This is a genomic window from Deinococcus koreensis, from assembly GCF_002901445.1.
GTDB classification, from domain to species: domain Bacteria; phylum Deinococcota; class Deinococci; order Deinococcales; family Deinococcaceae; genus Deinococcus; species Deinococcus koreensis.
The window spans coordinates 2,476,131-2,587,832 of the sequence record NZ_PPPD01000001.1; the positions used below are offsets into that span (position 1 = coordinate 2,476,131).

Annotated in this window: 99 protein-coding genes, 2 tRNA genes, 1 pseudogene and 1 riboswitch (1 of these 103 cut by a window edge); of the genes and pseudogenes, 51 read left to right on the forward strand and 51 right to left on the reverse strand. The window is 70.7% G+C overall.

The window, feature by feature from the left end; all coding sequences use genetic code 11:
- A protein-coding gene (locus tag CVO96_RS11680; protein WP_243398321.1) for a hypothetical protein crosses the window boundary here: on the forward strand, positions 1-677 show its 3' portion. It extends 373 nt beyond the left edge of the window; the window shows 677 of its 1,050 coding nt (coding positions 374-1,050); its start codon lies beyond the left edge, outside the window; the stop codon is at positions 675-677.
- Between the two features lie 31 nt (positions 678-708).
- On the opposite strand, the gene CVO96_RS11685 is transcribed toward CVO96_RS11680, so the two are convergent.
- The 3 genes from CVO96_RS11685 to CVO96_RS11695 are packed head-to-tail and all read right to left on the reverse strand — an operon-like array spanning position 709 to position 3,522.
- Entirely contained in the window at positions 709-1,749 is a 1,041-nt protein-coding gene (locus CVO96_RS11685) for a serine hydrolase domain-containing protein (RefSeq protein ID WP_103312379.1), read from the reverse strand.
- A 58-nt stretch (positions 1,750-1,807) separates the two neighbouring features.
- Positions 1,808-2,779: a TolB-like translocation protein gene (locus CVO96_RS11690; protein ID WP_243398323.1), complete on the reverse strand. Its 972-nt coding sequence runs from the start codon at positions 2,777-2,779 to the stop codon at positions 1,808-1,810.
- The gene (locus CVO96_RS11695) at positions 2,776-3,522 is read right to left on the reverse strand and encodes a M23 family metallopeptidase (RefSeq protein ID WP_243398324.1); all 747 of its coding nucleotides are present in this window, start codon (positions 3,520-3,522) and stop codon (positions 2,776-2,778) included. The genes CVO96_RS11690 and CVO96_RS11695 overlap by 4 nt, the downstream gene beginning before the upstream one ends.
- A gap of 446 nt (positions 3,523-3,968) precedes the next feature.
- Here CVO96_RS11695 and CVO96_RS11700 point away from each other — a divergent pair.
- Positions 3,969-4,044, forward strand: a tRNA-Asp gene (locus tag CVO96_RS11700).
- Between the two features lie 575 nt (positions 4,045-4,619).
- Positions 4,620-6,542 carry a biosynthetic arginine decarboxylase gene (gene speA / locus CVO96_RS11705; protein ID WP_165795282.1) on the forward strand — a complete coding sequence of 641 codons (1,923 nt, stop codon included), beginning with the start codon at positions 4,620-4,622 and terminating at the stop codon, positions 6,540-6,542.
- Between the two features lie 121 nt (positions 6,543-6,663).
- Here speA and CVO96_RS21115 read toward each other — a convergent pair whose 3' ends face one another.
- The 3 genes from CVO96_RS21115 to CVO96_RS11715 form a co-directional block, all read right to left on the reverse strand.
- Positions 6,664-6,837, reverse strand: a complete 174-nt coding sequence (locus tag CVO96_RS21115) for a hypothetical protein (protein WP_165795283.1) — start codon at positions 6,835-6,837, stop codon at positions 6,664-6,666.
- Between the two features lie 122 nt (positions 6,838-6,959).
- Positions 6,960-7,769 carry a metallophosphoesterase gene (locus CVO96_RS11710; protein ID WP_103312382.1) on the reverse strand — a complete coding sequence of 270 codons (810 nt, stop codon included), beginning with the start codon at positions 7,767-7,769 and terminating at the stop codon, positions 6,960-6,962.
- Entirely contained in the window at positions 7,766-8,050 is a 285-nt protein-coding gene (locus tag CVO96_RS11715; RefSeq protein WP_243398326.1) for a hypothetical protein, read from the reverse strand. The genes CVO96_RS11710 and CVO96_RS11715 overlap by 4 nt, the downstream gene beginning before the upstream one ends.
- A gap of 115 nt (positions 8,051-8,165) precedes the next feature.
- Here CVO96_RS11715 and CVO96_RS11720 point away from each other — a divergent pair, with 115 nt between their 5' ends.
- The 3 genes from CVO96_RS11720 (at position 8,166) to CVO96_RS11730 (ending at position 15,932) form a co-directional block, all read left to right on the forward strand.
- A complete protein-coding gene (locus CVO96_RS11720; RefSeq protein WP_103312383.1) occupies positions 8,166-9,038 on the forward strand; it encodes a metallophosphoesterase in 873 nt (290 codons plus the stop codon).
- Between the two features lie 409 nt (positions 9,039-9,447).
- Positions 9,448-14,256: a glutamate synthase-related protein gene (locus CVO96_RS11725; RefSeq protein ID WP_279327009.1), complete on the forward strand. Its 4,809-nt coding sequence runs from the start codon at positions 9,448-9,450 to the stop codon at positions 14,254-14,256.
- A gap of 209 nt (positions 14,257-14,465) precedes the next feature.
- Entirely contained in the window at positions 14,466-15,932 is a 1,467-nt protein-coding gene (locus tag CVO96_RS11730) for a glutamate synthase subunit beta (RefSeq protein ID WP_103312385.1), read from the forward strand.
- Positions 15,933-15,998: 66 nt separating this feature from the next.
- On the opposite strand, the gene glyA is transcribed toward CVO96_RS11730, so the two are convergent.
- The 3 genes from glyA to CVO96_RS11745 all read right to left on the reverse strand — a co-directional run bounded on the left by glyA (position 15,999) and on the right by CVO96_RS11745 (position 20,437).
- Positions 15,999-17,225, reverse strand: a complete 1,227-nt coding sequence (gene glyA / locus CVO96_RS11735; protein ID WP_103312386.1) for a serine hydroxymethyltransferase — start codon at positions 17,223-17,225, stop codon at positions 15,999-16,001.
- A gap of 4 nt (positions 17,226-17,229) precedes the next feature.
- Positions 17,230-19,683, reverse strand: coding sequence for a putative bifunctional diguanylate cyclase/phosphodiesterase (locus tag CVO96_RS11740; RefSeq protein WP_103312387.1), 2,454 nt, complete (start codon positions 19,681-19,683; stop codon positions 17,230-17,232).
- A 346-nt stretch (positions 19,684-20,029) separates the two neighbouring features.
- Positions 20,030-20,437 (reverse strand): winged helix-turn-helix transcriptional regulator, encoded by a 408-nt coding sequence (locus CVO96_RS11745; RefSeq protein WP_103312388.1) that lies wholly within the window; start codon positions 20,435-20,437, stop codon positions 20,030-20,032.
- 110 nt (positions 20,438-20,547) lie between these two features.
- On the opposite strand from CVO96_RS11745, the gene CVO96_RS11750 reads away from it, so the two are divergent.
- Complete coding sequence (locus CVO96_RS11750; RefSeq protein ID WP_103312389.1) at positions 20,548-21,219, forward strand: NAD(P)-dependent oxidoreductase; 672 nt, start codon at positions 20,548-20,550, stop codon at positions 21,217-21,219.
- A 13-nt stretch (positions 21,220-21,232) separates the two neighbouring features.
- Here CVO96_RS11750 and CVO96_RS11755 read toward each other — a convergent pair whose 3' ends face one another.
- Complete coding sequence (locus tag CVO96_RS11755; protein ID WP_103312390.1) at positions 21,233-22,705, reverse strand: potassium/proton antiporter; 1,473 nt, start codon at positions 22,703-22,705, stop codon at positions 21,233-21,235.
- Between the two features lie 224 nt (positions 22,706-22,929).
- Between CVO96_RS11755 and CVO96_RS11760 the strand changes: the two genes are divergently transcribed.
- The 4 genes from CVO96_RS11760 (at position 22,930) to pheT (ending at position 27,433) form a co-directional block, all read left to right on the forward strand.
- Complete coding sequence (locus tag CVO96_RS11760) at positions 22,930-23,949, forward strand: phenylalanine--tRNA ligase subunit alpha (protein WP_103312391.1); 1,020 nt, start codon at positions 22,930-22,932, stop codon at positions 23,947-23,949.
- Positions 23,950-23,994: 45 nt separating this feature from the next.
- Positions 23,995-24,357, forward strand: coding sequence for a four helix bundle protein (locus CVO96_RS11765; RefSeq protein WP_103312392.1), 363 nt, complete (start codon positions 23,995-23,997; stop codon positions 24,355-24,357).
- A gap of 38 nt (positions 24,358-24,395) precedes the next feature.
- Entirely contained in the window at positions 24,396-24,866 is a 471-nt protein-coding gene (locus CVO96_RS11770) for an NUDIX domain-containing protein (protein WP_103312393.1), read from the forward strand.
- A 107-nt stretch (positions 24,867-24,973) separates the two neighbouring features.
- Complete coding sequence (gene pheT / locus CVO96_RS11775) at positions 24,974-27,433, forward strand: phenylalanine--tRNA ligase subunit beta (protein WP_103312394.1); 2,460 nt, start codon at positions 24,974-24,976, stop codon at positions 27,431-27,433.
- 48 nt (positions 27,434-27,481) lie between these two features.
- On the opposite strand, the gene CVO96_RS11780 is transcribed toward pheT, so the two are convergent.
- Complete coding sequence (locus tag CVO96_RS11780) at positions 27,482-28,471, reverse strand: NUDIX domain-containing protein (protein ID WP_103312395.1); 990 nt, start codon at positions 28,469-28,471, stop codon at positions 27,482-27,484.
- Between the two features lie 98 nt (positions 28,472-28,569).
- Positions 28,570-29,757, reverse strand: a complete 1,188-nt coding sequence (locus CVO96_RS11785) for a hypothetical protein (RefSeq protein WP_103312396.1) — start codon at positions 29,755-29,757, stop codon at positions 28,570-28,572.
- Between the two features lie 192 nt (positions 29,758-29,949).
- Here CVO96_RS11785 and CVO96_RS11790 point away from each other — a divergent pair, with 192 nt between their 5' ends.
- From CVO96_RS11790 to CVO96_RS11800, 3 genes are all read left to right on the forward strand, one after another.
- Positions 29,950-31,464 (forward strand): DUF512 domain-containing protein, encoded by a 1,515-nt coding sequence (locus CVO96_RS11790; RefSeq protein ID WP_103312397.1) that lies wholly within the window; start codon positions 29,950-29,952, stop codon positions 31,462-31,464.
- Between the two features lie 37 nt (positions 31,465-31,501).
- Positions 31,502-31,723 carry a hypothetical protein gene (locus CVO96_RS11795; protein ID WP_103312398.1) on the forward strand — a complete coding sequence of 74 codons (222 nt, stop codon included), beginning with the start codon at positions 31,502-31,504 and terminating at the stop codon, positions 31,721-31,723.
- A 71-nt stretch (positions 31,724-31,794) separates the two neighbouring features.
- Positions 31,795-31,870, forward strand: a tRNA-Trp gene (locus CVO96_RS11800).
- A gap of 1,776 nt (positions 31,871-33,646) precedes the next feature.
- Here the strand turns inward: CVO96_RS11800 and CVO96_RS11810 are convergent.
- Entirely contained in the window at positions 33,647-34,681 is a 1,035-nt protein-coding gene (locus tag CVO96_RS11810; RefSeq protein ID WP_103312400.1) for a YkoP family protein, read from the reverse strand.
- A gap of 168 nt (positions 34,682-34,849) precedes the next feature.
- Here CVO96_RS11810 and CVO96_RS11815 point away from each other — a divergent pair, with 168 nt between their 5' ends.
- A complete protein-coding gene (locus CVO96_RS11815; RefSeq protein WP_103312401.1) occupies positions 34,850-36,037 on the forward strand; it encodes a glycosyltransferase family 4 protein in 1,188 nt (395 codons plus the stop codon).
- Here the strand turns inward: CVO96_RS11815 and CVO96_RS11820 are convergent.
- Positions 35,973-36,671 carry a glycosyltransferase family 2 protein gene (locus tag CVO96_RS11820; protein ID WP_103312402.1) on the reverse strand — a complete coding sequence of 233 codons (699 nt, stop codon included), beginning with the start codon at positions 36,669-36,671 and terminating at the stop codon, positions 35,973-35,975. The genes CVO96_RS11815 and CVO96_RS11820 overlap by 65 nt on opposite strands.
- A gap of 92 nt (positions 36,672-36,763) precedes the next feature.
- On the opposite strand from CVO96_RS11820, the gene CVO96_RS11825 reads away from it, so the two are divergent.
- The 3 genes from CVO96_RS11825 to CVO96_RS21120 all read left to right on the forward strand — a co-directional run bounded on the left by CVO96_RS11825 (position 36,764) and on the right by CVO96_RS21120 (position 38,925).
- Entirely contained in the window at positions 36,764-37,987 is a 1,224-nt protein-coding gene (locus tag CVO96_RS11825) for an MFS transporter (protein WP_341476179.1), read from the forward strand.
- Positions 37,984-38,697 (forward strand): polysaccharide deacetylase family protein, encoded by a 714-nt coding sequence (locus tag CVO96_RS11830; protein ID WP_103312403.1) that lies wholly within the window; start codon positions 37,984-37,986, stop codon positions 38,695-38,697. The genes CVO96_RS11825 and CVO96_RS11830 overlap by 4 nt, the downstream gene beginning before the upstream one ends.
- 72 nt (positions 38,698-38,769) lie before the next feature.
- Positions 38,770-38,925: a hypothetical protein gene (locus CVO96_RS21120; RefSeq protein WP_165795284.1), complete on the forward strand. Its 156-nt coding sequence runs from the start codon at positions 38,770-38,772 to the stop codon at positions 38,923-38,925.
- Positions 38,926-39,099: 174 nt separating this feature from the next.
- Here CVO96_RS21120 and recR read toward each other — a convergent pair whose 3' ends face one another.
- From recR to CVO96_RS11845, 3 genes are all read right to left on the reverse strand, one after another.
- Positions 39,100-39,747, reverse strand: coding sequence for a recombination mediator RecR (gene recR, locus CVO96_RS11835; RefSeq protein WP_103312404.1), 648 nt, complete (start codon positions 39,745-39,747; stop codon positions 39,100-39,102).
- A gap of 70 nt (positions 39,748-39,817) precedes the next feature.
- Positions 39,818-40,108, reverse strand: a complete 291-nt coding sequence (locus CVO96_RS11840) for a YbaB/EbfC family nucleoid-associated protein (RefSeq protein ID WP_103312405.1) — start codon at positions 40,106-40,108, stop codon at positions 39,818-39,820.
- 78 nt (positions 40,109-40,186) lie between these two features.
- Positions 40,187-40,864, reverse strand: a complete 678-nt coding sequence (locus tag CVO96_RS11845; protein ID WP_103312406.1) for an NUDIX hydrolase — start codon at positions 40,862-40,864, stop codon at positions 40,187-40,189.
- Positions 40,865-41,141: 277 nt separating this feature from the next.
- Between CVO96_RS11845 and infC the strand changes: the two genes are divergently transcribed.
- Both infC and CVO96_RS11855 read left to right on the forward strand, forming a co-directional pair.
- Positions 41,142-41,762: a translation initiation factor IF-3 gene (gene infC, locus CVO96_RS11850; protein ID WP_103312407.1), complete on the forward strand. Its 621-nt coding sequence runs from the start codon at positions 41,142-41,144 to the stop codon at positions 41,760-41,762.
- A 151-nt stretch (positions 41,763-41,913) separates the two neighbouring features.
- The gene (locus CVO96_RS11855; RefSeq protein ID WP_103312408.1) at positions 41,914-42,159 is read left to right on the forward strand and encodes a glutaredoxin domain-containing protein; all 246 of its coding nucleotides are present in this window, start codon (positions 41,914-41,916) and stop codon (positions 42,157-42,159) included.
- Between the two features lie 215 nt (positions 42,160-42,374).
- On the opposite strand, the gene CVO96_RS11860 is transcribed toward CVO96_RS11855, so the two are convergent.
- The 4 genes from CVO96_RS11860 to CVO96_RS11875 form a co-directional block, all read right to left on the reverse strand.
- Positions 42,375-42,812, reverse strand: a complete 438-nt coding sequence (locus tag CVO96_RS11860) for a DUF3197 domain-containing protein (protein WP_103312409.1) — start codon at positions 42,810-42,812, stop codon at positions 42,375-42,377.
- A gap of 62 nt (positions 42,813-42,874) precedes the next feature.
- A complete protein-coding gene (locus CVO96_RS11865) occupies positions 42,875-43,303 on the reverse strand; it encodes a CoA-binding protein (RefSeq protein WP_103312410.1) in 429 nt (142 codons plus the stop codon).
- Positions 43,300-44,667 carry a glutamate-1-semialdehyde 2,1-aminomutase gene (gene hemL, locus CVO96_RS11870; protein WP_103312411.1) on the reverse strand — a complete coding sequence of 456 codons (1,368 nt, stop codon included), beginning with the start codon at positions 44,665-44,667 and terminating at the stop codon, positions 43,300-43,302. Before hemL ends, CVO96_RS11865 begins: the two co-directional genes overlap by 4 nt.
- A 164-nt stretch (positions 44,668-44,831) precedes the next feature.
- A complete protein-coding gene (locus CVO96_RS11875; RefSeq protein WP_103312412.1) occupies positions 44,832-45,476 on the reverse strand; it encodes a hypothetical protein in 645 nt (214 codons plus the stop codon).
- 177 nt (positions 45,477-45,653) lie between these two features.
- On the opposite strand from CVO96_RS11875, the gene CVO96_RS11880 reads away from it, so the two are divergent.
- Positions 45,654-47,072, forward strand: a complete 1,419-nt coding sequence (locus tag CVO96_RS11880) for an alpha/beta hydrolase (protein WP_103312413.1) — start codon at positions 45,654-45,656, stop codon at positions 47,070-47,072.
- A 1-nt stretch (position 47,073) separates the two neighbouring features.
- Here the strand turns inward: CVO96_RS11880 and CVO96_RS11885 are convergent, their stop codons facing one another.
- From CVO96_RS11885 to CVO96_RS11905, 5 genes are all read right to left on the reverse strand, one after another.
- Positions 47,074-47,721: a thiamine diphosphokinase gene (locus CVO96_RS11885; RefSeq protein ID WP_103313455.1), complete on the reverse strand. Its 648-nt coding sequence runs from the start codon at positions 47,719-47,721 to the stop codon at positions 47,074-47,076.
- A 26-nt stretch (positions 47,722-47,747) separates the two neighbouring features.
- The gene (locus CVO96_RS11890; protein ID WP_103312414.1) at positions 47,748-48,722 is read right to left on the reverse strand and encodes an ABC transporter ATP-binding protein; all 975 of its coding nucleotides are present in this window, start codon (positions 48,720-48,722) and stop codon (positions 47,748-47,750) included.
- Between the two features lie 100 nt (positions 48,723-48,822).
- Positions 48,823-49,461 (reverse strand): Dps family protein, encoded by a 639-nt coding sequence (locus CVO96_RS11895; RefSeq protein WP_103312415.1) that lies wholly within the window; start codon positions 49,459-49,461, stop codon positions 48,823-48,825.
- A gap of 185 nt (positions 49,462-49,646) precedes the next feature.
- Positions 49,647-51,188: an ABC transporter permease gene (locus tag CVO96_RS11900; RefSeq protein WP_103312416.1), complete on the reverse strand. Its 1,542-nt coding sequence runs from the start codon at positions 51,186-51,188 to the stop codon at positions 49,647-49,649.
- Positions 51,189-51,733: 545 nt separating this feature from the next.
- Positions 51,734-52,762, reverse strand: a complete 1,029-nt coding sequence (locus CVO96_RS11905) for a thiamine ABC transporter substrate-binding protein (RefSeq protein WP_103312417.1) — start codon at positions 52,760-52,762, stop codon at positions 51,734-51,736.
- Positions 52,763-52,809: 47 nt separating this feature from the next.
- Positions 52,810-52,914: riboswitch (TPP riboswitch) on the reverse strand.
- Positions 52,915-52,952: 38 nt separating this feature from the next.
- On the opposite strand from CVO96_RS11905, the gene CVO96_RS11910 reads away from it, so the two are divergent.
- From CVO96_RS11910 to CVO96_RS11935, 6 genes are all read left to right on the forward strand, one after another.
- Entirely contained in the window at positions 52,953-53,411 is a 459-nt protein-coding gene (locus CVO96_RS11910; protein ID WP_103312418.1) for an NUDIX domain-containing protein, read from the forward strand.
- Positions 53,408-53,857: an NUDIX domain-containing protein gene (locus CVO96_RS11915; protein ID WP_103312419.1), complete on the forward strand. Its 450-nt coding sequence runs from the start codon at positions 53,408-53,410 to the stop codon at positions 53,855-53,857. The genes CVO96_RS11910 and CVO96_RS11915 overlap by 4 nt, the downstream gene beginning before the upstream one ends.
- Before the next feature lie 70 nt (positions 53,858-53,927).
- Positions 53,928-54,398 carry a MarR family winged helix-turn-helix transcriptional regulator gene (locus CVO96_RS11920; RefSeq protein WP_103312420.1) on the forward strand — a complete coding sequence of 157 codons (471 nt, stop codon included), beginning with the start codon at positions 53,928-53,930 and terminating at the stop codon, positions 54,396-54,398.
- On the forward strand, positions 54,395-56,014 hold the full coding sequence (locus tag CVO96_RS11925) for an MDR family MFS transporter (protein WP_103312421.1): 1,620 nt from the start codon (positions 54,395-54,397) through the stop codon (positions 56,012-56,014). The genes CVO96_RS11920 and CVO96_RS11925 overlap by 4 nt, the downstream gene beginning before the upstream one ends.
- 262 nt (positions 56,015-56,276) lie before the next feature.
- On the forward strand, positions 56,277-57,542 hold the full coding sequence (locus tag CVO96_RS11930; protein WP_103312422.1) for an NAD(P)/FAD-dependent oxidoreductase: 1,266 nt from the start codon (positions 56,277-56,279) through the stop codon (positions 57,540-57,542).
- Positions 57,539-58,147 (forward strand): VOC family protein, encoded by a 609-nt coding sequence (locus CVO96_RS11935; protein ID WP_103312423.1) that lies wholly within the window; start codon positions 57,539-57,541, stop codon positions 58,145-58,147. Before CVO96_RS11930 ends, CVO96_RS11935 begins: the two co-directional genes overlap by 4 nt.
- 46 nt (positions 58,148-58,193) lie before the next feature.
- Here CVO96_RS11935 and CVO96_RS11940 read toward each other — a convergent pair whose 3' ends face one another.
- Positions 58,194-58,859 carry a rhomboid family intramembrane serine protease gene (locus CVO96_RS11940; protein WP_103312424.1) on the reverse strand — a complete coding sequence of 222 codons (666 nt, stop codon included), beginning with the start codon at positions 58,857-58,859 and terminating at the stop codon, positions 58,194-58,196.
- A 157-nt stretch (positions 58,860-59,016) separates the two neighbouring features.
- Between CVO96_RS11940 and CVO96_RS11945 the strand changes: the two genes are divergently transcribed.
- Positions 59,017-59,838 (forward strand): DMT family transporter, encoded by an 822-nt coding sequence (locus CVO96_RS11945; protein ID WP_243398327.1) that lies wholly within the window; start codon positions 59,017-59,019, stop codon positions 59,836-59,838.
- 17 nt (positions 59,839-59,855) lie between these two features.
- On the opposite strand, the gene CVO96_RS11950 is transcribed toward CVO96_RS11945, so the two are convergent.
- On the reverse strand, positions 59,856-61,826 hold the full coding sequence (locus CVO96_RS11950) for a bifunctional diguanylate cyclase/phosphodiesterase (protein WP_165795285.1): 1,971 nt from the start codon (positions 61,824-61,826) through the stop codon (positions 59,856-59,858).
- A 174-nt stretch (positions 61,827-62,000) separates the two neighbouring features.
- Complete coding sequence (locus CVO96_RS11955) at positions 62,001-64,070, reverse strand: S9 family peptidase (RefSeq protein ID WP_103312426.1); 2,070 nt, start codon at positions 64,068-64,070, stop codon at positions 62,001-62,003.
- Positions 64,071-64,613: 543 nt separating this feature from the next.
- On the opposite strand from CVO96_RS11955, the gene CVO96_RS11960 reads away from it, so the two are divergent.
- From CVO96_RS11960 to CVO96_RS11970, 3 genes are all read left to right on the forward strand, one after another.
- Positions 64,614-64,805 (forward strand): hypothetical protein, encoded by a 192-nt coding sequence (locus tag CVO96_RS11960; protein WP_103312427.1) that lies wholly within the window; start codon positions 64,614-64,616, stop codon positions 64,803-64,805.
- Between the two features lie 158 nt (positions 64,806-64,963).
- Positions 64,964-66,166 carry a M20 family metallopeptidase gene (locus CVO96_RS11965; RefSeq protein WP_243398330.1) on the forward strand — a complete coding sequence of 401 codons (1,203 nt, stop codon included), beginning with the start codon at positions 64,964-64,966 and terminating at the stop codon, positions 66,164-66,166.
- An 80-nt stretch (positions 66,167-66,246) separates the two neighbouring features.
- Complete coding sequence (locus CVO96_RS11970; RefSeq protein ID WP_103312428.1) at positions 66,247-66,546, forward strand: hypothetical protein; 300 nt, start codon at positions 66,247-66,249, stop codon at positions 66,544-66,546.
- A 21-nt stretch (positions 66,547-66,567) separates the two neighbouring features.
- On the opposite strand, the gene CVO96_RS11975 is transcribed toward CVO96_RS11970, so the two are convergent.
- A complete protein-coding gene (locus tag CVO96_RS11975) occupies positions 66,568-67,260 on the reverse strand; it encodes a PIG-L deacetylase family protein (RefSeq protein ID WP_103312429.1) in 693 nt (230 codons plus the stop codon).
- Between the two features lie 60 nt (positions 67,261-67,320).
- On the opposite strand from CVO96_RS11975, the gene CVO96_RS11980 reads away from it, so the two are divergent.
- The 7 genes from CVO96_RS11980 to CVO96_RS12010 all read left to right on the forward strand — a co-directional run bounded on the left by CVO96_RS11980 (position 67,321) and on the right by CVO96_RS12010 (position 73,095).
- The gene (locus CVO96_RS11980) at positions 67,321-68,343 is read left to right on the forward strand and encodes a GNAT family N-acetyltransferase (RefSeq protein WP_103312430.1); all 1,023 of its coding nucleotides are present in this window, start codon (positions 67,321-67,323) and stop codon (positions 68,341-68,343) included.
- Positions 68,340-69,314: a GNAT family N-acetyltransferase gene (locus tag CVO96_RS11985; RefSeq protein ID WP_243398331.1), complete on the forward strand. Its 975-nt coding sequence runs from the start codon at positions 68,340-68,342 to the stop codon at positions 69,312-69,314. Before CVO96_RS11980 ends, CVO96_RS11985 begins: the two co-directional genes overlap by 4 nt.
- The gene (locus tag CVO96_RS11990) at positions 69,311-70,264 is read left to right on the forward strand and encodes a GNAT family N-acetyltransferase (protein WP_243398332.1); all 954 of its coding nucleotides are present in this window, start codon (positions 69,311-69,313) and stop codon (positions 70,262-70,264) included. The genes CVO96_RS11985 and CVO96_RS11990 overlap by 4 nt, the downstream gene beginning before the upstream one ends.
- Positions 70,264-71,025: an arginase gene (locus CVO96_RS11995; RefSeq protein WP_243398333.1), complete on the forward strand. Its 762-nt coding sequence runs from the start codon at positions 70,264-70,266 to the stop codon at positions 71,023-71,025. Before CVO96_RS11990 ends, CVO96_RS11995 begins: the two co-directional genes overlap by 1 nt.
- On the forward strand, positions 71,022-71,540 hold the full coding sequence (locus CVO96_RS12000) for an NUDIX hydrolase (protein WP_207795307.1): 519 nt from the start codon (positions 71,022-71,024) through the stop codon (positions 71,538-71,540). Before CVO96_RS11995 ends, CVO96_RS12000 begins: the two co-directional genes overlap by 4 nt.
- 337 nt (positions 71,541-71,877) lie before the next feature.
- Positions 71,878-72,432, forward strand: coding sequence for a VUT family protein (locus tag CVO96_RS12005; RefSeq protein WP_103312432.1), 555 nt, complete (start codon positions 71,878-71,880; stop codon positions 72,430-72,432).
- A gap of 63 nt (positions 72,433-72,495) precedes the next feature.
- Entirely contained in the window at positions 72,496-73,095 is a 600-nt protein-coding gene (locus CVO96_RS12010) for a dienelactone hydrolase family protein (RefSeq protein WP_103312433.1), read from the forward strand.
- Positions 73,096-73,132: 37 nt separating this feature from the next.
- Here the strand turns inward: CVO96_RS12010 and CVO96_RS12015 are convergent, their stop codons facing one another.
- The 3 genes from CVO96_RS12015 to CVO96_RS12025 are packed head-to-tail and all read right to left on the reverse strand — an operon-like array spanning position 73,133 to position 76,729.
- Positions 73,133-75,658, reverse strand: a complete 2,526-nt coding sequence (locus CVO96_RS12015) for a glycoside hydrolase family 31 protein (RefSeq protein ID WP_103312434.1) — start codon at positions 75,656-75,658, stop codon at positions 73,133-73,135.
- Positions 75,659-75,696: 38 nt separating this feature from the next.
- Positions 75,697-76,494, reverse strand: coding sequence for a ribonuclease H family protein (locus CVO96_RS12020; protein WP_103312435.1), 798 nt, complete (start codon positions 76,492-76,494; stop codon positions 75,697-75,699).
- Positions 76,495-76,528: 34 nt separating this feature from the next.
- Positions 76,529-76,729, reverse strand: coding sequence for a helix-turn-helix domain-containing protein (locus tag CVO96_RS12025; protein WP_103312436.1), 201 nt, complete (start codon positions 76,727-76,729; stop codon positions 76,529-76,531).
- Positions 76,730-76,776: 47 nt separating this feature from the next.
- Here CVO96_RS12025 and pyrE point away from each other — a divergent pair, with 47 nt between their 5' ends.
- On the forward strand, positions 76,777-77,337 hold the full coding sequence (gene pyrE, locus CVO96_RS12030; RefSeq protein ID WP_103312437.1) for an orotate phosphoribosyltransferase: 561 nt from the start codon (positions 76,777-76,779) through the stop codon (positions 77,335-77,337).
- Between the two features lie 149 nt (positions 77,338-77,486).
- Here pyrE and CVO96_RS12035 read toward each other — a convergent pair whose 3' ends face one another.
- From CVO96_RS12035 to CVO96_RS12050, 4 genes are all read right to left on the reverse strand, one after another.
- Entirely contained in the window at positions 77,487-79,550 is a 2,064-nt protein-coding gene (locus CVO96_RS12035; protein ID WP_103312438.1) for a putative bifunctional diguanylate cyclase/phosphodiesterase, read from the reverse strand.
- A 468-nt stretch (positions 79,551-80,018) separates the two neighbouring features.
- Positions 80,019-81,833 carry an ABC transporter ATP-binding protein gene (locus CVO96_RS12040; protein ID WP_103312439.1) on the reverse strand — a complete coding sequence of 605 codons (1,815 nt, stop codon included), beginning with the start codon at positions 81,831-81,833 and terminating at the stop codon, positions 80,019-80,021.
- Positions 81,834-81,978: 145 nt separating this feature from the next.
- Entirely contained in the window at positions 81,979-83,784 is a 1,806-nt protein-coding gene (locus CVO96_RS12045) for an ABC transporter ATP-binding protein (protein WP_103312440.1), read from the reverse strand.
- A 140-nt stretch (positions 83,785-83,924) separates the two neighbouring features.
- The gene (locus CVO96_RS12050; protein WP_103312441.1) at positions 83,925-84,710 is read right to left on the reverse strand and encodes a peptidylprolyl isomerase; all 786 of its coding nucleotides are present in this window, start codon (positions 84,708-84,710) and stop codon (positions 83,925-83,927) included.
- A 153-nt stretch (positions 84,711-84,863) separates the two neighbouring features.
- Here CVO96_RS12050 and cmk point away from each other — a divergent pair, with 153 nt between their 5' ends.
- Complete coding sequence (gene cmk / locus CVO96_RS12055; RefSeq protein ID WP_165795378.1) at positions 84,864-85,493, forward strand: (d)CMP kinase; 630 nt, start codon at positions 84,864-84,866, stop codon at positions 85,491-85,493.
- A gap of 83 nt (positions 85,494-85,576) precedes the next feature.
- Here cmk and CVO96_RS12060 read toward each other — a convergent pair whose 3' ends face one another.
- Both CVO96_RS12060 and CVO96_RS12065 read right to left on the reverse strand, forming a co-directional pair.
- Positions 85,577-87,688, reverse strand: a complete 2,112-nt coding sequence (locus tag CVO96_RS12060; protein WP_103312443.1) for a S8 family serine peptidase — start codon at positions 87,686-87,688, stop codon at positions 85,577-85,579.
- Positions 87,689-87,699: 11 nt separating this feature from the next.
- The gene (locus tag CVO96_RS12065) at positions 87,700-89,484 is read right to left on the reverse strand and encodes a carboxypeptidase-like regulatory domain-containing protein (protein ID WP_103312444.1); all 1,785 of its coding nucleotides are present in this window, start codon (positions 89,482-89,484) and stop codon (positions 87,700-87,702) included.
- 313 nt (positions 89,485-89,797) lie between these two features.
- On the opposite strand from CVO96_RS12065, the gene CVO96_RS12070 reads away from it, so the two are divergent.
- From CVO96_RS12070 to CVO96_RS12080, 3 genes are all read left to right on the forward strand, one after another.
- Positions 89,798-90,349, forward strand: coding sequence for a hypothetical protein (locus tag CVO96_RS12070; protein ID WP_103312445.1), 552 nt, complete (start codon positions 89,798-89,800; stop codon positions 90,347-90,349).
- Positions 90,350-90,468: 119 nt separating this feature from the next.
- Positions 90,469-91,434 carry an alpha/beta hydrolase family protein gene (locus tag CVO96_RS12075; RefSeq protein WP_103312446.1) on the forward strand — a complete coding sequence of 322 codons (966 nt, stop codon included), beginning with the start codon at positions 90,469-90,471 and terminating at the stop codon, positions 91,432-91,434.
- Between the two features lie 10 nt (positions 91,435-91,444).
- Complete coding sequence (locus CVO96_RS12080; RefSeq protein WP_103312447.1) at positions 91,445-92,491, forward strand: alpha/beta hydrolase family protein; 1,047 nt, start codon at positions 91,445-91,447, stop codon at positions 92,489-92,491.
- 3 nt (positions 92,492-92,494) lie between these two features.
- Here CVO96_RS12080 and CVO96_RS12085 read toward each other — a convergent pair.
- Together CVO96_RS12085 and CVO96_RS12090 are read right to left on the reverse strand one after the other, a co-directional pair.
- Positions 92,495-92,917, reverse strand: a pseudogene (locus CVO96_RS12085) (nitroreductase family protein); the annotation flags it as partial.
- Between the two features lie 12 nt (positions 92,918-92,929).
- Entirely contained in the window at positions 92,930-93,115 is a 186-nt protein-coding gene (locus CVO96_RS12090; protein WP_103312449.1) for a nitroreductase family protein, read from the reverse strand.
- 43 nt (positions 93,116-93,158) lie between these two features.
- On the opposite strand from CVO96_RS12090, the gene CVO96_RS12095 reads away from it, so the two are divergent.
- On the forward strand, positions 93,159-93,869 hold the full coding sequence (locus tag CVO96_RS12095; protein ID WP_103312450.1) for an SDR family oxidoreductase: 711 nt from the start codon (positions 93,159-93,161) through the stop codon (positions 93,867-93,869).
- A 4-nt stretch (positions 93,870-93,873) separates the two neighbouring features.
- Here the strand turns inward: CVO96_RS12095 and CVO96_RS12100 are convergent, their stop codons facing one another.
- From CVO96_RS12100 to CVO96_RS12115, 4 genes are all read right to left on the reverse strand, one after another.
- The gene (locus CVO96_RS12100; RefSeq protein WP_103312451.1) at positions 93,874-94,410 is read right to left on the reverse strand and encodes a hypothetical protein; all 537 of its coding nucleotides are present in this window, start codon (positions 94,408-94,410) and stop codon (positions 93,874-93,876) included.
- 104 nt (positions 94,411-94,514) lie between these two features.
- The gene (locus tag CVO96_RS12105) at positions 94,515-95,156 is read right to left on the reverse strand and encodes a hypothetical protein (protein WP_103312452.1); all 642 of its coding nucleotides are present in this window, start codon (positions 95,154-95,156) and stop codon (positions 94,515-94,517) included.
- Positions 95,153-95,467, reverse strand: coding sequence for a PadR family transcriptional regulator (locus CVO96_RS12110; RefSeq protein WP_103312453.1), 315 nt, complete (start codon positions 95,465-95,467; stop codon positions 95,153-95,155). The genes CVO96_RS12105 and CVO96_RS12110 overlap by 4 nt, the downstream gene beginning before the upstream one ends.
- Before the next feature lie 31 nt (positions 95,468-95,498).
- The gene (locus CVO96_RS12115) at positions 95,499-96,275 is read right to left on the reverse strand and encodes a TatD family hydrolase (RefSeq protein WP_103313459.1); all 777 of its coding nucleotides are present in this window, start codon (positions 96,273-96,275) and stop codon (positions 95,499-95,501) included.
- A gap of 102 nt (positions 96,276-96,377) precedes the next feature.
- Between CVO96_RS12115 and CVO96_RS12120 the strand changes: the two genes are divergently transcribed.
- Genes CVO96_RS12120 through CVO96_RS12130 form a run of 3 tightly spaced genes read left to right on the forward strand, consistent with a single transcriptional unit; the run spans position 96,378 to position 99,135 of the window.
- Positions 96,378-97,013, forward strand: a complete 636-nt coding sequence (locus CVO96_RS12120; protein ID WP_207795309.1) for a hypothetical protein — start codon at positions 96,378-96,380, stop codon at positions 97,011-97,013.
- Positions 97,014-97,015: 2 nt separating this feature from the next.
- Entirely contained in the window at positions 97,016-97,903 is an 888-nt protein-coding gene (locus CVO96_RS12125; RefSeq protein WP_103312454.1) for an LptA/OstA family protein, read from the forward strand.
- An 8-nt stretch (positions 97,904-97,911) separates the two neighbouring features.
- A complete protein-coding gene (locus CVO96_RS12130) occupies positions 97,912-99,135 on the forward strand; it encodes an LptA/OstA family protein (RefSeq protein WP_112778685.1) in 1,224 nt (407 codons plus the stop codon).
- Here CVO96_RS12130 and CVO96_RS12135 read toward each other — a convergent pair.
- The 6 genes from CVO96_RS12135 to CVO96_RS12160 form a co-directional block, all read right to left on the reverse strand.
- Positions 99,101-100,018, reverse strand: coding sequence for a lactate/malate family dehydrogenase (locus tag CVO96_RS12135; protein WP_103312455.1), 918 nt, complete (start codon positions 100,016-100,018; stop codon positions 99,101-99,103). The genes CVO96_RS12130 and CVO96_RS12135 overlap by 35 nt on opposite strands.
- 51 nt (positions 100,019-100,069) lie before the next feature.
- Positions 100,070-100,528 carry a universal stress protein gene (locus CVO96_RS12140; RefSeq protein ID WP_103312456.1) on the reverse strand — a complete coding sequence of 153 codons (459 nt, stop codon included), beginning with the start codon at positions 100,526-100,528 and terminating at the stop codon, positions 100,070-100,072.
- 158 nt (positions 100,529-100,686) lie between these two features.
- Complete coding sequence (locus CVO96_RS12145; RefSeq protein WP_103312457.1) at positions 100,687-102,321, reverse strand: C1 family peptidase; 1,635 nt, start codon at positions 102,319-102,321, stop codon at positions 100,687-100,689.
- Positions 102,322-102,400: 79 nt separating this feature from the next.
- Positions 102,401-103,123 (reverse strand): hypothetical protein, encoded by a 723-nt coding sequence (locus CVO96_RS12150; protein WP_103312458.1) that lies wholly within the window; start codon positions 103,121-103,123, stop codon positions 102,401-102,403.
- Between the two features lie 69 nt (positions 103,124-103,192).
- Positions 103,193-103,399, reverse strand: coding sequence for a double zinc ribbon domain-containing protein (locus CVO96_RS12155; RefSeq protein WP_103312459.1), 207 nt, complete (start codon positions 103,397-103,399; stop codon positions 103,193-103,195).
- Positions 103,400-103,634: 235 nt separating this feature from the next.
- Entirely contained in the window at positions 103,635-106,694 is a 3,060-nt protein-coding gene (locus CVO96_RS12160) for a tetratricopeptide repeat protein (RefSeq protein WP_103312460.1), read from the reverse strand.
- A 152-nt stretch (positions 106,695-106,846) separates the two neighbouring features.
- Between CVO96_RS12160 and CVO96_RS12165 the strand changes: the two genes are divergently transcribed.
- The 4 genes from CVO96_RS12165 to CVO96_RS20765 all read left to right on the forward strand — a co-directional run bounded on the left by CVO96_RS12165 (position 106,847) and on the right by CVO96_RS20765 (position 111,690).
- The gene (locus tag CVO96_RS12165; RefSeq protein WP_103312461.1) at positions 106,847-108,310 is read left to right on the forward strand and encodes an MBL fold metallo-hydrolase RNA specificity domain-containing protein; all 1,464 of its coding nucleotides are present in this window, start codon (positions 106,847-106,849) and stop codon (positions 108,308-108,310) included.
- A 37-nt stretch (positions 108,311-108,347) separates the two neighbouring features.
- Positions 108,348-108,842, forward strand: coding sequence for a DUF3105 domain-containing protein (locus CVO96_RS12170; RefSeq protein ID WP_103312462.1), 495 nt, complete (start codon positions 108,348-108,350; stop codon positions 108,840-108,842).
- A gap of 83 nt (positions 108,843-108,925) precedes the next feature.
- The gene (locus tag CVO96_RS12175) at positions 108,926-109,645 is read left to right on the forward strand and encodes a DUF6683 family protein (protein WP_103312463.1); all 720 of its coding nucleotides are present in this window, start codon (positions 108,926-108,928) and stop codon (positions 109,643-109,645) included.
- A 35-nt stretch (positions 109,646-109,680) separates the two neighbouring features.
- The gene (locus tag CVO96_RS20765; protein ID WP_133161793.1) at positions 109,681-111,690 is read left to right on the forward strand and encodes a hypothetical protein; all 2,010 of its coding nucleotides are present in this window, start codon (positions 109,681-109,683) and stop codon (positions 111,688-111,690) included.
- The last annotated feature ends 12 nt before the right edge of the window (positions 111,691-111,702 follow it).

Consider the following 111,702-nt stretch of genomic DNA (forward strand, 5'->3'; position numbering starts at 1 on the left):
CCAACGGCCCGCAGCAGCTCGCCCTGTACCGCGAGAACGGCACGCTGGTCTGGACGGCCACGCTGCCCCCCTACCTGCCCCCCAGCCCGGGCAGCGACACCCCGCCGATCCGGCTGGCGGTGCTCGGGGATGTCGGGCTGGTCGCGCGGCCCCGCGTGGGCGGCGGCAGTGAGGTGATGCGCGCCGCCCAGACCAGCGCCGGCGCCGCCCGCGCCGAGGTCAGCACGCCGCTCCCCACCCCGGCGCTGCGGGATCTGGCCCCCTACGCGGCGGGGGTCGTGGCCGCCACCGACAGCGGCGTGCAGCGCCTCAAGGCCAGCGGCGAGCCCGACGCCGCCACGACCATCGGGGCCTTCGGGCAGGGCCGGATCGACCGGCTGTGGAGCGGCGCGGCCGGCACGCGTGCCCTGCTGGCCGCCTGGCGCAGCGACCAGCCCAGTGCCTCGGCCCAGCCCCTGCTGGTCTGGGACGGCGTGGCCACGGGCGCCGCGACCGTCGATTCCCTGCGCGACCTGCGCGACCTGACCCTGGCCCCCGACGGCTTCCTGTACGCCCTGACCGGCACGACCCTGACCCGTTACGACACGGTGCCCGGCCTGAGCCAGGGCAACTGGCGCCCCCGCACCCTGCTCACCGGCCTGAACGACGCCCGCGCCGTGACCTGGCTGGTGCCGTAACCGCCCCAGGGCCAGTTCCAGCGGGGGTGGATCAGACGCTGCCCGGGCCGCCCGATCCGCCCAGCAGGGCGAGCAGCAGGCTGGGCACGCCGCTCCTGAGGCCCAGCAGGGGCGCCCCTCCCCGCGCCAGGATCACCACCGACGCCCCGGACGCCGGGCAGAAGCCCAGGGCCGTGCGGGTGCCCCGCGCCAGCCCGTCGTGCCACCACACGGCCTGATCCGGTTGTCTGCCCGAGATGAACCAGCCCGGCGCCACGCCGCTCAGGTGCGGGGGCAGGCCGGGTGGGTGCCGGCGCCGTTGCCAGTGCTCTCCCGCCCGGCCGTCCAGATGGGCCTGTGCGAAGGCCAGCAGATCGGCCGCCGGGCCGAACAGTCCCCCCGCGCCGGCCAGCGGCCCGAAGCCGGTCAGGTTCCCGCCGCCCAGCAGGCTGACCGGGCTCACCACGTTCGCCGGGGGGCGCAGGGCCACGCCCAGGGCCAGTGGGCCGCTCACGAAGCCTTCCAGGGCGCGGCCGTAGCCCGCCGCGCTGACCTCCTCGCCGGCGGCCTGGGCCAGCGCCAGGGCCAGCACGCCCACCCCGAGGTTCGAGTACCCGAAGCGCGCCTGTGGCCCCGGCCTGGCCCAGCGCCGCGCACTGCCCAGCACGCCGGGCACGCTCAGCGGGCCGTAGGGGTCGGAGAAGCGGGTCATGGACGTGAAGACCACGCGGGCCGGATGCGCGGGCAGGCCCGCCGTATGGGTGGCCAGGTTCAGGGCATTCAGGCCCGGGGGCAGCCTCCGCAGCGCCCCACCCAGCCGGGAGAGCGGCGCCTCCCATTCCAGCCGGCCAGCCCGCACCAGCGCGTCGGCCAGCGCCGCCGTGAAGGGCTTGGTCACGCTCGCCAGCTCGAACACGCCCCCAGCAGGCACGCCCCCCAGGCCCACGACCACCCGTCGTCCGACCCGCTGCACGCCCAGCACCCCGCCGCGCCGATAGACCGAGCGGGCCAGACCCAGCAGGGGGCGGGTCTCCGTACCCAGTACCTCGGCCACCTCCTCCAGCGCCAGCTTCAACGGGTCTTTGCGGAACATGGGGGCAGGGTAGAGCGTCCAGGTCGGGCCCGTCGCTGGTGTCGGCGCCTCGCCTACCTCAGGGCAGGCGCAGCACCCACACGTTGCCGTCCTTCGCGCTCAGGTAGCTCACCCTCGTGCCGTCGGGGCTCACCGACCAGTCGCCCTGGCGCACCTGGTCGCCCAGGTCGCCCAGGGTCGTCCAGGCGCCCGTGCTCACGTCGTACTGCCGCAGGACGTGGGGGCCGCCGCCCGGTTGCAGGGGAATGAGCAGCACTCTCCGGGCGTCGCGCCAGCGGTAGGAACCGAAGGCCTGCAACTCGCGGGGCGCGCCCCCGGCCGTGTCCTGCAGCCACAGGCCGTTGCGGGCAGCCGAGTCGAAGGCCACCGTGTACATCACGCGCTTGCCGTCGGGGCTGGCGGCCACCGAGCGGAAGCCCAGGGCCGAGCGCAGGGTCTTGCGGGCGCCGGTCTGCACGTTCAGCGTGAACAGCTCGCGGTCACGGCCGCCCGCGCTGGCCTTGCCGCTCAGCAGCAGGGTCTGCTCGCTCAGCCAGGCGCTCGGCCCGCCGCCGTACACGGTCGCCACCTGGCGCGGGGCACCGAACACGTCGGCCACGTACACGCGGGTGGTGCGGCGGTCGAAGTTGCCGGTGGTGTCGCTGCGCGCGTAGGCCACCCGGGCCTCCGAGGGCGACCACACCACGTCGCCGCCCCGGGTGGGCAGGGTGAACGTCCGGCCGTCCGAGAGGCGCTGCAGGGTGGTGGCGTCGCCACTGCCGGGCCGCACTGCCCAGCGCAGGCGCGGCGAGTAGAAGGCCACGCTGGAGAAGCGCCGGGTCACCGCTCCGCCCCCCGCCGGCACGCTGTAGATGCCGGTGCTGGCGCGGGCCGGGGGGCCGTCCAGAAAGAGCAGCGCCCGCGAATCCGGTGTCCAGACGGTGCCGGGGCAGCACGTGCCGCTCAGCACCGGCGCCGAGGGCAGCGTGGCGGCCTGGGCGGGCGGCAGGGTGCTCAGCACGGCGGCGACCAGCAGGGTGCGGGCCTTCACCGCGCTCCTCCCGGCGCGGGCGGCCAGGGGCGCCGGAACTCGTTGAGCAGCGCGCCGCCCCGCCTCGCTTCGGGCTGGGTGTCCGGGGTCTGCCAGCGGCGCGGGGCGTCGAGGTCGTACTCGTAGCCCCGGCCGAAATTCCCGGCCAGCGCCAGCGAATCCCAGTCGGCGGCGATGTACGGCAGCGGGTTGAAAAAGCGCTGGTGCGAGCGGTCGCGCAGTTCCAGGTGCAGGTGCGGCGCGCTGACACAGGTGAACTGCGAGTCCCCGCTCTCCCCGATGACCTGCCCCCGCTTCACCGTCTGCCCGACCCGCAGGCTGGAGCGCACCCGCAGATGTCCGTACAGACTGCTCAGGTTCCCCGCGTGGTTGATCACCACGTTGTGCGGGGGGCTGCCGTGCGGGCCGTCGACCTCGGCCACCACGCCGTCCCCGATGGCCCGCACCGGGGTGCCGCAGGGCGCGCTGAAATCCAGCCCGGCGTGGATGCCCTGCAGGTTGCCGTAGGTGCTGCGGCGCTGGCGATACGCGCCCGTGGTGTTGCCGTAGCCCTGGCCCAGCAGCCAGGAATCCGGCCCCGGCGCCCCGGCGAAGGGCAGGCCGAACTGCCGCGCCGGCCGGGCGACGGCCCCGTCGGGCAGCGGGGCCGCGTAGTGGGCGGCGGCGACTCCGGCCAGCAGGGCACTTCCGGCGAGAATCGTCCCCAGTATCGCCCGCCGGGGTCGACCAGAGGGTGGCGGCACAGTGAGAGCCGATGCTGACATAGCCGATGCTCACCCACCGGGGCGCCGAGAGGCGTGCCCCCGCCTACGGTTGCCGGCAGGGGGGCTTTGGCAATCCTCAATCTTCGCGGCGCCGGGTCGGAACCGGCCCCCGGGCAACCGCAAAGTCAGGGAAGTGGTGAGTACGATCACGTTGCGTCAACCCCTCTGCTCCGCAGCTCTCCGAGTCCCCTTAAAGGGAGTCAAGGGAAGACCCGACCCAAATGGTGTTCTTGGCTCCCCCCAACTCGCAGAGCCCGCAGGGAGGGAAGCTGGCACCGAAGATGACGGACTGGAACAGCGGCGGAGCAGTGGAGTTCGCCCACAGCCCAGGCAAACAGGGCGAAGCTTGCAACTTTGCGGTTGCCCTGCCGGAACCGGCCCCCGGCTTGACTTCCCGCCCCCCGCCCCTTAGTCTCTTGTCCGCTGGTCCGGTAGTGTAGCGGTTAGCATATCTGCCTGTCACGCAGAAGGTCGCGGGTTCAAATCCCGTCCGGACCGCCAGAGAAGAAGCGAGGTGAACGCCTCGCTTTTTTCGTTGTGCAGGGCAGCGGGCAGCAGCAAGAAACCACAGTCAGCTGGGTGGTGGAGATGGTGACGCTGCAGGCGATCCCTCTGCTGTGCAGCTTTGCGAGTCTCCTGGGAAGGGAGGCAAGGAGAGCCCAACTGGCACGTTCTTGGCTCCCTTTGAGGGGAGCAGAATGAGAGCTTCGCCCACCGCCCAGACGTCGAGTCCCCAACCTGCGACTTTGCAGTCGTCCTGGAGCGCGAGCAGGGGGCATCCGTCTCCGGGTGGACGGCGCCGGTGCTGATGAGGTCGGTCGCTGACAGATGCGCTGTCCACGCCAGGGCTTGTGTGGACTCCGCAGCTTGGAAGGACGAGCGGTGCCCTCCCCACCGCCCGGCCGACGCTCCAGATCGGGCCTTTCTCACACTTCAACGGCAACCGGCATGACCACCAGGGGGCTGTCCATGCCGTATCATTTGCGCCGGTTTCGCACGGCGTCCGTTGAGTGCCCACAGCTCTCCGAACCCCGCGCACGGCGAGCCTATCCCCAAGTCGGAGGAGGACGCCCGAAGTGACTGCCACCAATCCCCTGAATACCCCGTTCACCACTGTCGACGCTGCCGAGCTGTACCAGGTGCCCAACTGGAGCGGCGGCTGGTTCCGCGTCTCCGAGAAAGGCGCCGTGGAGGTGACGCCCAGCCCCGGCCTGCACGCCCCGCTGCGATCGATCGTCGACGAGATCGTCGAGCGCGGCGAGAGCCTGCCCGTGATCCTGCGCTTCCCGCAGGTCATCACCGGGCGCGTCAAGCACCTCAACGAGTCCTTCCAGGCCGCCATTCAGGAGTACGGCTACGGCGGGCACTACCAGGGCGTCTTTCCCATCAAGGTCAACCAGCGCCGGGTGGTCGTGGAGTCGGTGGCTGCCGCCGGCTACGACTACGCGCACGGCCTGGAGGCCGGCTCCAAGGCCGAGCTGGCGCTGTGCCTGGCCCAGAAGATGCACCCGGACGCCCTGCTGTGCTGCAACGGCTTCAAGGACGACGGCTTCATCAAGCTCGCGCTGTGGGGCCGCACGCTGGGCAAGAACGTCGTCATTACCATCGAGAAGTACTCCGAACTCGACCGCATCCTCAAGCAGGCCAAGGCGCTGGGGGTGCGCCCGGCCATGGGCGTGCGCTTCAAGCTGCACGCGCGCGGTTCGGGGCAGTGGGAGGAATCCGGCGGGGATCAAGCGAAGTTCGGGCTGAACGCCTACGAACTGCTGCGGGTCGTGGAGCGGCTGCGCGAAGAGGACATGCTCGACACGCTGGTCATGCTGCACACCCACATCGGCTCGCAGATCACCGACATCCGCCGCGTCAAGGTCGCCGTGCGCGAGGCCACCCAGACCTACGCGGGATTGGTCGCGGCCGGCGCGCAGCTCAAGTACCTGAACGTGGGCGGCGGCCTGGGCGTCGATTACGACGGCTCCAAGACGACCTTCTACGCCTCCATGAACTACACCGTCAAGGAGTACGCCGCCGACATCGTGTACACCGTGCAGGAGGTGTGCAAGGCCCGGTCGGTGCCCGATCCGGTGATCGTCTCGGAGTCGGGGCGCGCCCTGACGGCCCACCACGCGGTGCTGATCATGCCCGTGGTGGACGTGACCGGCCCCACCCGCGACCTCGAAGACCTGGCGCCGGCCGATGAGAACAGCCACCAGATCGTCAAGGACATGGAAGAGATCCTGGTGAACATCACCGGGCGCAACTACCGCGAGTCCTACAACGACGCGGTGGGCGACAAGCAGACGCTGCACAACCTCTTCGACCTGGGCTACGTGACCCTGCCCGACCGGGCGCGCGGCGAGGCGCTGTTCAACGCCATCCTGCGCAAGATCGCCAAGCTGATCCAGCACGAGAAGTACGTGCCCGACGAACTGGAGGATCTGCAGAAAGTCCTGGCCGACAAGTACATCTGCAACTTCTCGCTGTTCCAGAGCCTGCCGGACAACTGGGCCATCCAGGCGCTCTTTCCCATCGTGCCGCTCGACCGGCTGAACGAGAAGCCCACCCGGCAGGCGACCATCGTGGACATCACCTGCGACAGTGATGGCAAGATCGAGAAGTTCATCGACCTGCGCGACGTGAAAGCCACGCTGCCCCTGCACGAGCCCGGCGACCGCCCCTACTACCTGGGCGCTTTCCTGATGGGCGCCTACCAGGACGTGCTGGGTAGCGCCCACAACCTGTTCGGCAAGGTCAGCGAGGCCCACGTGACCGTGCGGCCCGGCGGGCGCTTCAACATCGACCTCTTCGTGCGCGGCCAGAAGGCGCGGCGAATGATCGAGTCGATGGGCTACGAGGAACCCATGCTGCGCGACGCCATCGAGGATCAGGCCGACGCTGCCCTCAAGACCAAGACCCTGGCGCCCGGCCAGGAACAGGAACTGCTGGAGGACTACGGCGAGGAACTGCTGGGCTACACCTATCTGGAGTACGAGGAAAGCTGAGCGTCTGCCCGTGCGGGCGGGGTGGAACCGAAACCCAGCCCGCTGATGCCCAACCTCATTCTCTTGAGCACAGGACTGGCCCCTCGCTTTCCGGGAGGGGCCAGATGTGTGGACTCAGGATTTATGCGACGGCGCGAATGGAGGGCTCATCCCCAGCGGACAGGTCGTCCCTGGCCCCCCTGTCCAGCAGGCGCAGGTACTCGCGGTTCACCTCACGCTCCTCGTGCGTCAGCGACAGGAAGCTCAGCAACATGATCAGCAGGGTCACAGCGGCCATGAGCAGGATGAGGGTCATGCCTCAGTGTCCTCGGGCGCTCGCCCCGGCAGATCAGGGCCATCTCAAGACATGCAGAGCAGATGTTGGGCGAAACTCAAAGGAATCTTGAGCGGAACTTAAAAACTGACGGCCGGGTCAGTTCAGCGGGTCGCGGTGCCCGGAAGCTCGACGACCTGCACGGGAATGGGCTCGCCGAACTGCGGGTACTTGCGGGCCTTGCCGGGTTCGCCGCGCCCGCACAGCACCGTGATCTGGGGCAGACCATAGGGCGTGGCCTCGGCGACCGCCAGGCGGCCGGTCTCGTGGGCGCCCAGGTCGATATAGAGGTGGTTGCCCACCCGGGCCGGCGACTGCACCGGCGTGTGCCCGTGGACGCTGTAGGTGACCCCCGGCGGCATGGGGAAGGGGCCTTCGAAGGGCCGCAGCCACAGCGCGGCCGAGTTCGGCGTGGAGTGATCCGGATGATGCACCGGCGGCGAGGCGTGGGCGACCAGCAGGCTGGGCGTGGTCGGCGGCTCGTCGTGGACGACGTTGTCGGCCGTGATGTACACCACCGGCTTGAGATCCTGCAAGTAGGCCTCCAGCGCGGGGGGGAACTTCTCCAGCGTCAGGCCTCCCAGTTCGCTGCGTACCGTGTCGCCGCCCGCCCGCATCCACCACTGGTAGCCCTCCATGGCGCGGCGGTAGTCGCCCAGATCGTGGGTGCCCTGGTAGCGGCGGTACCACTTGATGCCCTCCTGCGCCATGCGCTCGTGGTTGCCCATCAGCAGCGTGGCGCGGCCCGCGGCCCTGAGTTCCATCAGCATGTCCACCGTGGTCATGGAGCGCGTCCCCCGGTCGATGGCGTCGCCCAGGCACACCAGATGGGCGTCGGGGTAGCGGTCGAGCACGGCCCGCAGCAGATCGGGACGCCCGTGCAGGTCGGGCACGATCAGAACCTGGCGGTTCATGCCCCGGCCCCTGGGTCGATCTCGTCGCTGAAGTCCAGCAGCGTCTGCTTGGAGCGCTCGCGCATGAGCCGCGCGCCGTCGGGGGCGGGCGTAAAGCTCACGCCGGCCGGGGAGACCTGCACCCGGTAGGCCGCCCCGTCGGCCGCGCCGGGCAGCCACTCGGCGGGCAGCTGGAAGGTGCGGCCCTGGCTGTCCTCGACGTCGGCCAGGCCGGAATCCTCGTCCAGAACGTCGATCACCAGAAGCTGCTGCGGGTCGTGTGGGGCCACCATGGCCGTCATGGTAGCGCTGGCCTCCTTACAGTTTCTGCACCCGGCCGCGCGCTGCCCAGGCGGCGTCACGGGGCTGCATCTATCGGCGGATGTGGCTCATGGCGGGGGACGATACGCTGCCCCAATGACCCGTTCCCTGACCCGCCGCCGCTTCCTGCGTGCCCTGACGGGAGGTGGACTGACCCTCGCCGCTGCGGGTGGCCTGGGGGTCGCCCAGGCGCAGACCCTCGGCCTGACCTCCCACACCCGGCCCCTGCCCGGCCTGCGCGCCCCGGTGCGGGTGGCCTTCCTGAGCGACCTGCATTTCGGCCTGTACGTGGGGCCTGGGCAGGTGCGCCGCTGGGTCGAGGCCACCATGAGTGCCCGGCCCGACCTGATCCTGCTGGGCGGCGATCAGCTCGACCGCCGCGCCGACCAGGGCGCGGCCGACCTGCTCTCGGAACTGGCCCGGCTGCGCGCTCCGCTGGGCGTGTACGGCGTGTGGGGCAACCACGATTACGGCAGTTTCGGACGGTACGCCAGCGTCTATTACGGGGCGGCCCGCGACGACTGGAGTCCCCGGCGTTCGGCGCTGGAGGAGGAATTCCGCCGCTCCGGCGTCCCCATCCTCCGCAATCAGGGCGTGACCCTGCGGGACGACCTGCACCTGGGCGGCGTGGACGACCTGTGGAACGGTACCCCCGATGTGCACAGGGCGCTGGCGGGCGCGGGGGAGAGGGCCACCATCCTGGTCAGCCACAATCCGGACGTGCTGCCTGATCTGCCCCGGCCCGCCGGCCTGGTGCTGTCGGGGCACACCCACGGCGGTCAGGTGCGCCTGCCACTGCTCGGCGCGCCGGTCGTGCCCAGCCGCTACGGGCAGCGCTACGCGATGGGCTGGGTGGAGGGCGCCCACGCCACGCCCGCCTATGTCAGCCGGGGCCTGGGCACCAGCGGCATTCCGCTGCGGAACCTGTGCCCGCCCGAGATCGTGCTGCTCACCCTGCACCCGGCCTGAGGCCCGGAAAATGGGATTGGTCGCCACGTCTTCACGCCCAGCCTTCCCTGTCCACGCCCTCTGCCCGGACGACCAGGGCAGCCGGAGAGGCCAGGGAAGCCGAACCTGTCTCCCGTGGCACGAGAGAAGCGATTTAGTTGCTTCGCTATGCAAGTACTTTCCTGATGCCGTCCTGAACCCCATCGACCCACACGTTATAAACAAATTTCAAGGCGCCCTCGACTGGGCCTGTAAGCTGCCCTCAGTGGCCCGCCCGGTGCGGGCCCGCTGGTTTCCCGGCCGGTTTCACTGCCGCGCCCCTCAGTGAGATCCCACCGTGAGATGGAGTGCCCCTATGGATACGAACGAACAGCAGCAGCAGCCACAGGCCCAGATCCATGCCACATCCGCCTCCTTGTCCAATGCCACCGTGTCCAGCGCCACTGTGACCAGCGCTGCCGAGCGCCTTGCCGCCCAGACCCACGGCCTGTACCGGGGCCAGGAGCACGACGCCTGCGGGGTGGGCTTCGTGGCCCACATCAAGGGCTATAGAAATCACTCGATCATCACCCAGGGCCTGAAGATCCTGGAAAACCTCGACCACCGGGGCGCCGTGGGGGCCGACGCACTGATGGGTGACGGCGCGGGCATCCTGATCCAGATTCCCGACGAGTTCTACCGTGCCGAGTTCGCCGAGCGCGGGGTGACGCTGCCGCCGCCCGGCGACTACGGCGTGGGCATGATCTTCCTGCCCAAGGAGATGGCCTCGCGCCGCGCCTGCGAGCAGGAACTGGAGCGCGCCGTGGTGGCCGAGGGCCAGCTCGTGCTGGGCTGGCGCGACGTGCCGGTCGACCGCGAGATGCCCATGAGCCCCACGGTCAAGGACAAGGAGCCGGTGATCCGGCAGGTGTTCATCGGCGCCGGTCCCGATACGCTGGTGCCCGACGCGCTGGAGCGCAAGCTGTACGTGATCCGCCGCCGGGCGTCGAACGCCATCCGCGCGCTGGCCTTCACGCACGGGGCGGAGTATTACGTGCCCTCCATGTCGTGCCGCACGGTGATCTACAAGGGCCTGCTGCTGGCCAATCAGGTGGGGCAGTACTACCTGGACTTGCAGGACGAGCGGGTGGTGTCGGCCCTGGCGCTGGTGCACCAGCGCTTTTCCACCAACACCTTCCCGGAGTGGCCGCTGGCGCACCCCTACCGCATGGTGGCCCACAACGGCGAGATCAACACGGTCAAGGGCAACTTCAACTGGATGCGCGCCCGCGAGGGCATCATGGCCTCGCCCGTGCTGGGCGACGACCTGAAGAAGCTCTACCCGATCTCCTTCGAGGGCGAGTCCGACACCGCCATCTTCGACAACGCCATCGAACTGCTCACCCTGGCCGGTTACCCGATGGCGCAGGCGGCGATGATGATGATCCCGGAGGCCTGGGAGCAGAACACGCTGCTGGACGACCGCCGCCGCGCCTTCTACGAGTACCACGCCGCGCTGATGGAGCCCTGGGACGGCCCCGCCGCGATGGTCTTCACGGACGGCCGACAGGTCGGCGCCACGCTGGATCGCAACGGCCTGCGCCCCGCGCGCTACGTCCAGACCCGCGACGACCTGGTGATCCTGGCCTCCGAATCGGGCGTGCTGCCCATCCCGGAAGCGCAGATCACCAAGAAGTGGCGGCTGCAGCCGGGGCGCATGTTCCTGATCGATCTGGAGCAGGGCCGCATCATCGAGGACGACGAGCTGAAAACCCAGTTCGCCTCGGCCAAGCCCTACCGCCAGTGGGTCGAGAACACCCGCGTGCCGCTGGCCGACTCCGAGGAAACCGGCACGGTCGGCGAGTTCACGGAGTCGCTGCTCGACCGCCAGCAGGCCTTCGGCTACAGCCAGGAAGACCTCAAGTTCCTGATGGGCCCGATGGCCCTGAGCGGTGAGGAGGGCATCGGCTCGATGGGCAACGACTCGCCGCTGGCGGTGCTCTCCGGGCGCAATAAGCCGCTGTACTCGTACTTCAAGCAGCTCTTCGCGCAGGTCACCAACCCGCCCATCGACCCGATCCGCGAGTCGGTGGTCATGAGCCTGGTGACCTTCGTGGGGCCGCGCCCGAACGTGCTGGACATCAACGCGGTCAACCCGCAGATGCGCCTGCAGGTCGAGCAGCCCATCCTCGACTTCGACGATATGGCGCGGCTGCGCTCCATCGACGCGCACACGCGCGGCAAGTTCAGGGCCTACGACCTCGACATCACCTACCCCGCCGAGTGGGGCTCACGCGGCATCGAGGCCAAGCTGGCGACCATCAACGCCTGGGCGGTGGACGCCATCGAGACCGGCCACAACATCATCATCCTGTCCGACCGGCGGGTCGACCGGGAGCGCATCGCCATCCCGGCGCTGCTGGCGCTGAGCTCCGTCCACCACCACCTGGTCAAGGCGGGCCTGCGGATGAAGGTCGGCCTGGTCGTGGAGACCGGCGACGCCCGCGAGGTACACCATTTCGCCGCGCTGGCCGGCTACGGCGCCGAGGCCATCCACCCCTACCTGGCGCTGGAAACCCTGCTCGACCTGCACCGCGAGATTCCGGGGATGCCCGACCTGTCGCCGCTGGGGCCGAAAAAGGCCCTCCAGAACTACATCAAGGCGGTGGGCAAGGGCCTGAGCAAGATCATGTCCAAGATGGGCGTGAGCACCTACATGAGCTACTGCGGCGCCCAGCTCTTCGAGGCCGTGGGCCTGAAGGAGGACTTCGCGCAGAAGTACTTCTACGGCACGTCCTCCAAGGTGGGCGGCATCGGCATCTTCGAGGTGGCCGAGGAGGTGCTGCGGACGCACCGGCTGGCCTTCGGCACTGACCCACTCCTGAAAGACCGACTGGACGACGGCGGCGAGTACGCCTGGCGCGTGCGCGGCGAGGAGCACATGTGGACTCCGGACGCCATCGCCAAGCTGCAGCACTCCGTCCGCAGCGGCGAGGCCAGCACCTACGAGGAGTACGCCCGCATCATCAACGACCAGTCTCGGCGCCACATGACCCTGCGCGGCCTCTTCGACTTCAAGACCGACGCGGCCGAGCCCGTGCCGCTGGAGGAGGTCGAGAGCGCTGCCGAGATCGTCCGGCGCTTCGCCACTGGGGCCATGAGCCTGGGCTCGATCTCCACCGAGGCGCACACCACGCTGGCGGTCGCCATGAACCGGATCGGCGGGAAGTCCAACACCGGCGAGGGCGGGGAAGACCCGGCCCGCTACGAGCGCGAGATGCGCGGCGAACGCATCGGCCCGGGCGAGACGCTGGGCAGCGTGCTGGGCGTGGGCGCGGACGGACAGAAGCGGGTCGAGGTCGATTACCCGCTGCTGCCCGGCGACTCGCTGCGGAGCAAGATCAAGCAGGTCGCCTCCGGGCGCTTCGGCGTGACCACCGGCTACCTGACGAGCGCCGACCAGATCCAGATCAAGATGGCCCAGGGCGCCAAGCCCGGCGAGGGCGGCCAGCTTCCTGGCGGCAAGGTCTCCGAGTACATCGGCTTCCTGCGCCACTCGGTACCCGGCGTGGGCCTCATCTCGCCGCCGCCGCACCACGACATCTATTCCATCGAGGATCTCAAGCAGCTCATCCACGACCTCAAGAACGTCAACCCGCGCGCCGACATCTCGGTCAAGCTGGTTTCGGAGGTCGGCGTGGGCACGATTGCCGCCGGGGTGGCGAAGTGCAAGGCCGACCACATCGTGATCGCCGGGCACGACGGCGGCACCGGGGCGAGCCCCTGGAGCTCCATCAAGCACGCGGGTACGCCCTGGGAACTGGGCCTCGCGGAGACGCAGCAGACGCTGGTGCTCAACCGCCTGCGCGACCGCGTGCGCGTGCAGACCGACGGGCAGCTCAAGACCGGCCGGGACGTCGTGGTGGCCGCGCTGCTGGGCGCCGACGAGTTCGGCTTCGCCACCGCGCCGCTGGTCGCGGAGGGCTGCATCATGATGCGCAAGTGCCACCTGAACACCTGCCCGGTGGGCGTGGCGACGCAAGACCCCGTGCTGCGCGCCCGCTTCCAGGGCCAGCCCGAACACGTCATCAACTTCTTCTTCTTCGTGGCCGAGGAGGCGCGCAAGATCATGGCCTCGCTCGGCATCCGCCGCTTCGAGGATCTGATCGGTCGCTCCGACCTGCTGGACACCAAAAAGGGCATCGAGCACTGGAAGGCTCAGGGCCTGGACTTCTCGCGCGTGTTCTACCGCCCCGAACTCCCGGACGACGTGGGCCGCCGCCACCTGACCACCCAGGATCACGGCCTCGACCGCGCGCTGGATCTGCGGCTCATCGAGAAGTGCCGCCCCGCCATCGACAAGGGCGAGCGCGTGCATTTCCTGCAGGACGTGCGGAACGTGAACCGCTCGGTGGGCGCCATGCTCTCGGGGGAACTCACCCGCGCCCGCCCCCAGGGGCTGCCCGAGAACACCGTCCATATCCAGATGGAGGGCACCGGCGGCCAGTCCTTCGGCGCGTTCCTGGCGCGCGGCCTGACCCTCTACCTGATCGGCGACGCCAACGACTACACCGGCAAGGGCCTGAGCGGCGGGCGCATCGCCGTGCGGCCCACCATCGAGTTCCGGGGCAAGGCCGAAGAGAACATCATCGTCGGGAATACCGTGCTGTACGGCGCCACCGCCGGGGAAGCCTTCTTCCGGGGCGTGGCGGGCGAGCGCTTCGCGGTGCGCCTGAGTGGCGCCCAGACGGTCGTGGAGGGCACCGGTGACCACGGCTGCGAGTACATGACCGGCGGTACCGTGGTCGTGCTGGGCAAGACCGGGCGCAACTTCGCGGCGGGCATGTCGGGCGGCGTGGCCTACGTCTACGACGTGGACGGCGGGTTCGAGAAGCGCTGCAACCTCTCGATGGTCAGCCTGCACCGGATTCAGCCCGAGGACGAGCAGCTTCAGAGCGCTAACCTCCGAACCCTGCACGGCGGCCAGAGCGACGAATCGCAGCTGCGTTACCTGATCGAGGAGCACCACCGCTACACGGGCTCCCAGCGCGCCGGCGAGATTCTGGACGACTGGAACGCGGCCCTGAAGAAATTCGTCAAGGTCTTCCCGCTGGAGTATCAGCGGGCGCTGAAGGAGCGGGCAGAGGGCGGAAGGCCGACGGCAGATGGCCAGAAAGAGGGTACGGTGCAGGCGGCCGACACCACGTCCATGAAAGCCAAAACGGGCAAGAAGGGCGGGCAGGGGACGTTGACGAAGTAGGCAGGTTCCGCGCTTGGCTCCTCCCTCCTTGTGGGGGAGGTTGGGAGGGGGGAACCTAAGCGTTCCACCTCTCAACCAGACCAAAATAACTTCCGCCTCCGTCGGCGCTGGTCACACGCCCCTTCCTCCAGCCCCCCGCAGCGCAGCTCCCCGAGTCCCCTACGAGTGGGGAGAAGAGAACACAACGCCTCCCCACCCCCGGAGTCCACATGTCCAAGATCACTGGTTTCCTCGAACAACCCCGCGTCAAGGAGCAGTACACGCCGCCGGAAGCGCGTCTCAAGCATTACCGCGAATTCGTCGAGCCCCTGGTCGGCGAGCGGGCGCAGCTCCAGGCCGTGCGCTGCATGGACTGCGGCATTCCCTTTTGCAACAACGGCTGCCCGGTGGGCAACATCATCCCCGACTTCAACAACCTCGTGTACCAGGACGACTGGAAGGCGGCCATAGACAGCCTGCATTCCACCAACAACTTTCCCGAGTTCACGGGCCGCATCTGCCCCGCGCCCTGCGAGGCCGCCTGCGTGCTGAACATCAACGACGATCCGGTGGGCATCAAGTCCATCGAGCTGGCGATCATCGAGCGGGCGTGGCAGGAGGGCTGGGTGCGCCCCCAGCCGCCCGAAGTGAGAACCGGCAAAAAGGTCGCCGTGGTGGGCTCCGGCCCCGCCGGACTCGCGGCGGCGCAGCAGCTCGCCCGCGCCGGGCACGACGTCACCGTGTTCGAGAAGAACGACCGGGTGGGCGGCCTGCTGCGCTACGGCATCCCCGATTTCAAGATGGAAAAGCACCACATCGACCGCCGCGTGGCGCAGATGGAGGCCGAGGGCGTGACCTTCCGCACCGGCGTGGTCGTGGGCGAGTGGCCCCGGGGCAGCCGCATCACGAACCTGAGCAAGCAGAGCGTGAGCCCCGCCGAGCTGCAGCGGGACTTCGACGCCGTGCTGCTGGCGGGCGGCGCCGAGGTGCCCCGCGACCTGCCGGTGCCGGGGCGCGAGCTGGACGGTATCCACTTCGCCATGGAATTCCTGCCGGGCCAGAACCGCGTGAATGCCGGCGACCGGCTGAGAAAGCAGCTGCGCGCCGACGGCAAGCACGTGGTCGTGATCGGCGGCGGCGACACCGGCTCCGACTGCGTGGGCACCTCCAACCGCCACGGCGCCCTGGGCGTGACCCAGTTCGAGGTCATGCCCCAGCCGCCCGAGCAGGAGAACAAGCCGCTGGTGTGGCCCTACTGGCCGCTCAAGCTGCGCACCAGCTCCAGCCATGAAGAAGGCGTGCAGCGCGAGTTCGCCATCGCCACCAAGGAGTTCCTGGGCGAGGGCGGCCGGGTCACGGGCGTCAAGACCGTGCGGATCGAATTCGAGGGCGGCAGGCTCACCGAGGTTCCGGGCAGCGAGGAGATCCACCCCGCCGAACTGGTGCTGCTGGCGATGGGCTTCGTGAACCCGATGGCCAGCGTGCTGGACTCCTTCGGCGTGGCGAAAGACGCGCGCGGCAACGCCCAGGCCGGCACCGAGGAGGGCGGCGGGTACGCCACCTCCGTGGAGGGCATCTTCGCGGCCGGCGACATGCGCCGGGGCCAGAGTCTGGTGGTCTGGGCCATCCGTGAGGGGCGCCAGGCCGCGCGGGCGATGGATCAGTACCTGATGGGCACGAGCGTGCTGCCGCGCTGAAGGCGGCGCCTGGCACCAGAGAGGGACGACTCCACTTCGGGGTCGTCCCTCCTGACGAGCCTCAGCTCAGGGCAGCGGGAACCGGCCGGCGAAGGCGTGAACCTCCTCCTTCACGGCCTCTTCCTTCAGGGCGCGGTCGATCAGGTCGGCGATGGTGGGCATGTCGGCTTCCGTCATGCCGCGCGTGGTCACGGCCGGGGTGCCGATACGGATGCCGCCGCCGTGCAGGATCTTCTCGGTGTCGTAGGGCAGCGTGGACTTGGAGATGGTGATGTGGTTGGCATCGAGCCGGCGCGTCGCCTTGGTGCCGTTCAGGCCCTGGGGGCGCAGGTCGAGCACCAGCAGGTGGTTGTCGGTGCCGCCCGAGACCACCCGGTAGCCCCTGTCCTGGAAGGCCCTTGCCAGCGCCTGCGCGTTCCGGATGATCTGCCGGGCGTAGGTCTTGAACTCGGGGCGCAGCGCCTCGCCGAAGGCGATGGCCTTGGCCGCGATGACGTGCTCCAGCGGCCCGCCCTGGTAGCCGGGGAACACGGCCCGGTCGAGCTTCGCGCCGATCTCGAGGTCGTTCGAGAGGATGATGCCGCCGCGTGGCCCGCGCAGGGTCTTGTGGGTGGTGGAGGCGACCACGTGCGCGTGGGGCAGCGCGTTGGGGTGCTCGCCCGCCGCCACCAGCCCCGCGATGTGCGCGATGTCGGCGAACAGCAGGGCGCCGACCTCATCGGCCACTGCGCGGAAGGCGGCGAAGTCGATGATCCGCGAATACGCGCTGGCCCCCGCGATGATCATCTTGGGCCGGTGCTCGTGGGCCAGCCGGCGCACCTCCTCCATGTCGATCAGTTCGGTCTCGGGGTTCACCTTGTAGCCCACGACCCTGTAGCGCAGGCCCGAGAAGTTCACCGGATTGCCGTGCGTCAGGTGCCCGCCGTGCGAGAGATCCATGCCCAGCACGACCGATCCCGGCTCGATCAGGGCGTTGTAGACCGCCAGGTTGGCCGAGCTGCCCGAGTGCGGCTGCACGTTGGCCCACGCGGCCCCGAACAGCTCCTTGACCCGCTCGATGGCCAGCGTCTCGACCTGATCGACGATCTCGCAGCCGCCGTACCAACGCTTGCCGGGGTAGCCCTCGGCGTATTTGTTCGTCAGTACCGAGCCCTGCGCCTCCCGCACGGCGGCGGAGGTGAAGTTCTCGGAGGCGATCAGCTCCAGCCCCACGCGCTGGCGCCCTTCCTCCTGCGCGATCAGGTCGAAGATCGCGCTGTCGCGGGTCGTCACGGGCTTCTCGGCAGTGGTCATGGAATTACCCTAACACCCCCGCCTCACCCGGATTGGGAGCGTGTCTTGGCAGGGGAGACGTGGGCAGGGTGGAGCCTGGCGGGGTGGCTGGAGGCAGGGTGGACCGGGCCGCAGCGCTCACCGGGGCCACCTCTCCCGGCGCCACCGGCCGGCCGATCCAGTAGCCCTGCAGCGCGTCGACGCCCAGCCCCCACAGCAGCTGGGCCTGGGCGCAGCTCTCCACGCCCTCGGCCACCACCCGCAGCCCCAGGGCGCGGCCCAGCGCGACCACCGCCTGCACGACCTGAGAGGCCGCCTGGCTCTGGGCGGCGTCGGGCCCCTCCAGTTCGCCCACGAAGGCCCGGTCGATCTTGAGCACCGAGATCGGCAACTTCAGCAGCGCCGCGAGCGAGGACTGGCCCACCCCGAAATCGTCGATGGCCACCTGCACCCCCAGGTCGAGCAGCGCGCGCAGGGTGGTGCGGGCCTGGGCTTCCTGCTCGATCAGCAGCCGCTCGGTGACCTCGATCTCCAGCGCCGTGGCGGGGACGCCGTGACGTTCCAGCGCCGTGCGCAGCGTCTCCAGAAAGCCGGCCCGTACCAGATGGGGCGGGCTGACGTTGACCGACACGCGGCGCTCCGGGTGGGCCGGGAACCACTGCGCCAGCTGCCAGCAGGCCTGATCGACCACCCAGTTGTCGAGCGCCGTCACCAGGCCGGCCGTCTCCGCGATGGGCACGAACTCCGCGGGCGAGACCGGGCCGAGTTCGGCGTCGTGCCAGCGCAGCAGGGCCTCGAAGCTGCGCTGCTGGCCGTCCCGATCCAGCTGCGGCTGGTAGTGCAGCGTGAGTTCCCGGCGCTCGTGCGCGCCGCGCAGCCGGGTCTCGATGAGCACCCGCCTGGCCGCCTCGTCGTCGTGGATGCCGGGGCGGTGCAGGCTCATGGCGTTCTTGCCGCTGCGCTTGACGGTGTACAGGGCCTGGTCGGCCCAGCGCAGCAGGGTCGCCGGATCGCGCATCTGCGGGGTCGAGAGGGCGCCCCCCAGCGAGGCGGTGATGTGCAGGTGCTGTCCGGCCAGCTCGATGGGCACGCGCAGCGCCTCGCCGATCCGGTCGCTCATGTCGCTCAGCGAGCGTTCCCCGCCGCCGGTCTGCACCAGCACGAACTCGTCGCCCCCCAGCCGGACACAGTGAACCCCGGGCCCACCCACGGCCACCAGTCGGCGCGCGACCTCCTGCAGCAGTTCGTCGCCGGCCCGGTGACCCAGCGCGTCGTTGACGAACTTGAAGTTGTCGAGATCCACGAACAGCAGCCCCACCGGACGGGGCTCGTCCAGCTCGCCCTCTTCCAGCATCCGGCTGAGGGTCGCCCGGAGCTGGGCGCGGTTGCCCAGGCCGGTCAGGGGGTCGTGGAACGCCTGATGCTGCAGCAGCACGCGGCTGTCCTCGAGTTCCGCGCTGCGCTTTTCCAGGTCGCGCAGGGCCTGGGTCTGCCGCGCCGCCACCAGCAGGGCCACCACCGCGTTGGCGATCAGCACGCCGCGCGCCGCCGGGGTGTGCAGGCTGTGCAGGCTCAGCGTCAGGCCGAAGCTGCCCAGCAGGGCCGCGTAGGGCGTGAGCCGGCTGAGAGGGCCGATGGAGCGTCTGGCGGCCGGGTGTGTGGCAGCCGGGTGTCTGGGGGCGGAACCGGGCGGGCGCGCCTCCTCCCGCGCCTCAACGGCCGTGGCCCGGTACGCCGCGAAGGCAAATACCAGCGCCGAGAGGGGCCACAACGCGTCCGGCCACTGGGTGCCGCTGTACTGGCCCCGCAGCGTGAGCAGGCTGAAGCCCAGATCCGCGGCGATAAAACCCACCATGCCCAGGGCCAGCCACCACTGGCCGTGCGGCGCGGTGCCCGGACGCCTCCAGGCCTGCGCGATCAGCAGGTTGAGCAGCAGCAGGTCGCTCAGGGGGTAGCTGGCCGCGACCAGATTCGACAGGGGATCGTGAGCCGGGTTGCTCAGCTGCGCCGCCAGCAGGACATACCACAGGTATGCCCCCAGGCACACCACCAGCGCCGCGACGTCCAGCCGGGCCGCCCCGGTGACCGTGGGCCAGCGCCGTTCGAACTGCCCGAAGGCCAGCAGGAAGAAGACGGGGAACGCCAGGAAGAGCGGGTCGGCGAGCGTGGCCGACCCGCTGGTGTCCTGCGCGGCCACGTAGAGCAGCTGCCCCAGGCCCCACAGCAGGGTTCCGGTGCCGATCAGGCGCCAGGCCCGCGGCACGGGGGTGCGGGGAGCCAGGCTCAGGATCAGGGCGCCGGCGCCCAGGACGACCGGCACGTAGGTCAGGCCGGCGGGCAGAGCCCCCAGCAGCCGGGGCAGCCCCAGACCGGTCTCCGGGAGGAGCAGCAGGGCCAGATGCAGCGCGTAGAGCCCCAGCAGCCCGAGCAACGCGGGCACGTCGGCCCGGCTCGGTCGGAGGGCGGTGGGGGGGCTCATCCCCCTGACCTTAATGTTTCCTCCATCCCTGAATCCTTACTGTGACCTGACCGGGCCGGTAGGCCGCCAGAGTGGAGCCGCTGTCCGGCCTTCCGCCGCGCCGCGCCCGAGACCTCTGATGGATTCCGCGCCATTCCGGGACATCCGGAACAGCCCTGGAGGTTCCTCGCCTCCGGCGCTCTGCGAGTCCATACCGCTTCGATCCGTGCTTGTTCCTGCGCTGCTTCGCAGCTCTGTGAGTCCTTTCTTTCAGTCGGATTGATTCCGAGCACGGAGCGGAGGGCATTCGGAATTCGTCTGCCCCTTCATCCCCAGGCGCACTTCTTTCCGGTGACGCGGGACGGGTCTAGGTCTGGGCGGATGAATTCGCGGCACCGTCCGCCGTAGAGCGTGGGCGCTGGGCGGGGGAAGCGGGCCGGCCGCTCCCCTGGGCGCCATCCTGCGTGCCCCAGCGCCCCATCGCGGCGATGATCTCGCCCAGGCTCTCGCCGCGCGGGGTCAGGGCATACTCCACGCGGGGCGGCACCTCGGCGTACACCGTGCGGGTCAGCAGGCCCTCGGCCTCCAGGTGGCGCAACCTCTCGGTCAGGGTCTTGGGCGAAACCCGGCCCAGCGTGCGCTTGAGGTCGCTGTAGCGGCGGGTGCCGGTCAGCAGTTCGCGCAGCACCAGGGTCGTCCACTTGCCCCCGATGACCGCGAGGGTACGTTCGACCCCGCATTCGGGGCCTGCCGAGGCGGCGCGGCCGTATTTCATCCCCCGAGTCTAGGGCATCAGCTCGTGCAGGACAAAGACTTCCCTCCGGGAATGGACTTGCTTTTTCCCGCCTGCTTCCCCGGATGAACCTCAACTCCTACCCTATAGGCATGACCTCTCCTGCTTCCCAGTCTCCATCCACTGCGTCCTCCAGTCCCCAGACGCTGGCCATCCTGGGCGGCACCGGGCGCACCGGTCGCCTGCTGATCGACATGGCCCTGGCGGCGGGTCACGAGGTGCGGGTGCTGGCCCGCAACCCTGAACGCCTGCACCGCCGCGATCCCCGGCTGAGCGTGGTGACCGGCGACGCCCGCAACGCGGCGGATCTGGCCGCCCTCCTGGAGGGCACGGACGCGGTGCTGAGCACCCTGGGGCCCGTGCGTTCAGACCCGGCCGGCGTGATGACCCAGGCGGCCGAGGGGCTGGCCCAGGCCATGCCCGCCGCCGGGGTCACGCGCCTGATCACGCTGACCGGGGCGGGAGTCGCGCAGCCGGGCGACCGCCCCAAACTGTTCGACCACGTCATCCGGCGCGTACTGAAGCTGGCCCAGCCCGACGTGCTGCGCGACTCGGAGGGCCACGTCGAGCGGCTGCGGCGCAGCGACCTGAACTGGACGGCCGTGCGTGCGCCCATGCTCACCGACGGCCCGCCCGCGCCCCTGAAGGTGGGCATGGTGGGCGACATCGGCCCGCGCCTGAGCCGCGCCAGCGCCGCCGCGTTCATGCTGCAGCAACTGGACAGCGACGCCCACTCGCGTCAGGCCCCGGCCATCAGCAACTGAGGAGCCCCTCCCCTCAGGCCCCCTCCGCCCCCAGTCCCAGGGTGCGCCGCACGGTTCTCAGCTCCTGCTCACCGGCCAGCACCAGCACGCTGTCGCCGGCCATCAGCCCGGTGGCGCCCTTGGGAATCAGGAACTCGCCGCCCCGGTGGATCAGGATCACCAGCGCCTCCGGGGGCAGGTGCAGATCCACGATGCGCTGACCGTCGGCCGCGCTGCCGGGCATGACCTCGACCTCCACCATCTCGTTCTTGTTGTGCCCGGTCGGGGTGTAGGTGATCGGGTAGATGGCGCGCTCTGGCAGCGCCTCGCGCACGTGCAGCCAGCGGGCCACCAGGGTCAGGGTGGTGCCCTGCAGCAGCACCGAGGTCAGCACGATGAAGAACACGATGTTGAACAGGGTCGGCGCCTGGGGCACCCCCGCCAGCAGCGGAAAGGTCGCCAGCACGATGGGCACCGCGCCGCGCAGGCCGATCCAGGCGACCATGCTCTTTTCGTTGAGCGGCATCTTGGCGTTCGCCAGGCTGAGGTACACGCTGACAGGGCGCGCCACGAACACCAGGAACAGGGCGCAGGCCAGCGCCAGCCCGGCGGTGGGCAGCAGCTCGCGCGGGTTGACCAGCAGCCCCAGGGTCAGGAACATCGCCACCTGCATCAGCCACGAGAGGCCGTCGTGGAAATTGATCAGGCTGCGCTTGTGGATGAAGTCGGCGTTGCCCAGGATCACCCCGGCGACATAGATCGCCAGGAAGCCGCTGCCGCCCAGCACGGCCGCACCGCCGAAAATGGTCAGCGCCAGCGCGATGGTCAGCACCGAGTACAGGCCCTCGAACTGCAGCTGCAGCCGGTTGAGCAGCCACAGCGCGGCCCGCCCCAGCACCAGCCCGGCCAGCGCGCCGATCAGCATCTGCCGCAGGAACAGCGGCACGATGTCCAGGACGCCCAGGCCAGGGTCGGCGATCAGTTCCAGCAGCCCGATGGTCAGGAACACCGCCATCGGGTCGTTGCCGCCCGACTCGAACTCCAGCAGCGGGTCGATGTCGCCCTTCAGGCCCAGGTTGCGCTCCTTGAGCACGCTGAACACCGCGCTGGCGTCCGTGGAACTGACGATCGCGCCCAGCAGCCAGGCCACCAGCCAGGGCAGGCCGAAGGCGAAATGCGCGAACACCGCCATCAGGCCCGCCGTGCCCAGCACGCCCAGGGTCGCCAGACTCAGGCCCCGGCGCACCACCGGGCGGGTCTGCGCCCAGTTGGTGTCCAGTCCCCCCTGGAAGAGGATGAAACACAGCGCCAGCGTGCCCAGCGCCTGGGCCAGCCGGTAGTCCTGGAACTGGATGCCCAGCCCGTCGGAGCCGAACAGCATCCCCACGCCCAGGAACAGCAGCAGGCCCGGAATGCCCAGCCGCCCCCCCAGCCGGCTGACCACCAGGCTGACGAGCAGCAGCACGCCGCCCGCCAGCAGATACAGCTCGATGTGCGCTTCCCCCATAGGCCCCCATCGTCCCACACGGCCCGGACAACGCCCGCTTACCGGACGATCACGTCCCCGGCCCTCTGTGCAATCGCCCGGTCTGCTACCCTGGTGGGCATGACGCCCCGCGCCGGTACACGTTCGCCGTTTTCCCCGCCGGGGTTCCGCTGACCTGACCACAGGCCCGGCGCGTCACCCCGCTACTGCATGTGGCGGGGTTGTTTCATTTCACAGGAGGACAGATGCAGCACGAAGCCATCACCGAAATCCAGGCCGCCCAGACCCTCGACGACCTGCAGGGCGTCAAGACGAGGTATGTGGGCAAGAGTGGTCTGGTCACGAAGGAACTGGGCACCCTGGGCAGGCTCCCGCCCGAGGAGCGCAAGGCGCGCGGTGCCGAGATCAACGCCGTGCGCCAGGCCATCGACGCCGCCCTGACTGAGCGCGAGGGCGTCCTGAAACGCGCCGCGCTGGACGCGAAACTCTCCAGCGAGGCCATCGACGTCACCCTGCCCGGCCTGGGCCTGCCCTCGGGCGGCCTGCATCCTATCAACCGCGTGTACGACGAACTGATCGGCATCTATGAGCGCCTGGGCTACGCTGTGGTCGAGGGGCCGGAGGTCGAGGACGAGCATTACAACTTCGAGGCGCTGAACGTGCCCTGGTACCACCCGGCGCGCGACCTGCAGGACACCTTCTGGCTCGAAGACGGCCGCCTGCTCCGGACGCACACCAGCCCCATGCAGATCAGGTACATGGTGGAGCACGAGCCGGCCCTGAAGGTCGTGGTGCGCGGCAAGGTCTACCGCTATGAGGCCACCGACGCCACCCACGAGAGCATGTTCCACCAGCTCGAGGGTCTGGTCGTGGGCGAGGGCATCTCCATGGCCGACCTGAAGGGCACCATCGCCGAGATGGCCCGTGGGCTGTACGGCGCCAGCGCGAAGGTGCGCTTCCAGCCCAGCTACTACCCCTTCGTGGAGCCCGGCGCCGACTTCGCCGTGTGGTGGGAGAACCCGCGGGGCGAGAGCAAGTGGCTGGAGCTGGGCGGCTGCGGCATGATCCACCCCAATGTCTTCAAAGCCGTGGACGACCTGCGCGAGGCCCAGGGCAAGGCGCGCGTCTACGAGGGCCAGACCGGCTTCGCCTTCGGCCTGGGGCCGGAGCGGATCGCCATGCTCAAGTACGGCGTGCCGGATATCCGCTATTTCTACGCGAACGATCCGAGGGTGCTGGGCCAGTTCCGGGGGGAGCTGGGATGAGGCAGGGCTTTGGGCTGTGGGCTATGAGCTTTGCAGGAGTCAGGCATGCGAGATTTTCAGGAGTTGCATGTGTGGCAGCGGGCGCACGCGCTGACGCTGCGGATCTATGAGGAAACCCGTGCCTTCCCTCCAGACGAGCGATTCGGAGTCACCAGCCAGTTGCGACGCTGCGCAGCCTCGGTCGCGGCCAATATTGCTGAGGGCTGCGGCCGGAGCAGTGACAACGAACTTGCCCGGTTTCTTACCATTGCCCTGGGCTCCCTCGCCGAAACTTCCTATTTCCTGATCCTCGTCCGCGATCTTGAATACCTGCTTCCAGACACCGCAGCGCACCTGCAAAACGACTTGACCAAGCTTCGCAAAATGCTCATCGCCTTCCATCGCCGCCTCAAACCGCTTTCCTCATAGCTCATAGCCCACAGCTCAGAGCCAAAAAAAGGACACCCATGAGACCCCGAGCCGTCGGCATCCTCCTCAACGACCACCACGAAGTTCTGCTCATCCTGCGGCGCAAGGCAGGGCGCGAGTACGCCACGCTGCCCGGCGGCGGCATCGAGGGGGGCGAAACGCCCGCCCAGGCCTGCGCCCGCGAGTTTCTGGAAGAGGTCAACCTGATCGTCGAAGTTGGGCCGCCCGTCTTCCGCCTTCAGGCCAGGGGCGACGACGACCACTATTTTCAGGTTTCGTACCGCTCCGGCGAGATGCGCCTGGGCGACGGCCCCGATGCGCCGCCCCACTCCGAGGACAACCATTACGACCCGCAGTGGGTGAGCGTCGACCGGCTGGAGGACGTGAATTTCGTGCCGTCGGAATTGAGGGACGTGGTGCGGGGGCTGGCGCGAGCGAATCCCTTACCCCACACCCTCTCCGCCAGTGGCTCATCTGAGTCCCCCCGGAGAGGGACGACAGAAAGCTGAAGCCGTGCTCCCTCTCTTCTGGGGGCTCGTAGAACTGCCTGCAGAGAGGGCCGGGGTGAAGGGTCTTTTCACCGCCGACACCCACCCGTCCAATCCGAGGTCAACCGATGAAACTCCCGTATTCCTGGCTCAAAGAACTCGTTCCGAACCTTCCGCCCCTGACCGAGCTGGAGCCGGTCTTCGCCTCACTGGGCCTGCCGCTGGAGGGCATCGAGCCCGCTCCCGCGCCCATTGATGGTGTGGTGCTGGCCTCTGTCCTGAGCGCCGAGCCCATCGAGGGCACGCAGCTCACGAAACTGACGCTGGACGTCGGCCCACACGGGCACAAGACCGTGGCCTCCGGGGCGCCGAACGCGGTCGGCCTGCGCGCGGGCACGGTGGTCGCGCTGGTCACGCCGGGCACCCGTCTGGGCGAACTCGAATACGGCGTGCGGGCCATGCAGGGCGTGGAGTCCTGGGGCATGTCCGCCAGCGCCAAGGAACTCGGGGTGGGGGAGAGCAGCGCCGGCATCCTGCTGTTCCCGGCGGGCACGGCGGTGCCCGGCACCCCCATGCGCGAGGTCTGGCCGGAGGATCAGGTGCTGGACGTGGAGGTCACCCCGAACCGCGCCGACGTGCTGAGCGCCCTGGGCCTGGCCCGCGACCTGGCCGCCTTCCTGAAGCTGGAACTGCGTGAGCCGCCCGCCGGCCCCGCCGCCCAGGGCGCGGGCGAAATCCGCGTGTCGCTGCCGCCCAGGGGCCTGACCCTGGAACGCGACCCGTCCAGAAAGCTGCGCTTCGGCTGCGACCACTTCGCGGCCCGCACGGTGTCCGGTCTGACGAACGGCCCCTCGCCCCTGTGGATGCAGCGCCGGCTGACCCTGGCGGGGATGCGGCCCATCGACCTGGTCGTGGACACCAGCAACTACGTGATGCTGGAGCTGGGCCAGCCGACCGCCCTGTACGACCGCCGCGACGTGCGAGGTGACCAGATCCTCGTGGCCTTCGGGCTGCGCCACGGCGAGGTCGTGCGCGACCTGATGGGCGGTGAGCACACGGTCGGCCCCGAAGACCTGCTCATCCTGGACGGCGCTCAACCGGAGATTTCCAGCGTCGCGGACGCGTTCGCCGCAGCCAAGGAGGCCAAAGCCGGCGACTCCGTGCTGGGCATTGCGGGCATCATGGGCGGCGACCACGGGCACGTGCGGGCCGATACGAGTGACGTGGTGATCGAGTCCGCGCACTTCGACCCGGTCGTGCTGCGCCGCACGAGCACCCGCCTGGGCCTGAAAACCGACGCCGTGTACCGCTACGAGCGCGGGGTCGATCCGCTGCTCGCGCCGAAGGCCGCCGACCGCGTGGCGGGCCTGCTGGGCGAGTATGGCGGCGGCGCCGCCCACCCCGGCGCCACCGTGGTGGGCGAGCCGGAGGTGCCCGGCCCGATCTCCGCCACTGGCGAGCAGATCCGCGCCCTGCTGGGGATGCACGTCGACACCGCCGAGATGCGCGACATCCTGACCCGGCTGGGCGGCGTGGTGGGCGGCGAGGGCGACACCCTCACGGTCACGCCGCCGTCCTGGCGCGTGGACATGACGATCTGGCAGGATCTCGCCGAGGAGGTCGCCCGCCTGCACGGGTACGCCGAACTCCCCGAGACCCTGCCCACCCTGCGGCTGCACGCCAGCAACATCGGCGCCTCGGCCCAGAACGATGCCCGCCAGGCCCTGCGCCGCACCCTGGCCGGGATTGGGGCCCAGGAGGTCGTGACCTACACCTTCACCTCCGACGAGGAGGCGGGGAGGGCGCGCACCGAGCCGCCCACGGCCCGCCTGAAAAATCCCATGACCGCCGAGCGCACCGGGCTGCGAACCGCCCTGTTCCCCAGCCTCCTGCGGGCGGCCCAGGCCCATCCCAAGGGCGAGCGCACGCTGCTGTTCGAGATGGGGCGGATCTTTCCGCAGAGCGGCGAGGCCGAGCGATTGGGCCTGCTGATGCGCGGGCCGCTGGCCGCCCCCACCTTCCAGCCGGGCGTGGCGGGCAGTTACGGCGCCTTCAAGGGGCTGGTCGAGGCGCTGGCGGGCACGCTGGGGGCCGGGCTGGAGGTGCGTCAGCTGCGCGGCGACGCCGTGCCCCCGGCGCTGCACCCCGGCATCGCCGGCGAGGTCGTCTGGAACGGCCAGGCCATCGGCTGGCTGGGCGCCCTGCACCCCGAGATCGCGCAGGAGTTCGGCCTCAGGGACGACACCTTCATCCTGGAAGTGGCCCTGCCGCTGCCGGGCCGCCCCTGGGCCTTCCGCGACCCCAGCCGCGCGCCCGCCGCGTGGCGCGACCTGGCGGTCATCGCCCCGCAGGAGGTCAGCTACGGCGAACTCTCGGCCCTGCTCCGGCGGGAGGCGGGAGAGCTGCTGGAGAGCGTGGAGCCCTTCGACGTGTACAGCGGTGAGCAGGTGGGGCCGGGCAAGCGCTCGGTGGCCGTTCGCCTGATCTTCCGGGGCCAGAAGACCCTCACGGACGAGGAGGTCGATCCGGTGATGGACAGGCTGATGGCCGCCGTGCGGGCGCAGGGGTGGGGGATCCGGGAGAAGTAGGGGCGAGGGGCTGTGAGCCCTGAGTCATGAGCTCTGAGGAACCGAGGGTCAGGGCTGCGTGCTCTGGCCCTCTTTCCAGTGCCTCAGGTTGGCCCGGATGAGTTCGCCGCTCAGTTCGTCGTCGGCCGGCAGCTCGTCCACACCGAACCAGGCGGCTCCCAGCACCTCGCCGGCCTGGAGCGTGAGGACGCCGCCGACCCCGTGCGCCCGGTACAGAACCGAGACATAGTCCACCACGTCGCCGTTGGGAGAGGTGAAGCGGTAATCCGGCCCGGCGAACATCTCCAGCGGTTCCAGCCGGTTCGCCATGAGTCCCGTTTCCTCGCGCAGCTCGCGGGCGGCGGTCTGCTCGAAGCTCTCGCCAGGTTCCAGGGAACCGCCGGGCAGTGTCCAGAGGCCGGTGTCGCCGTGCCGCAGCAGCAGCAGGCGGTTCTCCGCATCGGTGACGAGCACATTCGCGCCGGGAGCGAAGAGGGGGCGGGAGCCGACGAAGCGCCGCAGCTCCCGCAGGAAGTTGCCCACGGGTGGCGCGGGTGGGGTGGGTTCGAGAGGCAGCGGCGGCAGGCCCACGCGGGCACGCAGCAGGCTCATCTTGGCGCGGTTGATGTTGGCGCTGAGTTCGGGCAGGGCGTCTAGGGCGAACCACGCCAGCTCCAGCGTCTCGCCGCTGTCGTCGGGCCGCGCACCGTCCAGGGCGGCGGCGGAGAGCGTACCATGCGCCCGCATCCCCAGCAGATAGATTTCGTCGCCGTTGGGGTAGCGGTGCCAGGACTCCGGCCCGCTGATCAGGCCCTCAGCCACCGGCAGCAGGCTCAGGTCGGGGCAGACCAGCCCCGTTTCCTCCAGCAGTTCGCGGCGCGCCCCGGTCAGGAAATCCTCGCCGGGTTCCAGGGCGCCGCCGGGCGTGCCCCACAGGCCATCGTCGCCGCGCCGCTGTAGCAGCACGCGGCCGCGCTCATCCTGAATCAGCAGGCCCACGCCTACCGAGATCAGCGGGCGGTGGCCCCAGACCTTCCGAAGTTCCATGAGGGCGGACATGGGCCGCACAGTACCGCAGCCCGCCACTGTTCCACTCGACTCCACCCAACGAAGACGGCCGGGAGCGCGAAGCTCCCGGCCGTGTCCGCATCAGACTCTCAGGGCTGCAGGTCGGCCAGCGCCTCGGGCAGGTTCTTCTCGACCAGCACGCCGTTCCTGACGTACTTCACGCGCACCTGATCGCCGGGCTGCAGGTCAAGGTCGCCGCCGTCGGCCAGCGGCCCGAAGGCGCTCAGCGCGGCGGCGCCGTTGTACTTCACGCCGGCGTTCAGGCTGCCCCTGATCTGCTGGAAGGGGTTCCGGGCGTTCAGGGCGGTCGCGCTGAAGGTCAGGTTGCCCAGGTCACGCAGGTAGACGCGGGCCTCCACCTCCTGCCCCGGCAGTTTGACGCTGCCGGACAGATCGGCGCGGGTGGGCGTGAAGCTGAAGGTTCTGGGATCGCAGCGGTTCTCGGTCTTGCCCCGGATGTCCAGCGCCGCGTCCAGGCTGGCGCTGCGGGTCCTGGTCTTGTACTGGGCGCTGGCCCCGGCGGTGATGCCGGCGTCCGTCCAGGCATAGTCCAGGACGGCCTTCGCTGCCGGGCTCGCCTGCTTGCCGGCCCAGCCGTCGAAGCTCAGGGCGGTCGGGCCCACCAGGAAGAAGCAGGCGCCGGGCGTCAGGCTCATGGTGGCCTGCGCCGCGAGCGTGCCGCCACGTTTCAGGATCGCGCTGGCCTTCGTGAACACTTCCGTCTGCACGAGCCCGGCGTAGTCGGTGTGCTCGACCCACACGCTGGGGGCGCCGCCCAGATGCCAGTCCACCTCCATGTAGAAGCCGCTGTACTGGTTGTCCAGCACGAGCTTGTCTCGGGGCTCGGGCGAGTAGCTGGACACACCGGCCCTGGAAATCGTCTGGGTGCCGGTCTGCATCGGCTCGCGGCGGATCGGCGTGGTGACCAGCCCCTGCAGCCCGCGGGGCCCACGGCCCATGCTCCGCAGCAGTTCCTGACCCAGCCGGGCGGGCGAGTCGAGGCTCAGCGTCACCGGCTGGCTGGGGCCGCCCAGGGCCGCGACCAGCGCCGCCAGATCAGGATCCATGTCGGCCGGATCGATCATGCCGCTGACGGTGACGGTCGCCTCCTGCGCCTTGACCGGCACCTGCCGGACATCCAGCGACTGCGCGGTGGGAGAGGTCGGGGCGATGGTCGCCGGATCCTGGGTCACGGGGGGCTGGGTTCCGCCCTGCGGCCCACAGGCCGCCAGGAGCAGGGTCAGCGAGGTCAGGGCCAGGGTTGGGAGAAGCTTCATGGAGTTCACATTCCCACTTTAGGCATCCCTTCAGCCGTTGTCGCGCCACTATGACCACCCTCCAGGCCTCCCGCCGGGTGGACGACAGGCCACGCCGCACCGTGCCGCCGGTTACGCACCCGCCCTGCGCGTCTGCTATGCTGCTGTGCTTGACCGGGGCCGCCAGAGTGTCCCGCCTGGAGGTGGAACATCATGACGGCTGCCGAACATATTCAGGAGACGCTGTACCCCGCGCCGATCAAATCGGTCGAGGCCGACAGTCCCGCCGAGCGTGCGGGCGTGCGCGCCGGCGACCTGCTGCTGCGCGTGAACGGCGAGGCCGTGACCGACGTGCTGGCCTACCGCCACGCGCTCTCGCAGGGCCGCGCCACGCTGGAGATCGCGCGCCCCGGACAGGCCCCCCAGGTCATGACCGGCGTGCCGGGCACCGCGCAGGATCACCACCGCCTGCTGATGCCGGCCGCACCCACGCTGGACGAGACCTTCACCTTCGAGGTCGAGTGGGAAGACCCCGGCGTGGAGTTCGAGGAAGTGCTCTTCGACGGCATCCGCAAGTGTGCCAACAAGTGCGACTTCTGCTACGTCCACCAGATGCCGCGCGGCTTCCGCAAGAGCCTGTACATCATGGACGACGACTTCCGCCTGTCGTTCCTCTACGGCTCCTTCGTGACCCTCACCAATCTGACCGAGACGGACATCCAGCGCATTGAGGATGAAAACCTCTCGCCACTGTACGTGTCGGTGCATACGGCCAACCAGGACTTGCGCCAGGACATGATGAAGTGGTGGCGCCTGAAGGTGAAAGATCCCCAGGCCGTGCAGATCCGCGACATGATCGAGCGCCTGGAGAACATTGACCTGTACACCCAGATCGTGCTGGTGCCGGAGCGCAACGACGGCGATCACCTCGACGAGACCGTGGAGTACCTGTCGAGCCGCCCCAACGTGATCAGCGCGGCGGTCGTGCCCATCGGCCTGACCTCGCACCGCACCAACCTGCCGGATGTCCGCACCTTCACCCGCGAGGAAGCGCAGGACGCCCTGCGGCGCCTGAACGTCTGGCGCAAGCAGTTCCTGGCCGAGCGCGGCACCCGCTTCGTCTTCCCCTCCGACGAGCTGTACCTGCTGGCCGGCGAAAGTCTGCCCAGCGAGGAGGAGTACGAGGGCTTCCCGATGCTGGAGAACGGCGTGGGCATGATCCGCGACTTCCTCACCGAAGGGCTGCCGGAGCTGCCGGCCGCGCTGCCCGAGCCCCGGAAGGTCATCCTGGGCACCGGGTCGCTGTTCGCCGAATCCCTCGACCGCGCCGTGAAGCCCCTACGCGCGATCGAGGGCCTGACGCTGGAGGTGCGCTCGGTGGAGAACAAGACCTTCGGCAAGGTCACGACCGTGGCGGGCCTGCTGACCGGGCGCTGCTTCCGGCACGCGGTGAAACCCGGCGAGGCCGACCTGCTGATCGTGCCGCCCACCACCCTGCGCTACGGCACCGAACTCATGCTGGACGACGTGAGCCTGGGCGAGCTGCGCCAGGAGTTTCGCATGGACGTGCGGGCCGGCGGCGCCACGCTGGGCGAGCTGGCCCGCGTGATCCTGCAGGGCGCTCAGAGCAGCGGCCACCAGTGGGGCATGAGCGCCCACGCGGTCAAGGACGGCGACGAGCCGCAGGCCGCCCGCATCGCTGAGCAGGGGATGCGCGGGCAGGCGTAGGGGGAACTCCGCTGCCCCCGTCCCCGTATTCCTGGGCATGAGAGCCCTGTCCCTGATTTTCGGTGTCCTCGCCGCGCTGGGTCTGCTGCTGGGCCTGCTGCCCTTCTTCGGCTGGCTGAACTGGATCTTCGTACTGCCCCCGGCCGTATTGGGGCTGATCTTCGGCGCCCTCAGCAGGGATCGCGGCGCGACCACCCTGAGCGCCGTGGTGGCCGTCCTGGCCGCCCTGCGCCTGATGCTGGGGGGCGGGCTGCTCTAAGCGGAGTTGCGTATCTTGCGCGTCCTGAACACCTCTGCTACTCTGCACAGGCTCAGAGGCCTGAGCAGCCCGGGTCCTTAGCTCAGTTGGTAGAGCATCGGTCTCCAAAACCGAGGGTCGTAGGTTCAAGTCCTGCAGGGCCCGCCACAGAAAAACTCCCGCCCCGTGCGGGGGTTTTGCATTTGGGCTGGGCGTGTTGAGGTTCGGTGTAGCGGGTCTCTCCCTGGCCTTCGTTAGGCGCGCATCGATGAAAAAGTGTCATCGGCTCTTTCGAGGTGCCCCCTCCAGTGACGGCGAACGCCGGCCCGACCACCTCTGCGCGCTTCCACCTTGCCGTTCGTATGGCCGGGCTGTGCCGTTAGGCATGTGCATCTCATTTGCCGGGGCGACACTGACCTATACCGGCCGGATCGGGAGGTGCGTGGTGCGTTGGAGCGACAAAATGGTGATCTGCCTGCCCGCGGTCGTGATCGGCCTGGGCATTTCGCTGTCCGATTCACTGCAGACCCGGTGGCCCGGCCGCGCGCCTGAAGCCTCCCTGGAGGCTCGACTGACCCCGGACGGAGGCCCTGTGGGCGGGGCTGTTCGGCCTACGGGCGAGCTGTTTGCGATCCCCCCGGCCCTTCGCTGGGCGCGCACCCAGGAGACTCCCGTGGTTCCCGCCGAACCGTTGGGGCGCCGGGCGCCGGCGACTCCCTCTCCCGTGGTCAGCGTCCGTCTCCCCGAGAGGCCCGCCCCGCGAGTCGCGGCAGCTCCCACTGCTCGCCCTGTCCTTCCCCAGGGCAGGCCCGTCGCCAAGGCGGCCCCCACGCCAGACACGCGGGCCCGAGGCCTGACCTCACCGGCCCCGCGCGTGGTGCTGAGCGTCAGCGCGCCCGAGGCCTCCCGTCCTCCCGTCAGGATCGTGGCCGCGCCGCCCTCGCCGCCTCTGCGTCCGGCGTCCCCACTCCGGAGTCCGGACGCTGCGGTTCCATCAGCGTCGCCCGCGCCGAGGCCGTCCACATCCAGGCCGGCGGCACCGAGGCCGCCTGCCCCGCAGACCGCCGTAGCGAAGCCAGCTGCACCGAGGCCAGCTGTACCGAGGCCGACCACATCCACACGGCCTTCAGCGGCACCAGCTGCCAGAACCGTGAGCATCCTCAGCCAGTCTGTGCCGGCCCCCCCTGCTCCGCAGGCTTCCCGACCGGCCCCACTCCCGCCTCGACCGGCTCCGGTGCTCAGACCGCCAGCACCCCCGCCCGCTCCGGTGGTGCAGCGTGCGCCCCTGGCCTCCCGGCCGGCTCCCGCCCCGCCGCTCATGCCCACGCCCGACGACCCCATGCCACAGCCGGTGCTCACCTCTGATCTGGTGGAGCCGCCTGCGCCGCCCGCTCCACCTCCGTCCGACCCCCCTCCGGTTCAGACCCCCGAGCCTGCGCCCGTGACGCCGGCTCCTGTGCCGCCCCAGCCCGACCCGGCCCCGGTGCCGCCGCCAGCGCCCACACCCGCCCCAGTGCCGCCGCCCGCACCTGCTCCACAGCCCGTCCCGGTTCCGGCGCCGCCACCTTCCCCCGCGCCCCCAGCCGCGAGCGACGAAGACCGGGACAAGGGCAAAGGCGAAGACAAGGACAAAGAGAAGGGCAAGGACGAGGAAAAGGACAAAGGGAAGGGCGAGAACAAGGGCAAAGACGAGGGCAAGGGAAACCCGGGTAAAGGCGGCAAGCCTTAGTCTGGTGCACTCAAACTCGTTGAGAACTGGAAGTCCTTCAGGGGAACTGGTGGTCGATGGAGGCCGGGTCTGCACGTCAGCGACGCCCGCGAGATGGCTGGACGGTCGCTCAGTAAGAGGGCGGCGTACCAGACAGGCCGACCGAGCCGGCCGAATTGGAGCATGCGACTTGGCGCCCATTTCCTGCCAGGACAACTCTGGCGCTCATTCCGGCCTCAGCCGTAGCGTTTCAGGAACTCGTCGCGGGGCAGCCAGGCCATTTTCGGCACCAGGACGCTGGAGGCCTGGGTGGTGCCATGGACGAGGCGCAGCACCCGGAAGCCCAGGGCATACACGCGGGCGCGGGCGGGGGGCAGCTCCAGCAGGGTGAAGCCGGCCTGTTCCAGCGGGGCGTAGAACAGCGTGACTGCGAAGACCGCCTGCGCTCCGTGCAGTTCCGGACGCTCCTGCAGGGCCCGCCCCACGTCCTTCAGGCTTCGCAGGTAGGCGCGGTAGGCCCCCAGGGCGCCGCGCGCCGCCAGCCCCACGATGCGTGCGGAATCCAGATGCAGTTCGGCCGTGGGTATGGTGCGGGGCAGCGGCAGCGGATCGGGCGCCGACGGGAGGGGCGCGACCCGCATCACCCCGTCGGCGCGCTGGGTGAGGTCGATGACGTGGTGCTGGCGGGTGAAGTTGGCCTCCACGGTCTGGGCATAGACGTGCAGCAGCAGGTCGCGGGGCGTGGCGCGGCGCAGGCCCGACAGCTCGCGCACGGGGCTGGGGCGGAAGCCGTTGGTGTGCAGCTCGTCCAGGCGTGCGGCCAGCTCGGCCGGAGCGATCCGCACGGTCTGGCCTGGCTGGGGGGTGGGGCCCGGCAAGGGGAGGGGCCGCACGCCCCGTGCGGCCAGCGCCTGCCAGCCGGCCCAGCCGGGTTCCGTCTCGCCGGCCTCCCAGGCGGCCACGCTCTGGCAGGCGGCCACGTCCAGCGCCGCGAGGCCAGCGGCGGAACCGGTGCCGGCGATCTCGTGCCCGGCCTGGGCGGCGGCCCGCACCGTGGCGGCCTCCTGCAGGGCCAGCGCGGCGGGAATCAGCAGGGTGGCGCTCAGTCGCCGGTGCTCCAGCACCCTCAGGGCCTGGAGCAGCTCGTCCGCGCTGTGCACGGGCACGCTCAGGCCCAGCTGGGGCAGGCCGGTCTGGGCGGCGGACTGCGCCCCGAAGGCGCCGGCCCGGAGCAGGGCCCGCCGGAGTCGCGGTGCGGCAGAGGGCGTCACTGGCCTGAACTGTAGCGGGTTTCCGGCTCCGGAACTCCGGGAGCGGATCGGCTCAAGGCCCTCATCCGGAAGTCAGGCGACACTCTCATGTCCGGCGTCGTATGCTCCTCTAGCGATGCTTCAGGAAACCTTAAACTTTCAGGAGTGGGTTCTCTCCGGCGGCCGGGTATGAAGCCCCTGCGGATCGGCCTGTTCACCGATACGTTCCTGCCGGATCAGAACGGCATCGTGACCAGTGTCGGGCTGCTCAGCGACGAACTGCGCAAGCTGGGCCACCACGTCGATGTGGTCGCCCCGGACTTCCCGGAGCACGTGGACACCCGGGGTGACGTGCTGCGCGTCTCCAGTCTCCGTTACATGTTCCTGCCCACCTACCGGCTGGCCTGGCCCACCCGCAAGGATTTCGAGCGCAAGTACGACATCGTGCACACCCACACCCCGCTGACCCTGGGGCTGGCGGGCGTGCGGCTGGCGCGCAAGTGGGACGTGCCCCACGTGGCGACTTACCACACCCACATCGAGGCCTACACGCACTACGTGCCGGGCCTGACCGCCCTGCAGCAGGCGACCGGCGTGGTCACCCGCGCCATGAGCCTGCTGTACGGGCGCGCCGCCGCCGTGATCACGCCCACCGCCGGCACGCTGGACGTGCTGCAGGCCATGCACGTGCGCAATCCGGTGGTGATTCCCACCGCCATCGACCCGGCCGTGCTGCTCGCGGCGCCGCCCGTGGAGAACCCCTGGCCCGAGGGCCGGCGCCGCCTGCTCAGCGTGGGCCGGCTGGCCAAGGAAAAACGCTTCGACCACGTGCTCGACACCGTGGCGGCCCTGCCCGACACCCATCTGGTGATCCTGGGCGAGGGGCCCGAGCGCGAGCATCTGGAGGCGCACGCCGCGCGCCTGGGCATCGCCGACCGGGTGAGCTTCCTGGGCGTCAGGCCCTGGACGCAGATCGGGGCCTATTACCGCCTGGCCGAACTGTTCCTGTTCGCCAGCGACACCGAGACCCAGGGGCTGGTGCTGCAGGAGGCGCAGCTCATGGGCGTGCCGGTGGTGGCGGTGGGAGCGCGCGGCACCCTCAGCGGGGTGGCCCACGACCGCAGCGGCTACCTGGTCACGCCGGGCGACGTGAACGCCCTGATCGCCTCGTCCAGCCAGGTGCTGGGCGATCCGGCGCTCTGGGCGCGGCTCTCGGCAGGGGCGCGCGAGTTCGGCGGCTCGACCACCCCGGCGGGCGTGGCCCTGCGCGTGCTGGACGTCTACGCCAGCGCGCTGAACCTGCCGCGCGAGGTCACTTTTCCCGCCGAAGCGGGGGTATCCGGTCATCCCCGAAATACCCTCGCGTATGACCGCTGATGTTGCGGTAGTGCTGCCACAGGAAGGGCAGCAGGCCGCGCTCCAGGCGCCGCGCGCTCGTCTCGACCAGCGCGCCGCGCACGTAGCTCACGCGCCCCAGCCGCGCCAGTTCCTGCCCCAGGATGACGTCCTCGTAGGCGTCCACCAGGGGGTAGCCGCCGGCCTGCAGGGCCAGGGCGCGGTCGAAGGCCATGTTCGCGCCGCCCAGGTTGGGTTTGCCGATCACCCGGCAGACGTGCAGGAACCCGCTGTAGGCCACGCCCGAGAGCCGCGACCACTGCGGGGCCACGCCGCAGAACCGCATCGGGCCGTAGAGGGCCGCCCGGCCGGGCGTCGCGGCCTCCAGCAGTTCCAGCCACTCGGGCACCGGCAGCGAATCGGCGTCAGTGGAGGCGACCCAGGGGGTGCGCGCGGCCTCCAGACCCCGCTGCCGGGCGCGGGCCACGCCCCGCTGCGGACAGGGCAGCACCGTGGCGCCCCAGGCCTCGGCCACGCCCACCGTGTCGTCCAGGCTGCCGTTGTCGACCACGATCACCTCGGCGGGCCGCCGGGTCTGGCGATCGAGGGCCTGCAGAGTCGCGGGCAGGTAGGCCGCCTCATTGCGGGCAGGAATGACGACCGTAAACGCAGGCACCAGCGCAGGCTATCAGTTCCGGGGCATGGTCAGCCCCGTCACAATAGGGGCGCACGACCCGGTCGGCTGGAGCCCCTGCATAATGGTGGGCCGTGACCCTGCGTGAACGCCTGCGTCTGCCGCTGGCCCCCGGCTCCCTGCCGGGCGTGGTGGCCGCCGCCCTGACCCTGGCCTGCTCGGAGTTCGTGCGCAGCGGCCTGTACGGCGCGTACCTGCAGCAGGCCGCGCCGGGGCTGCTGGGGCTGCCCAAGAAGGAGGCGGTGGCGGTGGCCGCGACCGCCTTCAGCGTCCACTTCTTCACGGATACCCTGATGCGCTCGCCGGTCGGGGTGCTGATCAGCCGCCGTGGGGTGCGGCCCGTGATGCTGGCCGGCGCGGCCCTGTGTGTCCTGGCGATGGCCCTGCTGACCCAGGCCCACGCCATCTGGCTGCTGCTGCTGGTCGCCGCGCTGCACGGCGTGGGCTTCAGTGCCCTGTGGCCGGGTCTGGTGAACCTGACCGCCGAGGCCGCCTACGAGTCCCACCAGGGCCGCACCCTGACGGCCGTGACCATGAGCGTCATGCCGGCGGTGGGGCTGGGCGTGCTGGTGCTGGGCGCGCTGGGGGGGCGGCCTTTCGGCCAGATTGCGCTGCTGATCGTGGGGGTGCAGGCGCTCGCCCTGGTCAGTGTCCTGTTCGTGAAGGTGCGGCCGCGCCCGGTGCCGGCCGAGCGGCCCCCCGCCCGCGCCCGCATGAAGGTCGCGGCCCGCGCCCTGGCCCCGCTGATTCCGGCGGCCTTCATGCAGACCCTGACCCTGACCCTGCTGGGGCCGCTGCTGTTCACCCTGTACCCCGAACTGGGCCTGAACTACTGGAGCATGGTCGGCGTGCTGGGCGTGGGCGGGGTGGTGGCCTTCGCCAGCATGCCCTTCACCGGCAGGGTCGCCGACGGCGGCCGGGCGCGGCTGGCGGTGACCCTGGGCTTCGCCCTGCTGGGCCTGGGTCTGGCGCTGTTCGCCACCACGCCCCCGGTCTGGACGCTGTTCCTGCTGGCCGCGCTGGTGGGCCTGGGCTACGCCTTCCTGTCGCCCGGCTGGGCCGCGCTGGTGGTCAGCCGCCTGCCCGAGGCCGAGCGCCCCGCCGCCTGGGGCGTCCTGATGACCATGGAGAACATCGGCACGTCGCTGGGGCCGCTGCTGGGGGCTTTCGCCTACCGCCAGTACGGCCTGCCCGGCCCCTTCGTGACCGGCGCGGTGCTGGCCGCCGTGACGGCGCTGGGCTATGTCGCCTTTCGCCGCTCCTTCCAGCGCCGGCCCGATCCCTCGCCTTCGTCGTGAGGCAGCGTGGGGTGGCGCTGGGCGCTGCTGCGCTTGCTGGGGCCGTGCTGGGCGCCGACGTGCTGGGCCGGGCGGTCGGCTGGGGCGCCCTGGGGCCAGGGCCACGGGAGTCGGGACGGGTGGCCGTGACCTTCGACGACGGCCCCAGCGAGCGCACGCCCGAGCTGCTGGCCGTGCTGGCCCGGCATGGCGTGAAGGCCACCTTCTTCGTCACCGAGCCCGCCTGCCGGGCCTGTCCAGACCTCCTGCGCGCCCTGCTGGACGCCGGGCACCAGATCGAGGCCCACGGACGCTGGCACACCCACGCGCTGCTGTTGCCCCCCTGGCGCGAGTGGGCGCAGGTGCGCTGGCATCCCCGTGCCCAGGAGGGAGGCCCACACCTCTACCGCCCCCCCTACGGCGGCCACAGCCCGCTGACCCGCCTCCTCGCCCGACTGACCCGCCGGCAGATCGCCCTGTGGGACATAGAAGGCCGCGACTGGACAGGCCAGGGCGCCGCCACCCTGGCCGGGCAGACCCTGGAACGCACCAGAGGCGGCAGCGTGATCCTGCTGCACGACGGCCCGGCCGTCACGCCCGCGCTGCTCGATGCCCTGCTCAGTGGCCTGGGGGCGCGCGGGCTCCGGGCCGTGACCCTGAATGAGCTGCCCATGCGCCGCATCGGCTTCCGGCAGGGGCTGGGGCGGCTGCGGGCGAGTTATGGGGGGTAGGCACGAAGCTGCGGCACTGGCCGCACCGCCGATGGCATGACCACCCTATCATCGGGGCCAGGAGGGCACCTGATGGGACTTGTCATGCTGGCCGTGTTCGTACCGATCCTCGCTGTGGGCCTGTACTTCGCGAGAAGGCAGGAACGTCTGAACCGGGCGATGGACGCCCTCGACGACTCGCGCCGCGAGGCCGGGTACGTCGGGCCGAACCTTCCCGGCCCGTTCTGAAGCCGCTGGCGCCCTCCACAGGTGGGCTTGAACCCTCCGGGCCGGTGGTCAGATCCTTCGCTCAGGGTGAGCGTGCTGATGGCGGCTGCCCTGGCACACGGCAGGTACACAAGCAGAACGGATGGGTCTCTCCCCATCTGTTCAGAAAACCGACTTCCGCTTCAGCGCCGGGAATCAGCGCCGAACCGCTGACCCCGCTTCGCCGTCGTCTTCCGTTTTCAGCGGCGGCTTGCTGACCCGCTGGCGACCGTTCATGGCGCGGCCCAGCGTCACCTCGTCGGTGTATTCCAGCGCGCCGCCCGCCGGCAGGCCGTAGGCGATGCGGCTCACCAGGGCGCCCAGCGGCTCCAGCAGGCGCTGCAGGTACAGCGCGGTGGCATCGCCCTCCACGGTCGTACCGGTCGCCAGGATGACCTCCATGCCGCCCTGCACACGCGGCAGCAGGGCCTTGATGTGCAGCTTCTCCGGCCCCACACCGTTCATGGGGCTCAAGACCCCGTGCAGGACGTGGTAGAGCCCGCGGTACTCGCCGCTCCGCTCGATGGCGATCACGTCTCCGGGTTCCTCGACCACGCAGATCAGTTCCTGATCGCGGGTGGCGTCGCTGCAGACGTCGCAGCGCTCGGCGTCGGTGATGTTGAAACAGATCGGGCAGGCGTGCAGGTCGCGCTTGGCCTCCAGCAGCGAACTCGCCAGCCGCTCGATGTCCTCGCGGGGCTGCTCGAACAGGTGGAAGGCCAGCCGCTGCGCGCTCTTGGGGCCGATGCCCGGCAGCCGCGAGAGTTCGCGGATCAGCGCGACCAGGGACGGGGGGTATTTCATGCGTGCCCCAGGCGGGGCGCAGATGGCAGAGGGCAGAGGGCAGATGGCGAAAAGATTGGGAATCGCTCCATCAGAAGCCGGGGATGCCCAGGCCGCGGGTGGCGTCCTGCTGCAGGGCGTCGGCCTTTGCCGAGGCGTCCTGCAGGGCGACCAGGATCAGGTCTTCGAGGGCTTCCACGTCGGCCGGGTCGACCGCCTCAGGCTTGATCTTGAGGGCCGTGACCTTGCCGTGGCCGCTCATGGTCACCGTGACCAGCCCCGACGCGCTGCCCTCCACGCTCTGGGCGGCCAGATCGTCCTGAATCTTGGCGGCGGCGGCCTGGGCCTGCTGCATCTGCTTCATCAGCTTCTTCATGTCCATAGTGGAGCCATTGTAGCGGGGTCGGCCGCGCCGGATTGGAGCGCTGATCCGCCGCTCCGGGAGTCCGGACGCAGGCCCCTAGAGCGCGGCCAGCCGGGCGTGTTTGGCCCGCCTGTAGAGCTGCGCCGGGCGGCCCACGCCGATCCGCCGCTCGCCGCTGGGGGTCAGGATGCCCTGCGAGAGCAGCCGCTTGCGGAAATTCCGCTTGTCCAGCCGGCGGTTGAGCACCGCCTCGTACACGCCCTGCAGTTCGGGCAGCGTGAAGGTGTCGGGCAGGAATTCCATCGCCAGGTTGCCGTATTCCAGCCGCAGCTGCAGCCGCCCGATGGCCTTGTCCAGAATGGCGTGGTGGTCGAAGGCCAGGGCCGGCGGCTGGTGCGCGCTGACCCACTCGGCGCCCAGCGTGTGCCCACCGGGGGTCACGCGCACCGTGCCGTGCGGCAGCACCGCCAGATGCGCCACCGAGACGATGCGGCCGCGTGGGTCGCGGTTGACCTCGCCGAAGGTGTAGAACTGCTCCAGATGGCGGGGCTCGAGCTGCACCGTGGTCTCGGTTCGCAGCTCGCGCAGCGCGGCCTCGTGCAGTTCCTCGCCAGGATGCACGAACCCGCCGGGCAGGGCCCAGTCGCGGGCGTGCGGCAGGGCGCCGCGCTGCACCAGCAGCACCCGCAGTTCACCGCTGTGCATGGCGAAGGCGGCGACGTCCACCGCCAGGCCGACCTGCGTGGCCTGGGGCGGAAGGGTCAGCCGGGTCATACCCCGATGCTAATTGGTGTACCTGTGACATCAAGGGTAAGTGTCTAGCGGTGTCGGCGGAGAGGCCCTGTGCAGCGTGTTCCACCGTTCGTTTTGGGTGTGTCAGGTGTGGCACCTCACGGGGCGGAGCCCGCCGTACCCTGGCCCTGGGGCGCGGCCACAGCCGTCGTCCCGCATGAACCCGGCGTGAACGGCCCACGTGGTAAACTACGGTCTACCTGCCGCAAGAGGCGTGGGTACAGCCGCCAGGGCGCCAGCGTGCGCCGGGCGCGCGGAGGTGATGAACATAGCGAAAGAACACAAGGTCAACGAGCAGATCCGCGTCCGCCAGATTCGTCTGATCGGCGCTGAAGGCGAGCAGGTGGGCATTATCGACACGCGCGACGCCATGACCATGGCGCGTGAAGCGGGCATGGATCTTGTCATGGTCAGCCCGCAGGCCGTCCCGCCCGTCTGCCGCCTGCTCGACTATGGCCGGTTCCGCTACGAGCAGCAGCAGAACGAGAAGGAAAACCGCAAGCGCGCCCGCGCCCAGGAAGTCAAGGCCATCAAATTCCGCGTGAAGATCGATGACCACGATTTCAACACCAAGGCCGGGCACGTGCGCCGCTTCCTCGACGAGGGGCACAAGGTCAAGGTTACGATCATGTTCCGTGGTCGTGAGCGCACCCACCCCGAACTGGGCGAGCGCATCCTGCACCGCGTGGCCGACACGCTGGCCGATGTCGGCGCCCCCGAGGGGATGCCCTCCATGATGGGCATGGACATGAACATGATCATGGCGCCCAAGGCTGCGCCCGTGCCGAAAAAAGAGCGTGTGGAAGACGCTCCGGCAATGGCGGCGCCTGTGCCGGACGTGGCGCCCGAAGTGGCCTCCGAGCCGACCGCGAGCGCCTAACTCCGCCCCCCGAGCCGGCCCACCGCAGAAGGTGGGCCGTCTTTCTGTTACCCCTGCTTTATTTTGTAAACTGAACGTACCGGGCGTTCCGCTGAGGCGCGTCCATACCGTCAGCCCCACCGACACAGCCCATTGCCAAGGAGAGACCGCCATGATCAAGATGTACACCACCACCTGGTGCCCGGACTGCCACGCCGCCAAACGCGCCCTGAGCAGCAAGGGCCTGGCCTTCGAGGAAATCAACATCGAGCAGGACGCCCAGGCGGCCGAGTACGTGATGAGCGTCAACGGCGGCCGGCGCAGCGTGCCCACGCTGGTCAGCGGCGACGTGGCCCACAGCCTGAGCGGTTTCCGCCCCCAGAAGCTCGACGTGTTCCTGGCCGAAGCCGGCCTGTAACTCCTGAAAGCGAGGAGGCGGTCTCCGCGTGAGGCTGCCTCCTCGCCTTGACTGCCGATGGCAGGGGTCGTCGTCGGGTGGTCGTACATGCCGGAACCTGCCGACGCGTCAGCTCAGCCCCTGCACACCGAACTGGTCGTGCTGAACAAGATGACTGCACCGACTCCCGCCAAGCCGGGGTGATCCAGCTGGACGCAGGGCAACGCGCCCGGCGGTCACTCCTGTTCGTCCGGCTGCAGCTCCGGCAACCTCGTGTAGATGGCCGGATCGCTGGGATTGCTCGAGGCCACGAGCTGGGCCACTTCCCGCGCGTCGGGTTCGGCCAGCACGCGCGAGAAGTCGGAAGAGTTGAGCACCGTCTCACAGACAGGCAACGCCTGCCCCGTGGCCCACACCACCAGATCGGCCAGGGCCTGGGCGCCCACGCGGCCGAACCGTGGCCCGAAGGCGGCGGCCGTGACCACCGCCGCGGCGTTCGCCTGCTTGCCCGTGACCACCAGCGCGGCGTAGCTCGCCCGCGCCCGGTCGCCCTGGCGATCCGTGACCAGAATGAGCCGCCCGCCCGAGAGTTCGGAACCCTCGAAACGGGTCATGACGGCGTTCAGGGTTTCCAGCGGCGCCCCAGGCACGCCCAGCGGGTCGGCAATCTGCATGGCCGCAGTGTAGCGCCGGCGTCTGGAGCGTTCTCTACGGGCACACGCTCCATCCGGGCACGCTACATCAGGGCGCGGTGATCCGAGAGCATGCAGCGATCCTGAATCACGTTGATCCCGTGGGCGTTCAGCTCGCGCGCCGTGGCCTCGTCGCGGATGCCCTGTTGCAGCCACACCACCCTGGGCAGCGGCTGCATGGCCAGGATGTCGGCCAGATGCCCGGCCACCTTGTCGCTGCGGCGGAAGATCTCCACCACGTCCACCGGCGTCGTGATGTCGGCCAGCAGCGAGACCGCCTTCTGACCGAAGAAGCTCTCGCCGCGCCCCGCCAGCGCCGGATTGACCGGAATGATCGTGTAGCCCTGACGGTGCAGGTACTCCGGCACGTAGTAGGCCGGCTTCATGGCGTCGTGGTGAAAGCCGACCACCGCCACGACGCGGCTGTCCCTCAGGACGCGGATGACATCGGGAGACTGCTGCAGGAGGGTCAAGACGAGGCTCCTTCGGAGACGCTGCGGTAGGCGTGGCGGGCGGCCTCCAGTGTGGCATCCAGCTCGCTGACCGTGTGTGCGCCGCTGACGAAGATGCTCTCGAACTGCGAGGGCGCCCAGTAGATGCCCTGGCCCAGCATCGCCTGGAACCACGCCGCGAAGGCGGCCGTGTCGCTCCGCGCCGCCTGCGTGTAGTTGCCCACCGAGCCGTGCGGAGCGTCCTGGTGGAAGGCCGTGAGCATCGACCCGATCTGGTTCACGGAGATGGGAATGCCAGCGTCACGGGCCGCGTCCTTCAGCCCCTGCGCCAGCCGCGAGGTGTAGCTCTCCAGGCGCGGGTAGATGTCCGGGTCGGCCTCCAGGGCGCGCAGGGTGGCCAGGCCCGCCGCCATCGCCAGCGGGTTGCCGCTGAGGGTGCCCGCCTGGTACACCGGGCCCTGCGGCGAGACGAACTCCATCACGTCGGCGCGGCCCCCGTAGGCCCCGACCGGCAGGCCGCCGCCGATGATCTTGCCCCAGCAGCTCAGATCGGGGCGGATGCCCAGCAGACCGCTCGCGCCGCTCAGCGAGAGGCGGAAGCCGGTCATCACCTCGTCGGCGATCAGCAGGGCTCCCGCCTCCTTCACGCGGTGCAGCGCGGCCAGGAAGTCCGGCGTGGGGATCAGCACCCCGGCATTGCCCACCACCGGCTCGAAGATCACGGCCGCAATCTCGTGCCCGCGGAGTTCCATCAGGGTGTCCAGGGCGGCCGGGTCGTTGTACTCGCACACCAGCGTCAGGGCGGCGTATTCCTCGGGCACGCCGGCGCTGCTCGGGGCCGAGGTGCCCAGGTGCCCGGCGGCGTTGGTCATCAGGCCAGAGCCGGCCTCGACCAGCAGGCCGTCGGCGTGGCCGTGGTAGTTGCCCCGGAACTTCACGATGAACTTGCGCCCGGTACCGTGCTGACTGGTGAAGCCCCGCGCCAGCCGCAGCGCGCTCATGGTCGCCTCGGTGCCGGAACTCGTGAAGCGCACCTTGTCGGCGCCGGTCAGGCGGGTGACCAGTTCAGCCAGCTCGACCTCGCGCCACGACGGCGCCCCGAAGCTGGTGCCGCCCTGCAGGGCCCCCGCCACGGCCTCCCGCACGGCCGGGTGGTCGTGGCCCAGGATCATCGGCCCCCACGAGCCGATGTAATCGAGGTAGCGCGCACCGTCGGCGTCGGTCAGGTAGGCGCCGTGGGCCTCGCGGATGAACCTCGGCGTGCCGCCCACCGAGCGGAAGGCCCGCACCGGGCTGTTCACGCCGCCCGGCGTCACGGCGCGGGCGCGGGCGAACAGCGCCTCGGACTGCGCGGTGGGGGTGGGGGAGAGGGGGGTGCTGGTCATACCGTCCACCCTAGCGGAGCCGGGGTCGGCACGGGGAATCCAGCACACAGACTCTCGGGGCGACCTCAGCCGCTAAAGGGCGGCTCAAGGGGCTGGCGCGGCCAGCCGGGGCCGGCGCCCTGGCGTCTTCGAGGTCGGCTCCCGCCCTCACTCCAGACGGCCCACTACAGCCCCAGCAGCCCCGCCGCCGCCGTCGCCGTCAGCTCCGACCGGAAGGGGGCGATCAGGGCGGATTCCTGGGCGCTGGCCGACTGCACCGTGGAACTCAGATCCGGCAGCTGACCGCGCTGCAGCGACTCGGCGGCGCGGGCGAAGTCCACGTTGGGCAGGCCCAGGGCCCGGTTCACCCCGGCGCGGATGGCGGCGTAGCGCTCGGGACTCAGGCCCTCGCGGGTCAGCGCGGCGCTCTGGGCGGTGCGGGCGGCGCCAATGCTGCCCCCGGCCTGCCGCAGCACGTTCAGCGCCTGCAGGATGTTGGGGGTCTGTCCGCCCTGCACGTCCGTCCAGACCTGCTGGAGACCCGTGAAGCTGCTGCCCAGCGCGGTGCGGACGTCGCGGCGCACGCGCACGAACTTCTCGATCTCGCTGCGGGTCAGGGCGGTCTGCGCGCTGCCCGTGGAGGGCTGGCCCGGAGTCTGGGGCCGTCCGGGCGTCTGGGTCTGCGTCTGCGGGGGCTGCCAGCCCGCGATGAAGTCCCGCGCCGGTTTGATCACCACGAACCACGCCAGGGCGCCCAGCAGGGCCAGCACCACCAGCGTCCCGCCACCACATCCCAGGCACCCACACCCAAGGCCACGATTCTGTCTCATGCCCTCCAGGTACGCAGACCCCGTGCGGAAGGTTCCCACCCGTGGGCCAGGGCGTTTGACAACCCCCACCGCGCAGGCGCTAAATACAGGCGTCTGTACAACCCGCCTGTTCCGTCCACCGCGACCCACCGACCACGCCGCGCCCTTGCACCGGGGCGGGCCATGCCTGGAGGCCAGATGTTCCCACGACTGCGTACCCCGTCCCGTCCCCGCCCACCCGGCGCCGCCCTGCTGCTCGCCGGACTGCTGCTCTCCAGTTGCGCGCCCCTGCAGTACAGCGTGGACACCCGCGTCCACGACACGCGGAAGTTCACGGCCGTCATTCCGACCCTCAAGGACATCCCCGGCGCGACGCTGTACCAGGGCGTGACCCCCGGCATCCAGGGCCCGGCCGCCTACGCCATCGAGGTGCCCCAGACCTGGAACGGCACGCTGATCATGTACACCCACGGCTACGCAGGCACGGGAACCGAGCTGAAGGTGCAGACGCCCGCCCTGCGCGAGTACTGGCTCTCCCAGGGCTACGCCTGGGCCGCCAGTTCCTACAGCGCCAACTACTACGACGTGCGCGCCGGGGTCGAGGACACCAACGCCCTGGCGCTGGCCTTTCCCGCGCTGACCGGCAAGGCGAAACCGAGCAAATACCTGATCATGGGCTTCTCGATGGGCGGGCACGTGGCCGGCGCCGCCGTGGAGGCCGAGACCGCGCGCACCGCCCGGAGCCGCGTGCCCTACGCCGCCGCCATGCCCCTGTGCGGCGTGATGGATCAGGACTACGAGTTCCAGTGGCTCGGGGACTACACCCTGGCCGCCGCGCAGCTCGCCGGTACCGGGCCGAAGACCTATCCGGACGCCAGCTTCCAGAAGACCCTGCCGCAGACCCTGGGCGCGCTGTTCACCAGCACGGCCGGCCCTCTCTGGCAGGAGAACGACGGCGCGGGCGCGCGGCTGCGCGAGCTGGCCAAGTCGCTGACCGGCGGCGAACGGCCGGTGTTCGCGCTGGGCTTCCGGGTCGGGGGGCTCCAGCAGGCCGTGCTGAGCACCGGCGGCGCGGACGGCACCCTGAGCGGCATCCTGCCGCGCAACCTGTACGGCAACCAGGGCCGCACCTACCGCTGGACGACCGGCGAGGCCCCCACCCCCGAGGAGGTGGCCTTCAACGCGGCCCTGGTGCGGGTCAGCCCTGACCGCGAACCCAACCCGCCGCGCTGGGACGGCGTGCGCTGGCTGCCGCGCGTGAACGGCGAGATCGGCGTGCCAGTGCTGACCATGCACACCACCGGGGATTTCTACGTGCCCTTCAAGCACCAGCAGCTCTACCGCCGCGCGGTGGACGCCAACGGTCATGGTGGCCTGCTCGTGCAGCGCGCCATCCGGGCGGCCGGGCACTGCGAGTTCAACGCCGCTGAACTGGTCGAGGGCTTTAACGCCCTGGTGGCCTGGGAGAAGACCGGGCAGAAGCCGGCCGGCGATGACGTCCTGACCCCCGCCGTCGTGGCTGATCCCAACTACGGCTGCGCCTACACGCGTGGCACGCGGCCCGGGGTGGCCCCCTGTCCTGGGGCTCCGGCCGGCGAAGGCCCCGCCTCGGACTGACCTAGGCTGACCCGACCTCCGGGCTGGGCGCCTCGCCGTAGAGCACGGTGAGCAGCGCCCAGCCTTGGTTTATGGTGGCCTGCACGGCGCCGCCCCGCGTCTCGTTGCTGACCGTCCAGCCGCTGCCCAGCGGCACGTCGGCGCCGGAGAGCGGCCAGCGCACGCCGCTCAGGCTCAGGCCGCGCAGTCCCTCTCCCGCCACGACGCTCAGGATCAGACCGGGCGGCAGATCCAGGCTCAGCGGCGCCCCCGGCAGCAGGGGCCAGGCCCACTCGTCGCCGCTGCTCAGGCTCACCTGCAGCCCTTCACGCGCCAGCCGCACGCCGCCCAGCAGCAGGGCGGCCGTGTGGTCGAAGCGGCCGCCGAAGGCTCCCAGAAACACGAGCCGGGTGGCACCCCGTGCCCGCGCCACCCGCACCGCCAGTTCCGCGTCGGTCTCGTCCTTCGCGGTGGGGTGAACCTCGCGGGGGGCGTCCAGCGAGAGCCCTCCCGAGGAATCGAAATCGCCCACCCAGACGTCCACCCGCACGCCCAGCGCGGCCGCGTGCCGGGCGCCGCCGTCGGCCGCCACGACCAGCGCCGGGCGGGGAAGGGCGAGGAGGGCCGGCGTGGCGTGCAGCCGGCCCCCCACCAGAATCCAGGCAATCACCCGGCCAGTGTAGGGCCGGGCGGCCCTCACTCGCGGTCGTCGGTCACCTCGCGCACCCGGCCCGGATCGACGTTCAGACTCAGGGTGTCGTCCCGGATCAGCGCCACTTCCCGCGCACTCAGATTGACCGTCAGTGATCCCCATGGATGCGCCACCTGGACGGTCTCGCCCGCCTCCGTCCCCTGCCGGGCCGTGACCGCCCAGGGCTCGCCCTCGCCCAGGAGCAGCGCGTCCTCGGGCACCAGGCGGGCCCGGCCCGGCCCGGCCGGCAGGATGTTCGCCCAGCCCAGGAAGGCCGCGACCCAGGCCGACCCCGGCCGGGCGAACACGTCCGCCGCCGCCCCCTGCTGCACGACCTCGCCCGCGCGCATGACCGCCACCCTCCCCGCCAGGCTCAGGGCCTCGCGCTGGTCGTGGGTGACGAGCAGCACGCCCGCGCCCACCCGGCCGAACAGGGCGCGCAGGTCGGCGCGCAGCTCCGAGCGCAACTGCTCGTCGAGGTTCGAGAGCGGTTCGTCCAGCAGCAGCAGCCCCGAGCCGGTCGCCAGCGCGCGGGCCAGCGCCACCCGCTGCTGCTGCCCGCCCGAGAGCTGGTGCGGGCGGCGGGTCGCCAGCTCCTGCAGCTCCACCAGCGCCAGCACCTCGCGCGCCCGTGCCTCGGCGTCCGGGCGCCTCACGCCGCGCATCCGGGGGCCGTAGGCGACGTTGCCCAGCACGCTCAGGTGCGGAAACAGTGCGTAGTCCTGAAACACCAGTCCGACCTGGCGGGCCTCGGGCGGCCGGGCGGTCACGTCGCGGCCCGCGACCTCCACCCGCCCCGAATCCGGGCGTTCCAGGCCCGCCACCAGCCGCAGCACGGTGCTCTTGCCGCAGCCGGAGGGGCCGATTAGCGCCAGCGTTTCGCCCGCCGCGACCTCCAGCGACACGCCCCGGACGGCCTGGACGGCGCCGAAGGCTTTCGAGAGACCAGTGACGTTCAGGGCGGGCGGGAGCAGAACCACAGGGCATTGTGGCGCGTGGACAGACAAACCCGGCTCCACGCTGAGCGGGAGCCGGGCTGGTGGGAGCGTCAGGCCAGGACGGTACTGTCAGGACAGGAGCTTACTTGCCGCCGTTCAGCACCGGGGCGCCGTTGTTCAGGAACGCGCCGCCGTTGGGATCGGTGTTGGTGGGCTGCAGGTGGGCGCGCATCTGCCACTGGAACTTCTCGATGTCGTGCTCGACTTCCTGCAGCAGGTTGGCAGTGGTCGGGTCGACCTTCTCCACATCGTCGATGCGCCCCCGCAGCCGGCCGCCGACCGTGACGTACTGCTGGCTGAAGAAGTTCAGCACCCGCGCGTCGTCGATGAAGCCGCCGGGAATTTCGGGGAGGTTGGAGCTGCCCACGATCACCGGGGCGCGGCCGTCCGAGCTGGAGCCGATGGCCAGCAGGCGCTCGGCCACGTCGTCGGCGTGCTTGGCGATGATCTCGTAGTGCTCCTGCAGCAGCTCGTGCAGCGGGTAGTACAGCGCGCCGCTGACGTTCCAGTGCGCCTGCTTGGTCTGCAGCTGCAGCGCCTGCAGTTCGGTCAGGGTGCTCTGCAGCGCCTGGGTGCTCTTCATCCGGTCGCTGGTGCCGGTATGGGGCAGGGTGGTCATCTGGTTGACGGGCCTCGTGCCCGCGCTCTGGCCCGTGCTCTGGGCAGAGGCGAGACTGAGGGGAGCGAGCAGCAGGGCGGACAGGATCAGGATTCGGTTCATGGGCAACTCCGGGTGGGATCGATTCGTCGGATGACGTAGACCGGAGTCTGCCCTGTCGCCCAACTAAAGGAATGAGCCTGAACATCATGAACCGCTGGTTTAAGTTGTATCAAATGGCTCAGTAGCGTTAACAGCCAGATGAAATCGAATTGAAATATCCGTTGTTTTTGGTGGCGGCCCCCTCTTCAGGTTACCTCTCCCGCTCCGCCGTCCAGCAGAGTGAAGGCCGCCGTGGACAGCAGCAGCAGCAGGGTCGCCAGCGCGCAGGCCTCGCCCAGATTGCGCTCGCCGGGGCGGCCCAGCCGGTCGTACAGGCCGGTGCTCAGCGTCGCCCACTCCGGGCGCGTGAGCACCAGCGTGGCGCCGAATTCGCCCAGCACGGTCGCCAGGGCCAGCGCGCCGCCGCCCCGCAGCGCAGGCAGGGTCAGGGGGAAGGTGACGGTGCGGTGGGCACCCCCGGACGATGCCCCCAGCGTGCGGGCGGCCTCGTGCAGCCGGGGGGGCAGGGCGCGCAGGGCGGGCAGCAGCGAGCGCACCACCAGCGGCAGGGCCAGCAGCGTGTAGGCCGCGATCAGCATCGGCAGCGTGGCCGTGAGCGCCGGGTAGGCCAGCAGGTAGCCGACCGCCAGACTGACCGGCGAGACCATGAGCGGCAGCAGCGTCGCGAGATCGAGCAGCCGCGACCCCGCCCGCCACGCGCCCAGCGCGAACAGCCCGCCCAGGAGCGTGGCCCCCAGCAGGGCCAGCCCCGCGAAGCGAACGGTGTTGCCCACCAGCAGGCCGGTCTCGGGGTCGGCCAGCACCGCCGTCCAGTACCCCAGCGTCGGCCCGGCGGCGCCCAGTATGCCGCGCGCCGCCACGGCCAGCAGCGGTGCGAAGCAGATCAGCAGGGTCAGGCCGCCCAGAACCAGGAGGCCCGCCAGTGCCCCGCCCCTCGCCCGCGGCAGCCCGGCCGCCGGCACCCCCGTTCCGCCGCGCCCCAGCGAGACGTAGGCCCAGGTCGCCAGCAGCGTCAGTACCAGTTGCCCCACGATCAGGGCGCTGGCCTCGGGCAGCCGCAGCTGCGAGGCGCTCTGGTAGATCTCGACCTCCAGGGTCGCGGCGCGCTCGCCGCCCAGGGCCAGCGGCAGCCCGAAGCTGAGCGCCGAGTACAGAAAGACCAGCACCGCGCCCGCCGCCAGCCCCGGCAGGGCCAGCGGCAGAGCCACGCCCAGCGCCGCCCGCCACGCCGGCGCGCCCAGCGAGCGCGCCGCGCCGATCAGGCTGGGGGAGACCCGCGAGAAGCCCCCGTAGGCCAGCCGCACCATCACCGGCAGGTTGAAGAACAGGTTGCCCAGAATCAGGAGCACCGGCGTGTCGGACACGTCCAGGCCGCTCAGGCGGGTCAGGACGCCCTGCGGCCCCAGCAGCGCCGACAGGCCCAGCACCGCCACCAGGGTCGGGGTCACGAAGGGCAGCAGCAGGAGTCGCAGGAACAGCACCTTGCCGGGCAGGCTGTAGCGCGAGAGCAGGTAGGCCAGCGGGGCGCCGATCAGAAGGGCGAGCAGGGCGGTGGCGCCCGCCTGGGCCAGTGTCCACAGCAGGCGGCCCTGGAAATAGGCGCCTTCCCAGATGGTGAAGTTGATGCCGCCTTCCCGCAGGGTTCTGACGAGGGGGACGACGAGGAAGAACAGGGTGAAGAGGAGGGCGGGGAGGGCGAGGAGATAGGGTCTGACGTTGCGGGGCACGGCTTACCCACCCCCCAGCCCCCTACCCAAAGGGCAGGGGGAGCAGCGCTGCGCTCGGCAAGAGGTTCTACTTGACCGTCGTGTTCGTTCATCGCGCCGACGTGTCCGGCCTCGACGCCATCCTGTCGTTCCGCGATAGGCCCGCGCGCTGCGCGCACGACGGCCGGTGGCGGCCTGCGGTGAGATGCCGGGCGGGACGCTTGGAACGGCTGATCGACTTTTAGGGACAGGGATCAAGCCTCCCTCTCTCCTCCTGAGGCTCGTAGCGCTGCCCAGCAGACCTGCATTGCTTCGCAGTAAAGGCGTGTGATCAATGGTGCGGACACTTTCCACACCGAGCTGCATTGATGGCGATGAATACGATGTTTCCGCTCCTCCCCCTTGATGGGGGAGGTTGGGAGGGGGTGAGCAAGTCTGACGTTCCAGACGACAGTATTCAATTTCGCAGATCACTGCGCTCTGAACCTGTCCGCACCATATGTGATCATCGTTCCCACTCATATCAGCGACGCCTCATTCCTCATCACTCATCCCTCTTCCCCAGCTCAGCGGGCCCGCAGAACCTGCGTGACCCAGGCGTCCACGAGGCGCTGCGGGTTGGTGGGGACGCTGGCCTTCACGGTGTCGGCGGGGGGCTGCTGGGCAAACCTGAACACCGGGTCGAGCTTCACGCCGCTCACCGCCGGATAGACCCACATGCGGGTGGGGATGTCGGCCTGCACGGCGGGGCTGAGCATGAAGTCCACGAAGCGGCGGGCCAGCTCGGGCTGTTTCGTGCCTTTCAGAACCCCCACGCCTTCCAGTTGCCGCCAGGTGGAGCCGGGCAGGAACAGATTGGCGGTCGGCGCCTGGGCGGGCAGCTTGGCGGGGTCGTAGCCGTCGGCGTAGAAGACCTCGGCGGCGGGGCTGCTGGCATAGCTGAGCACAATGGGGTACTTGCCCCCGTTGCGGCTGAAGTCCTTGTAATAGGCGTCGCTCCAGCCGCGCGTGACCTTCATGCCGTTCGTGCGGGCAGCCTCCCACCAGGCCCAGGCACCGGCCTCGCCGAAGTGGTTCACGGTGGCGAGCAGGAAGGCCAGGCCAGGGCTGGACGTCGCTGGAGAGGCGACCACGGTCAATTTCGCGTACTGGGGGCTTTTCAGGTCGTCCAGGCTGCGGGGCAGCGCCAGCCCCGCCTTCTGGAAGTACGCGCGGTCGTAGTTCAGGGCCACGTCGCCGTAGTCCACGGTGGTCAGCAGTCCCGTGTCGTCCAGGCGCTGTGCGGCGGGCACCCTCGACCCGTTCGCCGGGCGGTAGGGGCTCAGCAGGTCGGCGGCCTTCGCGCGGGCCAGCAGGGCATTGTCCAGGCCGTACACCACGTCGGCAATCGGGGCGCGGCGGGTCAGGATCAGGCGGTTCAGCAGCTCGCCGGCGTCGCCGCCCTTCACGAAGCGCACCTTCGCGCCATGGGCCGCCTCGAACTGCGCCACGAGCTTCCTGTCCAGCGAGAAGGAATCGTGGGTGGCCACCGTCAGGGTGGTCTGGGCGTGCGCGGCTCCGGTCAGGAGCAGGCCAAGCAGAACGGTTCTACGCATAAAAATCCCCCTCGCGTCACGAGGGGAAGCGGGGAAGGCAGCCTGTCGCTGGCTTCCGGTCACGCTCCCTCCGCCGGAATGACCCGGATCAGGTTCCTGGGGTATGTCTCAGCCCTGCCGACTGCTCGGTCAGGGCACCCCCGGTGACGCGTGGGCAGCATAGCGCACCCCCGGCATGCCACCCTGGGCCATGGGCTTCAATCTGCTGGTGTGGGTCGTGGTGCAAGGCGCGTCCGGGCGCGTGCTGCTGGGGCGCCGGGACGGATCGGCCTACGGGCACGGGCTGTGGGGGCTGCCGGGGGGGCAGGTGGAGAGTGGCGAGGGCCTGCAGGACGCCGCCGCGCGGGAACTGTGCGAGGAAACGGGGCTGGAGGTCTCGCCAGAGGCCCTGGGGGTGCTCGGCGTCCGCCGGTATGCGGTGGATGGGGTGCAGGGCACCGATTTCCTGTTCCTGGCCCGGAGCTGGGCCGGCGAGCCACAGCCGCTCCACAAAACCTCCGAGGTCGGGTGGTTCGCCCCGGACGCCCTGCCCGCCGACTCGCTGCTCTGGCTCCCGGCACTGCTGGACGTCCATCTGCGGGGCGGCGCCCTCGTGACGGAGCAACTGGAGGATGTGCGCTCGGCCCGCCCTCTGATGGGCGCGCCGTGACCTTCCACCTCGTCTCCTGGCTGATCGTGCAGGACGCCTCTGGGAGCGTTCTGCTGGGGCGCCGCGCGGGCACGTCCTACGGCGAGGGGCGGTGGGGGCTGCCGGGGGGACGGGTGGAGGCGGGCGAGCGGCTGGCCGACGCCGCCGTACGAGAGGCGCTCGAGGAGGTCGGGCTCAGGGTGGACGCCGACTCGCTGGAGACGCTGGGGCTGTGCCGCTACGACCTGGAGGGCACCCAGGGCGCCGACTGCTTCTTCCGGGCCCGGGTCTGGGCGGGCGAGCCGGCGCCGCTCGACAAGACCTCGGCGGTCGGCTGGTTCGCGCCGGACGCGCTGCCGCCGGAAACCCTTCCCTGGCTCCCTGGCGTGCTGGACGCGCATCTGCTGGGCGGCGTGCGGCTTTCCGAGATGCTGGACGGCTGGGCGGGGCTGCGGGCGCTGCTCTGAGCAGGGATATCTGTAAATGAACGGACGCTGATGGCGCCGATTCCTTCCGTCTGAAATACTTCCAGATGAAATGAACGTACCCACCCCCTCTTCCACCCAGGCGCAGACCGACGAGCTGTACGAGGTCGTGCGCCTGACCCTGCGCCTTTCGCGGCGCTTCCGGCAGGTGCTGGACGAGCCGCTGGAAGGCGCGCTGGGCCTGAACACCAAGGAACTCGTGGTGCTGGCCGCCATCATGGACGGCGCGCAGACGCCGGGCCGGATCGCGGCGGCGCAGAACCTCCCCGCGCCGACGGTCACCCGCATCGTGTCCAAACTGGTGGAGGCCGGGCTGGTCGAGCGTGTGACCGACCCCGGCGATCTGCGCCGCGTCGAGCTGCGGCTGACTCCCCAGGGCGCCGCTACCCGCGCCCGCGTCCGGGCGACCGGGCAGGACATCGTGCAGGCCCACTTCGGGCATCTGCCGGCAGCCACCGTGCGGGCCGCTCTGGACGCCCTGAGGACACTGACGGCCACCCTGAGCCCCGGAGGCGCCGCATGACCGCCCCCCGTCCTGTCCAGGCCAGCCTGACCCACCGCGAGAAGATTCTGGCGTTCGTCGGCGTGCTCACCGTCCTCTTTCTCGCCTCGCTGAACATGACCGTGGTGGGCAGCGCCATGCCGCGCGTCATCAGCGACCTGGGGGGCTTTCACCTGTATGCCTGGGCGTTCACGGCGTATTCGCTGACCACCACCATCACCATCCCCATCGTGGGCACCATCAGCGACCGGTTCGGGCGGCGGCCGCTGCTGCTGTTCGGGATCGCGGTGTTCGCGCTGGGTTCCGTGGCGCTGGGCTTCGTGTCCAGCATGGAGCAGCTGATCTTCTGGCGGGCCGTGCAGGGCATCGGCGGCGGCACCCTGATGGCGATGAGCTTTACGGCCATCGCCGACATCTTCACGCCCATCGAGCGGGGGCGCTACCAGGGCTACACGGGCGCCGTATGGGGCGTGAGTTCGGTGGTCGGCCCGCTGGTCGGCGGCTTCCTGACCGATCACCTGGGCTGGCGCAGCGTGTTCTTCGTCAATACGCCCTTCGCGCTGCTGGCGGCGTTCGTCATCTGGCGCTTCTTCCGCCTGCCCGCCACGGGCGCCCGTGGCCACTTCGACGCGCTGGGCGCCGCGCTGCTGGCCGGCGCGGTCACGACCCTGACCCTGGCGATGTCGTGGGGCGGGGCCACCTACGCCTGGGACAGCCCGCGCATCCTGGGCCTGCTGGTCGCCACGCTGGGGCTGGGCCTGTGGTACGCCCGCCACAGCCGCGCGCAGGAACGCCCGATCCTCGACCTGCGGCTGATGCGCGACCGCTCCATCGCCCTGGCGTCGCTGGCGGGCTTTCTGGTGAGCGCGGGGATGTTCGCCGCGATCCTGTACCTGCCGCTGTACATGCAGGGCGTGCGCGGCGCGAGCGCCTCGGGCAGCGGGCTGGCCCTGGCCCCGCTGATGGGCGGCATGATCCTGACCAGCACGCTGTCCGGGCAGTGGGTCAGCCGCACCGGGCGCTACAAGACGCTGGTGGTGCTGGGCGCCCTGGTCGCCACCGGCGCACTGGTGCTGGCGGGGCACCTCAGCCTGGGAACCCCGCTGTGGGCGGCGGTGGGCATCATGATCCTGCTCGGCCTGGGCCTGGGGCCGGTGAACAGCCAGCTCACCCTGGCGGTGCAGAACGCCGCGCCACGCGAGCAGCTGGGCAGCGCCACGGGCGGCAACCAGTTCTTCCGGCAGATCGGCGGCACGCTGGCGGTGAGCCTGTTCGGCGCGCTGGTGAACGCGCAACTCGCGGCGAACCTGGGCCGGGAACTGCCGGCCGGCGCCCAGAGCCTGCCGGCGCCCGTGCAGGCCGCCATCGCCAACCCGAACGTGCTGAGCAGCGAACAGGCCCAGCAGGGGCTGCGCGCCGCCCTGGACGGCGCCGGTCAGGGAGAGCTGTTCGCCCCGGTACTGGACGCGCTGCGAAGCGTCCTGATGGGCGCCATCGACCACGTGTTCCTGGTGTCGGCGGGGCTGGTGGGCCTGGCGTTCCTGGTCACCGTGATGCTCCCCGAGCGGCCCCTGAAGGGTGTCCGGGCGGCGCCGGCCGAAGCTCAGCCCAGCGCGCAGGCGGCGGCGACGGACTGAGCGGGGGAGAGACGGAGAGAGGAGTGGTATGGGCGCCGTAGCTGGAAGGCGACCCCTCCGCCCCTGCGGGGCACCTCCCCTTAAAAGGGAGGCAAGAACAGCATGGCCCGCACGCCCTTATTGCCTCCTCTGGAGGGGAACAGGCTGAGGGTTCATCCGCAGCGCCACCGAAGACTGACTCCCACGCCCCAATCCGCCCCCGCCCCTTTCGCCTTCCTCCATCCACCATCACCCGGCCACCATCTGCTCTAGGCTGTGCCTCATGGTGGATGTTCTGGTGATCGGTGGGGGCCTCTCCGGCCTGACGGCCGCCCGCGTGCTGTCGCGGGCCGGGCGACGGGTACGGGTGCTGGAGGCGGGCGCGCAGGTCGGTGGGCGCGTGCGCTCCCGCGTGGTGGACGGCTGTACGCTCGACGCGGGGTATCAGGTGCTGTTTCCGGCGTACCCGGCGGTGAAGCGCCACCTCGATCTGGGCGCCCTGGATCTGGTCTCCATCGCGCCTGCGGCGGTCGTGCGCCGGGGGGAGCGGGCCGACGTGCTGGGCGACCCCATCCGCGATCCGGCGGGGCTGCTGAGCACCCTGACCACGCGGGTGCTCTCGCTGGCCGACAAGCTGCGGGTGGGCAAGCTGGCGTTGCGCCTGCGCGTTCCTGCTCCCCACACGCTGCTGCAGGGGCCCGACGAATCCACCGAATCCTACCTGCGCCGCCAGGGCTTCAGCGAGCGCGCGCTGGAACTGTTTTTCCGCCCGTTTTTCGGGGGCATCTTCCTGAAGCGCGACCTGAGCACCTCGGCCCGGCTCTTCCGCTACTACTTCCGGATGCTCATCGACGGCGGCGCCGCCCTGCCCCGCGCCGGCATGGGCCGGATTCCCGAGCAGCTCGCCCGGGATCTGGACGTGACCCTGGGGATCCGGGTCACGCGCCTGATCCCGCATGAATCGCACGTCACGGTGGCGTCCAGCGCGGGTGAACTCGACGCCCGCACGGTGATCGTCGCAACCGATCCGGACAGCGCCCAGGCCCTCACCGGCGAGAAGGTCTCGCGCGGCAGCCTGGGCAGCACCTACCTGCACTACGTGACCCATCAGATGGTCGACAACGAGGCCCGGCTGCTGCTGAACGGCGAGCAGGGCTTTATCCACAACGCGCAGTGGATCAGCAACGCCGTGCCCGGCCGCGCGCCGGCGGGCCAGCGCCAGCTCACCGTGACCGTGCTGGGCGAGCCGGAACTCGATGAGGCCGCGCTGGACGCCCGCGTCCGGGGCGAACTGGGGCGCTGGTACGGGGAGGGCCCGGTCGCGTCCCTGCGTCCGCTGCTCACCGAGCGCATCCGGCACGCGCAGTATCCGCAGCCGCCCGGGTTCGCCGCCACGCTGGCCGGGCACGCCACGCGCCTGGGCAGCGTGCTGCTCGCCTCCGAGGCCACCTCCATGAGCGGCATCCAGGGCGCCATGGAAAGTGGCGAGAAGGCCGCCGCCATCGTGCTCGGGGACACCGCCGGCATGAGCCGCCCGAGGGGCGCATGAGCGCCCGCCTGGATCATCTGGTGGTCGCCGCCCGCACCCTGGCGGAGGGCCGGGCCTGGCTGGAGGCTCAGCTGGGCGTGTCCCTGCAGCCCGGCGGCGAGCACCCCGACTACGGCACCCACAACGCCCTGCTCTCGCTGGGGCCGGACACCTACCTGGAAGTGCTCGCCGTGAACCCGGCCGCCCCGCCGCCCGCCGGGCCGCGCTGGTTCGGCCTGGACAGCGCCGAGATGCAGGAGCGGCTGGAGGCTGGCCCGGCCCTGATCCACTGGGTCGCGGGCGTGGAGAGCCTGAGCCCCGGCCCGGAAGTGCCCGAGCTGTCGCGTGGCAGCTTCCGCTGGCGCCTGACTGTGCCGGCGGGCGGCGTCCTGCCCATGTACGGCGTGGCCCCCTCGCTGATCCACTGGCTCACGCCCTCGCCCGCCGCGCAGTTGCCGGATGCCGGCGTGCGCCTGAGCCGCCTGCTGCTGGGCACGGCCCACCCGGATCGCCTGCGCGCCCGCCTGAGCGGGCTGGAGTTCAGCGGCACCGTGGAGGTCTACGAGGCCCCCCGCGCCGAGCTGCGCGCCGTGCTGGAGACGCCGGGAGGGCAGGTCACGCTGTAGGGGTGAAGCCCAGCAGGGTGGCGTCTGGGTCGCCTTTCTTAGACCTTCAGACTTTTCGACTGGTTGAGGCCGTCCCGGTCGACACCTTGCCAGACGACACCGTGCCAGCCGGGCGCTGAGGCCGGCGCCCGTGTAGCAGCGCCGCCGCGACCAGTCCGGCCAGGAAGCCGAACAGGTGCGCCTCCCACGACACGTAGGGATTGCCGGGCAGCACGCCCCACAAGATGCCGCCATACAGGACGAAAGCGACCAGGGCCACGCCGATGGCGGTGGGCGTGCGCTCCCACCAGCCCACGCCCAGCAGGTAGGCCAGGTAGCCGAAGATCAGCTCGCTGGCGCCCAGGTGCACGCTGCCGCCCCGGCCCAGCAGCCAGACCAGCGCGCCGCCCAGCACGGCGATGATCACGGTGGCCGCCAGGAAGCGCCAGAGGTTCCGCACTGCGCTCATGAAGGCCAGCACGGCCAGCGGCACGGTGTTGGCGATCAGGTGCCCGAAACCCGCGTGCAGGAAGGGCGCGCTCAGCACGTGCCAGAAGGTGCCGCTCTCGCGCGGCTCGATGCCGTAGCGGTCGAGGCTGCCGCCGAAGGCCAGGGTGTCGAGGAGCTCCTGCCCCCACACGCCGGCGATCAGCAGCGCCGTGACCGCGAGGGCCGGCCGCACCTGGGGCGAACGCGTGGCAGGCACCAGTGGAGATGAACGGGGACGCCGCATGGCTCAGTGTGCCTGATCGGGTGGGACTGATCTGTGTCCGGCGGCGCACGGAAGGACGGAGCCCCAGAGGGCGGTGCGGCGCAGACTCCCGCTAGACTCGGCGCCAGATGCCTCCTGCCCGCGCCGCCCTGCCTGCCTCCCGCCCGCGCTTTCGCCCGTGAATCCCACCCTGAGCGGGCTGCTCTCGGCCATGACCTATGGCGTGGGCGACTTCCTGTCGGGCCTGGCGAGCCGGCGGGATTCGCCGCTGCGGGTGGTGGCCCTGACCCACCCCCTGAGCGCGGCCGTGATGGCCCTGCTGGCCTGGGCGTTCGGGCAGCCGGTGCCGCCCGCCAGCGACCTGGGGTGGGGCGCGGCGGCCGGCGCCGTGGGGCTGGTGGCCGTGCTGGCCTTTTACCGGGCGCTGGCCCTGGGCCCGATGGGCGCCGTCTCGGTGGGCACCGGGGCGCTGTCGGCGGCGGTGCCGGTCGTGGTGGGCGTGCTGGGCGGCGAGATCCTGGGCCTGGGCGGCTGGCTGGGCGCGGCGGGCGTGCTGCTGGGCACCGGGCTGCTGAGCTGGCAGGACGGCGCGCGGCCAGGGCAGAGCGGCGTGCCGCTGGGGCTGCTGGCCGGGCTGGGCTTCGGGCTGTTCTTCGTGCTGCTGGGGCAGGCGCAGGGGGACGGCGTGTTCTGGACACTGGCGGCGGCCCGGCTGGCCAGTTCGCTGATCGTGGTGCCGCTGGCCGCCTGGCGGGTGGGGCTGCGGTCCCGGGCGCCGGGCCTGATCCTGGCCTCGGCGCCGGGCGACACGCTGGGCAACCTCTTCTACCTGTGGGCGGTGCAGGGGGGTGGGCTGGCGGTGGGCGCCCTGCTCACCAGCCTGTACCCGGCCTTCACGACCCTGCTGGCGGTGCTGCTGCTGCGCGAGGGCCTGGGCGCGCGGCAGTGGCTGGGCGTGGTGCTGGCCCTGTCCGGCGCGGCGCTGCTGGCGGGGGGCTAGGAGCTTCCGGGAGCGGCTCAGGTCGAGGCCGGGGACGCCGGGATGGGGGCCGCCAGCTCCCGCTCCCCGTCCGGACGGGCCGGAACGTCGGCCGGCGCCTGGGCCACGAAGCCCGGCTGCGGGCGGCCCAGCAGGTAGCCCTGGGCATACTGGGCCCCCATGGCCCAGCCGTGTTCCAGCATCTCGGGCGTCTCGATGCCCTCCACGATCACCTGGACGCCGGTCTGGCGGGCATAGGCCATGATCGCGGCGAGCACCGCGTTGGCGGTGGAATCGGTCGGGGCGGCCGCCACCACCGAGCGGTCGATCTTGACGAAATCCACCTGCAGCTGGCGCAGCATCTCCAGGCCCGAGTTGCCGGCCCCCACATCGTCGAGGGCCAGCCGAAAACCGGCGGCCCGCAGCTGCCCCGCCTGCGCCAGCACGGAGTTCAGGTGGCCCACGCTGCGCTCGGTGATCTCGATGACGACCTGCCCCTGGCACAGGCCGGCCGCATGAACCGCGTCCAGCAGCCTGGGGGCCAGCGGAGCGTCCTGATCGAGGGTCTGCGGGGAGAGGTTGAGGAACAGCAGCGCGCCGCCGGGCAGGGCGCCGCAGCGCCCCAGGGCGGTCGTCCAGCACAGTTCGTCCAGCGGCATGCTGCGGTTCAGGCGGGCCGCCACGTCGAACAGCTCCTGGGGGCCGTCGAACCCGGCCTTCCTGGGGGGGCGGGCCAGCGCCTCGTAGGCGTGCGGGTGGGCCGCGCCCCGCTGCCAGATCGGCTGGAACGCCACGTCCATCGCCCCGGCGTGCAGGAGCTGCCGGAACGCCTCGACCTGCTCGTGGGGCAGCAGGGTGGCGCGGTCGGCGATCGACTGGAAGGTCACCGTGCGGTCACGGCCGCGGCGTTTGGCCTCGTACAGCGCCTGATCGGCCTGCTGCTGCAGGTCGTCCGGGCTGGCCGTGTCGGCGGCGCTGACCGTGAGCCCGGCGCTGATGGTCAGCAGCTTCTGCGCCTTGAGCACGTCCCGCAGGGCCTCGACCGCCGCCAGCGCCTGCGGGAGGTCGGCCGGCAGCAGCACGGCGAATTCGTCGCCGCCCACGCGGTAGGCCGTGCCCTGGAACAGCCGCGAGAGCGTCTGCCCGAAGCTGGCCAGCACCTGATCGCCGTAGAGGTGCCCATGCCGGTCGTTGATGACCTTGAATTCGTCCAGGTCGAGGCGCACCAGGGAGAACACGTGGCCCTCCGAGCGCGACTGCTGCAGCGCCAGCCCCAGCACCTCCTGAAACGCCCGGTGGTTGCCCAGCGAGGTCAGGCTGTCGGTGGTCGCCTCGGCCTTGAGCCGCCTCATGGTCTCGCGGTTGGCCTGATCGAGCCGGGCCTGGCTGTGCTGCATCAGCCGCCAGAAAAAGGCCAGCACCAGCAGGCCGATGACGAAGACCAGCGGCGTCAGCACCACCAGCTGGTTCTGCAGCCGGGTGAGCTGATCGAGCCGGGCCACCGCGTCCTCGTGGTGGTCGGTGGCCGCCGCCGTGACCTGTTCCTGCAGGGCGTCGAACACCGGGTCGACCAGCTGATGGTCGATCTCCAGGGAACGCTGCAGATCGCCGGCATCGACGGCCGGGAAGAGGCCCGAATAGATGGCGTCCAGATACTGGTCATGTAGCGCCAGCAGCGGGTCGATGCGGTCGTGCGTGGACGCGGGGTCGTTGGCGCGGATCGCCCGGAGGCTGGTCACCACGTCGGCAGCGGCCTGGCTGTGGCGGGCGCGGATGCCCGGCCCGGGTTCCAGGCGGTACTTGCGCTCCAGCGATTCCTCGGCCCCCACCCAGTAGCGCGCCGTCTGGAAGAGGTCGCTCTGCCGGACACTGTGCTCCGTCTGGGTGGTCATGATGCGGGTCTCGACAGCGGTGATCACGGCGAAAAAGGTCAATCCGAGGAAGGTCAGCAGCAGCACGAAGCTGGCGCGGCCCTGGGTGGCCGACAGGAACGAGGGAAGGTAGGTCACGGGGGGGTCAGCCTTCAGGCGCAGCTCCTGCCAGCGGGGAAATTCGGATGACCTGAGGGGCATACCCGACGTTAGGGCGGCGGGGCTTACGGTCTTCCCACCCGCCGCCTGCCTGTTCGTGAGGTATCTCACACCAGTCACCTTCATGAAGGCTCGGCCAGCATGGGCACGGGCTTAGCCCATGGCTCCTGCCCTCTCCCCCTGGTCAGTCGCGGCGGCGACCTCACCCGCCCTGTCCACACCTGCGCCGGGCAGCCAGCGCTCCAGCCAGTTCAGGTACTCGTGCAGGCGGGTCAGGCGGCGATCCGGCCGCCCCGAGCGCGAGAGTTCGTGATCCTCGCCGGGAAAGCGCACGAAGCGGGTGGGGACGCCGTGCAGCGTCAGCGCGGCGTACCACTGCTCGGCCTGCTCGACGGGGCAGCGGTGATCCAGCGCCGAATGCACGATCAGGGTGGGGGTCTTCACGTCCTCCACGTACTGCAGCGGGCTCATGTCCCACAGCCGCAGGGCGTCGGCGCGGCGATGGAAGTTCAGGCCCAGTTCGTCGTCCCAGAAGCGCAGCCCGATGTCCGAGGTGCCTCCGAAGGAGATCAGGTTGCAGATGCCGCGATCCGTGATGGCCGCCTGGAAACGCCCGGTGTGGGCCGTGATCCAGTTCGTCATGTAGCCGCCGTAGCTGCCGCCCATGACCGCCGTGCGGCCCGGATCCAGCCGGGGCTGGGTCTCCAGGCAGCGGTCGAAGAAGGCCAGCAGGTCGGCCATGTCCACCGTGCCCCAGCGGCCGTGGATGTCGTCCACCCAGGCCTGCCCGTAGCCCACCGAGCCGCGCGGGTTGCTGTAACACACCCCGTACCCGCGCGCCGCCATCAGCTGGAACTCGTGCATGAAGGCGTGGCCGTAATCGGTGTGCGGCCCGCCGTGGATGCTCAGCAGGGCGGGCACCGGCTGGTCGCCGCCAGGCAGCAGCACCCAGCCCTCGCCTTCGCCCAGGCCGGTGTCGAAGCCCACCCGCGCGGGCGTGCGGGCCGGAAAGGGCAGCGCCTCATGCAGCGTGGTGACCTGCGCGCCGCCGAGTTCGACCTCCGGGAAACGGTCGGCGCGCTCGCGGATCAGGGCGATGCCGGCCGCGTTCGCCGTGAAGGCGGAAATCACGCCGTCGGGTCGGTGGTCGTGCGGCGTGACCGGCCCGTCCAGGCTGGCCCGGAACAGCCCCGAGCTGCCGCGCACGGTGGCCGCGAACAGCAGCGTCCGGTCGTCCAGCCAGACCGGGCGCTCGGGCATGGCGCCCACGTGGCAGTCGCCGCCCACCAGATTCCCCACCGGGACGTCGTGGCCGGCGTCCAGGCGGCGCGGCTCCCCCTGCGGGCCGAGCAGATACAGATGGCTGTACTCGGTGTTGCCCTGGCCCTCCGGGCGGCCCACCACGGCGAAGCGCTCGCCGTCCGGATGCGGGACGACCGACGTGATGGCCGAGTTCCAGCGGGTGAGCTGTTCGGGCGGCCCCTCCAGCGCCAGGCGGAAGACCTCCTGCTGCCACTGCGAGGCCCGCCGGTCGTTCAGGGAACTCACGAACAGCACGCCGCGGCTGTCGGGCAGCCACGCGAAGGTGCTCACGCCCACGGCGGGCGCGTGCCACTCGCTCAGGTCGCCGCGCTGCAGGTCGTATCTCCACAGCCGGGCGGGGGTTTCGGGCAGCCAGTCCAGGCCGTTGAAGCGGTAGCGCGGGCGGGTGATCACGCGGGCCTCGCCGCGTTCGTCGCGCTTGTCCTGGTCGTCGCCCAGGCTCAGGAAGGCCAGGAAGCGGCCGTCGGGGCTCCACTGCACGTCCTGCACGGGATTGCGCAGGGTGGTGATCCGCCGGGCCTCGCCGCCGCCCAGCGGCAGGAGGTGAAGCTGCCCCCTGCGCTCCTGGCCGCCCGCGGGCGTGCTGTCGCGCACGAAGGCCAGCGTATGGCCGTCTGGCGACCAGCGGGGGGCACCGTCGCGCGCCGCGCCGGTCGTGAAGGCCCGCGCCCCCTCGCCGTCCGAGAGCCAGATGTGCGAGCGGTAGCGCGGACGGGCGAAGTCCGCGTCCGGCGCGAGCGGGTCTTCCTCCTCGATGCGCGAGAGCACGAAGGCCACCCGCCGTCCATCCGGGCTGATCTGGGGATCGGACGGAAAGGCCAGCGCCAGCAGGCTCTCCGGGCCCGGGGTGGCGGCGCTGCCGGGCCGAGCAGCGGCGGGGTGGGCAGTCTGGGCGGTCATGGCCCCAGTCAATCACGGCCTGGGGCGAACCTCACAGCGGTCTTGTGGGACGGCCGGCGGCCACCCCAGGAATCAGCGGTGGCGAGGACGGAGACGGGTGAGGCTGCGGTATTGGCGGTGCCCGTTTCTCCCCATGCTCCGCCTGATCGGAACTGGAACGGAAGGTCGACAGGCCGGGAAACGATGGTTCCCATGCAGGCAGGGGGTGAGCCTTGCCCCCCACGGTCTTCGATGCCCGTCAGGCGTGGGCCGGGGGGTCGGAGGACGATCAGAGCCCGGCGGTGCGCCCATCGAGTGGCCGCCACCCGCTGATCGGCGGTTCTCCGCTCCAGCCACGACCTCGACAGGTTCATTGATGATCACTCGCTCAAGTTCAGGAGCCGTTTTCTGACCATTTCCTGATCGCGCCGGATTAGGCTGTGAGGTACCGGTCTGTCTGGCCTGCTTCCTGGGCCTGCGTCCCTCGCTTCTGCGGAGGCTCTTTGCGCGCTTCCGGTACTGTTCCCGTCTCCGACCATCCCCGAGCTGACTGAGGAGGTCTGCATGCAAGAACTGTCCTGCACCTGGGTTCCCGGCACCACCAACGTCGTCCGGCTGCGGTTCGGCGGCCGCACCATCGAAATGACCAGCACCCGCCTGACGCGCATTTTCGGGCCCAAGGCCCTGGGCGACCTGTACCTTAAGGGCCGCGCCGTGCTGCGCGCCGATCAGCATCAGGTCGCGCTGCTCACCTGAGCCCGTCACTTAAGCCCGACTGTCCCGGCCCACATCCGAGCCTCCACCCTCCGGCCTGACCCGTGCCGGGCGGTGGGGGCTCGGCGGCTGTGGCCTCCCGGAGGCCCCCCGCCCTGAGCCTCCGGAAGCCCTCAGCCGTGCGGGATAGCATGTCATCCATGCTCCACGATCCGAACGCCGGGCCTGACCTGAACGCCATGCTCACCGACCTGCAGACCCTGGTCGAGATCGAATCTCCGTCCAGCGATCCGGGCGCCGTGGCCCGCGTGATGGAACTGGTGGAGGGCTGGGCCCGTGGCCTGGGCGCCGTGACCCGCGCCCTGCCGGGTGGCACACGAATTTTCAACTTCGGCGTGGACAGCGCGGGGCTGGCGAGTTCCGGTCTGGCAAGTTCCAGTCTGGCGGGCGCCGGGGCCGGCACCGCTCCGGGCCACCGCCCGCTCCTGATCCTCATGCACGCCGATACGGTCTGGCCCGTGGGCACGCTGGCGCAGATGCCCTGGCGCCTGGAGGGAGAGCGCGTGTACGGCCCCGGCACCTACGACATGAAGGGCGGCATCGTGGGCACCTTCCACGCGCTGCGGGCGCTGCGCCGGGAAACGGGCGGGGCACAGGGCGGCCAGTGGCCGGCGGGCGGCATCCAGATCCTGCTCTCGCCGGACGAGGAGGTGGGCAGCCCCAGCAGCCGCGCCCACATCGAGGCCGCCGCCTCGGGCGCCCGCGCGGCGCTGGTCGTGGAGCCGCCGGTGGCCGACAGCCACGCCCTGAAGACCGGCCGCAAGGGCACCGGCGGCTACTGGCTGAGCCTGCGCGGGATCGCCAGCCACGCCGGCAACCGGCCTGCCGACGGCGCGAGCGCCATCACCGCCGCCGCCGAGGCCGTGCTGGCCATCCAGGCCCTGGCGCGCCCCGAGGTGGGCACCACCATCAGCGCCGGGGTCATCCACGGCGGCAGCGCCATGAACGTGGTGCCCGAGGCCTGCAGCGTGGAGTTCGATGTGCGCGTGACCCACCTGGCCGAGGCCGAGCGCGTGGACGCCGGGGTGCGGGCCTGGAGACCCACGGACACCCGCGTGCGCGCGGAACTGACCGGGGGGCTGAACCGCCCGCCCTTCGAACAGGGCCCGGACACCCTGCGCCTGTACGAGCAGGCCCGCGCCCGTGCCCAGGCCCTGGGCTTCGAGCTGGGCCACGAGGTCGTGGGCGGCGGCTCCGACGGCAACTTCACGGCGCCCATCACGCCCACGCTGGACGGCCTGGGCGCCCCCGGCGACGGCGCGCACGCGGCGCACGAACACATCCGGCTCGATCGCTGGCCGGGTCACGTGCGGCTGCTGACCCGCCTGCTCCGGGAACTCTGAGGGCCGCCGCCCTGCCACAGCTGTCCAGCCGTCCACCCGGGCGACCGCGCCCAGATCCCTGTCCACCGTCCGGAGGCTCCATGTTCAACCTGTTCCGCAAGAAAGCGCCCGCCAACCCCTATGTCCGCCAGGACGACGCCCAGACCTTCCGCGTGCGCGTGAGAACCCGCCCGCACGGCGACGTGGTCGAGTTCCGCTTCACCAAGAGCGCACACATCGGCGTGGACGACGACGGCAACCACATCTTCCGCAAGCCGGTGGTCTCGTCCGGGCACTTCGACAAGGGCGAGCTGACCGTGCGCTTCGACTCGCGCTACACCGTGACCGGCACCGAGGGCGAGAACGTGGACTTCATCCCGGTGAGCGAGTGGGAGGACTGACCCAGGCCGGGCGGCAGCGGTTCAGTTCAGCCCGACCTCGTAGAAGGTCTCCTCGGTGATGCGTTCGGGGAACTTGCGGATGAAGTCGACCGTGCTCAGCGCCTGGGTGCGGTGGCAGGCGATGGCCTGCAGCTTGCGGGAGATCAGGGCGCTCACGTCGCGCCGGGTGTTAGGCGGCAGCCAGATGGCGCGCAGTTCCTCGTTCTCGGGCGCCGCGTCGGAGGCGTAGTACCACAGCCGGGGGCGCTCCCCTGCGGGCAGGCCGTCCCAGGCGGCCTTCACCGCGCGGTGGGTGGTCACGTGATCCGGGTGGCCGTTGCTGCCGTTGGGCGGGAAGCTCAGCACGATTTCGGGTCGCAGGCGGGTCATGGCCTCGCGGGCGACCTCGATGAGCGTCTCCAGCGGCTGATCCTTGAGCGCCTTGTCGGGAAAGTGGTGGTGCTCGAAGACGCTGCCGCGCTGCAGCGCCTCCGGCCGGGTCAGACCGATCACCTCCAGCGCGGCGGCGAGTTCCACCTCGCGCATCCGGGCCAGCTCCTGGGGCGTGTCGCACAGGCCCAGGGTGCGCCCGGCCTCGCCGCGCGTCAGGGTGACCAGGCCGCAGGGCTCGCCGGCCGCCAGGTGGGTCATCAGCGTGCCCGAGGCGCCGTAGACCTCGTCGTCGGGGTGGGGCACGATCAGCAGCAGCTTCAGGGGGGGGGTGGCAGCGCTCATTCCCCGAGGATAAGCCCACTGGCCGATGCGCCACTGACCCCGGCGAGGCACCATGGCGTCATGACCACACCTTCCTCCACGCTGCTCTCCACCCTGCGTGAACCCCGCCTCCCGGACGACTATGGGGAGATGGCGGCGGTGCTGAATGCCAGCCGCCCCGACTGGCCCACGACCCCGGAGGATCTGGCCCGCGAGGATCAGATCCACGACCCCGCGATGTTCCGCACCCGGCTCGTGGCCGAGCAGGGCGGGCGGGTCGTGGCGGTCGCCGGCTTCGGCCACGACAGCCACTCCTATGAGGACTGGCGCTACTGGGGCGGCATCAACGTGCATCCGGACGCCCGTGGGCAGGGCATCGGCACGGCGCTCTACAGCGAACTGCTGCGGCAGGCGGCCGAACGCGGTGCCCGCGAACTGCGGACGGGCAGCAGCGACCAGCCCCACGACGCCGTGGGCCGCGCCTTTCTGGAGCGGCGCGGCTGGAGCGTGGCCTGGGAGCGCTACGAGTCGCAGCTCAGCACCGCCGACCTCGACCTGGGCACCTTCGACGAGCTGTTCAGGCAGGTGGAGGAAAGCGGCGTGCGCCTCATCTCCCTGACGGAGCTGGAGGGAGATCCGGAGCGCGACCGGCAGCTCTGGGAACTGGACTCCCTGCTGTTCGAGGACGTCCCGCTGGGCACGCCGTTCACGAAGAAGGCCCTGGAGCAGTGGGTGAAAGAGGAGATGGACGACCCGCATCTGGCCAAGGAGCTGTCGTTCGTGGCCGTGCGTCCCGGGCTGCGAGACCCGCTGCTGGGCGACTATATCGGCTACTCCACGCTGGGCCGCGCCCCCGACGGCACCTACTACATCGGCATGACCGGTGTGCGGCGGGAAGACCGCGGCAGGGGCATCGCCAAGGCCCTCAAGGTCGCGGCCATGCGGGCGCTGCACGCGGCGGGCGGCGGCGTGATCAAGACCTTCAACGACCCGCCCAACGTGGCCATGCTGGGCATGAACGCCGCGCTGGGCTTCCGGCGCACGGCCACCCGCTACCGCTACGAGCTGCGGCTGGACGGGCTGAAGCTGGGCGGGCTGGCGTGAGCGCGCCGACCCTCACCCTCCGGGGGGCGACCGATGCCGACGTCCCGGCCCTGGCGCGGGTCATGAGCGCCGTGAACCCGAACCATCCCTGGACGCCCGATTCGCTGGCGCACGAACTCCAGAGGCTGCGCGAGCACCCGCTGGGCCTGCACACCGCTCAGTGGGTGGCCGAGGACGGGGGCAGGGTCGTGGGCATGGCGGCGGCGCTGCAGTTCGCCGGGATGTACCACCCGGATCGCTACCACGCCGAGCTGATGGTGCTGCCGGAGGCCGGGCGGCGCGGGGTGGGCACGCGCCTCGCCGGGGTGGTGGAGGCCCATCTGCGCGCCCGCGGCGCCCGCGAGGTGCTGGCCGGGGCCTACGAGGATCAGCCGCACGCGCTGGCCTTCCTGGCACGCCGGGGGTTCAGCGAGGCCATGCGCTTTTTCGACAACGTGCTGGACGTGGACTCCTTCGACCCCGCGCCCTGGGCCGCCCACGAGGCGCTGCCGGACGGCCTGCGCGCCTTGAGTCTGGCCGAACTGGAAGCCGAAGTTGGCCAGGACAGCGCCCGGCGCGCCTATCACGCCGCCTTCGTGGAGGCCCGCCTGGACGTTCCGCGCACCGGCGCGGCCTCGGAGGTCACCTTCGGGGATTTCCAGACGCGCCTCTCGCACCCGCTGGCCGATCCGCACGGCATCCTGCTGGCCGTGACGGCACAGGGCGAGGTCGCCGCGCTCTCGGAACTGGAGCGTGCCGAGGACGATTCGGGGCGCCTGAACACCGGCCTGACCGGCACGCGCCGGGCGTGGCGGCGCCGGGGGCTGGCGCTGGCGCTCAAGCTGCGGGCCATCCGTCTGGCGCGCCAGCGGGGCATCCGCGAGATCTGGACGGGCAACGCCACGACCAACGTGCCCATGCTGGCGATCAACGACCGGCTCGGCTTCCGGCCCCGGCAGGCCTTCGTCGAGATGAAATGGGGCGGCGTGTGATTCAGGTGCGGCCAGTGGGGGAGGGCGAGTGGGACGTCGCCGCGCAGGTCTACACGGCCGCCTGCCCGCACGACCCGCAGAGCGGCATCGATCTGCGCAAACGCGACGCCGAGCAGCGCGGCTGGAGCTACCGCGCGGCCACCCTGGTCGCCGTGGACGGCTCGCAGGTGGTGGGCACGGCCAGCTTCTACCAGAACCCCGGCGCGTACCACCCGAACCGCTACAGCCTGGAACTCGCCGTGCGGCCCGCCCACCAGGGGCAGGGGGCGGGCGGGGCGCTCTGGACGGCGCTGGAGACCCGTCTGCGGGCCCTGGGGGCCGAGTCGGTGCGGGGGCTGGCCCGCGAGGATCACCCGCTCGCGCCCGGCTTTCTGGAGCGGCGCGGTTTCATGCCGGGCAAACGCTTCTTCTACAGCGCCCTGGACGTGACGGCCTTCGACCACTCGCGCATCGCGCCGGGTCTGGAGGCGCTGGCGGCCCAGGGGGTGCGGATCGTGAGCCTCGCGGAGCTGCGCGCGGCCGGGGAGCCCGAGCTGAGCGCACGGCTGCACGCCCTGATGAGCGACGTGCGCCAGGACGTGCCCCGCTCCGAGCCCGCCACGCCCCTGAGCTTTCAGGTCTTTGGAGAAGCCGTGCTGGGCGACCCGGGCCTGCTGCCGGAGGCGTATCTGGTCGCGGTGCATGACGGCCGGTTCATCGGCCAGACGGCGCTGTTCCGCACCGAGGCCAGCCCGGAGCTGCTGACCGGCCTGACGGGGGTCACGCGGGCGTGGCGCGGCCGGGGCGTGGCCACGGGTCTGAAGCTCGCGGCGATCCGGGCGGCACATCGGCTGGGCGCGCCCCTCATCCGCACCGACAACGCCAGCGACAACGCGCCCATGCTGGCGATCAACGGCCGCCTGGGCTTCGTGCGTGATCCGGGCAGTATCGACTACCAGCGGAGCTTCTGATGCTGCTCAGCATCGACTGGGACGCCTTCTCCGGCACGCGGGAGCTGGTCTTCGACGCGCCGATCTGGGGCACGCGCGACCGCGAGCCCGACCGCCTGGAGGCCTGGTGGAAACGGGTGCTCAGGCGGGGTGGCGCCGCCTGGGCCGCGCTCGACGAGGATTATCCGCTCTACCCCGGCTGGGAGGAGCTGGAGCGCTACGCCGGGGTGCCGGCCTTCGTGACCCTCAGCCACGCCGACGCCTGGACGTGGCTGGAAGCCTTTCCCGGCCAGGACGTGCTGAACCTCGATTCGCACCATGACCTCGCCAGTTTCAGCGGCGACCCCCGGCGCCTGCGCCCTGGCAACTGGGCCGGGCTGGCGCTGGAGGCGGGGCTGATGGGCCGTTACACGGGCCTGTATCCCCAGTGGCACGAGCACCTGCCGGTCGCGGAGGGCTACGACCTGGCGCGCACCGGGGCCGAACTCGCTCCCCTGCTGCCCCCGGAGGTGCCCGCGCGGGTCACCCTGCGGCGGCAGACCGGCCCCACGGACGGCTGGCCCGACCCGGCCGAGGTCGGCAGCCTGCTGCTGGTGCAGTCGCCCGCCTGGACGAGCCCGGCCCACGACCCGGCGCTGCAGCGGCTGGCCCGGCGGCTCAGGTGTACCCCTATCGTCCCCCCGCTGCAGCGGCCCACCCCCTGTACGCCGCCGCGTTCATCCACCTACAATGAGGGACATTCCACTTTTCCGGCCCCCCCTCCCGAGGAGACCCTGACTTGACCAGCCACAGCGAACCCCACGGCCAGCCCGTCGCCTTTCAGGTGGGAGTCTTCGCGCTGGTGCAGCACCAGGGAACCTACCTGATCGTCCGCCACCCCCGGCCGCTGCTGCCGGGCGGCGGCCACAGCCTGCCGGGGCTGCTGATCGACGTGCCGGTGGGCAACAACATTATCGAGATGCACCTGCGCCGCGCGCTGCTCTCGCAGGTAGGCATCGCGGTCAGCGATCTGCGGCTGGTCGGCTCGCACGCGGGCCGGGGCGTGCAGTCCGGCGAGGGCGAGGCGAGACTGAACCTGATCTTCGGCACCCAGTACTGCTCGGGCATCCTGAACCCGCAGCCCGACAAGGTGATCAGCGCCGAGTGGCTGCCCCAGCACGAATTCGGCGAGTACAGCGGCGCCCCCGAGTGGCTGCAGTCCGCGATCCGCGAGTTCGAGACCGTGATCGTGCCGCCCGGCGCCCGTCCGCCCGGCGCCGCCAGGACGTCGTTCTTCAGCCGCCGCCGCCAGCCCTGAGGGCACAGGCTTTCAGCGCCACTGCCTGAGAGTCGGGGCAACCGCAGGGTGGCAAGCTCTGGCCTTGGTGCCTGGTCTGTGGGCGACCCCTCTGCTCCGCAGCAGTTCCCCTGACAAGGGAGCCAAGAAGCATGGGCGATCCTTCCCTTTCCCTGCCTCCCCTTGAGGGGAGGTGGCCTGAGAGGCCGGAGGGGTTCACGTGGCGTCACCAGCCTGACCACCTCACTGACAGCGCGGTCGCCCTGCCTGAAGCCCCTGCCCTCCTGAACGGGGCCGGTCTGCTACCCTCGGGGGCGGCCCGCGACCTGTGCTGTCGCTCCGGCCTGGAGGCACTGTCATGACCCACTCCCCCGCACTGGGCCGCCCCGCCCCGCTGCCCCTGCTGCTCATCTCGCTGTATGCGCTGAGCATCCTGCTCGCCAACCTCACGCTCAACAGCTTCCTGCCGCTGCCGCTGTACGGCCTGCTCAGCATCGGCACGATCTTCTTCGCGGCCGTCTTCACGCTGCGCGACCGCATCCACCGGGCGGGCGGCCTCAGGGCCGTGTATATCGCCATCGCGGCCGCGCTGCTCGTGAACCTGCTCGTCACGCTGGTCACCGGCACGCCCTGGCGCTTCATCGGGGCGTCGTTCCTGGCGATCCTGGTGGGCGAGCTGGCCGATACCGCCGTGTACCAGCGCCTGATCGAGCGCTCGTGGTGGACACGGGTGCTGGCCAGCAACGCCGTGAGCGTGCCGCTCGACTCGGTGCTGTTCAACCTGCTGGCCTTCTGGGGCGACATGCCGAACTCGCAGATCGCCCAGATCGTCTATGCCGACATCCTGGCCAAGTACCTGATCGCCGCCCTCTTCGCCGTCCGCGTGATGAAGCGGGTGCGGGCGGCGGCCTAAGCAGCGCTGGGCTGAGGTAGGCGCGGACGATCGGTAGACACCTCTGCGTAAATACGACGTGGAGTGACGGCAATCCCCGCTAGGCTCCGGCGGATGGCTGAACTCCTGCTCTTCCACCACGCCCAAGGTCAGACCGCCGGTTTCCTCGCCTTCGCCGACGACCTGCGCCGCGCCGGACACGTGGTGCACACGCCCGACCTCTACGGTGGACGAAGCTTCGACACCCTCGAAGCGGGGATCGCCCACGCCAGAGAACTCGGGTTCGGCACCCTCTTGGAGAACGGCGTGCGAGCGGCCGACGGGCTGTCTCCCGAGCTGGTCTACGCCGGGTTCTCGCTGGGGGCCATGCCAGCCCAGAAGCTGGCCCAGACGCGCCCTGGGGCGCGAGGGGCGCTGCTCTTCCACGGCTGTGTGCCCGTCTCGGAATTCGGAGACCGGTGGCCGGCGGACGTCCCCGTTCAGATTCATGCCATGCAGGGCGACCCCTTCTTCGAGGAGGATCAGGAGGCAGCCCAGGCGCTGGTAGACGAAGCGGCACAGGCGGAACTGTTCCTGTATCCAGGAGATCAGCACCTCTTCACGGATCGCGGCCTCCCGGCCCACGACGAGGGGGCCGCCTCGCTGCTCCTGCAGCGTGTGCTGGCTTTTTTGACCCCGCGCTGAATACACCGAACTTCGACACTCGGCGGCGCCCCCTGCTTCAGCCCTCCTCCCCCTCCTCCTCGTCCAGTTCGACGGTCACGGTCGACCAGCGGGCGGGGAGGTTCAGGCGCAGCACACCGTCCTCGTAGGCGAAGGAGGCCGCGCCCTGCACCTGGCGGGTGTGCTCCAGGCCCACGATCTGCAGGGTCTCGCGGGGCTCGGCCTGACCGGGCAGGGAGCCGGCGGCGCCCTCCGACTCCCGCCGGATGGTCAGCACCCTGCCCTGGCGTTCGCCCATCAGGCGGGTCAGGCGGCCGCGCGCCGGGCCGTCGCCGTCGTCCTCGTAGAGCTGCCCGACAAAGCCCTCCGGGCCGGCGTGCGCCAGCCACGACAGCCTCTCCCAGCGGGCGGTGGTCGTGTGGAGCGCGGCCTCGGTCATGGGCACGGCGTGGCCGGCTTTCAGGTACAGGGGCAGGGTGTCCAGGGGCGCCTCGGCCAGCACGTGGGCGCCGCCCGCTTCCAGGCGTCCGAACTGGGCGAGGTTGAAGGCGGGCGCCCAGCGGCCCTGGGGCAGGTAGACCAGCCGCCGGCGGTGCCCGGCGCGCAGGATCGGCGCCACCAGCAGGCCCTCGCCCAGCAGGTACGCGCTGTCTTCCTGCACGGCGTTCTCGTCGGCCGGATGGTGCAGGGCCAGCGGGCGCAGGATCGGCAGGCCGCTGCGGGTGGCCGTGTGGGCCAGCGTGTACAGGTAGGGCAGCAGGCGGTAGCGCAGTTCCAGCGCCGCGCGGATCACGCCCAGGTAGGGCTCGCCGAAGCGCCACGGCTCCTGATCCGCCGTGCCCAGCGCCGAGTGGTTGCGCAGGAAGGCGTAGCCCACCGCCGCCTGATACCAGCGCGCCAGCAGCTCCCCGGTGGAGTCCTCGGCGAAGCCCCCCACGTCGGCGCCCACGAAGGGCACGCCGCTCAGGCCCAGCCCCCCGATCATGGGCAGGCTGAGGGCCAGATGCGACCAGTTGGACGTGTTGTCGCCCGTCCAGACCGCCGCGTGGCGCTGGATACCCGCGGAGCCGGCCCGCGTGAGGATCCAGGGGCGGATGCCGGGGCTGAACTTGGCGTAGCCCAGGCGGCTGGCCTCGCTCATGGGGTTGGCGTAGGCGTTGTGCACCTCCAGGTGGAGCCGCGTGCCGTGGCGGGCGTCGTAGGGCAGGGTCTTGCCCTCGGTCTCGCGGGGGGCTTTCAGGCTGAACGAGGCCGGCTCGTTCATGTCGTTCCACTGGCCCTGGATGCCCAGGTCGGCGAACAGCCGGTGGCGCCCGGCCCACCAGGTCACGACCTCGGGGCGCGTGAAATCGGGGAAGACCGCCGGGTCGGGCCAGACCTCGCCCACCAGCACGTCCCCGCGCGCCGTGCGCACCAGATGGTCGCCCCTGACGGCCTCCTCGTAGACGTCGTAGCCGGCCTCGACCTTGATGCCGGGGTCGATGATCGGCACCAGTTTCACGCCCTCTGCGGCGGCTTCCTTGACAAACGCCCGCATGTCCGGGAAATTCGAGCGGTTCACGGTCCAGACCTTGAAAGCGTCCATGTAGTCGATGTCCACGTATACCGAGTCCAGTGGCAGGTCACGCTCGCGGTAGCCCTGGATCACCCCGCGCAGGTCGCCTTCGGTGCGGTAGCCCCAGCGGCTCTGCGCGGCGCCCAGCGCCCACAGCGGCGGCATCGGCGCGTACCCGGTCAGTTCGGCGTAGCGGCGCAGCACGTCTGCCGGGCGCGGCCCCGAGAGCACGTACACGTCGAGTTCCGGCCCCGCCGAGGCCAGGCGCAGCTCCCCGGGGTGGCTGCGGGCCACGTCCGCCTCCATACGCCAGGTCTCGTCGATGAAGATGCCGTGCGCCAGCCCGCCGTGCAGCACGGTGGTAAAGGGGATAGAGACGTACAGCGGGTCGGTCTCGGTGTGGTGGGGAAAACAGTCGGTGTTCCAGAAGGTGAGGTGCTGGCCGCGCTTGTCGAGCGGCCCCACCTTCTCGCCGAAGCCCAGGAAGGCCGCGCCCTCCGGGGCGTCCAGACTCAGGCGCGTGCGGCGCAGCGCGAAGCGTTCGGCGTCCAGCGGGGGGCGGGGGGCCGGCGCCTCGCCGCTCCAGGCCCGCGCCGACACCAGCACCCGCGCCGCCGATCCGCTGCCTGGGCCGTTGCCGGTGCTCACCTGCCACTCGCCGCTCATGCGGTTCAGCTCCAGCGACAGCCCGCCGCCCACCACGCTCAGGGTCGTGTCGGCCTCCTGCACGCTCAGGGGCAGGGGAGCGCCCAGATCCGGCCGCACGGCAAAGGAGCGTTTGGCGCCCAGCCGGGGAAAACTCAGGCTGCTGGCGCGGGCCTCCGGGGCCAGCCGCAGGCGCAGCACGCCCGGCAGGGGGGCGCTGACCGCCAGCGCATCGGTCTCGCCCCAGAGCAGCACTTCGCTGGCCTGCCCGGCAGCCGGCCCAGTCGCCGGCCCAGCACCGGCCGCCCCGGCCCCCTGGTTCTCCCCCTGGCGACCGCCCTGGAACGCCGCCAGCCCCCCCACCACGTAATCTGAGAATCGCATGTTGGCTCAGCGTACTGCCCTGGCCTGCGCCCTGTGCCTCACGAGGCCAGGAATTCCACCTGCACGCCGCTGGAGTCGGCCACCAGCCGCGCCTCGCGGAGCTGCGACTGGGCGGCCGAGCGCAGGGCACGCTCGGGCCTCTGCCACAGCGCCTGGGCCACGCGGCTGGCCCGGCGCACCGTCAGCGCCTCGCCGGGCTGCGCCAGCCCCACCGCCGCCATCAGGGCCTGGGCGCTGGGCGGCACCTCGGAATGCAGGTCCAGGGGAATGAGCGCGGTGACCCGCTCGCCGGAGCGGCGCAGGCTGACCCGCGCCTGCGTCCAGCCGCTGCGGTGCTCGATCAGCACGTCCGAGCGCTCGACCAGGGCGCCCAGACCACTTGCGCCCAGACTACTTGCGCCCAGTCCATTGGTGCCCAGTCCATTCAGGCCCAGCCCCCTGATGCCCCGCCGCGCCTCGTTCGCCAGGTCGTGCGCCGTGAGCATGTGGCGGCGGGTGCGGGGCGCGTAGCCCACCCGCAGGGCCACCCCACGCTGCTGGGCCTCGTCCATGACCTCGCGGGCGGCCTCGTGCAGCATCGCCGGCCCGCGCCCGCGTCCCACCGCCGCGATCACGGCCTCGTTGTCGGTATACACGTGCAGGGTCTCGTCCGGGGGGGCCAGCCGCACGGCCTCCAGCACCGCGCGCACCTCGGCCAGGTTGTTGTCCGGCGCCTCCAGTTGCCCCTGGAAGCGCGACGGCAGGTTCCCCGGCGTGATCAGCACTAGCCCCCAGCCGCCCACACCTGAACTGTCTGGCAATTCGTGCCAGCTCGCATCCACGAATGCGTGATTCACGCTCCACCTCCGGGCCATTCAGGCCCTGCTCTCCTTAAAGCGTGATGTCCAGCCGCTTTTCCAGCACCGATCTGGCCTTCTGGTGCAGGCTGCGCGGATCGAAGTCCCCGCGCTCCAGCGCCTGCAGCAGTTCCACGCTCAGCCCGGCCTCGGCGGCCAGCGTCTCCAGCCCGATCCCCAGCAGCTGACGCCGGGCCCGCACCACTGCTGCTGCCGGAAAAGGCGCCGATTCCATACCCCAGGATGCCACGCCGCCGCGCGCTGGAATGCGATACTCCCCGCATGGACGTGCTCAAGCTCTATCAGGAAGCCGGCGCCTACCACGAGGGCCACTTTCTGCTCGCCAGCGGGCGCCACAGCCCCAAGTTCCTGCAGAGCACCACGCTGCTCCAGCATCCCCGGCTGACCGAACAGGTCGGGGCGGCCCTGGCGCAGCGCCTCACGGAGCGCGGCGTCCAGCCGGACTTCGTGATCGGCCCGGCGATGGGCGGCGTGGTGCTGGCCTACGAGGTCGCCCGCTCCCTGAACACCCGCGCCATCTTCGCCGAGAAAGACGGCCAGGGCGGCATGAAGATCCGGGAAGCTTTCAGCATCCGCGAGGGCGAGACCTTCGTGGCCGTCGAGGACGTGCTCACCACCGGGGGCAGCGTGCTCAAGGCGGTGCTGGCGGCCGAGCGGGCGGGCGGGCAGTGTGCGGGGATCGCCTGCATCGTCGACCGGCGCCAGCAGGTGGGGAACCTCAGCGGCTATCCGCTGATCTCCCTGACCCGGCTGGTCTTCGAGACCTACCTGCCGGACGAGGTGCCCGAGTGGCTGGCGGCGATTCCCCTGCAGGAGATCTGAGAACAGTTCCGATTGCCCTCCGTTCTGTCTTCGGAATCCGTCCGACCGAAGGGACTCGCAGAGCGGCGCAGGAGAGGGATACCCTGTGCTCTCCTGGGTGTTCCGGAATGGAGCGGAAGCCGGATGAGACGGGCAGAGTCAGGCGCCGGCTAATGGCAGGAGGCCGGAAGCTCCTCTGAACCCGGCTGAGCACCCGGCTGCGCTTCGAGCGCCCGCCCGCCGACCCAGGGCACCACCGCCTCGGCGGGCATCGGGCGGCCCAGCAGAAAGCCCTGCACCTGCTCGCAGCCCAGCGTCTGCATCGAGCGCAGCTGTTCCGGGGTCTCGACGCCCTCGGCCACCACGCCGAGCTTCAGGGCGCGGGCCAGCGCCACCATCGCCTGCACCATCTGGCCGGTGCCGGTGTCGTCCAGGGTCTGCACGAAGGAGCGGTCGATCTTGACGCCGCTCAGGGGCAGGCGCAGCAGGTAGCTCAGCGCTGTCTGGCCGGCCCCCAGGTCGTCGATCCAGACCTCCACGCCGCAGGCCCTGAGAGCCTTCATCTTGTGCTGCGCGCCGGAGAGGTCACGCACGATCAGCCGCTCGGTCAGCTCCAGCGTCAGCGCGGCCGGCGAGACCCCGTGGCGTTCCAGGGTGGCCGTCAGGTCGTCGACGAAGGTGGCCTGCTCGAACTGCAGCGGCGAGACGTTGACACTGACCCGGAAGGACTCGTGGCCGGCGTCGTGCCAGCCGCGCAGCTGCCGGCAGGCCTCCTCCAGCACCCAGTGGCCCAGCGGCACGATCAGCCCGCTGCTCTCGGCAGCCGGAATGAAGCGGTCGGGCTCGACTGGCCCCAGTTCCGCGTCTGTCCAGCGCAGCAGCGCCTCGAAGGTGCTGGACTCCGCGCCGCCCAGGGTTACCACCGGCTGGTAGTGCAGGCGGAAGGCGCCCGAGTCCAGAGCCCGGCGCAGCCGGCGCTCCAGCTGGGCCTGCTCCTGCGCGGCCCCGTGCATGGCGGAAGCGAAGAAGCGCACCTCGTTCTTGCCGGCCTGTTTGGCGCAGTACATGGCCAGATCGGCGTGTTTGAGCAGGCTGGAGCCGTCCTGGCCGTCGGCGGGCCAGAGGCTCACGCCCACCGAGGTTCGCACGTGCAGTTCCTGGCCCGCGATCTCGAAGGGGTCGTGGAAGGCCTTCAGGATGCGCTCCGAAATCACCTGGGCATCGGCTTCCTGGGCCAGCGGGGAGGTGACCACCACGAATTCGTCGCCGCCCAGCCGCGCCACCAGATCGTTCGGGCGCAGCGTGTAGCGGAGCCGCTGCCCGACCTGGATCAGCAGCTCGTCGCCGACCCCGTGCCCCAGGGTGTCATTGACCAGCTTGAAGCCGTCGAGATCCAGCAGCAGCACCGCGAAGGGGCTGGCCGCGCGCTGAAGGGCGCCCTCCAGCTGCGCCTCGAAGGCCGCGCGGTTGGGCAGCCCGGTCAGGGGGTCGTGCTGGGCCTGGTGCAGCAGGCGCTGTTCCAGCCGTTTATAGGCGGTCACGTCGCGCTGCACCAGCACCATCCGCGAGGGCCGCTGCCGACCGTCGCGGATGCCGTTGATCCGGAGTTCCACGACCCGCTCCGACTGGCCGGCGTCGCCCGGCAGGCTGAGCTGGCGCACGAAGGTGCCGCCGCTGTCCAGCGCCCGGCCCAGCTCCTGTTGCCAGGCCGGGTCGATCTGGCCCGCGAAGCGGCTCAGCGCCGGTGCCCCTAAGGCTTGCCCGGACTCCTGCAGGAAACTGGAGTTGGCGAAGTGCAGCCGGGGGCCCTCCTCCAGCAGCCCGAGATCCGTGATGGCGATGCCGTCGGTGGTGCTGTGAACCGCGACCTCCAGACTGCGGAGCCGGATCAGCAGCTTGCGGAGGCCCCCGCTCGCCACAGCTCCCAGCAGGCTCAGCAGCGCACCCATCAGCGCGCTGGCGAGGTCGCCCACCGTGAGATCCGTCAGGGGTCGCCAGAGGGCGAACGTCAGCTGATGGACGATGATCGTGCCGACCGCCACGAACAGGCCGGCGCGCGTTCCGAGTAAGAAGGCCCACGCCGGCACCCACAGCAGGGAGATCATGGCCACCGATTGCGTCAGCAGCGGAAAGAGCGCCAGCATCATCACCTGATACAGGGCGGTGAGCGGCAGGGTGTACAGGAAGTCTTTTCGCCATGACCTGGCCGAGGGAGTGAAGATGAAGTTCAGCATTACGGGGGGCCTCCGGAAGAACCACACCGTAGGCCGGGGGCGCTGACACGGGTCTCACACGGCCGGGCGCACGGACACCTTGGGGAATGCCCTCCTGAATGCAGAATTTTTCATGGCTCCAGCCTCATCGACCTCCGGCGTGGCCGTCTGCCCACGAGATGCCGGGTCAGGGTGGACGGCGTCCCAGTGAACCGGGTGGGCCGCCAGGTCGGTCAGGCCCAGGCTTAGGCCAGCCTTTACCCAACTCCTCCGGAGTTCATCTGCGCCGGTTGAGACATCGGCGCAAGAGTTCGGGACGGAAGGGAGGACGGCGGGGCGGTGGCGAGGGGCCGTCAGATCGATGAGAGTGGCCCGGCGAGCAGCGCAGTCGAGCGGGTCTGTTGCTGCGACCCGGACAGACGAGGGCGGCACCGGTGGCCTCTGCTCCCGGTGCCGTGATGGGGTGGCTCGCCCCTTCCGGGCAGGGCGTTACTCGGCCACGTCCTCCGCCCACAGCGCCCGCATCTCCTCGCTGCGTTCCAGCAGCTCGTCCAGCGTGCCCGTGTCTACGACCTTGCCGCCCTGCATCAGCAGGATCTTGTCTGCCCGGGTCAGGGCGGCGCGGCGGTGGCTGACCACCAGACAGGTGGCGTCCAGTTCGCTGAACAGGCCGTCCCACAGCTGGGCCTCGGTGCGGGCGTCCAGGGCACTGCTCACGTCGTCGAAGACCAGCAGGTCGGCGTCGCGGGCGAGCATCCGGGCCACCGCCGTGCGCTGCACCTGCCCGCCCGACAGCTTCACGCCGCGCGCCCCGACCGGGGTGTCCAGGCCCTGCGGGAGCTGCCCCAGGTCGCTGTCCAGCACCGCCAGGCGCACGGCCCGCTCCAGGCGGTCTTCGCGGCTGCCGCTCAGCACGTTCTCGCGCAGGGTGTCGCTGAACAGGCCCGGCAGCTGCGCGGTGTAGGCGCTGCGGGGCGGCACGAAGAAGGTGGCGGGGTCGCCCACCGGCTGGCCGTTCCAGCGCACCTCGCCGCCCTGGGCCGGAATCAGGCCCAGCAGGGCGCGCAGCAGGGTGCTCTTGCCGCTGCCGATGCGCCCGGTCACGACCACGAATTCGCCGCGCCGCACGCTGAAGCTGGCGTCCTGTACGCCCAGACCGCTCTCATGGGTGGCGGTGAGCCCCTCCACGCGCAGTTCGTCGAGCGGCAGCCTGGGGGGCGCGGCCGCCGGCGCCGCCGGTTCGCCGCTCAGGAACAGGTCGTGATGCTCGACGATCCGGCTGTCCGGCGCGTCCTGCAGCAGGCGGGTCATGCGGTCGTAGCTGACCCCGGTGCGGCGGTGGCGGGCGATGGCGTCGCCGAAGAAGCCCATCGAGCCGGTCAGGCGCGGCAGCAGCCCGATGAACAGCACGAAGTCGGCGATATCCAGCGCCCCGCCGCGCACCTTGGTGGCGCCCAGCAGCAGCACCAGCCCCACGGCGATATTCACCATGTTGGCGTTCACGCCGCGGATCAGCTCGGTGAGCAGCACGTCGCGCAGGGCGGCGTGGCGGCGGGTCTCGCCCAGGCTTCTGAGGTGCGCGACCATGGAGTCCTCGCGGGCGGCCAGCTTCACGGCGCTCACGGCCCCGAAGGTCTCGCCCACGAAGTCGGTCACGCGGGCGGTCGCCTCGCGCATCCGGCGGCGGTACGAGCGGATGGTGGGGGAGAGCCGCTGCACGAAGGCCACCATCAGCAGCAGGGGCGCGCACACCAGCAGGGTGATCCAGGGGTCGACCCGCGCCATCAGCGTGATCGCCACCAGCGAGTACAGCACGAAGCCGGCGCCGTCCACCCAGACCTCGGTGTAGCCGGCCACGTCGTCCACATCGTCGCGGAAGCGGCTGACCGCCTCGGCGGGGGTGTCGGGCAGGCGGCGCGAGCCCGGCGCGGTGAGCAGGTAGCCCATCAGGTTGCGGCGCACCAGCGCGTCCAGCGTGTACCACAGCTCGATCCAGGCGCGGAAGCCGCCGTAGAAGATGCCGATGCGGCTGACCCGCACGAAGGCGAACCAGCCGACCGCGACCCACGCAGCGGCGATGGCGGGGTCGAGCGCCTGCCCGCCCGTCTTCAGCGCCTCGGCATTCTCCAGCGAGCGGAACACCCCGCTGATCGCCAGGGTCAGCAGCGCCGGCGAGGCGTGGATCATGCTCCACATCAGCAGGTTGAAGGCGAACAGGCCGGGCTTGTACACGAACAGCCGCTTCGAGAGCGCGAAGGTGCGGTCGGAAGCAGTTTTGGATGGGGTGGGGGAAGTGGTCGTCATGTGGAACTCCGGATACTTTTCCCTCTCTCCCTCTGGGAGAGGGTCGGGGTGAGTCGTAGACCTGCGGAGGAGAGGGGGCGTGTGACCATCGACCCCGCCATCAAGTCCCCTGGCCTATGGGTGGGGGGCCCATCCGATACAGCCCTCACGCCAGCACCCCTTCGCCGTCGTCCAGCACGCCTGCCTGCAGCAGTCCGGCGTAGTGGCCGCGCGGCAGGTGGGCCAGCTCGGCACGCACACCGTCTTCGAGCACCTCGCCCCCGCCCAGCACCAGAATCCGGTCGGCGCGGGCCACGGTGTCCAGCCGGTGCGCGATGATGATCGCCGTGCGCCCCGCGAGCAGCCGGGTCATGGCGGCGGTCAGCAGGCCCTCGGTGGCCGGGTCGAGCCGGCTGCTGGGCTCGTCGAGGATGATCACCGCCGGATCGAGCAGGATCACGCGGGCAAACGCCAGCAGCTGCGCCTCGCCCGCCGACAGGCTGCCGGTGGGAAGCGGCGTGCGGACGCCGTGTTCCAGACGAGAGAGCCACCGGCCCAGCCCGACCTCGCGCAGCGCGGCCTCGACCCGCTCGTCGCTGACGGAGGCGTCGAAGAAGCTCAGGTTGTCGCGCACGCTGGCCTGAAAGAGCTGCACGTCCTGCGTGACCACCGCCACGCGCCCCCGCAGCGCCTTCAGGGGCACGTCCCGCACGTCCACCCCGCCCAGGCGCACCTGCCCGGAAGTCGCGTCGTACAGGCGCGAGACCAGCCGGGTCAGGGTGGTCTTGCCGCTGCCGGTGCGGCCCAGCAGGCCCAGCGTCTGCCCGGCGGGCAGGGTGAAGCTCACGCCGCGCAGCACGCCCCGGATGCCGGGCTCATCCTGCGTGTACGTGAAGTCCACGTCCTCGAACTCCAGTTCCAGCGGCCCGGCGGGCAGGCTCCGCGTGCCGTCCACGATGGCGCTCCTCAGGCTCAGGATCTCGCCCACGCGGCCCAGGCTGGCCCCGGCCTTCTGCAGCTCCTGAAGCTGCTGCGTGAGCTGGTCGATGGGTTCTTCCACCAGGCTCATGTACTGGTACATCAGGAAGGCGGTGCCCAGCGTGATCGAGCCCGCCGCGTACAGGCCCACGGCTGCCACCAGCACGCCCACGTAGCCCACCGCGAACAGGATCATGCTGAGCTGCCAGACCACGCTGCGCCGCCGCCAGGACAGCACCGAGCGGCCGAAAAATTCGCGCTGGGTACGCAGGAAGGCGTTCAGGTGGTGCCCGCCGGCCCCCAGCGCGCGGATGTCGTCCAGGCCGGAGAGCCGCTCCTCGACGAAGCTGAAGAGTTTCGCGCTGCTCTCGCGTTCCAGGCGGGTGGGCTCGACACCCAGCTTGCGGACGCGGTTCATGGCACCCAGCGTGATCCCCGTGAAGGCCGTGACGCCCAGCCCCACACGCCAGTCGACCCGGTAGAACATCACGAGCGCCCCGGTCAGCAGCAGGGCCGCGCCGAAGACCCGCACCGCGAACTGCGAGAAGAAGTTGCTCAGGGCGGTCACGTCGCCGTCGATGCGCTCGATCATCTCGCCGGGGGTGCGCTCCTTGTGCTCGCGCATGTCCAGCGAGAGCAGATGCGCCATCAGGTCGGCGCGCAGGCGGTTGGTGGCCGTCCAGCCCACCCGCGCGCCCACGAAGGTCGCTCCGGCGTTCATGAGCTGCACGCCCACCGCCAGGGCGATATAGAACCCCGCCAGGCGCGCCAGCAGCCCCGGATCGGCCCCGGCGCCCAGCTTGGCGTTGTCCACGAAGCGCCGGAGCAGTTGCGGCAGCAGCAGGTTCAGGCCCACGCCGGTCAGCAGCAGCGCGGCCAGACCCATCACCTGCCATTTCAGCGGCCCCAGGTACGTGCCCAGCACCCCCAGCGTGGAACTTCGTCGGTGTGGCGTCGGCGTGAGCTGGGGCGGGCGCTGGGCGTCGGCGGTCATGCGCCCAGGCTAGAGCGCCGGCCCCCTCGCTGCATCTGCTAAGTGGCGCATGGGCGGGGGCAGAAGCCTCATCGACACCGCCCCTGGCAACACGGCGGGGACGGGCCAGCCTCGCGCCTACCCGCCCCCGCTTCCGATCCTCAGCCCTTGGTCAGGATCCGCACGGAGATGATCCTGTCGGCCACGGCGCCCGCCACCTCGGCATTGCTCTGATCCATGGTGCGGGTCAGCTTGGGCAGCACCGCGTCGCCGGTCACGACCTTGCCGAAGATCGTGTGCTTGCCGTTCAGGAACTCGGTGGGCTCGAAGGTGATGAAGAACTGCGAGCCGTTGGTGGCCGGGCCGGAATTCGCCATCGCCAGGATGCCGCCCGAGTTGAAGGTCAGCTTGGTGCGGAACTCGTCGGCGAACTTGTAGCCGGGGTCGCCGGTGCCCCACTCGGCCTTCTTGGCCTCGTCCACGCTCTTGGGGTCGCCCGTCTGGGCCATGAAGCCCTCGATGACGCGGTGGAACCTGATGCCGTCGAAGAAGTGGTTGCGGGCCAGAGAGACGAAGTTGTTCACCGTCACGGGCGTTTCCTGCTCGTAGAGGTCGGCCAGGATCTGGCCCCGGTTGGTGTCGATCAGGGCGTAGTAGTCCTTGCCGTCCTGCAGGCCGAACTCGGGCTCGGCCGCGAAGGTGCGGACGGGTTTGTCGCTCAGCGCGGGCACCAGCGTGTAGCCGGCGGGCACCGGGCCGGCGCTGGTGGCGCCTGGAGTCGCGGCCGGTGTGGAGGCGGGTGTCTCGGCGGTCGGGGTGGCGGGTGTCTCGGCGGGCGTCTCAGCCGGGGTCTCGGTGGCGGCGGGCGTCGTGGTCGTGTCGGCCGCCTTCTTCTGGCAGGCGGTCAGCGCCAGCAGGGCGGTCAGGATCAGGGCAGCAGGTTTCATAGCGCCTCCAGTCTAGCGGCCGGCGGTGGACGCCGGCGACCATCCAAAGTGGCATCCGTGGGGCCGGACACGCTATGGGGGAGCACGGGTTTCAAGTGGCCCCTGGCCCGGCTACACTGCCCACTGATGCCAGCCAGTCCGTCCCTCCCCCCCCTGATCGTGACCATCGACGGCGTAGCGGCCAGCGGTAAATCCAGCGTGTCGTCCGGTGTGGCGCGTGCCCTCGGCGTGCCGTATCTCAGCTCCGGCCTGCTCTACCGCGCCGCGACCCTGCTGGGACTGGAGGCCGGGGCCGACCTGAGCGAAGCGGCCGTGCTGGAGGCCCTGCACACCCATCCGGTGCGCCTGGAGCCGCTCGCGCAGGGCAACCGGGTCTGGCAGGGCGAACGTGACCTCACGGCCGACCTGCATTCCACGGCGGTCGACCACGGGGTGAGCGTCGTGGCGGTGCTGCCCGGCGTGCGCGAGTGGGTCAACGCGCAGCTCCGCGAGGTCGCGCCCCCCTTCGTGGCCGAGGGCCGCGACATGGGCACCGCCGTCTTCCCGCAGGCGCCGGCCAAGTTCTACCTGACCGCCAGCCCCCGCGTGCGGGCCGGGCGCCGCGCCCAGGAACGCCCCGAGGACGTGGACGCCATCGAGGCCGCCCTGATCCGCCGCGACGAGCTGGATAGGGTGCAGAGTGCGCCCGCGCCCGACGCCGTGGTGATCGACACCGGGCCGCTGGATCTGGCGGGGGTGATCGGGGCGATTCTGGAGAGGGTCGTCGCAGTGGACCAGGGCTGACCCTGCAGTGAGTGAAGGCGCCCAGCTTAGAGGTTGGGCGCCTTCACTCGTTTCTGTCCTGCTGGCCTACCGATTCAGATCATTCACTGCTTCTGCAGCTTGAGCTGGTACTTATTGAAAGGAGAGTCGTCGTCCTGGGGGGACTTGGGATTGCACGAGATGGTGCAGCTCGAGACCTTCAGATAGTAGGTGCCTGCCGTTTGAATCGTGTACAGGATCTCGGAGTCGGAATCGATGCGCGGGGTACCCCGGTCGTCGTTCTCGCTCAGCACGGTTTTGCCGTCTGGGCCGATCAGGAACAGATAGGAGTCTAAGGTGCCGCCGAGTTCGCCAGCCGCAAGCACATTGGCCGCGATCTTGTCGCCGGCCGCCGCAGTGAATTTGAAGAAGTCGGCGTCTTGAGGCTGCCCGAAGATGTAGGCCGTCTGGGTCGTCTGGCCGTAAGCGATAGTCTTGGCCTCAGCCGGCGTGTCGTTGGGCTCATAGGGATCGACCGGGTTGAAGTTCGGGAACTGGGCGGTCAGCAGCACGTTCTTCTGATCCGGGGCCGTCGCGCTGGAGCCGGCGGTGGCGCTCAGAGTACCCACATAGGTACCGCGCTCCTCGGGCAGCCCGCCGGTCAGGCTCAGGTCGGAACCCGCCACGTACACGTCGTAGGTGCCCGGCGCGATCTCCGCGAAGCGGCCGTTCCCCTCCGCGTCGGTCGTCGAGAGGTACAGCGGGGTGGGGTCGTCGGTGGCGCCGGCGCGGAACCCCTGGCCTCGCAGCATCACGTCGCCCAGCACGCCGGGGTGGGTGCCCTGGTTGTCGACATATTTCACGTTGATGTTGACGTAAGCGCCCTTGGCGGGCAGAGACGCGCAGGACTTCAGGGTGGCGGCGATCTTGCCGGCGTCCAGGGCTCCCCAGCCGGTGTCGCGGTCGAAGCCTGTCGGATTGGAGCCGACAGAACTGTTGGCCGTGGTCTCCATCACGCGGCGCACCTGATATGGAGTTGCGCTGGGGCATTTCTGCAACACCAGCGCGGCCACGCCAGCCGTGTAGGGGCTTGAGAATGAGGTGCCCGAGATCAGTTCATGGCCGCCGCCCAGCCAGGTGGGGTTGGCGAGCATGACGTCCTGGCCGGGGGCGCCCGAGGAGATGTGGCGGCCGGTCGTCGAGAAGGTCACCTTACGGTTGCTGCCGTCCAGCGCCCCCGAGGCGATTACGCCGGGCAGCGCCGCCGGGTATTGGAACTCGTCGTGGTAGGAGTTGCCCATCGAGGCCACCACCACCGTGCCGTTGCTCATGGCGTAGTCGAAGGCGTCCTTGATCGGCCCGAACGACAGCCCGCCGCCCCAGGAGTTGTTCAGCACCCGCGCACCGTTGTTGCTGGCCCACACGGCGCCGCGCGCGATGTAGAAGTCCGAGTAGAACTCGTTGATGGCCTTGACCGCAGGATTGATCACCACGGGCATGAATTTGGCCTGGGGGGCGACTCCGACAATGCCCTTACCGTCCTTTGGCGCAACGATGCTGGACGCGACAAACGTGCCGTGCGAGGCGAAATCGCTCTCGTAGTCCGCGACCCACTCGGCGCCCGAGGTATACACCTTGTTGAGGAAGGGGTTGTAGGCCACACCGCTCCAGTTGGGGGCCAGATCAGGGTGAGTCACGTCGCCGGGATCGTCCAGCACGGCCACCTTGACGCCAGCCCCGGTCAGGCCCGCGTCCCAGGCCGCCCTGGCATTGAGGTGACGGGGGTCGAGGGCGTACTGGGGCAGTTCGTCGAAGACCTGATCGGCCGAAGCTGCCTGAGCCTGCAGCGCCGCCGTACCAACCCCAGGCTGGGGAGATTCGCCGCGCACCAGCAGATTGGGCTGGGCGTAACGCACGCCGGGCAGCCGAAACACCTGACCGGAGGACTTGGCAGCATCCCCGTTAAACCGCACCAGGCCGACCCGAATCTCAGGGATGGTCGCTACGACGGAGCCTCCGAGCACGTTTGCGACGCGGTTCAGGGCCTCAGGATCGCTATACCCAACGACCAGTTCATTTTGGATGTACTTCAGCTGCCCGAGCTGGGCGACTGCGCCGTTTTCATTCAACGCGGGCTTGAGGGCCCCAGCCCGGCTCGGCGTTCCCTGCTGGGAGCAGGCGGCGAGCAGCGCGGTGAGGCCCACCAGCCCAACGTGTTTAAAGATGTTCTTGTGCATGGAGGCTCCTCTCACTGCTGTCCGGTGATGAAATCGAAGTTCTGGTTGACGGGGCGAGCGGCTGGAATCGGCAGAATGCTGCTGGCCGGCCAGGTGTAGACCGAGTAGGCGCTGACACGTTTACCTTCGGCAGGCGAGTATTTATAGGCGTAGCCGGCGTACATCTCCCACTTGTAGGGACGCAGGGTCTGCAACGGCTTCTCGGCGAAAACCTCGAGCGGAATGCTCACGGTGTGCGCGGTCTGGTCGACTGGGATCAAGTTCGGCTTACCCGGGGCCAGAATGCCAGCCGTATCGGTCAGCACGAAGTTGCTGGCCATTCCAGACGTGAAGACCAGGGACTGCCCGGCAGGTACGCCGTTGCCGGACGTGCCGGTGCCCTCTTCGACGCGGAACAGCGCGGCGGCAGTTGCGGCGCCAGGATTCCCGGGCAGGTTGTAGCCCCCCCCGGTGTAGAGGTCGCGCAGTTGGAGGTTGTATCCAGCGCCGTCCGCGCCGATCTCCTGCTGGGGATTGCCGATCACGAAGGTCGGGGTCAGCGAGACGCCATTGCTCTCATCGGCGGGCCCCAGCAACTTGGGCATGAAGGGCGCCAGCGGCGAGGTGGCGGTGCTGTTGCTGGGTGCCATGTTGGCTCCGCGCGCCACCACGCGGTAAGTGAAGGTCTTGCCGACAGCCAGCGCCGCACTGTTGTCGCGGTAGAAGAAGGGCCGCGTGAGCTGGTTGGCCGGGCAGGCCGTGGCGTCCGAGGCGCCGGCGACCGTGCCGATTTTAGAGAAGCTGGTGCCGTCGGACGAACGCTCGATGTCGAAGGCGAAGGGCGTCGCCGCCGTGTTGGTGTAACACCAGCGGACTTCCACGAAGACGCCGGAGCCGTTGGGGGCCGCGTCGCCGCCGAGCGCCGCGCCCTCATGGCCCGGCGTGCTGTAGGGGCGCGTCCAGTCGCCTTCCTGCTTCAGGGTGTAGGAAATGGCAGCTGCCTGGGTCGGGGCGCTCACCGTGGCCGCAGCGCTGGCCGACGTGTTGACCAGCGTGATCGGCACGATGTAGCGCGAATAGTTGTAGTTGAAATCCACGGCCAAGATTTCCATGAAGACGGTCTCACCGCTGGTACTGCCGAAACCCTTGACGAAATTGGGAGAGGCGGCGTTGGGCAGCGTGACCTTGTCTGTGGTGGTCGGCCCGAGTTGATCCTGAGGCGGGTTGAACAGCCATTTGCCGTCTGTCGATGAGCCCGTCACGGACGCCGAGCCTGGCGTCCGGCCCAGCTGAGCGTAGATCACGCGCAGTGGCCCGGTGTGCTTTGAACCGGCCGAAGTCGTGATCTGGAAGTCCACCTTGTCCGTGAAGGTGCTGCCGGCCAGCGGCGTCGTGCCGTCGGCGCGAGTCAGGGTCAATGTGGCGGGCTCGGCTGTTCCACTCGTCTCGAAGGCCGGACGCTGAACCATTCGCAGATCCAGAGGATCGGTTCCGACGATCAGGCCATAGACGTCGCTGCCGGCCATGCCGGATTTGCGGGCTTTCAGGTCGTAGGTACCTTCGGGCAGTCCCGAGATGTCGAAGGAGCCGTCGGCCTTCGAGGGCAGGGTGGTGATGACCTTGCTGTCCTGATACACCGTGATGGTGCTCCCGGCCACCGGGGCGCCGATGTTCTGATCCACAATGATGCCCCGGACGACTCCAGGCCCGTTGAGGACGGGGCCCGGAGTGGGGTTGGGGGAATTTGAGCCCCCCGAGCAGGCGCTGAGGATCAGGCCGGTCAGGGCAAGTAAAGGCAAGGTGCGGGATCGGTTCATGACGACTCCTTACAGCTCAAGAAACGGCCCGCCAAATGCGGGTCAACAGGAATACAAACACGGGGTAGACAGATTTGGCCGTCAGGCTTGGAATGCGATGTCGCACAGCATAGCGGCTGTATCCAAGTGGAGCAAGCGTTCCTCAAGGCCGCTTCAACTTTTGCTCATCTGCGTTTGTGAGCGACTGGAACACGAAGCATGTAGTTCGGGTATAGGGCCCTGCAGTTCTAAGTGCCAGCTTACTGAGTGTCACCTGAGAAGGGCGACGGGAACCATTCACACGAAAGCCTACCCCTACGCGTACCCTGAACCCATGCGTCGCCTCCTGCTTCCCCTGATCCTGTCCGCGCTCTCGCTGGCCGCCTGCGCGCGCCAGGACGTCAAGGAGCCGGCCGATTACCCGCTCAGCGGCACCATCTCGGGCACCTGGGGCAGTGCGCCTCGCCTGCGGCTGGCGCTGGTGGGAACCGGGGTTCCGGTGGCGGTGAGCACCAACAGCGCGATTCCGCAGAACGTGGTGAGCGCGGGCGCGGGCAGCTGGACGTTCGGCTTCGATCTGCCCAGCCCGCCCCTGCCGAACGTGGCCGGGGTCTATCAGGTCGTGGCCTTCGACGACGCCAACAACGACGCGAACCTGAATCTGGGCGAGCCCTTCGCCCGCAACCGGCAGTGGCTGGTCTACAGCCCGCTGGGCGGCAGCTTCGCGGCCATCACCATTCCGGAATTCATGCCTGGAGAGAGCAGTGACCTGCTGCCCGCGATGACCGTCTCGGCGGGCTGGAACCTCCTCGACCGCGGCCAGCCCCTGGGCGCCGCCAACCCCCGCCCGGTCACGAAGGTCACCGGCTACACCATCAGCCGCTGAGGCCGGGTGCCACCCCGGCGGGTGGATGAGGACATGCTGGGCAGACGCTGAAGCCGGCTGAACCGGGAAACGTCGCCCCTGACGCGGTCGGCTCCGGTCAGGCCCGCTAGCCTCTGGGCATGAGACCCCTCGCCCTGCTGCCGCTCCTGCTGCTCGGTCAGGTCGGCGCCCAGCCGGCCGACCTGCCGGTGAAGGTGGACGCCGCGCAGATGAGCATCGCGGCCGCCCGCCAGCAGACGTACCCCTGCAGCGTCCTCACGGTGCGGCAGACCCTGCGCGCGGGCGTGAACTACTCGCGCCAGGTCGTGTCGTACCAGTCGGGCGGCCTGCGGATCGACGCCCTGCTCACGGTGCCCAGCGGCAGGGCGCCCAAGGGGGGCTGGCCGGCCATCGTGTTCAACCACGGCTACGTGCCCCCGCAGCAGTACCGCACCACCGAGCGCTACGTGGCCTACCAGGACGCCTTCGCGCGGGCGGGCTTCGTCACGCTCAAGAGTGACTACCGTGGGCATGGCCGTTCGCAGGGGGAGGCGCTGGGCGGCTACTTCAGCCCCGGCTACACCACCGACGTCATGAACGCGCTGGGCAGTCTCAAGCAGGACGGGCGCGTCAACCCGGCGCGGATCGGCATGTGGGGGCACTCCATGGGCGGCTTCCTGAGCCTGCGCGCCATGGTGATCGACCGCTCGGTGAAGGCCGGTGTGATCTGGGGCGGCGTGGTCGGGGACTACGACCAGATGATGACCGGCTGGAACAACCGCCCACCCGCCAGCATCCCGCAGCGCGTGCTGAATCTCCGCAGGGCGGCGGTGGCGAAGTACGGCACCCCGAAGGCCAACCCGAAGTTCTGGAACTCGCTCAGCGCCAACGCCTTCCTGCGCGACCTGGGCGGCCCCCTCCAGCTGCACATCGGCTCGGCCGACGAGGAGGTACCGGTGGCCTTCCACACGGCGCTGGCAGCTCAGCTCAGGGCGGCGGGCCAGCCGGTGCAGAGCTACGTGTATCCCGGCGACAACCACAACCTCAGCCGCAACCTGGGCACGGCGCTGAGCCGCTCGGTGGCCTTTTTCAAGGCCCACCTGTGAGGAGCGCCCCATGCGGCGGCTGATCGGCTGGGTGCTGCTGGCGCTGCTGCTCGGGGCCGGGTATGTGGCCCTGACCCAGCCCGGACGCCTGCCCCTGCGCCTGCCCTGGAACCAGGCGGCGACCCGCCCGGAGACCCCCGCCGAAGTCCCCGGCCCCGCGCCGGCCGGCCCGCTGGGCGACCTGTCCGGCGCCGCCCTCCGCGCGGCGGTGGCCCGCCAGCCCATCTCCATCCAGGCGCTGCGGGCGCGGACCTACCCCGGCAGCGCCCTGACGGTTCGGCAGACCCTGCGCGCGGGCGTGAACTACTCGCGCCAGGTCGTGTCGTATCAGTCGGACGGCCTGCGGATCGACGCCCTGCTGACCGTGCCGCGGGGCACGCCGCCTCAGGGGGGGTGGCCGGCCATCGTGTTCAACCACGGCTACATCCCCCCGGCGCAGTACCGCACCACGGAGCGCTATGTCGCCTATCAGGACGCCTTCGCCCGCGCCGGCTTCGTGACCCTGAAAAGCGACTACCGGGGCCACGGGCGCTCCGAGGGCGAGGCGCGGGGAGGCTACGACGACCCCGGCTACACGGTGGACGTGCTGAACGCCGCCGCCAGCCTGAAAAAAGACCGCCGGGTGAACGCGAAGCGGCTGGGCCTGTGGGGCCACTCGATGGGCGGTCAGCTCTCGCTGCGGGCCATGCTGGTCGATCCCGAGCTTAAGGCAGCCTCGCTCTGGGCGGGCGTGGTGGCCGGCTACGACGTCCTGGCGACCGACTGGAACCCGCCCGCCGGCAAGCGCCGAACGCTCGACGCCCTGAACCGCCGATTTCTGCGTGCCCTGAGCCCCAACGCGTCGCTGCGGGAGCTGCGCGGGCGGCCTATCCAGCTGCACCACGGCACCGCCGACAAGGAGGTGCCCTACGCCTTCCAGAGGGCGCTGGCGGACGACCTGCGCGCCGCCGGACAGAGCGTCGTGGCCTACCGCTACGAGGGCGACGACCACAACCTGAGCCGCACCCTGGGCACGGCCCTGCGGCGCAGCGTGCAGTTCTTCCAGGCCAACCTGTAGGTTCTACGGGGCTCCGGCCTCCTCAGCCCAGGTCACAGTCTGCGCCAGCGGTGCGCGGGTGCTGTCCGGCACGCTTCTGGCGGGAAAGCCCGGGAAGATGAAGCCCAGCCGCCGCGGAGCCCCCAGGGCCTGCGCGGTCAGCGGGCTGACCATCACGGCCCCGCTGGCCCACTTGCTCGCCAGCCCGAAGGCGGTCGCGGCCAGCAGCATGTTCTGGGCCGCGCAGGCCAGCGCCACCTGCTCCTCCCACTGGGGAAACTTCGAGCCCGGCGGGATGTGCAGTTCCAGGCTGATCCAGGCCGGGGCCTTTAGGGCGCAGGCGCGCTGGGCCGCCAGCGCGGCGGGGCTGTCCCGGTCGGGCGCCGTGCCGGCGGCGTAACCCTGCGCGAAGAGTTCGCCCAGCCGGATGCGGGCCTCGCCCGTGAAGACCGTGAAGTGTCAGGGCTGCGAGAGGCCGTAGGTGGGCGCCCAGGTGCCAGCCTCCAGAATGGCCTCCAGCCCCCCCCTGGGCAGCGGGCCTGGCCGCAGCGCCGTGATGTCCACCGTGCGGCGTCGGCGGATCACGTCCAGGACGGCCTGGGCCTGGGCAGAGGGAGGAGTCGCGGGTGAAGGGAAGTCGGTCATCGTCCACACATCATGCCCCTGGGGGGGTGGAAGCATGGGCGCCATGACGCACGCTCCATCCGGCAGGGTTCTGTTCATCACCGGCGCCAGCACCGGCATCGGCGCGGCAGTCGCGCGGCAGGCCGCCGCCGAGGGCTGGCGGGTCGCGCTGGCCGCCCGCTCGGAGGACAAGCTGCGGGCCCTGGCCGCCGAACTGGGCGACTCGGCCCTGCCCCTGCGCTGCGACGTGACCCTCTGGGAGGATCTGGAACGCGCCGTGGCCGCCACCGTGGAGCGCTTCGGCCGGCTCGACGCGGCGCTGGCGAACGCGGGCTTCACGGCCGGCACGCCGCGCTACGCCAGCGGCGACCCGACCCCGGACGAGTGGCGGGACATGATCCTGACCAACGTGCTGGGCGCCGCCCTGACCGCCCGCGCCACGCTGCCCCGGCTGCTGGAGAGTCGGGGTCACTTCCTCCTGGTCGGCTCGGTGGCCGGGCGGGTCGCCACACCGGGGCCGTACTCCGCGACCAAGTGGGCGATCAGCGGCATGGCCGACAGCATCCGCAAGGAGGTCAGCGCGCAGGGCGTGCGCGTGACCAACATCGAGCCCGGCCGGGTCGAGACGCCCTTCTGGGCTGAGGACCGCAGGCCCGAGGGCGCCGCCTTCCTGCAGGACGACGACGTGGCCCGCGCCGTGCTGTACGTGCTGAACCAGCCCCCGCACGTGGCCGTGAACGAGCTGCTGATCCGCCCGACGACCCAGGAGCTGTGACGGATCAGGCGCGCTGCGTCTCCGGGGCGGCGTCCTCGGCGGCCAGGGTGCGGCGCAGCTTCTGAAGCTCGAATCCGGTCAGGGCACCGACTCCCAGGAGGACGGCGGGCAGCAGCACGACCAGCAGCGGTGGTGCGGGTGACTGCGCGGTCTGCCCGAGCAGCACGTCGCTGTACGCCAGCAGACCCAGCGGCAGGGCCCCCAGGTTGGTCTGGATCAGCTGGCGGGCCTCCAGCCGCAGCCGGTGGGTGCTCCACCACAGCAGCGCCGCGCTGCCGAGCCCGATACCGACGCCGATGAGCTGCTCCGGGTGGTGCCAGCGCAGGGCCTCCTGAAGCTTCAGCACCCCCATCAGGCATACGCTGAGCAGCGACCAGCCCAGGATCAGGCTCAGGCTGCGGATGCGCCACAGCCGGCGCAGGCTCCCCAGCCGTTCGGCCGACAGGTAGAGGCGGCCCAGGCCGCGGGCTACGTCCCCTGGTCGGCCCAGGGCTTCCAGCGCTGTGTCGGCAGATTCACCTGCCGCCAGCATCGCGGCCATATGCGCGTGGTATTCGGCCTCCAGGCGGGCGCGAACCGCCGGGGTCTGCTCGCCCAGGGCGGCGTCGAGCTAGGGGTCGAGGGTCGGGGGGAACGCCGACTCCTTCATCGCGCGTTCCCCAGCGCCTTGGGAAGCAGTCGGAGCAGCGCCCAGGGACGCAGGAAGCTCACGCCGATGGCCCAACCGCACAGTTTGGCTGCCGCCTCAGCGGTCACGGACGTGGAATCGGCAGGGAGCCAGACGAACGTCAGCATCACCAATACCCAGCCCCCAGTCATCAGGCGGGCCAGGGTCAGCAGGACGCGGCGGCTCTGGTCATGCAGGCGGCGGGGCAGCCGCAGTTCAGCCACGCTGAGCACCAGCACCACCATCAGGTAAAGGGCGTACGCAGCCCACTGGAAGGTGCGTCCACCGTGAAAGAACGGCAGGAAGGGCAGCAGCGCGAGCCCCAGGCCGCTCAGCGTGACGCCGACTGGACTCATGACCTGGAAGCCCCGGAGAGCCCACAGCGCCTGAAGGTCTGAGCGGGTGAAGTGAACGGTTTCCAGGGAGCGGCGAAGCTCGCTGGCCGGGCCCATCTGGCGGAGGGCGGCGGTCATGGGTTCGGGTTCTCCCTGCTGCCGCAGCGCGTCGGCCGTGGCCTCGGCGTGGGCTCCGAGTTCCTGGCGAAGGCGCGTGGCTGTCTCCTCCGGAAACGGCCCGGTGACCTGTTCCAGCCAGTCTGCCAGGGGATCGAGCCACCTCACGCCGGCCCCCCGATCACGGCGCCCACCGCCTGTACCTGCCGCTGCCATGCGCGGCGCGACGTGCCCAGCGCCTTCACGCCCTTCTCGGTCAGCCGGTACTCGCGCCTCAGGCGGCCCGCGACCTCGTGTTCGTGGCTCTCGACCAGCCCCTCGGCCTCCAGGGCGTGTAGGGCGGGGTAGAGGGTGCCCTCGCGGGCGCTCAGCAGCCCCTCGCTGCGCGCCTTGATGGCCTGGGCGATGGCGTACCCGTGTTCGGGCTGCCGCTCCAGCACGGCCAGGATCATCAGCCGGAGCTGCTCGCGGGCGTTCATGGCCGCAGGATACCTCTGGTTCAGATGTATCTCAAGTCGAGGTATCCGGCAGCCCGTAGACCCGCCGGGCGTTGGCGTCGGTCACGTGCTCCAGCTCGGCTGCGTCCATGCCGCGCAGCGCGGCGATGAAGTCCAGGGTGTGGCGCACGTAGCCGGGCCGGTTGGGCTTGCCGCGCATCGGCACGGGCGCCAGGAAGGGCGCGTCGGTCTCCAGCAGCAGGCGTTCCAGGGGCAGCGTCTGGGCCGCCTCGTGGATGTCGCGGGCCGTCTTGTAGGTCGTGTTGCCCGCGAAGCCGAAATACGTGTGCGGCCCGCGCTCCAGCCCGAAGCGCAGCAGGCCGCCGTGCCCGGAGTAGCAGTGCAGGATCACCGGCACGTCCGGCCAGCCCCGCAGCACCTCGATCACGCCCTGGTGCGCCGACTCGCGGCCCGGTTTGTCGCGGGTGTGGATGACCAGGGGCTTGCCCGTGCGCCGCGCCAGTTCCAGCTGCCACTCGAAAGCCGAGCGCTGCGAAGTGCGCTTCGTGTGGTCCCAGTAGTCGTCCAGCCCGCTCTCGCCGATGCCGACCACGCGGGGGTGCGCCGCCAGCGCCTCGATCTGTGCGCGGGCCTCGGGGCTGTCCTCGCCCACGTCGCCGGGGTGCAGGCCCACGGTGGCGTACACGTCGGGAAACTGTCCGGCCAGAGCCACGGCGTTCCGGGCGTGCTCGGGGCTGGCGCCGATACACACCATCGCGCTCAGGCCCAGCTCGCCGCGCGCCGAGGCCGGGTCGTCCAGATAGTCCAGGTGGGTGTGCGTGTCGATCATGGCCCCCAGGGTACGGCGCATCCGGGACGTGCCCCCCGCCAGACGCAGGAATCCCACCCCGGCCCCATCACTCTCATGAGGACGCCGCGCTACAGTGCCTGCGTGCAGAAAGCCGGTCTCTACGCACTCCTCGCCATCCTGGGCTTCGCCCTGCTCTTCGCGTTCCTGCCCACGGGCGGGGTCGCCGCGCAGACGGGCGCGACCCTCAGCGGCGTGCAGCTCCGCCTGTATCCCTCCAGCGACCAGGACGCCGTCTGGAAGTTCGGGGCGGCCACGGTCAGCAGCGACCCGGTCGCCAACGAGACCCTCCTGAAGGGCATCTCCGGTGGGCAGCGCCTGATCCGGATCAGGGACAAGGCCGGGAAGTTGACGGGAGAGGAAACGCTGGACGCCCGGCTCGCCACGCAGGAACTGACCATCGATGGTGAGGACAATATGACCACCCGTCAGGCCCGAATCACGCTGGTCAAGGAGTGTGCGGATATCGATCTGACGGGTAAGGATGCCGAGCCCGTCAAGATCGAGCAGGGCTACGGTTTCACGGCGCCGGTGGCCGAAATCCAGTCCCCATTCCTGAGCGGCCACGCCGAGAAGCTGCGGATGAGCTTCAGGTTCGACCTCGACGATATGGACAACGACCGATCGGTCACGGAGATCAACCAGAGTCCCAAGAACATCTGCCGCGGTGGCCGCCTGGTGCCCAATCCCAAGGCCGCCGCGCCTTCCAAGGAGAGTTGACCATGAAAAAGCCCCTGATCCTCGCTGGATTGTTGATCGCCACCGCCGTGGCCCAGACCTCGCCCAACGCCAACCGTATCGTCAAGATTCAGGGCGGCGCCCGCGGCAACGTCCGTACCGGGCCGCTCACCTACACTGGCAACCCGGTCAAGGCGACCATCAGCACCCTGCAGCTTCAGTCGGCGCAGGCCGTGCTGGCGGCGCCCAGTGGCGTGGCTCTGCTCGAGGCCGAGGGCAAGCGCACCGCCAGCTTCACCGGCAACGTGGTGGTCACCCGGGGCCGCCTGACCGCCAAGGGTTCCGAACTCGCGTACTCCGAGGCCACCGGCCAGGGCGTCATGAAGGGCAACCCCAGCGCGACCTTCGTGCCCGAGAAGAAGGAAGACGGCGACGAGGTGGCGATCCAGGCCGCCCAGATGAGCCTGGACGTGGACAACAACGTGTCCACCAGCACCGGCACGGTTCGCCTGACCAACGGCACCCAGACCGGCCGGGCCGACAAGCTGATCTTCGACGAAGACCGCGAACTGGCGCAGCTGACCGGCACGCCCAGCCTGACCCGCGCGGCCAAGGGCAACCAGAAGGAACTGGTCATCAGTGGGCAGGAGGTCCGCGCCCGCACCAAGGAAAAGACGCTGTACGTGCGCGGCGGCGTGAAGCTGGTGCAGGGCAGCTCCACGACCACCGGCGACTCGGTGTACTACGACGACAAGAAGAACGTGGCCTTCGTGGTCGGCAACGCGGTCAGCGTGGATTCCAAGAGCAAGGTCACGGTGCGGGCGCCGGCCAGCGGGTACCTGGAGCAGCGCACCGATCTGGCGCGGGTGCGGGTGCTGAACTCGGCCTACAAGATTCCCACCGAGCAGTTCAAACTGCGCGGCGAGAAGTAAACTCGCCCATGGCACGCTCCCGGCTTCCTCAGGTCGCGGTTCTGACCCTGACCCTGGCGGTGGGGGGCGGCGTGGGCGTCCAGTCCCTCTGGGCGCAGGCGCAGGACACCGCTCCGCCGGCGCCGCCCGCGCCCTCGGCTCCGGCCACGCCCCCTGCTCCAGTGCCCGCCCCAGCCCCCACTCCCCCGGCACCCGCCACGCCCGCCCCGGACGCGCCCCCCACCGACGCCGCACCCGCCGAGGCAGGAGCCGAGAACGCCAGCCTGGAACTCGTGCGGCGCGGCGAGAAGGACGGCAAGGAGCGCCGCATCCGCATCGTCCGCACGGGCACCAGCGACGAGACGGGCATCTTCACGGTCTGCGGCCCGCAGGACGACGAACCCGACACCGCTCCGAACATCGCGGTGTTCAGCGAGACCGGCGCGGGCGGCATCCAGATCACCATCGACAAGAACGTGATCCGCGTGCCGCTGGCGATCGTGACCCAGCAGCAGCCCAAGGAGGGGCAGGACGGCAGCGACGGCCGGGTGGAAGCCAGCGCCGGTACGGCCCGATTTCTGGACGCCGCTCCCGAGGGGGCCAAAGAGCGCCTGCTCCGCTGCGGGGTGCAGACCAGCCCCAAGCCTGCGCCGGACACGGTGTTCGTCACTCAGGGGAAGACCCAGTTACAGGGTCAGAAGCTGCTGTATGACGAGACCGACGGTATCGCCCGCATCGACGGGCCGATCACCTTCAGGCGGCCCAACGAGACCGACCCCCTGAGCGGCACCAGCCAGCGCATCGAGGTGGATGTGGACGCCGAGAAGACCACGCTGGTCGGCAACGTGGTGCTCAACTCCGAGGGGGGGCGCGTGAGCCGGGCGGCCCGCGTGGAATACGACGACACCCGCAACCTCGCGCGGCTGATCGGTACCCCGGAGCAGCCCGCTGAGAGCGTGAAGGGCGGCGACCGGCTCACCGCCGGCACGATCCTCTACGACCTCGACCGCAACGAGGTCTACGCGGTCAAGCCCGAGGGCGGCACCATCACGGGCGAGTTCCAGGACGGCGAGGCTCCGGCTCAGCCGGCGTCCACCCCGTCCACTCCGGGCCAGGGGACGCCTGCACAGCCAGCACCGGGCCAGCCAGCACCGGGCCAGCCCGCTCCGGGGACTCCGGCCCCCGGCGAGGGCACCCCGGGCGAACCGGGCCCGGCGCCTAAGCCCCCTCCAGCTGACCCGCCGCTTCCCTGAGTACCGCGGCGCTGGCCTCCAGCGCTGTTTCCTCGTCCGGGGTGAGGCGGGGCATGACCGTGGCCAGCACACCGCCCGCCCCCACGACGCGCGGCAGGCTCAGGCTCACGCCGAACTGCGGGGTGGGCGCGCTGACGGTGAGCACGGCGCGGCGGTCGCCCAGCACGCGCTCGGTGATGCGGGCCAGGGCGGCGCCGATCCCGTAGTAGGTGGCCCGCTTCCCGCCGATGATGGCGGCGGCCGCGTCGCGGGTGCCCGACTCGATGGCGGCGCGGATCTCCGGCGTCCAGTCCAGGCCGCGCGCCGCCATGAAGTCCGCGACCGGCAGGCCGGCGACCGTGGCGGTGCTCCAGGCGATGACCTCCGAGTCGCCGTGCTCGCCCAGCACGTAGCCGTGGACATGGGTGGCGTCCACCCCGGCGTGCTGCGCGACCAGATGCCGGAAGCGGGCGCTGTCGAGCACCGTGCCCGAGCCCATCACCGGCTGCTCGGGCGCCAGGCGGGTGCTCAGCCCGGTCAGGACGTCCACCGGGTTGGTGGCGATCAGCAGCACTGCCCCCGGGGCGCTGGCGGCGACCTGCGGGATCAGCTCCCGGAAGATGCCCGCGTTCTTCTGCAGCAGATCCAGCCGCGACTCGCCCGGCTGCTGGTTGGCGCCGGCCGCCACGATCACCACGCGGCTGCCGGCCAGTTCCTCCAGCGGGCCGGCCGAGACCCGCGTGCCGTGGCTGACCGGGCTGGCGTGCGCGATGTCCTGGGCCTCGGCCTCGGCGCGCCTCAGATCCAGGTCGCTCAGCACGATCTCGGCGCACGAGCCGCGCAGGGTCATGGCGTAGGCGGCGGTCGCGCCGACCAGCCCCGCACCCACCACGCCGACCTTCACAGCGCCGCCTTCACAGCGCCACCCTTACGGCTCCGCCTTCACAGGCCCCGGTCATGGGTGACGCACCGTGAGCACCGGCAGCGGGCTGCGGGCCACCAGCTTCTCGGCGGTCGAGCCCAGCAGGAAATGCTCGATGACGCCCCGCGCATGGGTGCCGACCACGATGAGGTCGGCGCCCCAGTCGGCGGCCGCGTCCAGGATGCCGGTCACCGGGTCGCCCACCAGCAGTTCGGTCTCCTCGCCGCTCTGCATCAGGCCCGCGAGTCTGCCGGCGTCGGCGTGCTCCATGGTTCGCAGCAGGTTCGGGTCGGGCATGGCGGGGGTCACGCCGCCCATCAGATCCGGCGTGGCGGTCACGCGGGCGTCGGTCACGTGCGCCAGCTTGAGCTGTGCGCCGGGAAAGCGCGTGCGGGCCACCTCCAGCGCCCGCGTGGAGGCCGGCGAGAAGTCCACGCCCACCAGAATCTTCTGAAAGCCCGCAGTGGGCTGCGCCGATGGAGTCTGGGTCATGGCCCGACCTTAGCGGGGGCGGCCCCCGGGCGCAACCGGCGGGCGCCCCTGATGAAGGAGAGGCGGTGAAGCAGACAAGGAGGGGAGGGGGACGCGCCGGCCCGCGCGTCCCCCTCCCTCGGCCCCCTGGTCTCCTCTCTGCTGGCCTCCCCGCTGGCCTACTCGGGCAGGATGCCGGTGCTGGCCTGGCCCACGAAGGTCTTCATCCACGTCCAGGGCAGGTACACGTAGCCCTGATCGCCCCAGCAGTCGCCCCAGGAGTTCTTGACGATGAAGTAGCCGTAGTCGTCGGCGATGGGGGCGCCCGGCACCGTGCGGCGCAGGTTCTGGCTGGAGATGAAGCCGGTCACGGTCATGACGTGGTTGAGCTGGAAGTCGGGGGTGCGGTCGGGCAGGGTCCGCATCGACCGGTTGGGGGCGTAGCCGCTGGCGTCGGGCGCCACGTAGCGCATGTCCAGGGTCACGGTGGTGGGGTGGCCCAGCACCGAGCGCAGCACCAGGATCGACATCGAGCGGTCTTTGTTGTCCTGCTCCCAGAAATCGCTGGGGCTCTGCATCCGGTAGCCGCTGGAACTGCCGGTGTTCGGCAGGCTGCGGAGCACGAAGGTCGTGCCCAGGAAGCGCACGCTCTGGAAGTAGCCCTGGAAATTGGTGTCCGAGCAGACCCCGTAATTCACGCTGGCGTCCTGATAGCCGTCGCAGGAGTTGGTGTAGGTCTGGGTGGCGTTGAACGCCATGCGGCTGTTGCTCTTGTTGTACTGCCAGCCGCGTTCGTACGGGAAGGTGTAGCCGGCCGCGCTGGCTTTCTGCGCGATGAAGATCGGGTCGCCGCCGTCCCCGAAGGCGCGCGGCGCCCAGTCCACGAAGCGGTGGCCCACGTAGTCCTGCTCGGAGAGGTTGACCAGCCGGCCGTCGCGCCGGGCGATCTCGGCCTCCAGCGCGGCCAGCGTGGCAAAAGCCCAGCAGGTGCCGCGCCGGCCCTGATCCTTGACTGAGGTGGTCAGCGCCTTGAGCGGCCAGTCGAAGTTCGCGTAGAGGCCGCCGGCCGCTGCCGTCTCACAAGCGCCCCTTTGCGTCCGGTCGAGCTGATCCCGGGCGCCCGTCTCGGCCTGCGCGGGATCGAGGCGGAACCGCAGATCCGCGATGCTGGACACGTACTCGCGCGCCAGGTCGCCCAGCCGCTGGTTGTATTCCAGCAGCGCCGAACGGTTCAGGTCTTTCACGGCGTCCGGCGCCGGGAGCCCGAACTGGCTGGGCGAGGTGCCCAGTTCATGCAGCGCGGCGTCCAGATCGGGATACAGCTCCTGATACAGCCGCAGCTGGTTCTCGCGGCTGGGGAAGGTGCGGGCGTGGGTCGCCAGACTCGCCCGCCCGAAGGCGTTCCCCAGCAGCGTGACCTGTTTAGCGCCCGCCGCCGTCTCCACGCTGACCCGGACGTCGCCGTCGGCGTTGAGGGCATCCCCCGGCGGGGGCCGCAGCAGCGCGCTGAACTCCGGGTACTGCCCGATGTACTCGCGCGCCGCGCGCTCGTCCTGCTCGTCCTGGGCCTTCTGGGCGGCCTCGTCGCGGGCCAGGTCGGCGGGCGTGATCACCTTCGCGCCGGCCTTCACCAGGGCCATGAACTCGGCCGGCGCGACCGTCTGTGTGCCGGGCGGCAGGGCGCCGGTGAAGGCGGGCTGCGTCCCGAAGAAGGTCTCCAGCGCCGTGTCGGGCGGCGCCGGCGTGGAGTCGGACGGCCCACAGGCCATCAGGCTGGCGGACAGGGCGATCAGCAGAGCGTGACGTTTGAACATGGTTCCCCCCCCGGGTGAACGTGAGTGTGCGGACAGAGCGGGACGCGGCGCGGGTTCAAGCCAGCACTCGGGCCGGCACTCAAGGCTTCGTGCAGGTCAGGTCGATGCGGAAGCTGGGGTCTTTCACACCCCAGGGCAGCTTTCTGGCGAAGTCTCCACCCTCGCCGGGGTCGAGGCGCCAGAGCAGCTTGGTGGGCCGGCGCTCGGCCCGGGCCGCGTTGCCGTCGGCGGTCGTGAGCGTGCCGCGCCAGATCCCCGAGGGCGGCAGCTGCGTGAAGGTGAATTTCTGGCCGTTCAGCTCGTCCGTGATCCCCCAGTTCATGGGCGTGCCGTCGGCCGTGATGAAGGCGAGGTGCCCGCTGTCGGCCATCAACATGCCGTCGGCGCCGGTCATCATCCTGGCCGTGCCGTTGCGGACTTCCAGGTCGATGCTCCAGCGCGCCACGCTGCCGTCGGGCACCAGCCGCAGGTTGCTGAACTTCACGCGCCACACTCCGTTGAACAGCGTCTGGCCCAGGCAGCCCTCCAGCGCCGTGAGCGGGGTCGAGCCACCCGGCGTAGTGGCCGGGCTGGCGGGCGCCGCGCCCGTGCCGCTGCCCGTGCTGATGCTGAGCGTCCCGCCCGAGGTGCCCACCCTGAAGCCGGCGGCCGCCAGCGCGCTGACCGGCACGTAGTTCTGCCCGCCGATGGTCACCACCGCGCCGGGCACGACCTTCCCGTTCACGCTGATCCGCAGCGCCTGTGCCGCCAGCGCTGTGACCCCGAGCCCCGTGACGCCCAGCGACAGGCCCAGCAGGGCCACCCTTCCCCTCTTCCTCCAGCCTGATCTCATGCTTCCCCCCCCGAGGACGGCCTCCATCCAGCCACGGCCTCAATCCAGAACCTGCGTCAGGGCGTGCCCGCAGCGCGTGCAGTACCGCGCGTACGGACTGGTGATGGGCGCGTGGCACTGCGGGCAGCCGCTCAGCAGCCGGGCGCCGTCGTTCGAGCAGTAGTGTTCCTGGCTGTGGCTGGGCAGGGTGCGCCCGCAGCGTGGACACAGCCGGTAGGTGGCGCTTCCCCGCTCCGCCTGGGCCATCCCCCCTCACCTCCTGGCTTCAGGGTGCCGGAGGGTGGGTGAGGGGCCGGTCAGGCGAAGGGGTGATTGTGCCGGTCCGGGGACTGTGCTGATCCGGGGACTATGCCGGTGAGGGGGGAGCAGGGCTGCTGCAAGGCGTGGGGCGTTCGGACGACGCCACACTTCCGCCCTGATCACACGGAAACGGGAGCGGTCTCGGCCGGGACGTGACGCTGCCCCGCCTCAGCCCCCCGCCTCAGCCCTCTGTCCGGGCGAGGTAATCCTGCCAGCGCTCCGGCAGGGCCACGCCCACCCCGGCGTGGGCCTCGCGGGCAGAGGCGTACACGCGGGCCAGGCTGCGGTGGTTGTGCTCCTGGCGCAGCGCCTGCAGGGTCAGCCGCAGGGCGGCGGAGTCCAGCGGGTCGGCCTCCAGCAGCAGGCGGCCAGCCCGGGCACAGGCGGCGGGGTCGCTGTCCAGCGCCTGCTGCGCGCAGGTCAGCAGGGCGCGGGAGAGCGCTTCCCGCAGCGCCTCGCCCGTGTCCGGGGGCAGCGGCCCGCGCCACAGACCCAGCTCCGGGCGGGCCAGGAAGGCTTCGGCGTCGCTGGAGACCGGGCCCAGCGCGTAGCCGCCGGGAGTGGTCTGGATCACCCCTCGCCCGGCGGCCGCGCGCAGGGCCGCCACCGCCTGCTTGAGCGCGCCCAGCGCCTGCGCCTCCGGGCGATCCGGGTACAGTTCGTCGGCCAGATCGAGCCGCGTGACCTCGGCCCGGCCCGAGAGCCGCGCTTCGAGCAGGCGCAGCAGCAGGGCGCGGCGCCGCTCGCCGCGCACGGGCCCGCTGCCCAGTTCCAGCGGGCCCAGCACCCTCAGCTCCGGGGCGCGGCCGGCCACCGGGAGGGGGCCGCCCAGCGCCCGCCGCGCCAGCAGGGCGCCCAGTCCCTGGCTCCGCGCCTCGAAGGTGGCCGCCAGCCGTTCCAGCGCCGCCTGATCCCCGCACAGCCGCGCGATGTCCAGGGCGATGCGGTCGGCCTCGTACTCTCCCTGATGGGCGCGGGCGAGGTGTTCGGCGTCCCGCAGGGCCTCCAGCGCCTCGGCGGCCCGCCCCAGGCCCTCCAGCGCCAGCCCGCGTGCCACGGCGTTGCGGGCCTGGGTGCGGTGGTCGCTGCTCAGCGCGGCGGCCCGCGCGGCGGCGTCCTCGGCCAGCTCCAGGCCGGTCCGGGGGTCGCCGGCGCGGGTGTGCGCCCGACTCGCGTCGGCCAGGGTCTCGACCAGCAGGCGGGGGTTGCCCAGCGCGTGGGCCGCCGTCAGCGCCCGACCGGCGTGGTGCAGCGCCAGCGAGGCCGAGAGCGGCGCGTCGCTCAGGGTGTACAGGTAGGTCAGCATGCACAGCGTGTTCAGCAGGAAGTGGGCGCCGTCGAGATAGGTCAGCACGCCCAGCGCCTCGCTCAGCGCGTCCTCGGCGGCGTCCAGCTCACCGCGTTCCAGCTCCAGCTCGCCCAGCATGCCCAGGCTGCTGGCGTAGCCGCGTGGATCGCCCAGGCGGCGGCGGAGCTCCAGCGCCCGCCTCACGCTGAACATGGCGTCCCCGAACTCGCCCAGCATCCGCAGGAAGGCCGCGCGGTTGTGATAGAGCGCGCCGGCACCGACCAGGTTGCCGGCGGCCTCCAGCAACCCGGCGGTCTCGCCCGCCAGGTCGGCCGCCGCGCGGTACTCGCCCTGGTGGTAGAGCAGCATGACCTGCACGCCCCGCAGCTGCAGGCGCTCGGCGCCGGATAAGGCCCGCTCCAGCAGGGCCGCGAGCCGCAGGGCCGCGTCCTCCTGCCGGCCCACCGCCAGCAGCGAGATCGCCACCGCCCGCTCGGTCTGCACGTCGGCCTGGGCGCGCTGCGTCTCGTCGGCCGCAGCCCACAATTCGACCACCCCCGCGTGATCTCCGACCCCCTGCAGGGCCACGATGCGGACGTTCAGCAGGCGGACGTTCGGGAGCCCCGGAGCCTCTCCAGGGGGCCCGGCGGGCAGCTTCGCCAGCACCGCTTCCAGCACGTCCCGGCCGCCGGTGCGGGCACTCAGGGCGGCGGCCAGCGGCAGCGCCTCCCCGACCAGCGCCGGGTCGTCCAGGGCGCGCCGGGCCAGTTCCAGGGCGCGCGGCAGATCGGTGGTGTGCAGCAGCCCGGCGGCGCGCAGGGCCAGCCCCGGCTGACGCCCGCCCGTGTCCAGATCGCTGGCGCGGGCCAGCAGCAGCCCCGCCCGCTGCCCCTGGCCGCCGCGCTCGGCCTGGGCGGCGGCCTGTTCCAGCAGGGCGCCTGCCTCGGCCGGGGTCAGGCCCGCCTCGTCCAGAAAGTCCACCGCCCGCAGGGGGTCGGCCCGGTACGCCTGCAGGGCGCGCCGGGCCAGACTCCGGCGCTGCTCGGGCGTCTGGCGGGCGCGCAGCACCTCGGGGTAGAGCGGGTGGCTGAAGCTGGCTCCGGGCGGGGTCAGCAGCCCCTGATCCTGCAGGGCCGCCGCCCCCCGCGTCAGCCCGTCCGCCGATACCCCGGCGACCTGGGCCCAGACCTCCGGCTCCGCGTCCGGGACGCAGGCGCGGGCGTCCAGCAGGGGGCGGTGCTCGCCGGCGCGGCCCAGGGTCAGGTCGATCAGCGCCTCGACGCGGCCGGGCACGCGGGCGTCCCCCGGGGGGCGCCAGTGCCAGCGCTGGCCGTCGCTGTACAGGTGCCCGCTGCGCGCCAGATAGCGCAGGTACTCCAGCGTGAAGAGCGGATTGCCCCGCGCGTGGGTATAGATCCAGGTGCTGACCTCGGCCGGAACCCCGGCCCCCAGCTCCTGAGCCGTCAGCTGCGCCGTGCCCGCCTCGTCCAGCGGCTGCACCTCGCAGCTGGGCAGGCCCGCCGGCGCGCTTTGCCGGCTCGTGAACAGCAGAGCCACCCCGCGCGCGTTGCTCAGCAGGCCGGCCAGCGTGCTCAGGGCCGTGACCTGCGCCCCTGGGGCGTCGTGCAGGTCGTCGATCTGAAGCCCGGTGGGCGCCAGCGCCGCGATTAGGGCGGCCAGGGCGCTCAGGCCCCCGTCGCCGCCGGGCTGGCGCAGCGCGTGGTCGGCCCAGGCCGGCAGCCCCCGCGGCGCCGGCAGCCGGGCCGGCCACTCGGCCAGCGGCAGCGTGGCGCTCAGGCTGTAGCTCCGCACCGCGGCGCGGCGCAGCAGTTCGCGGGCGGCGTGGGTCTTGCCCACCCCCGCCGGCCCCGTGTAGACCAGCACGGCGCCCTGCCGACGCTGCCGCAGGGCCCGCAGCACCGCCTCTTCCGGAGTCTGCGCGTGGGGCTGCATAGGGCTGATTATCCGCCCGCGCACCCCGAGCGGGGCTTGACCCCGGTTCAGATGATCCCAGCCCAGATGACCTCAGCCCAGAACATTCCAGGCCGGAGAGGGCGGCCCGGGCGGCGAACCCGGGCCGGGGCGGGCGGCGGTACACTCGGCCCATGCACCTCAAGAGTTTTGGCGCGGCCTGTACGGTCACCGGCAGCATGCACCTGCTGAGCTTCGGCAGCGGCCAGCAGCTGCTGATCGACTGCGGCCTCTTCCAGGGCGGCGACGAGATGGAGGCCCGCAACCGCGAGACCTTCGATTTCGACGTCCGGGGCCTGGAGGCCGTGATCCTGACCCACGCCCACCTCGACCACGTGGGCCGGCTGCCACTGCTGGTTCGGGGAGGCTTCCAGGGCCCCATCCACTGCACGGCGCCCACCGCCGCGCTGGCCGAGACCGTGCTGCTCGACTCGGCCCGATTACAGGAGGACGGCTACCGTCAGGACTTGCGCCACGCCCGCCGCCAGGGCCGCGAGGCGGAGGTGCTGCCCCCGCTCTACGAGGAAGAGGACGTTCACCGCACGCTGGCCCTGCTGCGCGCCGATCTGGAGTTCGGGCAGACGACCACCATCGCGGGCCTGAAGGTCACGCCCGAGCGCGCCGGGCACATCCTGGGCAGCGCCTACCTGCGGCTGGACACCCCGGACGGCCGGCTGATCATGAGCGGCGACCTGGGCAACCGCGAGAGCGGCCTGCAGCTCGATTTCACCCCGCCCCCCGAGGCCGACGTGGTGGTCATCGAGACGACCTACGCCAACCGCAGCCACCGCCCCTGGCCCGAGACCCTGACCGAGTTCCGCGACGCCCTGCGGGACGCGGTGCGCGCCAACGGCAAGATCCTGATTCCCAGTTTCGCCATCGAGCGCGCCCAGACGCTGCTGTACACCCTGAAGAGTCTGATGGACGCCGGCGAGGTGCCGCGCATCCCGGTGTTCCTGGATTCTCCGATGGCGACCCGCGCCACCAACGAGTATTTCGAGTTCGGCGACGAGCTGATCCCGCCCGTGCGGGACGCCCTGCGCGCCGGCGAGGATCCCTTCCGGCCCTCCACGCTGCATGTGGTGCCCACCAGCGCCGAGTCGCAGCGCCTGAACCGCTACGACGGCCCCGCGATCATCATGGCGGGCAACGGCATGATGACCGGCGGGCGCATCCAGCACCACCTCAAGCACCACCTCTGGAAGCCCAGCACCAGCCTGATCATCGTGTCGTACCAGTCGCCCAGCTCTCTGGGCGGGCGCATCGTGCAGGGCGCGGATCACGTGCGGATCATGGGCGAGGACATCGCGGTGCAGGCGCATGTGCACACCATCGGCGGCTTCTCCGCGCATGCCGATCAGGACGACCTGCTGGCCTTCCTGAGCACCACCGGCCGCCCGCACGTCTGGCTGGTGCACGGCGAAAGCGAGGTCATGGACGCCTTCTTGCCGGTGCTGGAGCAGCGAGGCCTGAAGGGCGACCTCGTGCCGAACCGGCAGAGCGTCGATCTGCGCGGCCCCGGCTTCGCGGGCGGCCGCCCGCCGGGGCTGGTGCTGGAGGGTTCCACCGACGCCGCCCGGGCGACCGGCGGCGAGTAGGCGCAGCTTTCATCTGGATGGGCTACCCTGAGCACTCATGAAGCGTGCCGCCCTGCCCCTCCTGCTCCTGACCCTGAGCGCCTGCGGTTCCAAAGGCATCGAGGGCTTACAGACCTTCACCTACGCCCCGGGCGACCACCGCAGCGGCTCGCTGGTCTACAGCGAGAACCCGCCGGCCGGCGGGCCGCACAACCCGAGCTGGCAGAACTGCGGGGTCTACAGCCAGCCGCTGTACAACGAATACGCCGTCCACAGCCTGGAGCACGGCGCGGTCTGGATCACCTACCGCCCCGATCTGGAGGCCGCGCAGGTGGAGACCCTGAAAAAGCTGGTCGAGGGCCGCTCCTACACCCTGCTCAGCCCCTACGAGGGCCTGCCGACCCCCATCGCCGCCAGCGCCTGGGGCGCGCAGATCAAGGTCGAGAAGGCCGACGACTCCCGCCTGAAGGCCTTCCTCGACAAGTACGAACAGGGCGCCACCGCCCCCGAACGCGGCGCCGCCTGCTTGGGCGGCTACGGCGGCACGCGCTAGCTGGCAGGCCGCTGACGGAAGCCGGGCAGAGTATTCCAGACCGCATCCGCGCGCTCTCCTGCGTTTGACCCACTGGAGGTTCCATGCCCAGACGGCTTCTGACCCTCACGCGGCTCCTGGCCCTCGGCCTGCTCCTGCTTCCCGGTGTGCCTGCGTCGGCGCAGGGGGGCAGCCCCGCGCAGCTCTCGGGCTCGGTCTTCAAACTGTTCGGTCAGGTGGGGGGGACGCCGGCCACTCCGGTCAGCCCCACGCCAGCCAGTCCCACGCCGGTCAACCTGGACGCATTGAAGTTCAGGCCGTCGGCCGAGGTGCGCCAGCGGGCCATCGCCGCGTTCCTGAACACGGTGGACGAGCAGAGCCCGGAGGTGGGCGCTGAATTCCAGAAGGTCTTCGCCAGCACCGATTTCTTCGCCGGGCTGGAGGGGCAGGCCCGCGCCCTGTTCGGCCTGAGCACCAGCAATCTGGCCGATACCTGGGCCCTCTACTGGGCTTATTCCTGGCTGCTCTCCCAGGGCCGCAGCGACGACCCGACCCGCGCCCAGGTGGCCGGACTGCGGGCCCAGATGGGCGCCCTGATGCTGAAGCTGCCCGAGGTCAGGGCCTACAGCGAGGCCCGCCGCCAGGAAATCTCCGACACCCTGATGCTGCAGCTCACGCTCTACAGCGTGCTGAGCGAGGGCTGGAAGGACGACCCCGCCAGCCTGAAGGAGTTCGGCCAGGGCATCGCCCGGAGTTCGCGCACGTTGGGCCTGGATCTGAACCAGGTCACGTTGACCCCGCAGGGCTTCGTGCCCAGAAAGTAGGCGCTGCAAAGGAGGCGCTGGGAGGTGGGGCTGAGATGACCGGACGATCCCGTATCAGACACCTGTTTTCCGTGTTGCTGCTCTCCCTGCTGCTCCAGCCTGCCTGGGCGGAGCGGGTCGGCAGCGTGACCTTCGCCCCGCCGCCCGGCTGGACGGTGCGCGTTCAGGGCGGCCTGGCGACCCTGACCCCGGCGGGCGGGGCGTCGCAGGGCGCCCTGCTGCTGATCCCGGATCAGGTGGTGAAGGGAGACGCCGAAGGCTGGTTCGAAGCGGCCGTGGAGGGGCTCAGCAGCGACGGCCCGGTGGCGGAGCGCAGCGATGTCCAGGCGCGTGAGCTGCGGCCGGGCACCACCCTGCTGCTGCAACTGGTGAACGTGCGGCTGCCCCAGGGGGTGCAGTACCGCTCGTACACGGCGCTGGTCACGGCGGGACAGGCCACGCTGTACGTGCTCGCGGCGCCCAGTCAGGCGGCCTTCAAGGCGCACCAGCCGGCGCTGATCGCGCTGGTGAACCCGCCCGCAGCGACTGGAGCGGGCCCGGCTGGCCCCGGCTCGATTGGCCCCGGCTCGACTGGCACGGGCCCGACTGGAAGCGCGTCCGCGGGCGGCGGCGCGGCCGGCACGCTGCTCGGCCCGAAGTCGGCGCTGCCGGCGCTCAGGCCCCAGAACGCGGCGGCCTTCCTGGCGGCGGGCGGCAATCCCGAAACGCAGGCCATCCCCGACGAGTTCCGCTGCTACCGCGAACGCGTGGGCGACAGCCTGAGCCCGGAACTGGCGCTGCAGATCCTGCCGGGCGGGAAGTACCGCACCCCCTACGGGGCCGGCACCTTCCGCGTGGTGAGGGACGGCAGCCTCGTCAAGACCGACTGGCAGAGCGGCCCGCTCTCCGGCGCCTACGGCTACCTGCGTCTGGACGACTGGGGCCAGACCCTCAGCCTGAACAATGTGGGCGAGGACGTGCTGGAGGACGACATCAGCTTCGAGTGCTATCAGCGGGGGCCACGCGAGGAACGGCAACTGCTCCAGTTCAGGCTCAGGACGCCCGCGCCCGGCGCCTATCCCTGCACCCTGCAGGACGGCAGCGGGAAAAGTGGCGGCACGCTGGAGGTGCTGCCCGGCAGGGCCTACCGCCTGAACGGCAAGGCGGGCCAGTACACGGTCGACTTCCGCAGCGACCAGGACGAGGACTGGAGCGACCTCGAATTCAGCGGCGGCACGCTGGACGAGGCCATCGCGTCCTATCAGGAGGACGAGACCGGCGTGCGCGAACTGAGCGTCTTCCGGCCCAAGATGAAGTGCAGCCGGGTCGTGAAGCCCACGCCCATGCCCCGGTACGGCGCGGCGAGGGCGCCCACCCCCCCGAAGGGCAGCGGCGGCCTGGAGGGCGCCTACGCCACCTGGCGGGTGGATGTGATGAACCTCTGCGGCGGCCTGTGCTGGAGCATGTACGTGTTCGACAGGGGCGGCTACGTGTACACGGACGAGCCGGACGAGGGTCTGGCCGAGGCCGATTGCCGCCGCACCCGGCCCAACGGCCTGCCGGTCTGCGAGGTCTACCGCGTGCAGGGCGGAACCATCCGCCTCGGTCAGGACAAGCCCGACCCCCTCGTGAAAGTCGGACGCGACCTCAAGATCGGCGGGCAGACCTACCAGCGCATCATGCCGCTGGACGGCCTGAAACTGGGGGCCGCCTACCAGTCGCGCAGCGGCTTCGGCAGCGCCACGAGCACCACCGTCGCCCTGTTCCGGAACGAGTACACCTTCACGCCGCAGGGCACTTTCGTCTCCGACCGGAGCGGCGGCGTGTCGTCCACCCTGACCACCGACGGCACCACGATGGGCGACGTGATCGGCGGGGTCACCTCCAGCACACGGGGCGGCAGCCGCGGCACCTACCGCTTCGTGAACCACGCGCTGGAACTCACCTTCGCCGACGGCCACGTGGAGCGCAAGTTCGCCTTCGCCCTGCCGGACAGGAACGGGAAGCCTGATCTCGGCCTGCTCCGCCTGGGCGGCTCGTCCTACACGGTGGTGGACAAGAAATAGGGGGCTCGCCAG

What these genes read in the sequence shown, in the direction of transcription:
- CVO96_RS12175 (WP_103312463.1), top strand. Translation starts at nt 108,926, where the DNA reads ATGCCCAGACGGCTTCTGACCCTCACGCGGCTCCTGGCCCTCGGCCTG.
- CVO96_RS11840 (WP_103312405.1), bottom strand. Translation starts at nt 40,108, where the DNA reads ATGGACATGAAGAAGCTGATGAAGCAGATGCAGCAGGCCCAGGCCGCC.
- CVO96_RS11720 (WP_103312383.1), top strand. Translation starts at nt 8,166, where the DNA reads ATGACCCGTTCCCTGACCCGCCGCCGCTTCCTGCGTGCCCTGACGGGA.
- CVO96_RS11740 (WP_103312387.1), bottom strand. Translation starts at nt 19,683, where the DNA reads ATGAGCCCCCCCACCGCCCTCCGACCGAGCCGGGCCGACGTGCCCGCG.
- CVO96_RS11980 (WP_103312430.1), top strand. Translation starts at nt 67,321, where the DNA reads ATGACCACACCTTCCTCCACGCTGCTCTCCACCCTGCGTGAACCCCGC.
- recR (WP_103312404.1), bottom strand. Translation starts at nt 39,747, where the DNA reads ATGAAATACCCCCCGTCCCTGGTCGCGCTGATCCGCGAACTCTCGCGG.
- CVO96_RS20765 (WP_133161793.1), top strand. Translation starts at nt 109,681, where the DNA reads ATGACCGGACGATCCCGTATCAGACACCTGTTTTCCGTGTTGCTGCTC.
- CVO96_RS11755 (WP_103312390.1), bottom strand. Translation starts at nt 22,705, where the DNA reads ATGGGGGAAGCGCACATCGAGCTGTATCTGCTGGCGGGCGGCGTGCTG.
- CVO96_RS12080 (WP_103312447.1), top strand. Translation starts at nt 91,445, where the DNA reads ATGCGGCGGCTGATCGGCTGGGTGCTGCTGGCGCTGCTGCTCGGGGCC.
- CVO96_RS11765 (WP_103312392.1), top strand. Translation starts at nt 23,995, where the DNA reads ATGCGAGATTTTCAGGAGTTGCATGTGTGGCAGCGGGCGCACGCGCTG.
- CVO96_RS11910 (WP_103312418.1), top strand. Translation starts at nt 52,953, where the DNA reads ATGGGCTTCAATCTGCTGGTGTGGGTCGTGGTGCAAGGCGCGTCCGGG.
- CVO96_RS11760 (WP_103312391.1), top strand. Translation starts at nt 22,930, where the DNA reads ATGCAGCACGAAGCCATCACCGAAATCCAGGCCGCCCAGACCCTCGAC.
- CVO96_RS12025 (WP_103312436.1), bottom strand. Translation starts at nt 76,729, where the DNA reads ATGGAATCGGCGCCTTTTCCGGCAGCAGCAGTGGTGCGGGCCCGGCGT.
- pheT (WP_103312394.1), top strand. Translation starts at nt 24,974, where the DNA reads ATGAAACTCCCGTATTCCTGGCTCAAAGAACTCGTTCCGAACCTTCCG.
- CVO96_RS11875 (WP_103312412.1), bottom strand. Translation starts at nt 45,476, where the DNA reads ATGAGACAGAATCGTGGCCTTGGGTGTGGGTGCCTGGGATGTGGTGGC.
- CVO96_RS11995 (WP_243398333.1), top strand. Translation starts at nt 70,264, where the DNA reads ATGCTGCTCAGCATCGACTGGGACGCCTTCTCCGGCACGCGGGAGCTG.
- CVO96_RS11845 (WP_103312406.1), bottom strand. Translation starts at nt 40,864, where the DNA reads ATGACCCGGCTGACCCTTCCGCCCCAGGCCACGCAGGTCGGCCTGGCG.
- CVO96_RS21115 (WP_165795283.1), bottom strand. Translation starts at nt 6,837, where the DNA reads ATGACCCTCATCCTGCTCATGGCCGCTGTGACCCTGCTGATCATGTTG.
- CVO96_RS11960 (WP_103312427.1), top strand. Translation starts at nt 64,614, where the DNA reads ATGCAAGAACTGTCCTGCACCTGGGTTCCCGGCACCACCAACGTCGTC.
- CVO96_RS11970 (WP_103312428.1), top strand. Translation starts at nt 66,247, where the DNA reads ATGTTCAACCTGTTCCGCAAGAAAGCGCCCGCCAACCCCTATGTCCGC.
- CVO96_RS12050 (WP_103312441.1), bottom strand. Translation starts at nt 84,710, where the DNA reads ATGAAACCTGCTGCCCTGATCCTGACCGCCCTGCTGGCGCTGACCGCC.
- CVO96_RS11880 (WP_103312413.1), top strand. Translation starts at nt 45,654, where the DNA reads ATGTTCCCACGACTGCGTACCCCGTCCCGTCCCCGCCCACCCGGCGCC.
- CVO96_RS12090 (WP_103312449.1), bottom strand. Translation starts at nt 93,115, where the DNA reads ATGACCGACTTCCCTTCACCCGCGACTCCTCCCTCTGCCCAGGCCCAG.
- CVO96_RS11790 (WP_103312397.1), top strand. Translation starts at nt 29,950, where the DNA reads ATGACGGCTGCCGAACATATTCAGGAGACGCTGTACCCCGCGCCGATC.
- CVO96_RS21120 (WP_165795284.1), top strand. Translation starts at nt 38,770, where the DNA reads ATGGGACTTGTCATGCTGGCCGTGTTCGTACCGATCCTCGCTGTGGGC.
- CVO96_RS12100 (WP_103312451.1), bottom strand. Translation starts at nt 94,410, where the DNA reads ATGGCCGCGATGCTGGCGGCAGGTGAATCTGCCGACACAGCGCTGGAA.
- CVO96_RS11770 (WP_103312393.1), top strand. Translation starts at nt 24,396, where the DNA reads ATGAGACCCCGAGCCGTCGGCATCCTCCTCAACGACCACCACGAAGTT.
- CVO96_RS12140 (WP_103312456.1), bottom strand. Translation starts at nt 100,528, where the DNA reads ATGACCCAGACTCCATCGGCGCAGCCCACTGCGGGCTTTCAGAAGATT.
- CVO96_RS11895 (WP_103312415.1), bottom strand. Translation starts at nt 49,461, where the DNA reads ATGAACCGAATCCTGATCCTGTCCGCCCTGCTGCTCGCTCCCCTCAGT.
- pyrE (WP_103312437.1), top strand. Translation starts at nt 76,777, where the DNA reads ATGGACGTGCTCAAGCTCTATCAGGAAGCCGGCGCCTACCACGAGGGC.
- CVO96_RS11905 (WP_103312417.1), bottom strand. Translation starts at nt 52,762, where the DNA reads ATGCGTAGAACCGTTCTGCTTGGCCTGCTCCTGACCGGAGCCGCGCAC.
- hemL (WP_103312411.1), bottom strand. Translation starts at nt 44,667, where the DNA reads ATGACCAGCACCCCCCTCTCCCCCACCCCCACCGCGCAGTCCGAGGCG.
- CVO96_RS11685 (WP_103312379.1), bottom strand. Translation starts at nt 1,749, where the DNA reads ATGTTCCGCAAAGACCCGTTGAAGCTGGCGCTGGAGGAGGTGGCCGAG.
- CVO96_RS11930 (WP_103312422.1), top strand. Translation starts at nt 56,277, where the DNA reads ATGGTGGATGTTCTGGTGATCGGTGGGGGCCTCTCCGGCCTGACGGCC.
- CVO96_RS12170 (WP_103312462.1), top strand. Translation starts at nt 108,348, where the DNA reads ATGAAGCGTGCCGCCCTGCCCCTCCTGCTCCTGACCCTGAGCGCCTGC.
- CVO96_RS12160 (WP_103312460.1), bottom strand. Translation starts at nt 106,694, where the DNA reads ATGCAGCCCCACGCGCAGACTCCGGAAGAGGCGGTGCTGCGGGCCCTG.
- CVO96_RS11975 (WP_103312429.1), bottom strand. Translation starts at nt 67,260, where the DNA reads ATGAGCGCTGCCACCCCCCCCCTGAAGCTGCTGCTGATCGTGCCCCAC.
- CVO96_RS11940 (WP_103312424.1), bottom strand. Translation starts at nt 58,859, where the DNA reads ATGCGGCGTCCCCGTTCATCTCCACTGGTGCCTGCCACGCGTTCGCCC.
- CVO96_RS11780 (WP_103312395.1), bottom strand. Translation starts at nt 28,471, where the DNA reads ATGTCCGCCCTCATGGAACTTCGGAAGGTCTGGGGCCACCGCCCGCTG.
- CVO96_RS11785 (WP_103312396.1), bottom strand. Translation starts at nt 29,757, where the DNA reads ATGAAGCTTCTCCCAACCCTGGCCCTGACCTCGCTGACCCTGCTCCTG.
- CVO96_RS11795 (WP_103312398.1), top strand. Translation starts at nt 31,502, where the DNA reads ATGAGAGCCCTGTCCCTGATTTTCGGTGTCCTCGCCGCGCTGGGTCTG.
- CVO96_RS11860 (WP_103312409.1), bottom strand. Translation starts at nt 42,812, where the DNA reads ATGCAGATTGCCGACCCGCTGGGCGTGCCTGGGGCGCCGCTGGAAACC.
- CVO96_RS12070 (WP_103312445.1), top strand. Translation starts at nt 89,798, where the DNA reads ATGCGTCGCCTCCTGCTTCCCCTGATCCTGTCCGCGCTCTCGCTGGCC.
- CVO96_RS12045 (WP_103312440.1), bottom strand. Translation starts at nt 83,784, where the DNA reads ATGACCGCCGACGCCCAGCGCCCGCCCCAGCTCACGCCGACGCCACAC.
- glyA (WP_103312386.1), bottom strand. Translation starts at nt 17,225, where the DNA reads ATGACCACTGCCGAGAAGCCCGTGACGACCCGCGACAGCGCGATCTTC.
- CVO96_RS11815 (WP_103312401.1), top strand. Translation starts at nt 34,850, where the DNA reads ATGAAGCCCCTGCGGATCGGCCTGTTCACCGATACGTTCCTGCCGGAT.
- CVO96_RS12075 (WP_103312446.1), top strand. Translation starts at nt 90,469, where the DNA reads ATGAGACCCCTCGCCCTGCTGCCGCTCCTGCTGCTCGGTCAGGTCGGC.
- CVO96_RS11750 (WP_103312389.1), top strand. Translation starts at nt 20,548, where the DNA reads ATGACCTCTCCTGCTTCCCAGTCTCCATCCACTGCGTCCTCCAGTCCC.
- CVO96_RS12145 (WP_103312457.1), bottom strand. Translation starts at nt 102,321, where the DNA reads ATGTTCAAACGTCACGCTCTGCTGATCGCCCTGTCCGCCAGCCTGATG.
- CVO96_RS11935 (WP_103312423.1), top strand. Translation starts at nt 57,539, where the DNA reads ATGAGCGCCCGCCTGGATCATCTGGTGGTCGCCGCCCGCACCCTGGCG.
- CVO96_RS11715 (WP_243398326.1), bottom strand. Translation starts at nt 8,050, where the DNA reads ATGACGGCCATGGTGGCCCCACACGACCCGCAGCAGCTTCTGGTGATC.
- CVO96_RS12040 (WP_103312439.1), bottom strand. Translation starts at nt 81,833, where the DNA reads ATGACGACCACTTCCCCCACCCCATCCAAAACTGCTTCCGACCGCACC.
- CVO96_RS11955 (WP_103312426.1), bottom strand. Translation starts at nt 64,070, where the DNA reads ATGACCGCCCAGACTGCCCACCCCGCCGCTGCTCGGCCCGGCAGCGCC.
- CVO96_RS11855 (WP_103312408.1), top strand. Translation starts at nt 41,914, where the DNA reads ATGATCAAGATGTACACCACCACCTGGTGCCCGGACTGCCACGCCGCC.
- CVO96_RS11920 (WP_103312420.1), top strand. Translation starts at nt 53,928, where the DNA reads ATGAACGTACCCACCCCCTCTTCCACCCAGGCGCAGACCGACGAGCTG.
- CVO96_RS12005 (WP_103312432.1), top strand. Translation starts at nt 71,878, where the DNA reads ATGACCCACTCCCCCGCACTGGGCCGCCCCGCCCCGCTGCCCCTGCTG.
- CVO96_RS12110 (WP_103312453.1), bottom strand. Translation starts at nt 95,467, where the DNA reads ATGAACGCCCGCGAGCAGCTCCGGCTGATGATCCTGGCCGTGCTGGAG.
- CVO96_RS12015 (WP_103312434.1), bottom strand. Translation starts at nt 75,658, where the DNA reads ATGCGATTCTCAGATTACGTGGTGGGGGGGCTGGCGGCGTTCCAGGGC.
- CVO96_RS11745 (WP_103312388.1), bottom strand. Translation starts at nt 20,437, where the DNA reads ATGAAATACGGCCGCGCCGCCTCGGCAGGCCCCGAATGCGGGGTCGAA.
- CVO96_RS12155 (WP_103312459.1), bottom strand. Translation starts at nt 103,399, where the DNA reads ATGGCCCAGGCGGAGCGGGGAAGCGCCACCTACCGGCTGTGTCCACGC.
- CVO96_RS12165 (WP_103312461.1), top strand. Translation starts at nt 106,847, where the DNA reads ATGCACCTCAAGAGTTTTGGCGCGGCCTGTACGGTCACCGGCAGCATG.
- CVO96_RS11730 (WP_103312385.1), top strand. Translation starts at nt 14,466, where the DNA reads ATGTCCAAGATCACTGGTTTCCTCGAACAACCCCGCGTCAAGGAGCAG.
- CVO96_RS12115 (WP_103313459.1), bottom strand. Translation starts at nt 96,275, where the DNA reads ATGATCGACACGCACACCCACCTGGACTATCTGGACGACCCGGCCTCG.
- CVO96_RS12125 (WP_103312454.1), top strand. Translation starts at nt 97,016, where the DNA reads ATGAAAAAGCCCCTGATCCTCGCTGGATTGTTGATCGCCACCGCCGTG.
- CVO96_RS12065 (WP_103312444.1), bottom strand. Translation starts at nt 89,484, where the DNA reads ATGAACCGATCCCGCACCTTGCCTTTACTTGCCCTGACCGGCCTGATC.
- CVO96_RS11925 (WP_103312421.1), top strand. Translation starts at nt 54,395, where the DNA reads ATGACCGCCCCCCGTCCTGTCCAGGCCAGCCTGACCCACCGCGAGAAG.
- CVO96_RS12035 (WP_103312438.1), bottom strand. Translation starts at nt 79,550, where the DNA reads ATGCTGAACTTCATCTTCACTCCCTCGGCCAGGTCATGGCGAAAAGAC.
- CVO96_RS12130 (WP_112778685.1), top strand. Translation starts at nt 97,912, where the DNA reads ATGGCACGCTCCCGGCTTCCTCAGGTCGCGGTTCTGACCCTGACCCTG.
- CVO96_RS12060 (WP_103312443.1), bottom strand. Translation starts at nt 87,688, where the DNA reads ATGCACAAGAACATCTTTAAACACGTTGGGCTGGTGGGCCTCACCGCG.
- CVO96_RS12095 (WP_103312450.1), top strand. Translation starts at nt 93,159, where the DNA reads ATGACGCACGCTCCATCCGGCAGGGTTCTGTTCATCACCGGCGCCAGC.
- CVO96_RS11710 (WP_103312382.1), bottom strand. Translation starts at nt 7,769, where the DNA reads ATGAACCGCCAGGTTCTGATCGTGCCCGACCTGCACGGGCGTCCCGAT.
- CVO96_RS11965 (WP_243398330.1), top strand. Translation starts at nt 64,964, where the DNA reads ATGCTCCACGATCCGAACGCCGGGCCTGACCTGAACGCCATGCTCACC.